We start from the raw sequence: 115,343 nt of genomic DNA on the forward strand, positions 1-115,343 counted from the left end.
GCCCCAGCCGCCTGCGCGGCGTCGCCCACCTGCGCGGCCACGAGACCGACCGCCTCGCGGCCCTCGTCACCGAGATCACCAGGCTCGGCGGGAACGCCCGCGAGACGGAGGACGGCCTGGAGATCGAGCCGGGCCGGCTCCACGGCGCGCGCCTCGAGACATACCACGACCACCGGATGGCCACCTTCGCCGCGATCGTCGGGCTGCGCGTCGCGGGCACGGAGGTCGTGGACGTCGCGACGACCGCCAAGACCCTGCCCGACTTCACCCGGATGTGGACCGACATGGTCGCGACGGGCGGTCGCGGCTGAGTGGAGGGGCGATGAGCAGAGGGCGGGACACCGGCACGGACGACGAGCGCGTCCGGGTCCGGCCGTCCAAGCGCGGCTCCCGGCCGCGGACCAAGCAGCGTCCGCAGCACGAGGACGCCGTCGCCGCCCGGGTCCTCGCCGTCGACCGCGGCCGCTACGCGCTCCTCACCGAGGAGGGCGTGCGGCTCGTGGCGATGAAGGCCCGCGAGCTCGGCCGCGGCGCCCGCAACGCCGTCGTCGTCGGGGACCGCGTGGGCGTCGTCGGGGACACGAGCGGCACCCCCGACACCCTGGCCCGCATCGTCCGCGTCGAGGAGCGGGAGACCGCGCTGCGGCGCTCCGCGGAGGACAGCGAGGCCGCGGGCGTTGAGCGCATCATCGTCGCCAACGCCGACCGGATGCTCATCGTCACGGCGCTCGCCGACCCGCCCCCGCGGCCGCGGATGGTCGACCGCTGCCTCGTCGCGGCCTACGACGCCGGCATGCAGCCGGTCCTCGTCCTCACCAAGGCCGACCTCGCCGACCCGGAGCCCTTCCTCGCCCAGTACGCAGCGCTGGAGGTGCCCGCCGTGGCGACCGCCGTCGTCGACGGCGAGGTCCAGGGCCTGGAGGCGGTGCGGCAGATCGTCACCGGCCACGACTCCGTGCTCGTGGGCCACTCCGGCGTCGGCAAGTCCACGCTCATCAACGCGCTCGTGCCGGGGGCGCGCCGGGCGACCGGGATCGTCAACGAGGTGACGGGGCGCGGGCGGCACACGTCGAGCAGTGCCGTCGCCCTCGAGCTGCCCGGCGGCGGCTGGGCGATCGACACGCCGGGCGTGCGCTCCTTCGGGCTCGCTCACGTGGGCCCGGACGACCTCCTCCGCGGCTTCCCCGACCTCGCCGCCGTGACCGCGGAGTGCCCGCGCGGCTGCGACCACGAGGCCGGCGCCCTCGAGTGCGAGCTCGACGCGTGGGTGGCGCGCGGGGACGCGGGCCCCGCCGGGGAGGCCCGGCTCGACTCCTTCCGCCGTCTCCTGTCGGCCCGCTCGGCCAGCGCCGTCGACCACGCGCCGTAGCCGGCGATGTCGGTGGGCCCACCTAGGCTGGGCAGCGAACCGACGGAGGGAGGCTGGACGTGCTGCACCTGCACCGCTCCGAGCGCGCCGATGCGCTCGTCCCGCCACTCGCGGCGCTGCTCGCCGACGCCCCCGAGGACCCGTTCGCGCCGGACGTCGTCGCCGTGCCCACCCGCGGCGTCGAGCGCTGGCTCGCGCAGCGGCTGTCCCACCACCTCGGCGCGGGCCCCGACGGCGAGCCCGGCATCTGCGCGAACGTCGGCTTCGGTTCCCCCGCCCGTCTCGTCACCGGCGTCCTCGCCGGCCTGCCCGGCGCCCCGGAGGAGGACCCGTGGGCGCCCGAGCGCCTCACCTGGCCCCTCCTCGAGGTCGTCGACGCCCACGCCGCGGAGCCGTGGCTGGCGCCGCTGGGCCGGTACCTCGGGGCCGACGAGCCCGACGACCACCGCCACGGGCGCCGCCTCGGCGCGGCCCGCCATCTCGCGCGCCGCTACGCCTCCTACGCCGCGCAGCGCCCGGACATGGTGCGCGCCTGGGCGCACGGACGCGACGACGACGGCGCGGGCGGCACCGTGCCCGCCGACCTCGCCTGGCAGGTCGAGCTGTGGCGCCGGCTGCGCGCTCATGTCGATGAGCCCGGGCCGGCCGAGCGCCTCGAGGACGCGCTGCGCGCCGTCGTCGCGGATCCCGGGTCCGTCGACCTTCCCGAGCGGCTCAGCGTCTTCGGTCCCACCCGCCTGCCCGAGGACCAGCTGCGCGTCCTACGTGCGCTTGCCCGGCACCGCGAGGTCCACCTGTGGCTGCCGCACCCCTCCCCCGCGCTGTGGGCCAGGGTCGCCGCCGCGGGCGAGCCGGCCTCCCGCCGGCGCCGCGAGCAGCGCGTCCACGCCGAGCACCCGCTGCTCGCCTCCACCGCACGCGACGCCACCGAGCTGGAGACCCGCCTGCTGGGCGACGGCGTCACCGACGTCCACCACCCCGCGCCGCGACCCGGGGGCACGCTGCTCGCCGCCCTCCAGGATCGCCTCGCCGCCGACGCCCCCGACGCCGTGCCCCACCGGCTGTCCCCGGAGGACTCCAGCGTCCAGGTGCACGCCTGCCACGGCTTGGCCCGCCAGGTGGAGGTGCTCCGGGAGGTGCTCGCCGGGCTCTTCGCCGCCGACCCCAGCCTCGAGCCGCGTGACGTCATCGTCATGTGCCCCGACGTCGAGGCGGTCGCGCCGCTCGTCACCGCGAGCTTCGGTCTCGCCCCCGACCGCGTCCCCGACGTCCACCCCGGGCACACGATGCGGGTGCGGCTCGCCGACCGCGCACCCGGCCGCACCAACCCCGTCCTCGGCCTCCTCGCCACGCTCCTCGGCCTCGCCGACGGCCGCGTCACCGCCTCGGAGGTGCTCGACCTCGCGGCCACCGAGCCGGTGCGCCGCCGGTTCCACCTCACCGACGACGACCTCGACCGCGTCCGCGAGTGGTCCGCCACCGCCGGCGTGCGGTGGGGCGAGGACGCCCGGCGCCGCGCGCGCTTCGAGCTGCCCGGGCTGCTCCAGGGCACGTGGCACGTCGCCCTGGACCGGCTCCTCCTCGGGTCCGCCATGGCCGAGGAGGACCACCGCTACGTCGGGCACGCCCTGCCCCTGGACGACGTCGACAGCACCGACATCGACCTCGCCGGACGGCTCGCCGAGCTCGTCGACCGGCTCACCGCGCTCCTCGCCGAGCTCGACGGCACGCGGCCGCTGACGCACTGGCTCGACACCCTCGACCGCGCCGTCACCCTCCTCGCCGACACCGCGCCCGCCGACTCCTGGCAGGTGGTCTCCGCGCGGCGCGCGCTCGCCGAGGAGCGCGCCCGCGCCACCGACGCCTCCCTGCGGCTGCCGGACGTCCGCGCCCTGCTCGCCGACCGTCTCGCCGGGCGGCCCACCCGGGCCGGCTTCCGCACCGGCGCCCTCACCGTGTGCTCCCTCGAGCCGATGCGGGCCGTGCCGCACCGGGTCGTGTGCCTCCTCGGCGTCGACGACGGCGCCTTCCCCCGCGGCACCCGCCAGGACGGCGACGACCTCCTCCTGCGCGAACCCTGCGTCGGTGAGCGCGACCGCCGCAGCGAGGACCGCCAGCTCTTCCTCGATGCTGTCACCGCCGCCGAGGACCACCTCGTCCTCCTGTACTCCGGCGCCCACGAGCGCACCGGTGCCGCGCGGCCGCCCGCGGTGCCGGTCGGGGAGCTCCTCGACGCCCTGGAGACCACCGCGACGGCCCCCACCGGCACCGTGCGCGAGCACGTCCTGCGCCACCACCCGCTCCAGGTGGTCGACGAGCGCAACTTCACCCCCGGTGCCCTCGGCCGGCCCGGTGTCCCCTTCAGCTTCGACGCCGTCGCCCACCGCGCCGCCCTCGCCGGGCGCGGCGAGCGCGTCGAGCGGGCCCCCTTCCTCACCGAGCCGCTGCCCGCGCTGCCCGCCCCCGCCAGCCTCGAGCTCGCCGACCTCGTCGCCATGCTCGAGCACCCGGTCAAGTACTTCCTGCGCCACCGCCTGGGCCTGTCGGTGGCCGGGGAGAACTTCGAGGTCGCCGACCGCCTGCCCCTCACCCTCGCGCCCCTCGACGGCTGGGCGATCGGCGAGCGCTTCCTCCAGGCGCGGCTCGCGGGCGTGCCGGACCAGCAGGTGATGAACGCCGAGTGGCGCCGCGGGGTCACCCCGCCCAAGGAGCTCGGCCGCACCGCCCTGCTCGACGTCGGCAGCCGGGTCGTGCCGATCGCGAGCGCCGCGGCCGCGGAACGGGCGCAGCCGGCGGAGGCGGTCGACGTCCTCGTCCCGCTGCCCTCCGGCACCACGCTCACCGGGACGGTCCCCGGCGTGCACGGCGGCACCGTCCTGCGCGCCACGTACTCCCGCCTGGCGCCCAAGCACCGCCTGCGCGCCTGGGTGCAGCTGCTCGCCCTCGTCGCCGCCCACCCGGAGCTGCCGTGGCGCACGGCCACGGTGGCGCGACCCGACCACCGCCGGCCGGGTGCCTACGTGGCCCGGCTCACCCCGCCCACGCCGGAGGAGGCGGTCGAGCTGCTCGACCAGCTCGTCCACCTCCACGCCCTGGCCCTGTGCGAGCCGCTGCCCGTCCCGGTCCCGGTCGCCTGCACCTACGCCACCTCCCGCGCCGGCGGGGACTCCGCGGACATGGCCCTCGTCAACGCCCGGCGCGCCTGGGACGGGGACGAGTTCCTCCGCGCGGACGAGCACCACGTCATCTGCTGGGGCACCGGCGCGAGCCTCGACGACATCCTCGGCACGCCGACCGAGTCCGAGCGGTCCTGGTACCCCCAGGACCCGAGCCGGCTCGGCGTCCTCGCCCGCCGGGTGTGGGAGCCGCTCCTCACCCACGAGCAGGTGGACAAGCCGTGACCACCACCGAGCTGGGGACCGAGCTGCCCGTCTTCGACGTGTGCGGCCCGCTGCCGGGCGGCACCACCGTGCTCGAGGCCAGCGCCGGCACCGGCAAGACCTTCACCATCGCCGCCCTGGCCACCCGCTACGTCGCCGAGCAGGGCATCGAGCTCGCCGACCTCCTCCTCGTCACCTTCGGCCGGGCGGCCACCTCCGAGCTGCGCGACCGTGTCCGGGGCCGGCTCCTCGCCACCGAGCGCGCCCTGCGCGACCCCGCCACCGCTCGCACGAGCCGCGACGAGGTCGTGGCCCACCTCGCCGCCGTCGACGACGGTGAGGTCGCCACCCGCCGGCTGCGGCTCACCCGCGCCCTGTCCCAGCTCGACGCCGCGACCATCACGACGACGCACGGCTTCTGCCAGCAGATGCTCACCTCCCTCGGGGTGGCCGCGGACCTCGATCCCGACCACACCTTCGTCCCGGACGTCGCCGACCTGCGCGAGGAGGTCCTCGACGACGTCTACCTGCGCCTGTACGCCGGGTCCCGCGAGCCCGCGCTCACCCCGGACGAGGCCCGCACGGTCGGCAAGGAGGCGGTGAGCGACCACCAGGCCGCCCTGCGCCCCACCGACGCCCCGGCAGACTCCCTGCCCGGGCACCGCCTGACCCTCGCCCGGGCCGTGCGCGAGGAGGTCCACCACCGCAAGCGCAGCCGGCGCCTGCTCGACTACGACGACCTCCTCACCCTGCTGCGCGACGCCCTCACCCACCCCGTCCACGGACCGGCCGCCGCCGCGCGGGTCCGCGAGCGTTACGCCGTCGTCCTCGTCGACGAGTTCCAGGACACCGACCCGGTCCAGTGGGAGATCCTGCGCACCGCCTTCCACGGGCACCGCACCCTCGTCCTCATCGGCGACCCGAAGCAGGCGATCTACGCCTTCCGCGGCGGCGACGTCGTCACCTACCTCCAGGCCCGCGAGGTCGCGACGAGCACCGCCACCCTGGGGCGCAACTGGCGCAGCGACGCCCCGCTCCTCACCGGCCTCGAGGCGCTCCTCGGCGGTGCGGCGCTCGGGGACGAGGCGATCGTCGTGCGGCCCGTCGCCGCGGCCCACACCGGCGAGCGGCGCCTGCGGGGTGGGCCGCCCGTGCGGCTGCGGCAGGTCACCCGCGAGCCCTTCCGGCTCGCCGGCACGAAGAACCCGCGGGTGGGTGACGTGCGCCGGCTCGTGGCCGACGACGTCGCCGCGGACGTCGTCGCCCGGCTCGGTGCCACCCAGCTTCACGACGGCGAGGGCTGGCGGCCGCTGCACCCCGGCGACGTCGCCGTTCTCGCCCGCCGCAACGCCGATGCCGACGCCGTGCGGGACGCGCTCGCGGCCGCCGGCGTGCCCGCCGTCGTCTCCGGACTCTTCAGCGTCTTCGCCACCGACGCCGCCCGTCACTGGCTCACGCTCCTCACCGCGCTCGAGCAGCCCGGGCACGGCGGACGGGCCGCGGCGCTGGCCCTCACCCCGTTCCTCGGCTGGGACGCCACCCGTCTCGGCACGGCGCAGGACGCCGCCCGCGAGGAGCTGTCCGACACCGTGCGCAGCTGGGCCCGTCTCCTCACCGAGCGCGGGGTCGCGGCACTCGTCGAGGCGGTCACCACCGCGGGCGTCGCCGAGCGGCTCATGGCCACGGCCAGCGGCGAGCGCGTGCTCACCGACGTCCGGCACGTCGGGGAGGCGCTGCACCTGGCCGCGGTCGAGGAGGACCTCGGGGTCGCCGCGCTGACGGACTGGCTGCGCACGCGGATCGCCGAGGCGGACCGCGACTACGCCGAGGAGCGCAGCCGCCGGCTGGAGACCGACGCCGACGCCGTCCAGGTCGTCACCGTCCACTCCTCCAAGGGCCTGGAGTTCCCGGTCGTCTACGTCCCCTTCGGCTGGGACCGCTACGAGTCGCGCACCCCGCCGGTGCTCCGCTACCACGACGACGCCGGCACCCGGCTGCTCCACGTCGGCGGCCAGGAGGATCCCGGCTACGACGACGCCCGCGACCGCCACCTCGCCGAGGAGCGCGGGGAGGACCTGCGCCTCCTCTACGTCGCCCTCACGCGGGCCGCGGCGCAGGTCGTCGTCCACTGGGCGCCGTCGTCCAACTCCCCCGCCGGGCCGCTCACCCGTCTCCTCCTCGGCGGGCACGCCCCCGGGCAGGAGCCGCCGGCCCGGGTGCCCGTCCGCGCCGACGACGCCGTCACCGACGCGCTGGCCGCCGTCGTCGCCCGCTCGGGCGGCACGGTGGCCCTCGAGCGCGTCACCGCGCGCTCCCGGCCCGTGACCTGGCAGCCCCCGCCGCCCGAGCGCCCGGAGCTCTCCGTCGCGCGCCTGGGCCGCAGCCTCGACCACACGTGGCGGCGCACGTCCTACACGGGCCTCACGGCCGCGGCGCACCACGAGCCGGTGGGCAGCGAGCCGGAGGGGACGGGTGTGGAGGACGAGGTCGACGTCCTCGTCACGGGCCCAGGCAGCCCCGACCCCACGCGCGCGCTGCCGTCCCCCATGGCCGAGCTGCCCGGAGGGACGGGCTTCGGCACGGTGGTCCACGAGGTCCTGGAACAGGTCGACACGACGGCACCGGACCTCGCGACCGAGCTGCGCGACCGCTGCCGGGAGGGCGGCACCGCGCGCGTGCCGGGGCTCGACCCCGAGGCACTCGCCGTCGCCCTCGAGGAGGTGCTCGCCACCCCGCTCGGACCCCTCGCCGGGGACGCGACGCTCGCCGGCTTCGCACCCGCGGACCGGCTCGCCGAGCTCGAGTTCGAGCTGCCGCTCGCCGGTGGCGACTCCCCGGCGGCGAGCGCCGCCACGCTCGTCGACCTCGCGCTCCTCCTGCGGCGCCACCTGCCGGCCGACGACGTCTTCGCGCCCTACGCCGACCAGCTCGCCGCCCTCGGGCCCGAGCGCCTGCACGGCTACCTCACCGGCAGCATCGACGCGGTGCTGCGGCACGGGACGGGTGACGCGACGCGCTACCTCGTCGTCGACTACAAGACCAACCGGCTGGCGCCGCCCGACGAGCCGCTCACCCTGTGGCACTACCGGCCCGAGGCCGTCGCCGAGGCGATGATGCGCTCGCACTACCCGCTGCAGCTGCTGCTCTACCTCGCTGCGCTGCACCGCTACCTGCGCTGGCGCCAGCGCGGCTACGACCCCGAGCGGCACCTGGGCGGCGGGCTGTACCTCTTCGTCCGCGGCATGGCCGGGCCGGGCACGCCCGCCGCCGGCGGCACCCCCTACGGGGTCATGGCGTGGCGGCCCCCGGCCTCGCTCGTCGTCGCGCTCTCCGCGCTCCTCGAGGGGAGGGCCTCATGACGCTCCTCGACGACGGCGACGCCCGGCTCGCGGTCCACGCCCCGCCGCTGCTCGCCCACTTCAACACCGCCGGGGTCCTCGCGGCGGCCGACGTCCAGGTCGCGCGGCGGCTGGGCTCGCTCGTCGGCGAGCGCGACGAGAGCGTGCTCCTCGCCGTCGCGCTGGCCACGCGGGCGGTGCGGTCCGGCTCGGTGTGCCTCCACCTCGAGGACGCCGCGTCCTTCGCCGCCGACGCCGAGTCACCGCCCGATGAGCTCCCGTGGCCCGCGCCCGCCGCGTGGCAGGCCGCGATCGAGGCGAGCCCGCTCGTCGCCGTCGGTGTCGAGGGTCCCGCAGACCGGCCGGTGCGCTGGGTGGGCGGGCGCCTCTACCTCGACCGCTACTGGCGCCACGAGATGGTCGTGCGCCGCCAGGCCGACGCGCGCCTCGCCGCGCCCCCGGCCGCCGTCGACGACTCGCGGCTCACCGCTGCCCTCGACCGTCTCCTCCCCGCCGCGGGCGACGAGCTGCAGCGGCAGGCCGCCGCGGCCGCTGTCACGGGCCGGCTCACGGTGCTGACCGGCGGCCCGGGCACCGGCAAGACGACGACGGTCGCCCGCCTCATCGCCGTCCTCCAGGACGTCGCCGGGCCGCTGCGCATCGCGCTGGCCGCCCCCACCGGGAAGGCCGCGGCCCGGCTGCAGGAGGCCGTCCACGAGGTCGTCGACGAGCTGGGGCAGGAGGACCGCGAGCGGGTCGGCACGCTCAGCGCCTCGACCCTCCACCGGCTGCTCGGCTGGCTGCCGGGCAGCTCCACCCGCTTCCGCCACGGACCGGGCCGCCACCTCCCCCACGACGTCGTCGTCGTCGACGAGACCTCCATGGTGTCCCTGCCGCTCATGGCGAGGCTGCTCGAGGCGCTGCGGCCCGACGCGCGTCTCGTCCTCGTGGGCGATCCGGACCAGCTCGCCTCGGTCGAGGCCGGGGCGGTGCTCGGCGACCTCGTGGCCCGCACCCCGGAGGCGTCCGGGGCGGGCGGTGTCGTCCGCCTCCTCACCGTCCACCGGCAGGAGGAGGGCAGCGCGATCCTCCCGCTCGCCGCGGCGATCCGGGCCGGGGACGCGGAGGAGACGCTGCGGCTGCTGCGCGCAGGCCACCCGTCAGTGGAGCTCGTCGAGCTCGCCGAGGACGGCGTGCCGGGCGACGCGGCGCTGACCTCCCTGCGGGCCGACGCTGCCGCTGCCGGCCGCGAGCTCGTCCACGCCGCCCGCGCGGGTGACGCCGCCGGCGCCCTGCGCGCGCTGGGGTCCCACCGGCTGCTCGTCGCCCACCGGCGCGGGCCGGCGGGCGTGGCGCACTGGTCGGCGCTCGTCGAGCAGTGGGTGGCGGAGGCGGCCGGCCCGCACCCGGAGCCGCTCGACCCCCGCAGCCCCTGGTACCCGGGCCGGCCGGTCCTCGTCACCGCGAACGACCGCGAGACGGGGCTGTACAACGGGGACACCGGCGTCGTCGTCGCCGACGGCGAGGGGCTGGTCGCGGTCCTCGGGGACCCCGGCGCCCCGCTGCGGGTGCGGACCCACCGGCTGCCCGCCGTCGAGACCGTCCACGCGATGACCGTCCACCGCGGCCAGGGCAGCCAGTTCGCGCGGGTCTCGCTCGTGCTCCCGCCGGCCGCGTCCCCGCTGCTCACCCGGGAGCTGCTCTACACGGCCGTCACCCGCGCCCGCGAGCACGTCCGCGTCCTCGGCAGCGCGGCGGCGGTCCGCCGCGCCGTCCAGACGCCCGTCCGCCGCGCCTCCGGCCTCCGCACCCCCCTGTAGCCCCGGTCCCCCAGCCCCTCCATCGCCGACAGCCGGATCTCGCCCCCGAGGGCGCGGGCCGTCGGCGCGCGTCCCCGGGCGGCGCGGTGTCGCCGCTAGCGTGACGCCATGCCCATCACGCGTCTCCGGTACGACGACGACCTGCGCCTGGCCCACGTGATCGCCGACCAGGTCGACGCCCAGACGATGGCCCGCTTCCAGGCCCTCGACCTCGTCGTCGAGACCAAGCCGGACCTCAGCCCCGTCTCCGACGCCGACAAGTCCGCCGAGGAGATCGTGCGCGCGCAGCTCGGCCGTACCCGGCCGCGCGACTCCGTCCTCGGGGAGGAGTTCGGCACCACCGGCCGGTCCTCGCGCCAGTGGATCATCGACCCCATCGACGGGACGAAGAACTTCGTCCGCGGCGTGCCGGTGTGGGCCACGCTCATCGGGCTGGTCGAGGACGACGAGGTCGTCCTCGGCGTCGTCTCCGCCCCCGCGCTGGGCCGCCGCTGGTGGGCCACCCTCGGGTCGGGGGCCTGGACCGGCCGCTCGCTGTCCTCCGCGCGCCGGCTGCACGTGTCCAGCGTGTCCCGCATCGAGGATGCCTCGCTCAGCTACTCCTCCCTGGACGGCTGGGCCGAGTCCGCCCGGCTGCGCGCCTTCCTCAACCTCGCCCAGCGCTGCTGGCGCACCCGCGCCTACGGCGACTTCTGGTCCTACATGCTCGTCGCCGAGGGCGCGGTCGACCTCGCCGCGGAACCGGAGCTCGAGACCTACGACATGGCGGCCCTCGTCCCGATCGTCACCGAGGCCGGCGGGAAGTTCACCAGTCTCTACGGCGCGCCCGGGCCCTTCGGTGGCAACGCCGTGGCCACCAACGGCCTCCTCCACGACGAGGTCCTCCAGATGCTCACCGCCCAGGAGGACTGAGCGCCGGGGATCTTCCCCGGCGCTGCCCCCCGGCACTACGCTCGGCCGCAGTCGACGAGCGGAGCACGCCATGGCACACCCGGTCATCCTCGTCCCCGGCTTCTGGCTGGGCGCCTGGGCCTGGGAGGGCGTCCTCGCCGAGCTGACCCGGGCGGGGTGCGAGGCGCAGGCGCTCACGCTGCCCGGCCTCGAGGCGGCGGACACCGAGCGCTCGGGCATCACCTTCGAGGACCACGTCGACGCCATCTGCGCCGCCGTCGAGGCCACCGGACGCCCCACCGTGCTCGCCGTCCACAGCGGTGCGGGCTTCTCCGGCTACGCCGCGAGCGACCGTCTCACCGACCGCCTCGCCGCCATGGTCTACGTCGACACCGCACCGGGCGTGGGCGCCATGGACCCCGGCTTCGACGGCGCCGAGATGCCCCTCGACTGGGAGTCGCTCGCGGCCGAGGAGAACCTCGACGGCCTCAGCGAGGAGCAGCTGCAGACGTTCCGCGCCCGCGCCGTCCCCCAGCCGGGCGGTGTGCTGCGCGGGGCGGCCGACCTCGTCAACGACGCCCGCCGCGACATCCCGAGCACCTTCGTCTGCACGAGCTTCACCGCTGAGGCCTACCGGGACTACGCCGCCGAGGGCACGATGCCCTGGCTCGCGGGCATCCCCGAGCTCACCGACACGACGTGGATCGACCTGCCCACCAGCCACTGGCCGATGTGGTCTCGTCCCCGCGAGCTCGCGGCCGTCATCGCCGAGGTGGCCGGGGCGGAGGCGAGCGCGCTCACGTAGTCGCCCCGGGGGTGGCGCGGAACAATGGGGCGATGACCGAGCGCCGGCCGCACGACGTCCCCGTCGAGACCTGGGTGGACCGCCTCGTCCGCGACGCCGCGGCACGCGGGGCCTTCGACAACCTGCCGGGCGCGGGCAAGCCGCTGCCCGGCATCGATGAGCCGCTCCACGAGGACTGGTGGATCCGCCAGAAGCTGCGCGGCGAGAACCTGCCCCTCGACGGTCTCCTGCCCCCGGCGCTGCTCCTGCGCAAGGAGCTCGCCGCCCTGCCCGAGACCGTGCGCCCCCTGCGTGAGGAGACCGCCGTCCGGGAGTCCGTGCGCGCGCTCAACCGGCGGGTCGCGGACTACATCCGCGCCCCGAGCGGGCCGGTGCTGCCGGTCGCCCCCGCGGACGCGGACACCGTCGTCGCGCAGTGGCGCTCCAGCCGGGCAGGGGAAGCGCCGGGGGACGCGCCCGACCGCGACGGGCCGGTGCCGCCCGCGCGTCCCGGCCGGCGGTGGTGGCGGCTACGCCGGACGCGCCAGCACCCCGCCGACGTACCCCGCGACGGCGCCGGTCCAGACGAGGAGTAGGCCCGGGGCGAGGGTGAGGACGGCCCTCCGCACGGTGATCGCCGCGACGACGTAGGCGACCGACAGGAGGATGACGAGGAGGGCGGTCTTCCGCGTGAGGCTGCCCTTGCCGGTCACGCCGAAGGCCATGGCGACGGCGAGCACGGCGAGCAGCACGCGGGCCGCCGCCGCGACGAGGTGAGTCGCCTCGTCCGGGGAGATGTCCGCGACGTTGCCGAGCGCCGCGAGAGGGGCGGTCCAGACGATCGTGAGCCCGTCGGCGGCAGTGAGGAGGTTCCACGGCAGGAGGGTGCCGAGCAGGACGAACGCGGCGCCGCCGAGCACGAGGAGCGTGCGCAGCAGGGGGCGCCGGTCGGAGCTGTGCTGGGTGAAGGTGGCCTGGGCGAGGAGCCGGCCCTCGCCGTCGTCGGCACTGACCTCGAGCTCCCGGGTGACCGACTCCCCACCCTGCGGGAGCGGGGCGTCGACCGTCATCCGGGCCTGTCCGACGCCTCCGGGCGGTGCGCTCACCACGGGCGGCGTGAAGGTCACCCGGGCCGTGCCGTGGGAGTCGACCGCACCGAGGCGGACCGCGAGCGGCCCCTGCCCCGCGGTGTTGTCGACGGCGAGGGCGAAGGTCCCGTGGCGGGTGTCGGTCCGGGTGAGGTGACGCGGCGTCACGTGCAGCTCCGCCGTCGTGATCGGCGACGGCGTCATCGTCACCTCGAGCGACCCCGGCGCCTCGTGCTCGGTGGCGCCGTCAGCCGCGACGACCGAGAAGGGCCGCACGACGGTCCGTCCGCGCGGGACCACCTCGGTGAGCTGGACGTGTCCGCGGGCCACGGCGACCTGGCCCGGCGGGACGAGGAGCCGCTGCGGCGCAATGCTGACGACCAGGGTGCGGGCGGGGTCCCGGCCCGCGAGGGTGAGCTCCACCGGCTCCTGGCCGCCGCGGTTGTCGACATGGACCTCGAAGTCCGCGGCGACCGCGTTCGTCACCCGCAGCTCGCGGGGCGAGAGGCTGACCCCGACGGGTACCACCTCCGGCTCGGGCGAGGTGTGCTGGACGAGGGTGAAGGTCGCGGTGGACTCCCCGCCGTCGTTGGCGGCCGTGACCGTGAGCTGCCGCGTCGCGTCCTGCCCGGGGGCGGGAGCCGGGGCCATGAAGTGGCCGCGCACCTCGACGAGCTGGCCGGCCGGCACCTGGACCACGCGCGGCACGAAACCGAAGCGCACGACGCCCTCGGGGTCGGCGCCGGACAGCTCGAAGCGCTGCGGGAAGTTGGCCCGCCGGTTGTCGATCCGCACGGCGAAGCGGGCGCGGGCCTCGTCGGTGAGCCGCAGGAGGCGCGGCTGGACGTCCAGCGTGGCCGGCGGCCCGTACGGGGCGACGGTGAGCGTCACCGGCACGGTCGCGCGCCGGTCCGGGGCGGACTCCGAGCAGACGTGGAGGCTGAGGGTCAGCCGCTGGGCGGGGACGAGCGCACCGTCGCGGATCCGCAGGACGACCTCGAGGGTGCCCTCGTCACCGGGCATGAGGCGCAGCGGCGCGGGGCCCACTTCGAGCCACTCGGGCGGCTCCTCCGCCTCGACGACGACGCCGTCGACCACCGAGGACCTGTTGGAGACCCGCGCGGTCACGGTCGCCGGCTGCTCGGGGACCAGCGTGACGTCCGTGGTGGCGGCGTGGACCTCGGGTGCGCGGGCGTCCGCCGGCGCGGTGCGGACGGCGGTCGCGGTCTCCGCCTGGGACGCCGGGGCCACGGCCTCGGCCGTCTCGACCGCATTGACGGTGTCCGGGACCGTCGCGACGGCGGGGTGCCCGCCGATGGTCGTCGCGCCGGTGTCCCACCCGAGGTAGGTGTCGCAGGCGCGGCAGAACTGAGTTCCCTGCGGGTTTGCGGCCCCGCAGCTCTCGCACACGTCCTCGGACATCGACATCCCCGTGACCCCTCACCGGACCGCCTCGATCGTACCGCCGGCCGTGGCCGATCCTCCCTGCCCGAAGGGGCAGGGAGACCTGCCCGGGCGGCCCGGGAGGCGCCGTCCCGCGGGGCTCCACGGCGATGTCGGTGGCCGCGGTTACCGTCGGACCATGCGCATCCTGCACACCTCGGACTGGCACCTGGGGCGCACCCTGCACGGGGTGGACCTCGTCGAGCACCAGTCCGCCTTCCTCGACCACCTCGTCGAGGTGGTGCGCCAGGAGCGCGTCGACGCCGTCCTCGTCGCCGGTGACGTGTACGACCGCGCGATCCCGCCGGTCGCCGTCGTCGACCTCCTCACCGACGCCCTGCTGCGGCTCACCGAGCTCACCCGCGTCGTCCTCACCCCGGGCAACCACGACTCCGCCACCCGGCTCGGCTTCGCCGCCCCGCTCTTCCGCGAGCGCCTCGCTGTGCGCGCACGGGTGGAGGGCCTCGCCCGCCCGCTCGAGCTGCCGTCCGCCGACGGTGAGTCCTCGGCGCTCGTCTACGCCCTGCCCTACCTCGACCCGGACACCACCCGTCACCGTCTCGCCGAGGAGGACGACGACGGCGCCCCGGTCGTCCCCGCGCGCTCGCACGAGGCGGTGGCCGCGGCCGCCATGCGCCGGGTGCGCGCCGACCTCGCCTCCCGGCGTGCCACGGGCCCGCGTGTGCCCGCCGTCGTCATGGCCCACGCCTTCGTCGTCGGCGGGCGGGCCTCGGAGTCCGAGCGGGACATCCGCGTCGGCGGTGTCGACGCCGTCCCGCTCGACGTCCTCACGGGCGGGGAGCACGCACCGGACTACCTGGCCCTGGGCCACCTCCACGGCCCGCAGCGCGTGGGACCGGAGCGGGGCGGCACTCTCGCCCGGTACTCGGGCTCCCCGCTGGCGTACTCCTTCTCCGAGATGCACCACACGAAGTCGAGCGTGCTCCTCGAGCTCGGCGCCGGCGGCGCCGGGCACGTCGAGCTGCTCCCCACGCCCTGCCCTCGGCGCCTGTCGGAGGCGTCGGGCAGCCTCGAGGAGCTCCTCTCCCCCGCCTTCGACGCCCAGGCGCAGGACTGGGTGCGGCTGGCCGTCACCGACGCCGCGCGGCCCCGGGACCTGTACGCCCGCGTGCGGGCGCGCTTCCCGCACGCGCTCGTCGTCCAGCACCGTCCCGCTGTGCCGCTCACCGGCGGCCCGGCGCGCGCTGTCACCGCGGCGCGAGACCCGCTCGAGGTGACGGCCGAGTTCGTCCAGGAGGTCACCGGCGGTGCTCCCACCGCCGCCGAGACCGCCGTGCTGCGTGCCGCCTACGAGGCTGCCCTCGCCGCCGAGAGGAGCGCCTGACATGCGCATCCACCACCTGAGCCTCGAGGCCATCGGGCCCTTCGTCGGGCACCACGAGGTCGACCTCGACCAGCTCTCCGCCGGCGGGCTCTTCCTCCTCGAGGGGCCCACCGGCTCTGGCAAGTCGACCCTCATCGACGCCATCACCTTCGCTCTCTACGGCACCCTGGGCAGCCCCGCGCGCGACGACCGTCTGCCCTCGGCGCACGCCGCCGGCGCGGAGCCGGTCATCGAGGTCGTCTTCTCCACCGGTGCGGGCATCTACCGGGTGCGCCGCACCCCCGCCTTCCAGCGCCCCAAGCGTCGCGGCGAGGGCACCACCCGGCAGAACGCCACCGCCAGGCTGTGGCGCCTGGAGTCCGTCTCGGACCCCTCCGGTGAGCCGCTCGCCGCCACCACGCAGGAGGTCGGCACCGAGGTCCGGCGCATCGTGCGGCTGGACCGCAGCCAGTTCAGCCAGACCGTCGTGCTCCCCCAGGGCCGTTTCTCCACCTTCCTGCGGGCCAAGCCGGACGAGCGCGCCGCCGTCCTCCAGGACGTCTTCGGCACCGAGGTCTACCAGCGGGTCCAGGACCAGCTCGTCGCCATGGCGCGCGAGGCGCGCAAGGAGCTCGAGGCGGCTCGCCGGGAGGTCACCGGGTGCGTGGGCAACCTCGGCTCCCTGCTCCCCGACGACGACGCGTCCGTCACCGTCCTCGAGCAGGCGGCCGCCGAGCTCGACTCCCCGGCGATGGAGGAGGCCGCGTCCGCCGTCGTGGCCCGCGCCGAGAGCGAGCACGCCGCTGCGGAGACGCGCCGCGAGGAGGCGCGCGCGGCCGAGCGGGCGGCCCAGCGGGTGCTCGACGCCGAGCGGGACCTCGCCCAGCGGGTCCGCCGCCGCCGGGAGCTGCTCGCCGAGCAGGAGCAGCTCGCGGCGCGCGCGGACGCCGTCACGGCTCTCGGGGAGGAGCTCGCGGCTGCGCGACGGGCCGCCGTGGCCGCCGGGGCGCTGCGGGCCGAGGCAGCGGCACGAGCCGCCGTCGAGCACGCCGAGGAGCAGCTCGCCCGGGTGTGCGCTGCCTCCGCCGACGGCCCCGACGCGGACCTCACCGACCTCGGGCTCGGCGCCCTGCGGGAGCTGGTCACCGCACTCACCGGCGAGCGCGGAGGTCTCGTCGAGCTCCTCACGCTCGAGGCCGGCCTGGCCGGCCGGGAGGCGGCGGTCGAGGCGGACGGGACCGCCCTCGCCGCGCGGCGCACCGCGCTGGAGGGACGCCGTGCGGTTCTCGCGTCGCGGCCCGGCCAGCGCGAACGGCTCTCGCAGGCGCTGAGCCGGATCCAGCGCGAGGCGATGAGCGTGCCCGCCGCCGAGGCCAGGGTCACCGCCTGCCGCGCGGTGCGTGACGCCGCCCGCGACGTCGCGCAGCGGCTGGCCCAGCTCGTCGCCGCCGAGGCTGCGGCCACCGCGGCCACCTCCCGCGCCACGGCCGCCACGCAGGAGGAGCAGACCGTCAGGAGCCGCTGGATCGCCGGGATGGCGGGCAGCCTCGCCGCGGAGCTCGAACCCGGCACGCCGTGCACCGTGTGCGGCGCCACCGAGCACCCCGCCCCCGCGCCACGCTCCCCGGAGCACGCCACAGCGGAGGACGTCGACGCCGCCGCGGCCCGGCGCGCCCGGGCGGAGGACGCTGTCGGGGCTGCCCGCGAGACCCGCGCCCAGGCCGAGGCCCGCCTCCGTGCCGCGCAGGAGGCCTCGGGCGGGACGGCCCTCGCCGACGCCGAGGAGTCCCTCACGGCGGCCGAGCAGGAGCTCAAGGACGCGCGGGACGCCGTGCGCCTGGCCGCGCTGCACGAGCAGGAGCTCGCCGTCTTCGACGAGGAGACCGACACGCTGCGGGGGGCCGTCAGCGGCGAGGAGAACGCGCTCGCCGCCGCCACCGAGGAGCTCCGGGGCCGGCGCGCCGCACTCGCCTCCGACCGCGAGCGCTGCAGCCGTGGCGCCGCGGAGGCGGGCACCGTCGCGGCCCGGGTCCAGCGCATCGAGAGCCGGCTGAGCACGGCGCGCCGGGTGGTGGAGGCCCGCGACGCGCACCACGCCGCCCGTCGGCGCCAGGACGAGTCGGCCGCCGCCCTGGCCGCCGCACTCACCGAGTCGGGCTTCGCCGACGCCGCGCAGGCCACCGCCGCCCAGCTCCCCGCCACCCGGATGGCCGAGCTCGAGCGGGAGGTCGCCGAGCACGGCGGCGCGACCGCCCGGGTGCGCGAGTGCCTGGCCGAGGCACCCATCGCCTCGCTCACCGGCGAGGAGGTGCCCAGGGTCGAGGAGACGCAGGCCCTGCAGGCGGAGCGGCAGACCGCGCTCATCTCCGCTACCGAGCTCGCCGGCCGGGCTGCCGACTCCCTCGCCCGGCTGCGCCGCTGCCACCGGTCCCTCAGCGAGGTGCTCGCACGGCACCACGTCGTCACCGAGCGCGCCGCGCCGGTGCTGCGGATGGGGGAGCTCGCGGCCGCGGGCGAGGGCAACGCCCGCGCCACCACCCTGTCGACCTTCGTCCTGCTGCGCCGCTTCGAGGACGTCGTCGCCGCCGCGAACGACCGCCTCGCCGTCATGTCCGACGGCCGCTACTCCCTCACCCGGATCGACGAGCGGGAGGGGCGCTCCCGCAAGGCCGGCCTCGGCCTCGCCGTCCACGACCACGTCACCGAGACCACGCGCGACCCCCACACCCTGTCCGGAGGGGAGACCTTTTACGTCTCGCTGTGCCTGGCCCTGGGCCTGGCGGACGTCGTCACGAGCGAGGCCGGCGGCATCTCCCTCGACACGCTCTTCATCGACGAGGGCTTCGGCTCCCTCGACCCGCACACCCTGGACGGCGTGCTCGGCGAGCTGAGCCGGCTTCAGGCCGGGGGCCGCGCCGTCGGCATCGTCAGCCACGTCAGCGAGCTCAAGGAGCGCATCGCCGACCGCATCGAGGTGCGCCGGCTGCCGTCCGGCGCCTCGACGCTCACCGTGCGGGCCTGAGGGTCAGCCCCGCAGCTCGCGGGCGAGCACCTCACGCTCGACGATGTCGTGCCACAGGAGGTCGTGCTCGGCGGCGCGGTCCACGGCGGCGTCGTCCGTGAGCGCGGCGGTCACCGCCTCCTCGGCCCCCGGCTCGTCGACGTGGATGCTCACGACGTCCGACCACGGGACGATCGCCCGCACCTCGACCGCGCTGGGAAGCTGGTCATCGCCCTCCTGCCACGGGCGCGCACGCTCGGGGACGACGACGCCGGAGTCGGGCACGTCGGCCGCGACGACCACCCGGCGGGGCACCGCGGAGGACGCGGCCCGCAGGTGGACGACGCTCTCGTCGGCGGCAGCGAGCATCGCGCTCGCCTCCAGGCCCTCGTCGTCCTCGTCCGGCAGCGCGCGGCGCAGCTCGGCGGTCACCGCGTGCGCCCAGCGCGGCGGCAGACCGGCCGGTCGGCTGAGGTCCGCGCTCGTGGCCGGCAAGTAGATCCGCATACCGGCATTCTTCCGCACGGACGTACGAAAGCGCGTCACCCCGCGCCGGTGCGGCCCGCCCGGAGAACGCGCCCCGGTGTCCTGCGTCGCCGGCGGCCGGCCCGGGACTCCGCCGCCGGTCCGGCCACCCGCTCGGCGAGGTCCCGCAGTGCCGTGCGCGCCCTGCTGCCGGGGGCGACCTCCGCGAGCGTGGCGCCGCGCAGCACGGCGCGGTCGAGCGCTGGCCGGTCGTCGGGCACGAGCACCGGCGCGCTCACGCCGGCAAAACGGGCGAGGGACTCGACGACGGCCTGCTCCGGGCTCGCGCCCGTCGCCGAGCCACGGACCCGGTTGACGACGACCACGCGCTGGGCGTGCGGCGCGGTGACCCCCGACTCGGTGAGCTCCTGCAGCGCCATGACGAGACGGTGCATCCCGACCGGCTCACCGGCACCGACCACGACGACGACGTCCGCCGCCCCCAGCGCCGACAGTGCCGCCTGGTGGCGGCGCGGGGCGATCCCGGAGGTGAGGCCGCCGACAGGGTCGTCGATCCCCGCCCCGACGTCCAGGACCGTCCACCCGGCCAGCTCCCGGGCCCGCTCCCACACGACGTCGAGCGAGGCGGCGGGCAGCTCGCGCCACCGGTCGGCCCGCGTGAGACCGGTGAGGAGCCGCGGCCCGCGCTTTAGCCGTCGCGTGAGGCCGCGGAGGGACTCGGCGTCGAGCCGCCCGTCACCTGCAAGACGCGCGGCAGCAGCGAGGCCCGCGGTCTCGTCGAGGACACCGAGCACCTGCGTGACGCTCGGCGCCTCGGTGTCTGCGTCCACGAGCAGCACCTCGCCGCGCTCGCTCAGCTCCTGGGCGAGGTTGACGGCCACGGTCGTGCGCCCGGGCGAGCCACGTGGCCCCCACACGACGGCGACCCGCCCGGCCGCGTCGCCGATGTCCTCGGCCGTGGGGACGGGCGGGGCCGGCGCCGCGACGACGGCCGGTTCGCTGCCGGCGAGCTCGGCGACCACCCGCGCCCACTCCGCCGCGCCCGCGGCCTCCCACGTCACCGTCGTCGCGCCCAGGGCCCGGCACCGGTCGGCGTCGTCCTCGGCAGCGACGAGGACGGTGCGCACCCCGCTGCCCGCCAGCTGGCGCAGCACCGGCCGGTCCAGTCCCGGCAGCTCAGCCGACAGGACGGCGAGGGAGCCCAGCCCAGCCAGACCCGCGGCCAGGACCTCGGGCACGTCGGCGCAGCGGCGCACCACCTGCACACCGGTGCCGGGCGCGTCGAGCAGGGACACGAGCTCGGCCTCCTCCGGGCCGGTGAGGGCGAGGAGCACGCCGGTCGTCACGGGCCGCCGCCCGGGACCGGGACGACGACGATCCGCCCCTCCCCGCTCTGCGCCCCGAGGACGGCGGGCAGCTCCTCCTGCGGGACGAGGACCTGGACGGCGGAACCGCCGGCACCGGCGAAGAGCGAGTCCGCCTCGAGGAGGTCGGAAACGAGAAGCCCCTCGGCGAGCAGGCGCGGGGGTTCCCGCTCGCTACCCTCCTGCAGCCCGAGCAGGGCGGGAGCCGTCACCCACAGGTCGACGGTCGCACCCTTGACGACGCCACTGGGAGCGGCGCCCGGCAGGCCGACGACGACCGGGCGCAGGTCCACCTCGGCCGAGCTGCCGACGGCGGCGGCCGGCACGAGCTCCCCGGCACCCACGACCCGGGTGACGACGGCGTCGTCGGGAAGATCCTCACCCGCGACGACGTAGGCGTCGGCGAGGCCGTCGGGCCGCACGGCGTGCGGGCGCAGCTCGGCGTCGGCCAGCCGGTCGCCGGGCGTCAGCGCCTCGACGGCGAGGAGGACGTCGGTCGTGCGGTCGGCCCGGGCGACCGCCCAGCTGCCGAGCGCCACCGAGGCGGCGACGAGGAGCACGCCCACCCCCAGGCGCGGGTCGCGCCAACTGGGACGTCTCAGCCGCTGTGCTCCGTCGTCGTCGCTCATCGCACTCCCCTCCGCGTGCTTGGGCCTATGGTGCCCGCTCGACGCCGGGCGCGGGCGCGTTCTCCACAGCGTTCTGTCCGGCCCCGCCTGTGCACAGGGTGGACCGCCGGACCCCACGCCGGTGACAGAATGGGCCTATGGCGCGCTTCCTCACCCTCGCGGACGTCGCGGAGGAGCTGTCGGTGTCTGTGGCTCAGGCCCGCTCCCTCGTGCGCTCGGGCGACCTGCCGGCGATCCAGGTGGGCGGCCGCGGGGTGTGGCGCGTGGAGAGCGTGGTCCTCGAGGAGTACATCCAGCGGCAGTACGCCCGCACGCGCTCCGCCCTGGCCCGTGGGGAGGACCTCGGCGACTGAGCCCGCCGGGTCAGGCGGTCTGCACTGCCAGCACGTGCGCGAGCGCGACGGCGACGGCGGTGCCCGGCCCGGCCTCGACGTCGACGTGGTCGGCCGCGACTCGCGTGATGCGGCCCCGGTAGTCACCGGCCGTCGTCCGCACGACGACCTCGCTCTGCTCCCGGGCCACGGCGCGCAGCACGTGCGTCAGCCGCAGCCGCCGCTCGACGACGGGGGCCTCGGGCGCCGCCACCCCCAGTGACCGGGCCGCCGCCACGGCGGAGGTCGGCACGAGGACGCGGCGGCCGGCGTCGCCGAGGAGGAGCCACTGCACGGCGGCGTCGAGGACGGTGCCGCGGACGTCGCTGCCGTCGCGCAGCCGCACCGTCACCTCCCGGCCCTGGCGCGCGCGGAGGCGGTCCGCGAGGGACACCTGTGCCTGCTCAGCCTCGGCGAGGTCGGCGACCTCCTCGTCCTCGGCCAGTCGCGCCGCCTGGAGGAACTGACGCTCGAGGTCGTCGAAGAGAGCTTCCCACCGCATCGGCCCACGGTAGTGCGCGTCCACACCCGGCGCTCCCCTCTGGACAGCGGTCCCGAGGAAGCGTAGACATGTGACTCAAGTCGCATCAAACGATGCCAAACGCCATCATCCGACACTACTCGGAGGCACCGATGCTCCGTACCGCCGCTCTGGCCGCCGTCGCGCTCGTCGCGTCGGTCCTGCTCGGCTGGTGGTGCGTAGAGCTCGCGTCGCGCGGGGCCTCACGCGTGGACGAGGCCGTCGCGCTGGGGGCGGCGGCGAGCGGCACGCTCGTCGCCGCCTGGTACTCGCTGACGGCCATCGCTCTCCTCCTCGCCCAGCTGGCCGAGCTCGGCCGGCGCGCCCCGCGCCTCGCCCGCGGCTTGCGGGCCGCCGTCGGCATGGCGGGGGCACCGGTCCTGCGCCGCGCCGCGGTGCTCGGCGTCGGTGCCGGGCTGGCGCTTGCAGCCGTGCCCGCGAGCGCGGGTCCCGCGGCGGACGACACGGTCCCCCACGACCTACGGCCCGGGGTGGGCTCCCTCTCGGTCCCGAGCGCGGGGCCGCCGGAGGAGGTGCCCGGTGCGGAGGAGACGGCGCAGGGTGCGACGTCCGTGCCGGAGCCCTCGGCGCCCGCGGACGAGAGCCCCGAGGAGCCGGCAGGCTCGCCGCGAACGCCGTCCCCGCGGCCGGACACCCCCTCGGCCGCTGCGGAGAACAGGGGCACGGTCGCCCCGTCGAGCGCGCGGGGCACCGCCGCCACGGTCGCGGCCGTCTCCGGCACCGGCGCAGCGGCGGACACCCCCACGGCACGCCCGCACGCGGCCGCTGGGAGCGAGGTGGACCGCGGCACCACGAGGTACGTCGTCGAGCGCGGCGACTCGCTGTGGTCGATCACGAAGGCGCACCTGGGCGAGGGCGCCACCGACGCCGAGATCGCGGCCGAGTGGCCGCGCTGGCACACGACGAACCGCGCCGTCATCGGCGCGGACCCCCATCTCATCCACCCGGGCCAGGCTCTGCTGGCCCCCGACCCCGAGGAGCAGCGATGACCACGCTCGCCCCACCACTCGCCTCACCGGCACCTTCCGTCGAGTCCGGGCTCGAGGACGCCCGCACGTGGGACCGGGTGCGCTTCAGCGCGGAGACGCCTGCCGAGGCCGCCGACCCGCCCCCGAGGGGGCCGAGCTCAGCGGCCTGCCGCCCGTCGGACCGTGGGCGGGCACGCTCGTGCGCGCCGCGGTCGAGGTGCTGACGGGCAGCCGGCCCACCGCGCAGCTGGCCCGCTGGCTCAGCGCCGAGCTCTACGAGTCGCTCGCCCGGCGGGCCGGCCTGGCCGTGCGGATCCTCGGCCGCCCGAACCCCGCACTGTGCGCGCGGGTGCGCAAGGTCCGCTGCACGGAGGTGCGGCCCGGGGTCCACGAGGCCGCCGTCGTCGTCCACGACGGCGTGCGGATCCGGGCCGCCGCCGTCCGGGTGGAGTGCCACCGTGGGCGGTGGCGGGCCACCGCCCTGGAGATCGGCTGAGCGGCTACCGGCCGAGGAGGTCGGCGAAGTCGGGGACGGCGTCGAACTCGTCGGCCGCGGCGGCGCGTGCCGGGCGCGTGGCCACCTTCTCGGCGAGCTCGCGGCCCGCGCGCCGGATGCGCGCGGGCAGCGAGCTGACGTCGTCACCGTGGCCGGCCCAGTCGTCGGTGGCCGCGAAGACGGCCGTGCTGACGACGTCGGCGTGGAGGTAGGCGAAGAGCGGGCGCATGGCGTACTCGGTAGCCAGGGAGTGGCGCGGCGTCCCGCCGGTGGCGCCCATGAGGACCGGCACCTCACGTAGCGCGTCCTTGTCGATGACGTCGACAAAGGACTTGAACAGCCCCGAGTAGCTCGTCATGAAGACCGGGGTGACGGCGACGATCCCGTCGGCGCCGGTGACGGTCTCCAGCGCGGTGCGCAGCTCCCCGGCGGGAAAGCCGGTGAGCATGGCGTTGGTGATGTCGTGGGCGAGGTCGCGCGGCTCGATCGTCACGACCTCGGCCGCGATCCCGCGCTCAGTGAGCGCGTCGGTGGTGGCCTGGGCGAGCCGGTCGGCGAGCATCCTCGTCGAGGAGGGCTGGCTGAGGCCGGCGGAGACGACGGCGATGGTGCGGGTGGTCATGTCTGTTCTCTCCTCGGTGGTCACAGGCCGACGGCGGCACCGCGCGTGGCGGTGGCGGCGGCCTCGTCCTCGGCGCGGCGGCCGGTCCAGCGGTCCTCGCCGGCGACGTGCGGGTCACCGGCCTTGCCCTCGGCCCGGGCGCGGGCCACGCGCTCGGCGTGGCTGGGCGGGTTGGAGGGGACGTGCGCCGGGCGCTTGGACTCGTTGATCTCCCGCAGCGCGGGGACGATCTCCTCGGCGAGGATGTCGATCTGCTCGAGGACGGTCTTGAGCGGCAGGCCGGCGTGGTCGATGAGGAAGAGTTGGCGCTGGTAGTCCCCGACGTGCTCGCGCATGGTGGCGTACCGGTCGATGACCTGCTGCGGCGAGCCGACGGTCAGCGGGGTCTCCCGGGTGAAGTCCTCCATCGTCGGGCCGTGGCCGTAGACGGGGGCGTTGTCGAAGTACGGGCGGAACTCGTTCCACGCGTCCTGGGAGTTCTTCCGGGCGAAGAACTGCCCGCCGAGCCCGACGATCGCCTGGTCGGCGCGGCCGTGGCCGTAGTGCTCGTAGCGCTGGCGGTAGTACTGGACCATGCGCTCGGTGTGCTCGAGGGGCCAGAAGATGTTGTTGTGCAGGAAGCCGTCGCCGTAGTACGCGGCCTGCTCGGCGATCTCGGGAGTGCGGATCGAGCCGTGCCACACGAAGGGCGGCACGCCGTCGAGGGGGCGCGGGGTGGCGGTGAAGCCCTGGAGCGGGGTGCGGAACTTGCCCTGCCAGTCCACCACCTCCTCCTCCCACAGGCGGCGCAGCAGCGCGTAGCTCTCCACGGCGAGGTTGACGCCCTGGCGGATGTCCTTGCCGAACCACGGGTAGACCGGGCCGGTGTTGCCGCGGCCCATCATGAGGTCCATGCGACCCTCGCTGATGACCTGGAGCATCGCGTAGTCCTCGGCGATCTTCACCGGGTCGTTCGTCGTGATGAGCGTCGTGGCCGTGGACAGGGTGATGTGCTTCGTCCGCCCGGCGAGGTAGCCGAGCATCGTCGTCGGGGACGACGCGACGAAGGGCGGGTTGTGGTGCTCGCCGGTGGCGAAGACGTCCAGCCCCGCCTGGTCGGCGTGCTCGGCGATGGTGAGGATGGCGCGCACCCGCTCCGTGTCGTCCGGCGTACGGCCCGTCGTCGGGTCGGTGGTGACGTCACTGACGGTGAAGATCCCGAACTGCATGTCGTGCCAGCCCCTCACATTCGATGCGTTTGCATGTACACCCGGTCCAACGGGTGGGGTCGGGCTTCTATTCCGACCGCACTGAGGCCTCCGTCACCGGCACGCGCGAACGCCCCGCACTGCATGGCAGTGCAGGGCGTTCGTGGGTGTCAGCGCCTCTTGGAGGCCTTGGCGGCGCGCCGCCGGGCCTCGCGGTTGCCGCCGCCCGCGGCGGCCTGAGCTGCTCCGGCGTCCCCGCTCCCGGCGGCGGAGCCCTTGGCACCGTCGGTGCGGACCGTGGGCCGGGTGTCACCGTCGGCGGACGGGGCGGTGTAGGTGAGGGAGGTGGGCCGCTGCGGCTCCTCGAGCCCGACGATCTGCGGGCCGCCACCGAAGGACGCGGGCGCCTCCTCGCCCTGCGCACCGTCCGCAGACCGGTTGGCGGTTACGGACCTGGCGCCCGCACGGCGCCCGGAGGGCTTGCCGTCGGCCGCGCCGTCACCAGAGGCGCTCGTAGCGGTCGCACCGAGCCGGGCGCCGGCAGCGGTCTGCGCGGCCGCGTCGGCGGTCACGCCGCCCTGGCCGTTGCCCGCCTGCGCGTCCTCCGGCTGCTGGACCTTGACCTCGAGGTTGAAGAGGTAGCTGACCGCCTCCTCCTTGATGGCCTCGTTCATCGCCTGGAAGAGCTGGTAGCCCTCGCGCTGGTACTCCACGAGCGGGTCACGCTGGCCCATGGCGCGCAGCCCGATGCCCTCCTTGAGGTAGTCCATCTCGTAGAGGTGCTCGCGCCACTTGCGGTCGAGGACCGAGAGGACCACGCGCCGCTCGAGCTGGCGCATGACGGCGGGGGTGAGCTCCTCCTCGCGACGCTGGAAGGCGAGGTGGATGTCCGAGCGCAGCTCCTCGACGAGCATGTCGGCGCTGAGCCGGTTCTGCCCACCGGCCTCCTCGACGACGTCCTCGGCGGTGATGGAGACGGGGTAGACGCGGGCCAGCTCGGCCCACAGCGTCTCCAGGTCCCACGCGGCCGAGTCCGGCGAGGCCGTGTACTCGCGGACCAGCGCGGAGACGGCGTCGTCGAGGAAGCTCTGGACCTGGTCCTCGAGGTCCTCGCCCTCGAGCACCCGGCGGCGCTCCTCGTAGACGACGGTGCGCTGGCGGGACAGGACGTCGTCGTACTTGAGGACGTTCTTGCGGATCTCGAAGTTGCGGCCCTCGACCTGCGCCTGCGCGGAGGCGATCCCGCGGGAGACCATCTTCGCCTCGAGGGGCATGTCGTCGGGGAAGGCCGAGCCGTCCATGACCCGCATGGCGAGCCCGGAGTTGAACAGCCGCATGAGGTCGTCCTCCATCGACAGGTAGAACCGGGACTCGCCCGGGTCGCCCTGTCGGCCGGAGCGGCCGCGCAGCTGGTTGTCGATGCGGCGGGACTCGTGGCGCTCGGTGCCCAGGACGTACAGGCCGCCGAGCTCGACGACCTCCTCGTGCTCCGCGGCCACCGACGCCTTGGCCTCCTCGAGGGCCTCGGGCCACGCGGCCTCGTACTCCTCGGGGCTCTCCTCGGGGTCGAGGCCACGCTGGCGCAGTGTGTCGATCGCGATGTGCTCGGCGTTGCCACCGAGCATGATGTCGGTGCCGCGGCCGGCCATGTTGGTGGCGACGGTGACGGCGCCCTTGCGGCCGGCCATCGCGACGATCGCCGCCTCACGGGCGTGGTTCTTGGCGTTGAGGACCTCGTGCGGGACGCCCTTGCGCTTGAGCAGGGCGGAGAGCAGCTCGGACTTCTCCACGCTCGTCGTGCCGACGAGGACCGGCTGGCCCTTGGCGTGGCGCTCGACGATGTCCTCGACGATCGCCTTGTACTTCACCTGGGCGTTCTTGTAGATGAGGTCGGGCTGGTCGATGCGCTGCATGTCCCGGTTGGTCGGGATGGGCACGACGCCGATGCTGTAGGTGCTGGAGAACTCCGCCGCCTCGGTCTCGGCGGTACCGGTCATGCCGGAGAGCTTGTCGTAGAGGCGGAAGTAGTTCTGCAGGGTGATCGTGGCGAGCGTCTGGTTCTCCGCCTTGATCTGCACGCCCTCCTTGGCCTCGATGGCCTGGTGCATGCCCTCGGAGTAGCGGCGCCCGGCCAGCACGCGGCCGGTGTGCTCGTCGACGATGAGGACCTCACCGTCGGTGACGATGTAGTCCTTGTCCCGCTTGAACAGCTCCTTGGCCTTGAGGGCGTTGTTGAGGAAGCCGATGAGCGGGGTGTTGAGGGACTCGTAGAGGTTGTCGATGCCGAGGTGGTCCTCGACCTTGGCGATGCCCGGCTCGAGCACACCGACGTTGCGCTTCTTCTCGTCGACCTCGTAGTCGTCGTCGCGCTTGAGGCGCGTCGCCAGCCGCGCGAACTCGGCGTACCACTTGTTGGAGTCGCCGGACGCGGGCCCGGAGATGATGAGCGGGGTGCGGGCCTCGTCGATGAGGATGGAGTCGACCTCGTCGACGACGGCGAAGTGGTGGCCGCGCTGGACGAGCTCGGTGGTCGCCCACGCCATGTTGTCGCGCAGGTAGTCGAAGCCGAACTCGTTGTTCGTGCCGTAGGTGATGTCGGCCTCGTACTGCTTGCGGCGCTCGTCGGGCTTCTGGCCGGACAGGACGACGCCGGTGGTAAGCCCGAGGAAGCGGTAGACGCGGCCCATGAGCTCAGCCTGATAGCTGGCGAGGTAGTCGTTGACGGTGACGACGTGGACGCCCTTGCCGGTGAGCGCGTTGAGGTACGCCGGGAGCGTCGCGACGAGGGTCTTGCCCTCACCGGTCTTCATCTCGGCGATGTTGCCGAGGTGGAGGGCGGCGCCGCCCATGACCTGGACGTCGAAGTGCCGCTGGCCGAGGGTGCGTCGGGCCGCCTCCCGGACGGTGGCGAAAGCCTCGGGCAGGAGGTCGTCGAGGGTCTCTCCCGCGGCGAGCCGCTCCTTGAACTGGTCCGTCTCGGCGCGCAGCTCGGCGTCGGTGAGACCGCTGACGCTCTCCTCCAGCGCATTGACCTGGTCGGCGGTCGCGGTGAGCTGCTTGAGCACCCGTCCCTCGCCCATGCGCAAGATCTTGCTGAGGATCGAAGCCACGCGGTTCCACTCCCGGTTCGACAGTCGGCGCCGTTGACGGCGTCGGGCGCACCGTCGGTGCGCACGCCTGCCGTCAATGGTAAACGTCTGCGTCCGTCTGCCGAACCCTGTCCAGTTCCGCTCCGAGCGGACGGGCGAGGTCACCGGCCGCGGCGGCGTCCACGGCGACGGCGTGAGCACCCAGCCACCGCGCCGTCGTTGCGAGCTCGGCGGCCAGCTCCGCGACGACGACGGCGGGTGCGGGCCAGGTGGCGGCGTCACCGGGCCCGGGCTGCTCGAAAAAGGTGCTGCGCACGAGGAGCCGTGCCGTGTCGCGGTCGTGCTTGAGGTCGGCCCGGGCGACGAGGTGCTCCCCGAGGAGGAAGGGCAGGACGTAGTAGCCGTGCGTGCGCAGGTGGGCGGGGGTGTAGATGCCGATGCGGTAGTGCATGCCGAAGAGCTCGAGCAGGCGGCGCCGCTCGAAGACGAGGGGGTCGAAGGGCGCGAGGAGGGCGCGGGCCGGGGTGCGCCGGGGGACCCGGGCGGCCTCGTGCATCCAGGCGGGACGGTCCCAGCCGGCGACGGTCACCGGAAGGAGCTCACCGGCGTCCACGAGCTCGTCGACCGCGCGGCGGGTGACGCGCTGGCCGAGGCGGAAGTAGTCCGCGAGGCAGCGCAGCGTGCCCACGCCGTGGGCGCGGGCGGAGATCCTGACGAGCTCGCGGACGGCGTCCTCGGGCGCCGGCGCGGGCCGGTCGCGGACGTGCGGCGGCAGCACGCGCTCGGTGAGGTCGTAGACCCGCTCGAACTGGGCGTTGCGGCGGGCGGCGGTGAGCTCCCCCGCGTCGAAGAGCGTCTCGAGGGCCGTCTTGGCCGCGCTCCAGCGCCATCCCCAGCCCTCGCCGCGCTCGGTGTAGCGCGCGTCGACGAACGCCTCGACCTCGCGGCCCGTCAACGGCCCGCGCTCGGCGACGACCTCGCGCACGAGCCGCAGCAGGCCGGGATGGCGCTCCTCGAGGACGGCGGGGTCCATGCCCGCCCAGCGCCGACGCGTCCCCGCGACGAGCGGGTATGTCTCGACCGGCAGGTAGGAGGCCTCGTGGGCCCAGGCCTCGACCATCCGCCGCGGCGCGCGGCCGGAGGCACGGTCGAGGAGCGCCGTGTCGTAGGGCCCCAGGCGGGCGAGGAGCGGGAGCAGGTGCGCGCGGGCGAGGACGTTGACCGAGTCGATCTGGAGCAGCCCGATGCGGTCGAGGGTGGCCGTGAGGTGACGCATCGTCACGGCCTGCGGCCGGGGGCGGTCCAGGCCCTGGGCAGCGATCGCCACCCGGCGGGCCTGGGCGAGGCTCAGCGTGCGCGTCACCCGGGTGACGCTACCGGGCCGGGCGCGACGGCGGGCCGCGACGTGTGCCGCGGCCCGCCGTCGTCGTGCTCGTCAGTCCTGGGCGTGCATCTCGTGGTTGAGCCGGATGATCCCGTACGTCCAGCCGTGGCGGTGGTAGACCACGCAGGGCTGCTTCGTCTCCTCGTCGATGAAGAGGTAGAACGGGTGGCCGACCAGCTCCATCTCGTAGAGGGCCTGGTCGACGGTCATCGGGGTGGCGTCGTGCAGCTTCTGGCGCACGATGACCGGCGAGTCCCCGAGCTGGGCCTCGACGGCGACCCCCGGCTCGGTGGGCGGGGTCGGCGCGCTGGGCGCCTCCTCCTCGAGGGCCTCGGGGAGGGTGTCAGGCATGGGCGCCGGCGCCTTCGCGGCGTCGCGCCGGTGGTGGTTCTTGCGCCGGTCGCGTGATCGGCGCAGGCGCTCCATGAGCTTCGTCGTCGCCATGTCCAGGGCGGCGTACCGGTCGTCCGCGGCGGCCTCCGCCCGGACGGTCGGGCCCCGGTCGATCACCGTGAGCTCCACGCGCTCGGCCTGGTCGGCCAGCCGGGGGTTCTGCTCCCGGGTGATCTCCACCTCGATGCGGTGCGCGCGGGGGGCGAGCTGCTCGACCTTCGAGAGCTTCTCCTCCAGGTGCGTGCGGAAACGCTCCGCGACCTCGGTGTTACGGGCAACAACGGCGATGTCCATGGTGACCTCCGTAGAGAGAGTGGAACCTAGTCGGCTCCTGGTGCGTCCCGCCTGCTGTGGCGGTTGAGGAAGCTGTCTGGCACCTCCTCTCCTCGGAGCTCGCGGACCTCCGGCAGCGACCGGCGGGGCGAGAGGGCGTCCATACATGAACGGTAGTCGAGGTTCGCTCCGGTGACCTGGGATGCCGGTCCCGCCCTCTACCGCGCGGGTGGCGGCGTCCGCCCCGGCGGCGGGGTGGCCGCGAGGACGAGCGCGCCCACCACGCGGGTGCCGGCGGCGACGAGCGCCCGCGCGCAGGAGGCGAGGGTGGAGCCGGTGGTGAGGACGTCGTCGACGAGGACGACGACGTCACCCGGCCCGGGACCGGCCAGCACCCGCACGGCGTCGCCCCGGTTGCGGGCACGGGCCCGGAGGCCGAGGCCCGACTGGTGGCGCCGGCCGCCGTGCCGCCGCAGGAGGTCCGCCGAGCGCACCGCCCGCCCGGGCGCGACGGCACCGGACGCGGCGATCCCGGCGGCGACGGCGTCGGCGAGGTCCCCGGCGACGAGCGCCCCGCGCAGCCGGCGCCGCAGCCCCGAGGGTGCGGGCACGACGACGACGGCGTCGGCGCCGTTCAGCACGAGGTCCGGGTCGTGCGCCCACACCCTCGCGCCGCGAGCGGCACGCTCGAGGAGCACCCGGGCGACGTCCGCCCGGCCGGTGCGCTTCCATGCGACGACGAGCCCGCGGACCGGGCCGGCGTAGTCGGCGAGGGACCAGACCGGAAGGAGCGGTCCGGCATCCCCGGGCAGGCAGAGCATGGGCGCGTCCCAGTCGCTGCGGACCGGGGTGAGGGAGACGAGCTCGCGGCAGGTGGGGCAGACCGCGACGTCCCAGGCCCCGCAGCCGGCGCAGTCCGCGGGCAGCACGAGGGCGAGCGCCTCCGCCAGGGCACGCGCCGAGCGGGCGGAGGGGGCGGGACGGCCGGACGAGGGGCGTGCCATGGCACCAGCGTGGGCCGGGACGGCCGGAGCCTGCCGGGCGCGGAGCGCCGAGGGCGCGTCCGGCCGCTCGACAGAGCTCTGTGGAGCAGCGGTGACCGGCCGGCGGGACGAGCCGTGGACGCGGGAGCCGGCTGTCGGCGGGGTGGTGGCCGGGGTGTCAGCCGGGGTAGGCGGGGTCGCGGACGTCGCTGGCGGTGAGGGTCCAGCCCAGGCCGTTGCGCTCGTACAGCTCCCCGGTCCCGGTCCCCACGAGAATCGTCCGGTCACCGGTGGCGGCGGTGAGCCGGGTGGCGTCCGCGACGGGCGGCAGGTCGGTGGTCGGCCCGCCGATCGTCACGAGGTGGACGGCCACGGCCGGCTCCCCGCCGCTCGTCCCGAGCACCCCGACCGTCTGCTCGTCCACCCAGGTGGCCGTGAGCGCGTCGGTGAGCGCCTCCCCCACGCGCACCGGGTCGCCCAGCGCGAGCGGCCGGGAGTCGGCGTCGCGCAGGACCGCGGCGACCTCGACGTGCGCGACGTCGTTGTTCCTCCGCACGACGACGGCGCGCGTGCCGTCCCGGGAGATCCGGACCGCGAGCACCTGGGCGCCCTCGAGCCAGCTCGCGTCCACCTCGGTGACGACGCCGTTGGGCTGGACCGCGCGCAGCCTGCCGTCCCCGGCGCGCGGCGTGGTCCACACCCAGCCGTGCCGGTCGACGGACGGCGGGATGAGGTTGCTGCCCGTGAGGAGCAGCGCCCCGCCGTCGTCCTCGCTGGGGAGGCGCACGAGGCGGTCGGTGCCGTCCAGGACCACGGGTCGCCCGGCCGAGTCGTCGTACGGGAGCGCTGGTGAGTGCGGGTCGTCGACGATCGCCGACTCGGGGAGCGGGAGGAGCTCGGAGCCGGTGAAGTGCTGCACCTGCCCCTCCGCGACGACCAGCGGGTTGCCGGTGACGTAGGGGTTGCGCAGCAGCTGGGGCGTCTCCACCTCGACGGGGAGCCGGCTGCCGCCCACCCGCACGTCGACCGTCTGGACCGCCGCGACGGTGCGCAGCGACTCCTGGATCTGGGCGACCATGAGGGCGCGCTGCGCCGGGTCGGCGGCCAGCGGCTCGGAGGTGAGGTCGACGACCGCGACGCCCTCGGCGACCGTGACGGAGTCCTCCCCCAGCCGGGTCCCGGTGGGCACGGCGGTGGTGACACCGCCGGCCAGCCACGGCGAGGGCCCCTCGAGCAGGTGGCGCACGATGAGCGTGGAGGCGCTTCGGTCCGGGTACCACCGCGCCTCGGGGACGAGCGCCTCGCCGTCGGGGCTGAGGAAGTAGAGCTTGTACTGGTCGTACTGGGCCTCGAAGACCACGGGCGAGACGAGGATGCCGTCGTCGAGGTCGACGATGCGCCACTGCCCGTCGGCGGTGCGGGCGAGGGTGAAGTCGAGCTCGATGACGGAGTCGGGCGAGGCCTCGGTGTAGCGGCCCTGGGCGTCGACGCTCGCGTCGGCCACGGCGCTGGCCCGGACGGCGCCGTCCTCGGCCTGCGAGTAGGTGATGTCGCGGGCGGTGTAGACCCGCACCTGGGCGCGCGGGTTCCACGTCTCGGCGGCCGGCCCGGCGAGGTACTCGCGGGCGACGGCGAACTCGTCGCCCGCACCGGCGGCCACGGCGCGGAGGAAGCCCTGGACGATCTGGTTGGCGGTCGCGTCCGGTGTGGGCCCGTAGGCGAGGAGGGCCACCGAGCTGCCCGCCTGCGGGACGGGGTCCGCGGCGTTGACCGGCCCGGAGTCGGGCAGGCTCACGCAGCCGGCGGCGGTGAGGAGGGCGGCCGTGACGGCGGCCGCGAGACGGGCGGCCACCCGGCGGCGCGTGGGCGCGGTGGTCATCGGCCCCCCAGGTTCTCGAGGTCGGGCACGGAGGTGGGGCCGGCGCCGTCGTCGGCGGGGGCGACCGGCGCCTCCCCCGGGTGGAGCGGGAGCGGGGAGGAGGAGATGACGAGACCGGCCCGCCGCGGCAGCGTGAGGCGGAAGGCGGCGCCCTCGTCCGGCCGGCCCCAGGCCTCCAGGGTGCCGCCGTGGAGACGGGCGTCCTCCAGGGAGATCGACAGGCCCAGGCCGGTGCCGCCGGTGGTGCGGGCGCGGGCCGGGTCGGCCCGCCAGAAGCGGTCGAAGACGTGGCTGGCGGCCTCCGGCGTCATGCCGGTGCCGTGGTCGCGGACGACGACGGCGACGGCGACCTCGTTGACGCCGACCTCGATGTCGATGGGCCGCCCCTCCCCGTGCTCGATCGCGTTGACGAGGAGGTTGCGCACGATGCGGTCCACGCGCCGCGGGTCCATGTCGGCAGTGCAGGGCCGGCCGGGGCCGGTGACGGTGACCCGTGAGCCGGTGCGCTCGGCGAGCGGCGCGGCCATCTCGACGGCGTGGGCGACGACGTCCTGCAGGTCGCGCTCCTCGACGTCGAGCAGCGCCGCCCCGGCGTCGAAGCGGCTGATCTCGAGGAGGTCGGCGAGCATCTGCTCGAAGCGGTCGAGCTGGGTCTGGAGCAGCTCGGCGGAGCGGCGCACGGCGGGGTCGAAGCTGTCCCGGTTGGCGTGGAGGACCTCGCTCGCCATCCGGATCGTCGTCAGGGGCGTGCGCAGCTCGTGGGAGACGTCGGAGACGAAGCGCTGCTGGAGGCGGGACAGCTCAGCCATCCGCTCGATCTGGTCCTGCAGGCTCTCGGCCATCTCGTTGAAGGTGCGCCCCAGGGTGGCGAGCTCGTCGTGCCCGTGGACGTCGAGCCGCTCGTCGAGGAGGCCGTCGGCGAGCCGCTCGGCCGTGCGCGCCGCCTGCCGCACCGGGCCGAGGACGCGCTGGGCGATGAACCACGTCATCGCGCCGAGGAAGATGAGCAGGACGACGGCCCCGGCGCTGAGCACCTGGATGACGAGGGTGAGGGTGTCCTCCTCCGGGACGAGGGTGTAGACGGTGTACAGCTCGTGGGTGCCGGCGACGGGGAGCGTCACCTCCGCGCCGACGATGATGCCCGGGCCCCCACCGGTGCTCAGCGGCAGGGAGATCGACTGCCAGTGCTGCCCGCCGGCCGCGACGGCCGCCCGCATCTCCTCGGTGAGGACGGCGCCGTCGAGGAGGCGCTCGGGGAGCACCGCGTCGTTGATGAGCACCTGGGCGGACTCCTCGGGGCTGCGCAGCAGCATGCTGCCGACGACCCCGCCGCCGCCCGCGCGGCTGCCCGCGACGAGGTTGTAGGCCAGCTCCTGGACCTGGGGGGCGGTGTTGGCGATCGCGGCGTCGAAGCTCTGCTGCGCCGAGCGGGTGCGGGCCGCGGCGTCGGCGAGGATCTCGTCGCGGCGCGCCTCGAACAGACCGTCGCGGATGGTGACGGTGACGACCGCACCGAGGAGGACGAGGGCCGCGACGCCGACGAGCACCGTCGTCGTCGAGACCCGCAGCCGCAGCGAGGAGCGCCAGCGGTCGACGACGCGACCGGCCCACCCGCGGGCGCCGGGCTCCTCCTGCGGCGCGGCCCTCACCGCTGCGTGCTGCCCGCCCGGTACCCGACGCCGCGGACGGTGACGACGACCTCGGGGTTCTCCGGGTCCTTCTCGATCTTCGCGCGCAGGCGCTGGACGTGGACGTTGACGAGCCGGGTGTCCGCGGCGTGCCGGTAGCCCCAGACCTGCTCGAGGAGCACCTCGCGGCTGAACACCTGCCAGGGCTTGCGGGCCAGCGCGAGGAGGAGGTCGAACTCGAGCGGGGTGAGCGCGATCGGCTCCCCGTTCCTCGTGACCTGGTGGCCGGCGACGTCGATGGCGAGGTCCCCGATGGTGAGGCGCTCGGTCTGCGGGCCGGTCGTGCGGCGCAGCCGGGTCTTGACCCGCGCGACGAGCTCCTTGGGCTTGAAGGGCTTGGGGATGTAGTCGTCCGCCCCGGCCTCGAGGCCCGCGACGACGTCGATGGTGTCGGACTTGGCCGTGAGCATGACGACCGGGACGCCGGACTCCGCGCGGATGAGCCTGCACACCTCGATGCCGTCGAGCCCCGGGAGCATGAGGTCGAGGAGCACGAGGTCCGGCTCCTCGGCGCGGAACATCTCCAGGGCCTGTGAGCCGTCGGGACAGGTGACGGTGTCGTAGCCCTCGCCCTGCAGCACGATGCCGATCATCTCGGCGAGCGCGGTGTCGTCGTCGACCACGAGAATTCGAGCGTTCATGCCCACTATCGTCGCACCCACGGCGCCGAATCCGGTGAGCCCCGGGCCATGTCGTGCACCACCGCCCCGGGCCGGCACCCGTCCGTGGCACGATGACCGCTACAGAGTGCGGAGGGATCGATGAGCCAGGAACCAGGCCAGCCAGAGCCGGCGTCCCAGCCCTTTGGTGTGCCCGCGCCCGGCCAGTACGGCCAGTACGGCCAGCCGCCGGTGCCACCGTCCGGGCAGGACGGCGCGCAGCCGGTCCCGCCCCCCGGTGACTACGGGCAGTACGGCCAGCCCCTCCCGCCGCCGGGGCAGTACGGCCAGTACGGCCAGTCCCCCGGGCAGGGCGGCTACTACGGCCCCGGCTTCGTCCCGGCGGCGGTGCAGCCCGGCATCGTCCCGCTGCGCCCGCTCACCCTCGGGGAGATCTACGACGGCGCCTTCCGCGCCATCCGCAGCAACCCGCTCGTGATGTTCGGGCTGGCGATCATCGTCGTCGGCCTCGGGGCCGTCGTCCAGCTCGCCTTCACCGCGGCGGCCTTCGGCCGGATCGAGCGTGCCGCCCAGGCGGGCGTCGTCGAGCTCGAGGCCTTCTTCAGCGTCGGGTCCATGGCCGGCGTGCTCCTCAGCTCCGCCGCCGTCAGCCTCGCCACCCTCGTCCTCGAGGGCCTGGCGATCCTCTCGGTCAGCGAGTCCGTGCTGGGCCGCACGATCACCCTGGGCGAGGTGTGGCAGCGGGCGCGGGGCCGCCTGTGGCGGCTCGTCGTCCTCTCCCTCCTCCTCGGCACCGCCGGGGTGGTGGCCGTCGTCGGGGCGACCGCGCTCGTCATCGCCCTCGCCGTCGCGCTCGCCGAGGTCTCCGGCGACGGCGTCCTCGTCCTCGTCGTCCTCGTGCCCCTCCTCCTCCTGCTCCTGGCCGGCATCCTCGCGTTCTTCGCCGTCCGGCTCATGCTCGCCACCTGCGTGATCATGCTCGAGGGGACCGGCGTCCTGGCCTCCATCGCCCGCTCCTGGCGCCTCACGCGCGGCAGCTTCTGGCGGCTCTTCGGGATCATGCTCCTCACCGTCGTCCTCGTGACGATCCTCGTGAGCATCCTGTCGGTGCCGTTCTCGATGCTCGGCACCGTCTTCGCGGTGCAAGGTGACATCACGCTGCCGCTCATCCTGTCCTCGATCGGTCAGCTCGTCGGCTCGGCGGTGTCCATCCCGGTCATGGCCGCCGTCCTCGCCCTCCTCTACATCGACGTGCGGATGCGCAAGGAGGGCCTGGACGTCGAGCTCGCCCGCGCGGCGCAGGGCGGATGAGCGCGCGGCTGGGAGTGCCCGTCGAGCCGGACGCGGACGAGGCGCGCCGCTGGGCGCAGGAGGAGCTCTCGCGCAGCGTCTACCATGACGAGCCGAACCTCCTCGAGCGCGCCTGGGCGTGGTTCCTCGAGCAGCTGCAACGGCTGGTCGAGCTCGACGTGAGCGCGCCGTCCGGGCTCGTGCCGCTCCTCGTCGTCGTCGGGGCCGCCGTCCTGCTCGTCGTCGTCCTCTACCTCGCGGGTCCCCTCCGGGCCCGCCGCCGTGGCGCGCCGGGCACCTCCCACGCCGTCTTCGACGACGCCGACGCCACGAGCGAGGACCTCACCGCCGCCGCCGACGCCGCGGCCCGGCGCCGCGACTGGGCACAGGCGGTCCTCATGCGCTTCCGCGCCGTCATCCGCTCCCTCGACGAGCGCGCGGTCCTCGACGACCGCCCGGGGTTCACCGCCCACGAGGCGAGCACGGCCGCCGCCCGCCTGCTGCCCGACTGCGCGGACGGGCTCGTGTGGGCCGGGCGTCTCTTCGACGACGTCTGCTACGGCTCGGCCACGCCCGGGCAGGGGGAGGACGCCCGCCTGCGCGAGCTCGCCGCCGCCGTCGCGCGCAGCCGGCCCGTCGGCCCGGTGGCCGTGGGCGCGACGTGGGCCGCGGTGCGATGAGCACGGAGGTCCTCGCGCAGGAGACGCCCGTCCGCAGCCGGCGGCCGGTGCTGTTCCTCGTCGTCGCGGCGCTCGTCGCCGTCGCCGCGGTGGTCGCGATCGTCGTCGGCCGCGGGTCGACGTCCGCGGTGCCGCTCGCCCCGGACAACCCGCAGCCGGCCGGCGCGCAGGCCGCCGCGACGATCCTGCGCGAGCAGGGCGTGCGGGTCCGCACCGTCTCGACGACCGCCGACGCCATCCGGGTCGCCGGGCCCGGCGCCACCCTGCTCGTCACGGCCACCGGGCGGCTCGACGACGACCAGCTCGCCGCCGTGCGCGACACCGGCGCGGACCTCGTCCTCGGCCAGCCCACCTTCCTGCCCGACCTCGAGCCGCTCACCGACCGGGTCGAGCCCTCCCCCGTGGGCAGCGACGTCCCCGTCGCCGCCGCGTGCGCGGACCCGGACGCGACGGCCGCCGGCACCCTGTCCCGCAGCGTCGGCGGTGTCGTAGCCCGGGGCGACGACGTCGAGCTCTGCTTCCCCACCGCCGAGGACGCCGGTGCCCTCGCCACCTGGGAGCAGGACGGCCGCGACGTCGCCGTGCTCGCCGACGCCACCCTGCTGAGCAACGAGCACCTCGCCGACGCCGGCAACGCCGCCCTCGTGCTGCGCCTGCTCGGCGGCAACGAGCAGCTCATCTGGTACCTGCCGACCGTCGGGGACACCGTGGGCGACGACGGCGCCGGTGGCACGGCCGCACTCGTCCCGCCCACCGTCCGGGTGCTGGGCCTGCAGCTGCTCGTGCTCGCCGTCGTCGTCGTCCTGTGGGGCGGGCGGCGGCTGGGGCGGGTGGTGACCGAGCCGATGCCCGTCGTCGTGCGCTCCGCGGAGACCACCCTCGGGCGGGGGCGGCTGTACCGCCGTGCCCGCGACCACGCCCACGCGGCGGCCGGGCTGCGCGCCGGCTGCGCCACCCGGGTGGCCGCCCGGCTCGGCGTACCGCCCTCGGCGCGGGCCGAGGTCCTCGTCGCCGCCGTCGCCCGCGCCACCGGGCGCGAGGAGGCCGCGGTCGGCTCACTCCTGTACGGCCCACCACCGACGTCCGACGCCGGGCTCACCCGACTCACCCGCGAGCTCGACACCCTGGAAAGCGAGGTCCACCCGTCGTGAGCACCCCCAGCCCCCAGCCCCTGCCGCCGCAGGCGCCCGTCCCGCCGCCGCCCCCCGCGCCGGCGCCCGACTCCCCGCGTGCCCGGCTGGCCGCGCTCCGCCAGGAGGTGGGCAAGGCCGTCGTCGGTCAGGAGGCGGCGGTGACCGGCCTCGTCATCGGGCTGCTGTGCCGCGGCCACGTCCTGCTCGAGGGCGTGCCCGGGGTGGCCAAGACCCTCCTCGTGCGCACGCTCGCGGCGAGCCTGGACATGGCCACGACCCGCATCCAGTTCACCCCCGACCTCATGCCCGGTGACGTCACCGGCTCCCTCGTCTACGACTCACGCACCGCGGAGTTCTCCTTCCGTGAGGGCCCCGTCTTCACCAACCTCATGCTCGCCGACGAGATCAACCGCACGCCCCCGAAGACGCAGGCCTCGCTCCTCGAGGCGATGGAGGAGCGGCAGGTGTCGGTCGACGGCCGGCCGCGCCCACTGCCCGACCCCTTCATGGTCGTCGCCACCCAGAACCCGGTCGAGTACGAGGGCACCTACCCGCTGCCCGAGGCGCAGCTGGACCGCTTCCTCCTCAAGCTCCTCGTCCCGCTGCCCGAGCGCAGCGACGAGATCGAGGTGCTCAACCGGCACGCGCACGCCTTCGACCCGCGTGACCTTGCCGGGGCGGGCGTGCGCCCGGTCGCCGGGCCGGCGGACCTCGCCGCCGCCCGCGAGGAGGTCGCCCGCGTCCAGGTCGCGCCCGAGGTGCTCGGCTACGTCGTCGACATCTGCCGGGCGACCCGCACCTCGCCGTCGCTCTCCCTGGGCGTGTCCCCGCGCGGGGCGACGGCGCTGCTCGCCACCGCGCGCGCGTGGGCCTGGCTCACCGGCCGCGACTACGTCACCCCGGACGACGTCAAGGCGCTCGCGCACGCGACCCTGCGCCACCGCGTCCAGCTGCGCGCGGAGGCCGAGCTCGAGGGCGTGACCGCCGAGACCGTCCTGGACGGCGTGCTGCGCACCGTCCCCGTCCCCCGCTGACCGTCGTCATGTCCAGCCCCCGCTTCGCCGACAGCTGGATCGCGCCCGCACGCCCCCAGCCCTCGTGCCGACAGCCGGATCTCGCCCGCGCGTGCCACCGCCTCTCCCGCCGACAGCCGGACCCAGCCCGCGCGGTGCCGGCGAAGGAGTCGACATGGCGCTGACCCGGCGCGCCGTCCTTGTCGCCGCCGCCGGCCTCCTTCCGGTGCTGCTCGTCCCGCGCACGACGACCGTGGTCGCGTGGGTGGCGCTGCTCGTCCTGGCGGTGGTCGCCGACCTCGTCCTCGCCGCCTCGCCGCGGGCCCTGCGGCGCGAGCGGCAGGTCCCGCACTCGGTGCGGCTGGGCGAGCCGGCGACGTCGACGCTCACCGTCGTCAACACCGGCAGCCGCCCGGCGCGGCTGCTCGTGAGGGACGCGTGGGTGCCCTCGGCGGGGGCGGAGCGCAACCGGCACCGCCTCACGGTGCCCGCCGGCGAGGCGCGGCGGGTGCGGACCGCGCTGCGCCCCACCCGGCGCGGTGACCGGGAGGCCGATCTCGTCACGCTGCGCTGCCACGGGCCGCTGGGCCTCGCCGCCCGGCAGCGTTCCCTGCCCGCCCCGGCGCGCCTGCGGGTGCTGCCGGCCTTCACCTCCCGCCGCCACCTGCCCTCCCGGCTGGCCCGCCTGCGCGAGATGGACGGCCGCGCCGCCGTCCTCGTCCGCGGCGAGGGCACCGAGTTCGACTCCCTGCGCGAGTACGTCATCGGCGACGACGCGCGCGCCATCGACTGGCGGGCGACCGCCCGCGGCGGTGACGTCGTCGTGCGGACGTGGCGGCCCGAGCGTGACCGCCGCGTCCTCATCGTCGTCGACTCCTCCCGCCTCTCCGCGGCGCGGCTCGGGGAGGCGCCCCGGCTGGAGGCGCAGATCGAGGCGGCGCTCCTGCTCGCCGCGCTCGCGTCGCGGGCCGGTGACCGGGTGGACGTCGTCGCCGTCGACTCCACCGTTCGGGCGCGGGTCTCGGGTGTGCAGGGGCCCCGGCTCATGTCGGCGCTCGCGGAGGGGCTCGCGACGGTCGAGGCCTCCCTCGTCCAGGTGAGCTGGCCGACGGTGACCCAGGTGGTGCGCGACACCCTCTCCCAGCGCTCGCTCGTCGTCCTCCTCACCGCGCTCGACACCGCCGCGGTGATGTCGGACCTGCTGCCCGTCGTCGGGGCGCTGACCCGGGACCACCAGGTGGTGCTCGCCTCCGCCGCGGACGCCGAGGCCGAGGAGATCCGCCGCCGGCGCGGCACGAGCGAGGAGGTCTTCGACGCCGCGGCCGCCGAGCGCGCCGGCCTGGAGCGGGCGGCCGCGGCGGCCCGGCTGCGGCGGCGCGGCGTCGAGGTCGTCGAGGCGACACCGGACGACCTCCCCCCGGCCCTCGCCGACACCTACCTCGCCCTCAAGGCCGCCGGACGCCTGTAGCGCCGCCCCCGCCGGGGGACGGGGTGCGGGCGCCGGGCGACCGCCCTACCGTGAGCATCGTGAAGCGCCAGCTCGTCATCACGGCGGACGACCTCGGGGCGGACGCCGACATCAACGCCACCATCGTGGACCTCATGCTCGACGGGCTGGTCTCGGCTACTACCCTCATCCCGGTTGCGCCGGCCGCCGAGGACGCCGTCCGCCGCCTCCGCGCCGCGGGTCTGGACGAGCCTCGACTCCACGTCGCCCTGTCCACCGGCCACGAGTGGGCCGGGTGGCGTCCCCTGGCCGCGGGCGTCGACTCGCTCACCGACCCCGACGGCGCGCTCCCGGTCCAGGGAGGCGTCGCCGAGCACCGGGCCATCCCCGCAGACGTCGCCCGCGAGATGGCCGCCCAGCTCGGGTGGATGCGGTCCGCGGGCCTGCGTCCCCGCGCCCTCGACTCCCACTCCGGCACGCTCTACGGGCTGCACGGGCGCTCGCTCGCGGACACCGCCGTCGACTTCTGCGCCGCCCACGGGCTCGACTTCCGGCTGCCGCGGCGGCTCGGGCCGGTGCTCGGGATGGCGGCGCGCGGGCTGCGGACGGCCCACCGCGGAGCGGTGGCCCGCGCCGACGAGCTCGGTGTGCGGCTGCCCGAGGTGCTCATCAGCGCGTGGCTGCCGGGCCGGCTGACGCTGAGCTACCCGCAGCTGCGCGCCGAGGTCCTCTCCCAGCTGCGGCGCCTGCCGCCGGGGACGTCGGAGCTCATGGTGCACCCGGCGTCCCGGTCGGCCGCGGCGCGGCTGCCGGCGGCGGACGGCCGCAAGCGCCTGTGGGAGCTGCGGCTCCTGCGCGACCCCGTCTTCCACCGCACCCTGCGACGGGAGGGCATCACGGTCGTCCCGGCGTGGTGATCAGCCCGCCTGGGCGAGGGCGTGCCCGGCGAGGTCCTCCTCGAGGTCACCGGTCTCCCCCGCCCGCACGGCGCGGCGGCCCAGGACGAGGGTGTAGGCCCAGTAGACCGCGAGCACGAGGGCGCCGATGGCGATCTTGAGCCAGGTGGGCAGGCCCGACGGGGTGACGAAACCCTCGACGACGCCGGACACCGCGAGCACGAGGACGAGCCCCAGCGCGACGGTGAACAGCGAGCGGCCCTCCTCCGCCAGGGCCCGCGAGCGTGTCCGCGGCCCCGGCGCCACCCACGCCCAGAAAAGCTTGAGGCCCGCGCCGGCGGCGATGAAGATCGCGGTGAGCTCCATGAGCCCGTGAGGCAGGATGAGGCCGAAGAAGACGTCGAGGTGCCCGTGGGCGGCCATGACGCCCCCCGAGGCCCCGACCCCGACCGCGTTGGCGAGGAGCACGTAGGCGGGGAAGAAGCCGGTGATGCCCAGGGCGATGCACTGCGCGGCGATCCACGCGTTGTTCGTCCACACCTGCCCGGCGAAGTCGCCGGCGGGGTAGTTGGAGTAGTAGGCCGCAAAGGCCTCCTCCGCGTACTGCTCGAGCTCGGCGGGCGAGCCCATGGACGCGAGCGCCGCCGGGTTGGTCGCCACCCACCAGCCGCTCACGGCGCCGACGATGACGAAGGCGAGGCCCACCCACACCGTCCACCAGCGCACCCGGTAGAACGCGGCGGGCAGCGAGAGGAGGAAGAAGCGGGCGATGTCGGACAGCCGCGCCTCGTGGGCGCCCGCGATCCGGCCGCGGGCGGTGGCGAGCAGGCCGGAGAGCTCGGAGACGAGCAGCGGGTCGGGCGCGGACGTGCGCAGCGCGGACAGGTGACCGGCCGTGGCCTGGTAGAGAGCGACGAGCTCGTCGCTCTGCGCGCCGGTGAGCCGGTGCCGCGTGGACAGCGCGCGCAGGCGCTCCCACTCCGGGCGGTGCACGGCCGCGAAGGCGTCGATGTCCACGCGGGTACCCTGCCACACATGACCACGCACGCGGCGCACTCCGCAGGCCGTGCACTGCAGGCGGCGCAGCTGGCCGACGACCTCATCATCACCGGTGAGGCCGTGGCGCTGGAGGTCCGTCCCGCCGCCTTCCTCCTGCGCGTGGTCAGCGGGCTCATCGACGCCGCTGCCTACGCGGCCGTGCTCGTCGCCCTCGCGGTCGGTGTCCTCGGCCGCCTCGCCGACGTCAACGAGGCCCGAGTCTCGATGCTGTCGATCGCGACGATCGCCGGGATCGTCGTCGTCGCGCCCACCGTGGTCGAGACCCTGAGCCGGGGGCGTTCCCTGGGCAAGGTCGCCACCGGCATCCGCATCGTCCGTGACGATGGGGGTCCCATCCGGATGCGGCACGCCTTCATCCGCGCCCTCACCGGCTTCGGGGAGCTGTGGCTGACGGCCGGCTCCGTGGCTGTGATGACGGCGCTCCTCAACGGCCGCGGCAAGCGGCTGGGTGACCTGCTCGCCGGCACCTACGCCGTGCGGACCCGGGGCGCGGACCGCAAGGCGCCGCCGCTCCTCATGCCGCCCGAGCTCGAGGACTGGGCCCGTACCGCCGACATCCGCGCCATGCCCGACGGCGTGGCGCTGGCCGCGCGCCGCTTCCTCGACCGCACCGGCACCCTCGACCCTGCCTCACGCGAGCAGTTGGGCCGCCAGCTCGCCGCCCGGGTGGAGCCGCTCGTCGCCCCGCCACCGCCGTGGGGCACCCACCCCGAGCGGTTCCTCGCGGCGGTGCTCGTCGCCCGCCGCGACCGTGAGTACGCCGTGGGCCTGCGTGCGCGTGAGGCCCTCAGGGCGACCACCGCCGAGCTGCGCCGCCTGCCCTTCCAGCTGGGATGAGCGCGGCCGTGCTGATCCGGGTCCCGACGACGCGCCACGAGGGCCAGGACGGAGGATGACAAGGCGAACCGGCTGGAGCCGCTGCTGCCCGCGGCGCCCGTCGTCCCATGCCGGGTCCCACGGTCACTGAACCCTGGTGGTCGGACCACCCGAGCTGCAGGCCCGTGACGGGCCGCCCGGCCCGCCCGTAGATCATCTGGGCCGTGGCGCTCGATGACCCCCGAGATCGTGCTCGAGCACCTCCTTCAGCCTGCGGCCGTCACACATCGCTGCCTCCCGTCGTCGTCGGTGCTGACGACGCTAGGGGCGGGCGGTGACGGACGGCCGGGCCGGAGGCGCGCCCTGGGGACGGGCCGTCCGCGGCGCGGTGACGTGGAGCGACGCCGCCGCGCCGGGGTGCCCTACTCGGTGACCCGGAGGATCCCGTGGGCGCCGCGCTCGGCGTCGACCATCGCGTGGGAGACGAAGGGGTAGTGGCCGGCCTCGGGCATCTCGAGCTCGACGAAGCCGCCCTGGGCGGGCACGAGCGGCAGGACCTGCGCCCCGCCGCTCGGGCCACCGACCTCGGCGGGCCCGCCGAGCCGGTAGTCGCCCTCGCTCCACACCGTGTCGAACTGCCCGCCGACGACGTGGAAGGCGGAGCCCCGGTTCGGCCCGGCCGCGAGGACCCACACTCGCACCCGCTCTCCGACGCGGGCGGTGAGCGGCTCGTGGTCGTACTGGTTCGCGTAGCCGTTGAAGACGACGAGGTCCGGCCGCTCGTCCGCGATCGCCTCCGCGTCGGCCGTTCCGCCCATGTCACCGAGGTAGACCTCGGACTGCACGAGGACGTACTCGCGGTCCACCGGCTCGAGGCCGGGCGGGTCGATGATGACGGCGCCGAACATGCCCTGGGCGATGTGCATCGACATCGGCGCGGTGGAGCAGTGGTACATCCAGATGCCCGCCCGCTCGGCGGTGAACCGGTAGACGAGCGACTCCCCCGGCGCGATCGTGCGCATCGGCTCGTCGGGGGCCAGCGCCCCGGCGTGGAAGTCGATGGAGTGGCCGATCGTGCCGTCGTTGACGAGCGTGATCTCGAAGACGTCACCGACCGTGCCGCGCAGCGTCGGTCCGGGAGCCGTGCCGTTGAAGGTCCACAGCTCCTGCTCGACGCCGGGTGCCACCTCCGCGGTCACCTCACCGACCGTGAGGGTGACCTCGTGGAGCTCGCCAGCGGGGGCCGGGGGCAGCTCCGCCGGGTGGGCGCTGAAGTCCTCGGAGGGCTCGGCGCGCAGGTCGAGGTGGTCGCGGGCAGGGTCGGCGGACGACGACGGCGCGTGGTCGTCGTGCGCGCTGTCCCCGGCGTCCCCTGCGGCCGTGCCGGGAGCCGCCCCGACGGCGACGACGTCGAGGGTCATCCCCATCTGCCGGTGCCCGGCGACCGAGCACCAACCCCCGACGTCGCGCCCGACGACGCCGAGGTCCACCTCGACGGTCTCCCCCGCCGACATCCGCCCCGAGCGGGCGCCGTTGTCCAGGACGAGGTCGTGGACGTCGTCGTCGGTGTTGACGAGCTCGATGACGAGCCGGTCACCGGCGGGGACCTCGACGACGTCGGGGACGAAACGCATGTCCTGGGCCTCCACGCGCACGATGGTCGTGCGGCCGGTAGCGGCCACGTCGTCGTCGGCGGGGCCGCCGGTGAAGCCGGCGGCGGCCGGGTCCCCGGCCACCCCGAGGACGACCGCGAGCGCCACCGCTCCGGCGCCGTACAGCGCGCCGAGGCGGCGCGGGACCGGCGGCGGCCCGGTCCGGATCGAGGCAGCGATGACCGCCCCGGAGCTCTCCCGCTCCGCCTGGCGGCGCGCCCACAGCGCCCGCCCGAGGAGCACGAGGAAGGAGGCCAGCCCGGCGAGCCCGAGGAGGGAGGTCGTCACGCGCACGAGGCTGGGCAGCGGGAGGACGAAGAGGAGCAGGCTGAGGTTGACGACGACGATCCGGGCGCCCGCGGCACGGTCCATCTCCTCGTTGACGCGGCGGACCACGCGCGGGCCGCCGCCGAGCATGACCGGCGCGAGGTAGCTCAGCGCCCCGAGGAGCACCTGTGCCGCGAAGCCGGCGGCGTAGGGAGCGGCGAGGATGCCGAGGCTCTCGCGGAGGATGGCCCAGTCCGGCGCCGTCGCGGCGAGCACGGCGAGGGTGGCGAGGCAGCCGACCAGCCAGCACACGGCCATCGTCGCACTCAGGGTGGCGTAGCTGCGCGGGGGCTTGCCACGGGCGATGGTGACCATCGGCCGGACGACGAGGACGACGCCGGTGAGGTAGAGGGCGACGGCGAGGACGACGAGCAGGCGCAGATCCGTCGCGGCGGCCAGCCAGATGACCGCGAGGCCCGCGACGAGGACGACCATCGCGCGGCGGGCGGCCAGCGGGGCGCCGGGGGCCATCTTCGTACGCAGCATCGTGGGCCACAGGACGACGAGCGTGCCGAGCACGGTGAGACCGACCCAGCCGAGGAGCATCGTCGTCGTGTGCGCGGTGTAGAGGCGGCCCTCGACCTCGGCCGAGGGCGTCGTGCGCGCGAGCATGACGCCGAGCCACACGCCGACGGCCAGGCACAGCCCGGCGCACACGTAGAAGAGGGACAGCGCACCGAAGCGGGCCATGAGCGCGCCGCGGCGCTGGAGGAGGATGACGACGACATGGGTGAGCGCGACGAGCGTGATCCCCACACCGCCGACGACGACGAGCGGCCACCGGTTCGTCGCGATGCCGACGATGACGAGGACCGCCGAGACCGTGTGCACGCCGAGCCGGACGAACGTCAGCCCCTGCCCGCCGGGCGCGGGCCGGCCGAGGAGGGTGTCGGCGAAGTGGGCGGACCAGATGAGGATCGCCGTCGTCACCGCGCCGAGCAGCGTGAGGTGGACCATGAGGTAGTTCGCCTCGGGGATCCACCGGTGGGCGACGGCCACGACGAAGGCGGCGAGGAACCAGGCGACGACGAGCGCGTTGACCTTGACGTGCCATGGCCGGCGGGCCATCGGCGGGCGGCTGGAGGTTGGTCGGCCGATGTTCATGAGGTCGCTCCGGTGGTCGTGGTGGCAGTGTCGTAGCGAGCGCCCGACGACGGCACGGACGGCGCCGTCGTCGTCCTGCGTGCGATGAGCGCGGACCAGGCGGCGACGGCGACGAAGAGCAGGACGGCGGCGATGTTGCCGACGCCGCCGCCCTGGACGGCCCAGTCGAGGTCGCGCGCGTCGCCCACGGCGAGGCGGAGGGCGAGGGAGGTGTGGAGCAGCGCCGCGGGCACGATGAAGGCCCGCCGGTAGGGCAGCGGCCGGCGCAGCACGGCCGGCATGATGACCGGCGCGTGGGCCATGATCATCGAGATGACGAAGCCGAGGAACAGGGCGTGGGCGGCGGCGTCGTAGGCACGGCCCTGGACCTGGCCACCGAGCGTCCAGACCGCGCCGGCCACGGCGAGCCACACGTAGCCGGCGAGCAGGCAGACGGCGATGAAGCGCGGCAGCCCGGTGGACCGCACGGTGCGGCGGGCGACGTCCTTGACGGCGAGCCACAGGGCGGCGGCGACGAGCGCCAGGCCGAGGAGCGTGAAGCCGGCCTCGGGCACGAGGAGGGAGACGACGGCGGCGACGAGGACGGCGACGGCGACGCCCTGGGCAATGGTCGCGTCCCGGGGGCTCAGCGCGCCGAGGCGGGCCAGCTCGAGGCGCTCGCCGAAGATCGTGAGGACGAGGTAGCCGACGAGCCACGGCATGATCCCGGGCACGGGGACGCCGCCGAGCCACAGGGCGGCCGAGGCCACGGCCATGAGCTGGCCGAGGACCTGGACGGCGACGGCGGCGGCCGGCTGGCGCGCGTAGAGGGAGCGGTAGACGAGGAGGCCGCCGAGCTGGCCGGCCAGGACGAGGCCGGCGCCGACCTCCTCGGGCAGGACCGAGACGGTGGCGACCACGCCGAGGCCGTTGAGGGCCGGGGCGAGGTAGCCCCAGCCGCGGCCCAGGGCCACGGAGCGCTCCAGGCCGATGACCGTGCCGACGAAGCCGAGCACCATGAGCGGGCCGTGGACGTCGGCGAGGCGGGCGCCGACGAGGACGTGGGGCAGCCCGAGGAGCGCGAGGGCGGCGTCCAGGCCGGCGAGGAGGGCGAGCCCGCCGAGGAGGAGGAAGGGCAGCCGGAAGGAGGTGCGGGTGAGGACACCGCGGCCGTCACTCATCGTCGACCGCCGGCGGGGCGATCCGCAGCAGGCAGGCGCCGGGCTCGGCGAAGGCCTCGAGGGTGACGCGCTCGGGTGCGACACCGTCGTGAGCGAGGAGCTCTCGGGCCATGCCGAGGTGGCTCGTGCACACGATGTCCGGGTGCTCGCGGGCCAGGTCGAGGACGGGGCAGCGGCGCAGTCGCTGGGTGTAGCCGCCGCCGGGCTCCGCGGTGGTGCGACAGTCGAAGCCGGCGCGGTCGAGCAGCTCGCCCAGGCGAGTGACCGAGTCACGGAGCGCGGCCGGGTCCTCCGGGGCGGTGAGGCGCGCCGCCTCGGCCGGTGCTGCGCCGTCGACGGGTGCACCGCCGAGGCTGGTGAGGGCGAGGCGGGGGCGGTCGATGAGCTCGCGCTTACGGATGGCGCGCCCCCAGTCACGCCCGGCCTCCAGCGCCTGGGCGGCGCGCGCATCCCTGTCCGGGACGGCGCGGGCGAGGGCGCTGATGAGGACCTCCGCGAGCACGGCGTACTCCGGGCCGGCGGGGGTGGCGGCGAGCGTCGCGCGATACAGCGCGGCGGGGCGCCCGCGCCCGGCCGAGTGGCGCAGCGTGCGCTCCGTGAGGCCCGCGCGCACCAGGGCGTCGAGGTGCTCACGGACGGTGTTGGGGTGCTGCCCAAGCGCCTGGGCGAGCTCAGCCACGGTGCGCCGCCCGCCGAGCTCGAGGAGCGCGTCGAGCGTCGTCCGGCGCGCCGGGGACAGGTCCTCGCGGGCCCGACCACGTGCCGGCAGCGGTCCCAGTACTTTATCCACGGGGTCCACCGTGCTATCTCCCCACCCGCCCGACCCGGGACCTTCGGCCTTGGTCTAGACCAGGACGTGACCTGCACCACGATGCTGGCGTAGGGTGGTCGCGGCAGGTCTTTCCTCGGCGCACGGATGCGCGAAAAGAGTTGCCGCGCGAGGTCTCGCGCGTGATCGTTGACGACTCACACCCACTGGAGGAACGTTGTCCACAAGAACCGCCGGCGCCCGCGCGGGCGTCGCCACGGCCCTCGGGGCGGGGATGCTGCTCGCGTCCACCGTCCCCGCGGTCGCCACGTCCGCACCGGACTCGGCGAACCCGATCGACCACATCGTCAACGCCATGACGGTCGACGAGCTCATCGGCCAGATGACGTGGACCTACGTCTACGGCAACTCCGCCGACGACGCCTCGATGGCCGTGCAGAACCAGGCACGCTACGGCGTCGACACCCCTCGGGAGGTCGTCGAGAAGTTCGACCTCGGCGGCGTCCTCTACTTCGCCTGGTCCAACCCCGGCATCGTCAACGACCCCGAGCTCGCCGCCGGGCTCTCCAACGGCCTGCAGGCCGTCTCGGTCGGCGACGAGGCCTCCGGGATCCCGCTCGCCACGACGATCGACCAGGAGGGCGGCATCGTCGCCCGCATGGGTGCACCGATGACGGTGCTCCCCGGGAACATGGCGCTGGGCGCCACCTTCGACGTCGCGCTCGCCCGCGCCCAGGGCGAGATCCTCGGCTCCGAGCTCGCCGCCGTCGGCGTCAACGCGGACTTCGCGCCCGTCGTCGACGTCAACACCAACCCGGCCAACCCGGTCATCGGTGTGCGGTCGCTGGGTGAGGACCCGCAGAACGTCGCCACGCTCGGCGTCGCCCAGATCGAGGGCATGCAGTCCCAGGGCGTCGGTGCCGCCGCCAAGCACTTCCCCGGCCACGGCGACACCGAGACCGACTCCCACACCGGCCTGCCGATCGTCACCTACGACCGTGCCACCCTCGACCAGCACCTCGTGCCCTTCGAGGCGGCCATCGACGCCGGCGTCGACATGATCATGACGGCGCACGTCATCGTCGAGGAGCTCGACCCCGAGATGCCCGGCACCCTCTCCCCGGAGGTCCTCACCGGCCTGCTCCGTGAGGATCTCGGCTTCGACGGCCTCATCACCACCGACGCCCTCGACATGGCTGCCCTCAAGCAGCTGCCGGACAACCCGCTCGACGACGGCGACATCGCCGTCCTCGCCATCCAGGCCGGCTCGGACATCCTCCTCATGTCCCCCGACGTCCCGGCGACCTTCGAGGCCGTCAACGCGGCCGTCGAGTCCGGGGACATCACCCGCGAGCGCCTGGAGGAGTCGGTCACCCGCATCCTCGAGTGGAAGGTCGAGCGCGGGGTGTGGGAGGAGGACCCGAGCGTGCCGGTGGACGAGGTGATGGACGTCGTCGGCAGCGCCGTGCACACCGCCACCGCCCAGGAGATCGCCAACCGGTCGGTCACCCTGCTCCGCAACGAGGGCGACCTCCTCCCGCTCGACGACGGCCAGTCCGTCTTCGTCACCGGCTGGGGCCAGAGCGGCGTGCCGTACCTCGCCCAGGCCTTCACCGACCGTGGCGTGGAGACCGACCACCTCTACACGGCGAACTTCCCGACCGCTGAGCAGATCGCCGCGGCCGCCGCGGCCGCCGAGGGCCACGACGCGATCGTCCTCATGACCCACACGCCGGCCAACGCCGCTCAGACGCAGACCCAGCGCGACCTGCTCGCCGCGCTCCAGGCGACCGAGATCCCCGTGGTCCACGTCCCGGTCCGCAACCCCTACGACGTCGCGTGGGAGAACCCCGCACCGGCGCAGCTCGTCACCTACGGCTACCAGCGCCCGTCGCTGCAGGCCGTCGCCGATGTCGTCCTCGGCGCCGTCGAGCCGACCGGCAAGCTGCCGGTCAACGTCCCGACGGCCGAGGGCGAGGGAGTGCTGCACCCGATCGGCTTCGGCCTCGGCTACGAGGACGAGGAGCCGCAGCAGCCCGCTCAGCGGTACGGCTTCTTCCTCACCAACGGCTGGAGTGGCGGCGACGCCGACTACGCCTTCCAGTACGGCCGGTACACCGACGAGGTCCTGGTCGGTGACTGGGACGGGGACGGGCGAGACTCGATCACCGTGCGGCGCGGCAACCAGTACTTCGTCAACAACGCCCCCACCGGCGGGCCGGCGGAGCGCGTCCTCACCTACGGCAAGGCCGACGACGTCGTCCTCGTGGGTGACTGGAACGGGGACGGCACCGACACCCTGGCCGTGCGCCGCGGGGCGACGTACCACGTGAAGAACTCCCTGCGCGGCGGAAACGCCGACCTCGTCGTCACCTACGGCCGCGAGGGCGACGCCGTCGTCGTCGGCGACTGGGACGGCGACGGCCGCGACACCTTCGCCGTGCGCCGCGGGAAGGTCTACCACGTGAAGAACGCGATCGCCGGTGGCAACGCTGACGTCGTCTTCGCCTACGGGCGCGAGTCCGACGCCGTCCTCGCCGGTGACTGGAACGGCGACGGCCGCGACACCTTCGCCGTGCGCCGCGGCCGCGACTACTACGTGTCCAACACGCTGCGTGGTGGCCCGGCCGAGCAGGTCATGAGCTACGGCCGCGAGGGCGACGAGGTGTTCGTCGGTGACTGGGACGGCGACGGCCGCGACAGCATCGGCGTGCGCCGCACCCCCGCCGCCTGACCCACGGCACGCCGCGAGGCCCCGCACCACACGGTGCGGGGCCTCGTGCGTGGACGTCCGGGCTGCGCCGCACCGAGGAGGTGCTGCGAGCACACCTTCGACGCGACGGTCCGGCCGCCACCCCGGGGGGAGGACGACGGCGCCACTCCCCGGCGCTCCGTCGCCGGTGCCCTCGGGCTCGTCGTGACGCTCGCCACCGGCGCGCCCGTGTCCCGCGGCGAAACGTCCCGCGAACTGAGACATCGCATCTCACGTGGACGCCGAAAAGGGGCAGCACAACAGTCCCGGACCGTTATGTCTGTCACAGTTCAGTAACGTTTATGCGGCTGGTAAAGCACCAGGTCAGCGCGTGGTTATCGGCGGCCCAGCGCAGCGATTGAGCGCCTCGAGAAGGCCTCAGGTGGTGGCCTGGCGTTCGTTTCGGTGGCATGGTGGATGGCCGTTCCCCAAACCGTCCCCAGTTTGCGATGCCCGCCGTCAGGTGCGGCGATCGTGAGCGGTCACGGTGCTGCGTGCACCGCGACCAACCCGAGCCGCAGTGAGGTGAGCGTGAGCGCGCTACGCGCAGAGAACGTGTACAAGGTCTTCGGACGCCGGTCCCAGGAAGCCGTCAGACGGCTGCGGGCCGGTGCGAGCCGTGACGAGGTCAAGCCCATGGGCACGGCCGCCGTCATCGACGCCTCCTTCGAGGTGCAGCCCGGCGAGACCTTCGTCGTCATGGGCCTGTCGGGCTCCGGCAAGTCGACCCTCATCCGGATGCTCAACGGCCTGCTCACTCCCACGGCCGGCCGCGTCGTCATCGGCGACCAGAGCATCACCGACGTCTCCCCGGCGGAGCTGCGCCAGATCCGGCGCACGAAGATCTCCATGGTCTTCCAGCACTTCGCCCTGCTCCCCCACCGCACGGTGCTCGACAACGTCGCCTACCCGCAGGAGATCCGCGGGATGGCCAAGGCCGAGCGGCTCGCCAAGGCGCAGGAGGCCGTCGCGATGACCGGACTCGCCGGCTGGGAGGACTCGCTGCCCGCGCAGCTGTCCGGTGGCATGCGCCAGCGCGTGGGCCTGGCCCGCGCCCTGGCGGCGGACACCGACATCCTGCTCATGGACGAGGCCTTCTCCGCCCTGGACCCGCTGATCCGCCGGGAGATGCAGGAGCAGCTCGTGGAGCTGCAGTCCAAGCTCGGCAAGACGATCGTCTTCATCACCCACGACCTCAACGAGGCGATGTTCCTCGGTGACCGGATCGCCGTCATGCGCGACGGCCGGGTCGTCCAGATCGACACCGCCGAGCAGATCCTCGCCCAGCCGGCGGACGACTACGTCGCCAAGTTCATCGCCGACGTCGACCGCTCCCGCGTCATCACCGCCGGTGCGCTCATGCGGCGGCCGATCTCCGTCGTCCAGCTCGGCGGCGGGCCCGGTGTGGCCCTGCGCGAGCTGGAGGCCACCCAGGGCTCGGCGGCCTACGTCGTCGACCGGCGGCGCGTGCTCCACGGCACCGTCCACGACCAGGACCTCCTCGCCGCCCAGCGCCGCGGGGACCGGACCCTGGAGTCGGCCGTGCGTCCGGACACCTCCGCCGTGTCCCCCGACACCCCGCTGTCGGACATGTTCGCCCCCGCGGCCGAGGCCCGGCTGCCGCTCGCCGTGACCGACGCGGACGGACGCCTCGTCGGCGTCGTCCCCCGCGTCTCGATGCTCGAGGCGATGGTCCCGCCGACCGCGGACGACGAGAGCCCCGACGTCACCGCCGAGCAGGAGCCCGCGCCCGCGCCGGCACCGGCACCGGCACCGGACGTCACCGCCCCCGGCGGGAACGAGGCGACCTCCGCCGTCCCCGTCCAGACCTCGGCGAAGGGTGAGGCCCGATGAACGACTTCCGCATCCCCGTCGGTGACTGGGCCGATGCCGCCGTCGACTGGCTGACGAGCAACCTCTCGGGCCTCTTCGGTGTCATCGCCGACGTCCTGCGCTGGCTGTTCGACCTGGCCCAGCTGGCCTTCGCCACCCCGCCATTCTGGGTGGTCATCCTCGTCCTCGCGGCCGTCGCGTTCTTCGCCAAGAGCTGGAAGCTGGCACTGGCGACGATCATCGGACTCCTGCTCATCGTCGGAATGAACCAGTGGGACCAGGCGATGGCCACGATCGCGCTCGTCGTCGTCGCCTCGCTCATCGCCACCGTCATCGCGATCCCGCTGGGGATTTGGGCGGCCCGCAGCGGCACGGTGTCGACGGCCCTGCGACCGGTGCTCGACTTCATGCAGACGATGCCGGCGTTCGTCTACCTCCTGCCCGCCGTCCTTCTCTTCCGGGTGGGCGTGGTCCCCGGCATCGTCGCGACGATCGTCTTCGCCGCCGCTCCCGGCGTGCGCTTCACCGAGCTCGGCATCCGGCAGGTCGACCGCGAGGTCGTCGAGGCCGGCCACGCCTTCGGCGCCACGCCCGGCCGTATCCTGCGCCAGGTCCAGCTCCCGCTCGCGCTGCCGACGATCATGGCCGGCATCAACCAGCTCATCATGCTCTCGCTGTCGATGGTCGTCATCGCCGGCATGGTCGGGGCCCCCGGCCTCGGGCAGCCGGTGGTCCAGTCGCTGCAGAGCGTCAACATCGGCCTGGGCGCCGAGGCAGGGCTCTCCGTCGTCATCCTCGCGATGTACCTCGACCGCGTCACCTCCGCCCTCGGCGACCGTGCCCCGGTCTCCCGGGCCCTCAAGGTCCGCGCCGCCGAGGACTGACCCACCGCCACTCACGACACCGATCCTCCACGACACGACGTGAACGTCACACGAAAGGGACACCACATGAAGATCACCCGACGCAGCGGGGCCGTCATCGCCTCCGCCACCGCCCTGGCCCTCACGCTCGCCGCCTGTGGCAGCGACACCGACGGCGGCTCCGAGGACACCACCGGTGCGGACGCCGGCCCCATCACCATCGGCATCCACTCCGGCTGGGAGGAGGGCATCGCCGTCTCCCACCTGTGGCAGCACATCCTCGAGGAGCAGGGCTACGAGGTGGAGATGGAGACCGCGGACGCCGGTGTCGTCTTCACCGGCCTCGCCCAGGGCGACTACGACGTCAACTTCGACACCTGGCTGCCCGCCACCCACGGCCACTACATCGAGGAGTACGGCGACGACCTCGCCGAGCTCGGCACCTGGTTCGAGGAGGCCCCGCTGACCATCGCGGTCAACGAGGACGCCCCGATCGACTCCCTCGCCGAGCTCGCCGACAACGCCGACCTCTTCGACAATCGGCTCATCGGCATCGAGTCGGGCGCCGGCCTGACAAAGATCACCCAGGAGCAGGTCATCCCGACCTACGGCCTGGACGGCATGGACTACCTCATCTCCTCCACCCCCGCCATGCTCACCGAGCTCAGCGCGGCGGTCGACGCGGGGGAGAACGTCGTCGTCACCCTGTGGCGGCCGCACTGGGCCTACGACGCCTTCCCGATCAAGGACCTCGAGGACCCCGAGGGCGCCCTCGGCGAGCCTGACGACATCTACGCCTACGGCAACGCCGACTTCGCTGACACCTACCCGGACGTCGCGAAGTGGATCGCCGGCTTCCAGCTGGACGACGAGCAGCTCCACTCGCTCGAGAACATCATGTTCAACGAGATGAACGGCGAGGACAACGACGCCGCGGTGGACCAGTGGGTCGAGGAGAACCAGGAGTTCGTCGACTCCATCACCGGCTGACCAGCCCGCAGGAACAGCTCAGCTCTCGGCGACGGGGGAGGGGGCCCGCACGGGCCTGCCCCTCACGCCGAGAGCTGAGCTGTTCCGGGGCCGAGTGGCGCGCGTGCGGCGCACCCGGCGTACAGTCGGGAGGCCGTGGACGGCGGTGACCACCGCCCGGCGACTCGAGCAGCAGACGAGAGGTTCGCGCATGATCGCAGCCACGACCCCCGTCGCCGCCCCCGCGTCCACCCCCACCACCCGCTTCCGCGGGGACATCCAGGGCCTGCGGGCCGTGGCCGTGGGGCTCGTCCTGCTCTACCACGCGGGGGTGCCCTTCCTCCCCGGCGGCTTCGTCGGGGTGGATGTCTTCTTCGTCATCTCCGGCTTCCTCATCACCGGCCTCGTCGTCCGCGAGCTCGAGCGGACCGGACGCCTCAGCCTGAGCCGCTTCTACGCCCGCCGGGCCAAGCGGCTGCTGCCCGCGACCGCCGTCGTCTTCGTCACGGTCGCCGCCCTCACGCTCCTGTTCCTCCCGGTGACGCGCTGGCGCGACGTCGCAGGGGACATCGCCGCCAGCTCGGTCTACCTCGTCAACTGGCGCCTGGCCGACCGCTCGGTCGACTACCTCGCCGCCGAGTCGGCCGCGAGCCCGCTCCAGCACTTCTGGTCCCTCGCCGTCGAGGAACAGTTCTACATCGTGTGGCCGCTGCTCATCGTCGCGCTCTTCTGGCGTTGGCGCGGTGGCAACGCCTCCCGCCGCCTTCTCTCGGGCCTCCTCGCCATCGCGGTGCCGTCCTTCCTCTGGTCGGTCCACCTGACGACGGCGAACCCCGGCGCCGCATACTTCGTCACCACGACGCGGCTGTGGGAGATGGCGGTCGGCGCCCTCCTCGCCGTCGTCGTCGTCCACGCGCTCACGCCCGCGGCGCGGACGGTCCTCGGCTGGGCGGGGCTCGTGGCGATCGGTTACGCCGCCCTCACCTTCGACGCCGCCACGACCTTTCCCGGCGCCTCCGCCCTCGTCCCCACCCTCGGTGCCGCCGCGGTCCTGCTCGCCGGCAGCGGCGACGGCCGCGGCGAGCTGCGCCCCCTGACGGCTGCGCCCATGCAGCACGTGGGCGCCTGGTCCTACTCCCTGTACCTGTGGCACTGGCCCCTCATCGTGGTCGCGACGGCGGTGTGGGGCACCGACGGCACGCTCCCCGTGACGACGGGGCTGCTGGTCGCCACGGCCTCGGGCGCGCCGGCGTGGCTCACCTACCGGCTGGTCGAGCGCCCCTTCCACCGCTCCCCCCGCTTCGCCGTGCCGTGGCGCGCCGGCGTGCTCGGCCTCGCGTGCGTGGCCGTGGGCCTGGCCGCCGCCGGTGCCGTCGCCGTCGCCGGCAACCGCGCGAGCGTCAGCGACGGTCCCGCTCCCGGTGCCGCCATCCTCGGCGAGGACCCTGCCGCGGCCGCGGCGGGAGAGCCCGTGGACCGGGCCACCTCGATCACCCCCGCGCTCGCCGACGCCCCGGACGACGTCGCCGACATGTATGCCGACGGCTGCCACCAGAACCAGCGCAGCGGCAAGGTCCTCAGCTGCACCTACGGCGACGCGGAGTCCGACACGGTGATCGCGCTCGTCGGTGACTCCCACGCCGCACACTGGCAGCCCGCCTTCCGGCTGCTCGCCGAGGACAACGGGTGGCGCCTGGAGACGTACACGAAGTCCAGCTGCATCTTCGCCGACGTCCTGACGTGGGCCACGGCGGCGGATGAGCCGTACGAGAGCTGCTACGCCTGGCAGGGGGACGTCCGGGCGCGACTCATCACCCAGCAGCCCGACGTCGTCGTCGTCAGCGCCGACGGGACGTATCAGCTGCCCGGGGAGGCCGAGCCCCTGAGCCGCGACGCCTCCGTGCAGGGGCTCGCGGACGGGAGCGCCGCCAACTGGCGTGCGCTCGAGGAGTCCGGCATCGACGTCGTCACCATCCTCGACACGCCCCGCCTCCTGGTGGATGCCCCCGAGTGCGTCGCCGAGCACCGCGACGACCTGGACGCCTGCGCGCTCCACCGGGACAGCGCGATCGAGCGGTCAGGGACGCCGATGCTCCGGCAGGGGGCGGCCCTCGTCCCCGACGTCGACGTCGTCGACCTCAACGAGTACGTCTGCCCTCGCGAGGACTGCGTGCCCGTGGTCGGCGGGGTCCTCACCCACAGCGACTCCCACCACCTCACGGCCACCTTTGTCCGCACGCTGGCACCTCGCCTGGGAGATGCCCTCGCGCCGCTGATCGACTGAGCGGCGCCGCCGGATCAGAGCTCGCGGGCCTCCTCGGCGAGGAGGACCGGCACGCCGTCACGGACGGGGTAGGCCAGCGCGCGGTGCGGGTCGGTGGAGCGCAGCTCGGGCGTGCCGTCGGGCGCGTTGCCCTCGACGAGCTCGGCGCCGGTCACGGGGCAGCGCAGGATGTCCCGCACCCAGGGCTCGATCGTCGCCGGCTGCTCGCTCGCACTCATCACTTGCTCCGTCTCCCTGCGCCGGGTGCGCAGGTCTCCAGGGTAGTCGCCGGGTCAGTCGGCCTCGCCGGGCAGCACCCGCAGGTGGCCGCGGCGTCCGAGCTCGGGCTCGGGCAGGCGGTGGGTGACCGGTGCGGGGGCGACGGTGCCGGGCCGGGTGGCGGGCAGCGAGGGGCCGGGGCGGGCGCGGGAGGCCTCGCGCACGGCGTCGGCCAGCGCCTCGATGTCGTCGGCGCTGGGCGGGGCCGGCACGAACTCCGTGGCGAGGCGGACCACCTCCCAGCCCCGCGGGGCGGTGAGGCGGTGCGCGTGCTGCTCGCACAGGTCGTAGGAGTGCGGCTCGGACTGGGTGGCGAGCGGGCCGAGGACGGCGGTGGAGTCGGCGTACACGTAGGTGAGGGTCGCCACGGCGGGACGGCCGCAGGCAGCACGGGTGCAGTGGCGGGAGATTCTCACGCCCTGACGGTACAACGTCCCGCAGGCACCGCCGGCCCGGCCACGCCGGGGCCCGGGGCCTACCATCGAGGGGTGCCCGACGACCTCGTGATCCCGTCCCGGCGTACCGCGCGCCGGCGGGACCGCCGTGGCCGTGGTCTGCGCGGCCCGTTGCTGCCGCCGACGCTGCCCGGGTGGCGCACCCGCAGCGAGGAGTTCGACGACGCCGTGCTCGGTGCGGTCGAGCGGTTGGAGAAGCGCTGGTCGCGCCAGCTGGCGGCGGTCGAGTTCGGCGTCGAGGAGGTCCCGCCCTCGGACCCGAGTCCGTGGGAGCGGGACGCCGTCGCCCTGGGGCGGTACTTCCCGGCCGACCCGGCCGCCGGTCTCACCGACCGCGTCGTCCTCTACCGTCGCCCGATCCAGTCACGCTGCGAGGACACCACCGAGCTCCACGGGCTCGTCGAGGAGGTCGTCCGCGAGCAGGTGGCCCACCTGCTCGGGCGCGACCCCGACGACCTCTGAGTCTCCCTCTCAGCCGAGCGGGCGGGGGGCGGGTGCGAGCGGCACGGCACTGGCCGCGCGGGCGTCCTCGGTGAGCGGCACAAAGGACATGAGGCTGCCGTCGGGTGCGGACGCCGTGAACATGACGCCGCCGTGGACGATGCCGTCCGCGGCGCGGACCTCGAGCGCGGCCACGTCGCCGTCGGCGAGGGCAGCCGCGTTCTCACGCAGGGTGGTGCGCGGACCGAGGGTGCGGGTCACCGTGGCCCCGCGGGTGCCGTCGCGCAGCACCGGCACGAGCGCGACGGCGACGGGGTCGTCCGTCGGGTTGGCCAGGACGAGGGACGCGGAGGAGACGCCGTCGCCGGGCACGGCCACGACGCCGGAGGCGAGCGCGGGGACCGCCGGCGCCCAGGCGCGGTCGACGGGCGCGCTGCCCGGATCCTCCTCGCTCGCGCTGCCGACGGTCGTCGTCACGGCGGCGGCGGTGACGGGGAGGTCGGCGCTGACGACCGCCGACCAGGCCCCCTCGGGGATACCCGTGAGGGAGATGTCGACGACGGCGCCCGGGTCCAGGACGAGCTCCTCGGCACCGGGCACGGCCTCGGGCCCCTCGGTGCCGAGCAGCTCGAGGGTGACGGTCGCGGTCTCCTCACCGGGGTTGACGACGCGGACGGCGGGGGCGTCCGCCTCCTCCCCCGAGCTCTGGCCGAGGAAGATGCCGGGGACGACGACGCTCTCGGCGGGTGGCACCGAGGGGGCGACGAGGTCGGTCCCCGCGGGGACGAGCCCCCGCAGCCGGCTGTCCTGGACGAGGGCGGTCACCTCACCGCCGGTCGCGGCGACGTGGACGGCGATCCTCGGGTCGGCGGCCAGGGCCTCGAGCAGGACGATGCGCTGACCGCCGGCCGGGACGAGGACGGTCCCGGCGGTGGAGAGGTCCAGGGCCCCGGTGCTCCCCCAGCCGCTGAGCGTGACGCTTGCCGGGGTCTGCCCGACGTTCGACAGGACGAGCTGGGCAGAGTCGCCGGGCTGGGTCGAGCCGCCGACGAGCCACGCCGAGGTGGACGGGCTCTGGCACGACGTGGCCGCCAGGCCGCGGAGGTCGCCGGCCTCGGTGACGGCCACGTTGGTCCCCGCGACGAGCGCGACGACGTCCTCCACGGGCTCCGCCTCGAGGACGGTCGTCTCACCGGCGTCGGTGCGCTGCGCGAGGCGGGCGGTGCCGGTGAGGGGCACCTCGTCACCGGCGGGGGCGTCGAGCGCGGGCCGCAGCCGCAACGCGCCAGGTAACTGGTCCTCGCTGCGGGCGAGGGTGACGACGTCGAGCACGGTGCTCGTGCCCGAGCCCTCCGGGTCGAACTCGTCGTAGCCGAGGTCCTCCCCGGCAACAGCGGTGGCGAGGCGCGGCGGCCCGGCGCAGACCTGGGCCACGGTAGCGGCGTCGACCGGCACGACGACGTCCTCGAGCGCGACGACGTCCACGGGCACGGCCCGCCCGGCGAGCGCGACGCCGGCGGCGGCGGCGAGCAGGGCCGCGCCGGAGACGGCGGTGGTCACCCGGCGCAGCACCCGCCGGCTGGTGGGGGCGCTCATGTCGTCTCCTCCCGTCGGCGCCGCACGGGCACGGCGAGCAGCACGGTGAGCCCCAGGCCCACGGCCTGGGCCACGCGCCACGGCGTGAGCCACGCGGGCTCGTAGGTGAGCTCCAGGCGGCCGGTGTGGGCCGGCAGCTCGAAGGCCTGCCGCCAGCCGTCGGTGGTCGCCCGCAGCGGGCGGCCGTTGTAGGTGGCCCGCCAGGCGGGGTCGGCCCGCTCGGCGAGGACGAGGCGGCGGCCCTCCTCCCCCGCGTCGACACGACCGCTCGCACCAACCGGCCGCGCCGGCAGGGAGGCGAGGGCGTCTCCGTCCGCAGACACCACCTGGGCGCGGGCCACGGACTGCGCCGCTCCGGCAGCACCGGTGGACTGCGAGGTGCGCCAGATGACGCCGGAGGCGTTCTCCGTGACCCGCTCGAGCCCGGCGGTGGCATCAAGCCGGGCGACGAGGTCCTGGCGGGTGGTCGCGGCCTCCGCGTCCGCGACGGGCGGGACGAGGACGACCCCGACGGCGAGACGGCCGAGCTGCTCGCCGGCCGCGTCAGCGGTCCCGGTGGCGAGCTCGGCGACGAGCCCGTGCAGCTCGGCGGTGGCGTCGTCCGGTGCGGCTGGCGCACCGCCGGGGCGAAGGCCCCGCGCCGCCACCGCCGTGGAGGTCTCGCTCAGCTGGGGGCCCGCGTGGCGCCACACCTCGGCCCGCACGCTCTTCCCCTCCGCACGGAGCGCGAGCACGCGTGCCCGCTCGGGGCTCGTCTGGAGCTCACGGGCGAGTGCTGGGACGGGCGGCGCGTCTCGGCCCTCGAGGGCGAGCAGGGTGCCCGCCTGCCCGCGCTGGTCGACGACCGTGGCGAGCCACCCGCCCGCGGTCGCGAGCGGGCCCAGGACCATGACGGCGGTGACGACGCCCGCGGAGAGCTGGCGCCAGCCGAAGCTGCGGGCGGTGAGCCACTCGCGCAGCCCGTCACCGCCCGCCGTCGTCGCGACGAGCAGCCCGAGCAGGGCGAGTGAGGTGCCGGCGCCGGCCCAGCCGTGGACGAGCTGCGCCTCGCCGGCCACGTCGCGGCCGACCGCCACGGGGGTGCGCGTCGACAGCAGGGCCGTCGCCAGGCCGACGACGACGGCGACCCAGCCGGCGCGGACGGCCCGCGCGCGGCCCGAGCCGCGCAGCAGGGCGAGGACCGCGACGAGGGCCACGGCGGCGCCACCCGCCAGCGCGAGGACGGTGGGCCAGGGCTCCGTGAGGCCGGTCAGCCCGGGCACGGCGAGGGGCCAGCCGAGCGCCGCGAGCCAGGAGGCTCCGGGGTCGGAGGCGAGCGGCACCCCGGGGTCGGCGACGATCACGCGCCAGCCGCCCTCGGGGAGCGTGGCGAGGGCCGCGGTGAGCAGCGGGCCGAGGAGGAGGAGCGGGGGGACGGCCACGAGCGCGAGCAGGCGCCGGCGGCGGGGCACGACGAGCGCGAGGAGGACGAGGACGACCACCGCTCCGGGCAGGAGGACGGGCGCGCCGGCGCAGGCGACGGCGAGCGCCAGACCACCGCCGGCGGCCGCCGAGATCGAGCCGCTGGTCGCCGGCGCGTCTGCCGCGGGCGCCGCGACGGCGGGGAGCTGCCCGGCTGCGGGGTCCTCGTCGTCCGCGGTGCGCCTGGCGTCGGCGAGGCCGGAGAGGATGACGTCGCGGCGGTGCACGCCCACGGCCCGCGCGACGCCGAGCGCCGCCCACGGCAGGGTGAGGTGGGCGAGGACGGCGCCGAGGCGCCCCTGGCCGAGGCTCACGAGCAACGCGGGGGCCAGGGCCCACACGACCGCCGCCCACGCGCGCAGGAGCACCGAGCGGGTGGCGGCGCCGGCGGCGAACCAGGCCGCCAGCCCGGCGAGCGGCACGGCGAGGACGAGCAGCGCCGTCGTGAGGACGTTGCCGCTCGCGCCGGCGAGCGGGAGCGCGGCGACGGCGAGGACGGAGAGGAGCGGGTCTGCCGGGCCGGCGTGACCGAGGCCTGCGGGGACCCACGCGGACGTGGCCGTCTGCCACAGCTCGCGGGCGGCGGCGTCGAGCGGCGCCAGGGCGCCCCCCCGCAGCGCGCCCGCGGTGAGAAGGGGACCGACGGAGACGAGCGCAACGGTGGTGAGGCCGAGGAGTACGAGGGCGAGGGTGCCGCGCCGCCGCCGGGCAAGGGCCGCGCGCTCGCGGATCTCCAGCTCGCTCGGGGCCACGCGGTGGGCGCGGCCGGCGGCCTGGGAGCGGCGCTCGTCACGCTTCGCGCGGGCGATGTCGTGCCAGGAGGCGCGCAGTGGACGCAGGTGGCGCACCGAGACCTGGCGGGTGGCCCGGTGCCGGCGCCGCGCGCGCCACACGGCAGCGGGCCGCGCGAGGACCTCTGCCGCGGCGCGCATCTCGGCGCCCACGAGGGTGATCTCCTTGGTCGCGACGCGCCACAGCGCCCGCACCGGGGCGAGTGCGAGGATCGCCAGGACGACGAGTGGCACCCAGTACCACGGCGTCGAGGTGAGCCACAGGAAGAGCTGGGAGCGGCGGCGGGCGGCAAAGGACCGGCGGGGGTCGGGCACGGTCTGCGGGTCGGGACCCGGGGAGGAGAGGTCGCGCAGGCCCTGGTAGGAGGCCCGCGCGTGGTGGACGACGGCGCCGGGCACGACGACGACGCGGTGGCCGGCGAGCCAGGCACGCTGGGACAGGTCCAGGCCGTCGCCGAAGGGGCCGAGCGCGGGGTCGGGCCCGCCGAGCTCGTCCCAGACGGTGCGCCGGACGAGCGCGCCGGCCGTCCCGACGGCGAGGACGTCCTCGCGGGCGTCGTGCTGGCCCTGGTCGATCTCGCCGTCCTCGATGTCGGGGACGCGCCGGCCGGTGGACGTGGCGCGGACGCCCGCCTCGAGGAGGAGGTCGGGGCGGGCCCAGTCACGCTGCTTGGGGCCGGCGACCGCGACCGACGGGCCGGACTCCCCCGCGCGGAGGAGCTCGGCGTGGGCGCGGGGCCCGGGCGCGGAGTCGTCGTGGAGGAGCCACAGCCAGGGCTCCGGCTCCGGCTCTCCCGTCCCGCCGTGCTCCGCGAGCGCGGCACGCACGGCCGCGCCGAAGGTGCGCGGCGCGGGGACCCGCAGCACCCGCACGGTGGAGATCTCGCGCAGCCCCGCGGCGTCGATCGCCGCGTGGACGGGCACACCCGTGCCCACCTCGCGGCCGGGGGCGCTCGTGTCGACGACGACGACGGTCCCGACGGGACGCGTCTGCTCCGCCAGCCCCCGCAAGGTCTGCGGCAGGTACGGCGAGACGCCGGGGCTCACCACGACAGCGAGGGTCGTGGCGGCGCCGGCGTCAGTGGCCGACATCAAGCATCAGACAGCCCGGCGCTTGAGCTTGCGACGCTCCCGCTCCGAGAGGCCGCCCCAGATGCCGAAACGCTCGTCGTTGGCGAGGGCGTACTCGAGGCACTCGGCGCGCACGTCGCACGCCGTGCACACACGCTTGGCCTCGCGGGTGGACCCGCCCTTCTCCGGGAAGAAGGCCTCCGGGTCGGTCTGTGCGCACAGCGCACGCTCCTGCCAGCCGAGCAGCCCCTCGTCGGGGAGCTCGTCGATGGCGTACAGCCCCTGCTGCGCACCCGCCGTGACCCCGGTCGTCAGCGGACCATCACCGAGAATGTTCCACACTGCTCTTCCCATCGTCGACCGGTCGCATCTCCTTGGTGAATTACACGCGTGTCATACGCGTCTCGTCAAGCCGAACGATGCTATGAGGGCTTATTCACGCCGTCCTCCGGTCACAGGCGCCCCACCGGCACCAGCGACGGCGTCAGACCGACTCCTCACGCTTCTTCCGCGCGAAACGCGCGGGAAGGTCCGGACCGTCCCACACCTGGACCGCCCGCCAGATCGAGGCGGTGATCGGCACGGCCAGCACCGCCCCGGTGAGGCCGGCGAGCACGGTCCCCGCCGTGAGCGCCACGAGGATGACGAGGGGGTGCAGGTTCAGCGTCCGGCCCATGACGATCGGCTGGAGGAAGTCGCCCTCGAGCTGGTTGACGCCGATGACGATCGCGACGACGACGAGCGCCTCGACCGGTCCCATGGCGACGAGCGCGACGAGCGCGGCGAGGATGCCGGCGATGGTCGCGCCGACGAGAGGCACGAAGGCACCGAGGAACACGAGCACCGACAGCGGGATCGCCAGCGGCACCCCGACGATCGCCAGGCCGATGCCGATGAAGACGGCGTCGACCGCCGCGATGATCGCCGTGCCACGGACGTAGCCGCCGAGCGTGCGGACCGTCGCGTCCCCGACGCGCTGGCCCCGCCGGTATCGGTGCCCCTCGAGGGGGCGCAGGAGGAACTCCCACAGCTTCGGGCCGTCCTTGAGGAAGAAGAACAGCACGACGACCATGATGAAGAAGCCCGCGACGAAGTCGACGGTCTGCGAGGCGCCGGCGATCGCGCCCGAGCTGACCGCGCTGGACTGGAGCAGCCCGGCAGCCGACTCCAGGGCGGAGTCGATCTGCTCCTGGCCGATCTCGACGGGCAGGTCCCGCACGTAGTCCTGGAGCTCGGCAAAGCCGTCCAGCGCCTGGGCTCGAAGCTCGTCCCACTGGTTCACCACGGCGAGCGTCACGAGCCAGACCACCCCGCCGAGCGCGGCGATGATCGCGATGAGGGCGATCCACGTGGCGAGGAGGGACGGCAGGCCTTTGCGCCGCAGGAAGGAGACGAGCGGGGAGATCGCGGCGGACAGGACGAGCGCGATGAGCACCGGGATGACGACGAGCGTCAGCCGGGTGAGCACGAACACGAGGACGGCGAGGACCGCGGCGACGGCCAGCACCTGCAGGGACCGCGTGCCGACGCGACCGAAGCCGTCGGACCACAGGCCCGGCGCCGCTCTCTCGGCAGGCTGTGGCTCGGCGACGGGCTCGACGGCGTCGGCGGCGTGCGCGACGTCCCGCGACCGTCTCCTCGATGGACTCAATGGATGCCCCTCCCGTGCGTGGCGCCGGCGGCCACGCAGGCGCCCGCGGTGGGCGAGAGCCCCCGAGGCGCCCTGCCGGCCGCCGACCAAGTGCGCACAGCGTAACGATGCGGGAGTGGGCCCGCCCCTCCGCCGAGCACCGCGGCCCTGGCCGGCCGTGGGACGGACCCCGCCGCTCCCTCCCGCTGCACGCGCTGCGCGGACTAGGCTCAGCCCATGAGCATCGCGACGAAGGTGCTCGACCTCCTCACCGGGGACGAGCCGAACCAGCCCCGCCTCACCTGGTACGGCGCCGAGGACGAGCGCGTCGAGCTGTCCGGACGCGTCCTGGCCAACTGGGTCACCAAGGCCACCAACCTCCTCGTGGAGGAGGGTGAGGTCGAGCCCGGCTCGCGGGTGCTCCTGGACGTGCCGGTGCACTGGCGCGCCCTCGTGTGGGCGATGGCGACCTGGTGCGCGGGCGGCGAGCTCGTGCTGCCCGCCGAGGAGGACGGCGCCGTGGAGGACGACACCGACGACGAGCCCGCGTACGCGGAGGAGGACGGGCCGGACGTGAGCGACGACGAGTCGGTCTTCGTGCCGGACGAGACGGCCGAGGAGCCGGACATCGCGGTCACCGCCCGCCCCTCGGGTGCACCGAGCGCGGGGCTCGTGCTCGTCGTCGCCCTGCCGGCCCTGGCGATGCACGTCGAGGAGCCGATCCCCGCCGGAGCGGTCGACGCCGCCGCCGCCCTCATGACCTACGGGGACTACCTCGGGTTCGTCCAGGAGCCGGGCGGCGAGGACAACGCGCTCTCAGGACCGGAGATCGCCGGCTCCACCGGTGGTCCGGTGCCCTACGGCGAGCTCGCCGAGTGGTGCCGCGAGCAGACCCCCGCCTGCCACCGGGACGAGGAGCGCCCGCGCGTCCTGTGCGCGCCGCGCGACCACGTCGAGATGCTCGCGCACGCTGTCGCCGCCTGGCGCGCAGGCGGTTCCCTCGTGCTCCTCGGCGAGGACGTCGACTCCAGCCGCTTCGACGCGATCCAGGCCGCCGAGCACGCCGCCGTGCGCTGCTGAACCGGCGCAGTCTCAGCGCGCGGCCACGATGAGGACGGTGCCCGGTGTAGATCTGTCCACCCGCAGCGCCCGCAGCGGCGCCACGGCCATGAGCGCCGCTCCCACCATCTCCAGCCCCTCCTCGAGGTGGTAGGCGGCCACGACCGCCGTGCTGTGCTCGCCCGCGGTGGCGACAAGCTGGCTGCCCACGAGCTCCATGCCCACGGCGCCCGCGAAGAACGTCGCCAAGCCGGCGAGCAGGAGCGGACGCACGGCCCTCGGGATGCGTCGGGCGAGGAGCACGACGACCACGACGATGCCGAGGGCGAGCGGGACGCCGACCGCCAGCCAGACGTACGGCAGTGTCTGGGCCGAGACGAGCAGGCCCCCCACGCGGTGCAGGTGCTCGTGCAGGGAGGCAAGCTCGTCCAGGGAGAAGCCGAGCAGCAGCACGCCGATGGCCACGCACACCCAGGCCCCGCCGCGCCGCTCGCCGTGCAGGAGCCACGCGAGCAGGAGCATGAGCGTGGCGCCGACGGTGAGCATGGTGACCGACCACCACGTCGGCACGTTCGCCTCGACGCCGACGTTGAGATAGGCGTGCCCCCCGCCACCGACCTGGAAAAACCGGTGCGTCATGAGCACGAGGGTGACGTAGCTGACGGCGACGAGCGCCACCGACACGGCCGCGAGAACCGCGAGGACCACGTGCCACGGAAGGGCACGACCGCTCGCGGGCTCGCAGGCTCCGGTGGGCTCGGGCATCTGGGACACCCTACCGGCGCCCGCCTGACCCCTGAGTTCCATCGGCACCGGCCTTGGGCCAGACTGTGCGCATGCGAGGAATCATTCTGGCCGGGGGATCCGGCACGCGCCTGCACCCGATCACCCAGGGCGTGAGCAAGCAGCTGGTGCCGGTCTACGACAAGCCGATGATCTACTACCCGCTGACCACCCTCATGCTGGCCGGGATCCGCGACGTTCTCGTCATCACCACGCCGCACGACGCCGAGTCCTTCCGCCGCCTGCTCGGTGACGGCTCGCAGTTCGGCATCTCGATCAGCTACGCGGTCCAGGCGGAGCCCAACGGGCTGGCCCAGGCCTTTGTGCTCGGCGCGGACTTCATCGGCGACGACGACGCCGCCCTGGTCCTGGGCGACAACATCTTCTACGGGCCAGGCATGGGCACCACGCTGAGCCGCTTCGAGCAGATCGACGGCGCGGCCGTGTTCGCCTACCACGTGGCCGAGCCCACCGCGTACGGCGTCGTCGAGTTCGACGACAGCTTCCGCGCGCTGTCCATCGAGGAGAAGCCGGCACGCCCGAAGAGCTCCTACGCGGTACCGGGCCTGTACTTCTACGACAACGACGTCGTCGCCATCGCGCGCGACCTGCAGCCGTCGGCGCGCGGGGAGTACGAGATCACCGACGTCAACCGCGTCTACCTGGAGGCCGGCCGCCTCCAGGTCGAGGTGCTGCCCCGCGGTACGGCGTGGCTCGACACCGGGACCTTCGACTCCCTGGCCGATGCGACCGCCTTCGTCCGCACGGTCGAGGCCCGCCAGGGCCTGAAGATCGGCTGCCCGGAGGAGGTCGCCTGGCGCAGGGGCTTTCTCACCGACGACGAGCTGCAGGAGCGCGCCGAGCCCCTGCGCAAGTCCGGCTACGGCCAGTACCTGCTCGGGCTGCTGCAGCACGAGCGCTGAGATACCCGGCCACCACCAGCACAGCGCGCCCGCGTCGAGGCGCACTCAGACAGAGGAGAGCATCGTGCAGTTCCGTGAGTTGAGCGTCCCCGGTGCCTGGGAGATCACCCCTCGGCTCCACGGCGACGACCGTGGCGTGTTCCTCGAGGTCTTCAAGGAACAGGCATTTGTGGACGCCGTGGGACACCCCCTGGCCCTCAAGCAGGCGAACTCCTCCGTCTCGGCCGCCGGGGTCGTACGCGGCATCCACTTCGCCCAGCTGCCGCCCTCCCAGGCCAAGTACGTCACCTGCCCGCGCGGGGCGGTGCTCGACGTCGTCGTCGACATCCGGGTGGGCTCACCCACCTTCGGGCAGTGGGACAGCGTGCTGCTCGACGACGTCGACCGCCGGTCGATCTACATCTCCGAGGGACTGGGACACGCCTTCTGCTCCCTGGAGGAGGACTCCACCGTGGTCTACCTCTGCTCCGAGCCCTACGCCCCGGGACGTGAGCACGGGATCAACCCGCTGAGCGAGGAGGTCGGGATCGCGTGGCCGACCACCGGGCGTGACGGCCGTCCGCTCGAGCTCCGGCTCTCGGACAAGGACGCGGCAGCCCCCGGGCTCCGTGAGGCGCAGGACAGCGGCGTGCTGCCGCGGTACGACGAGGTGCAGGACTTCCTCGCGTCGCTGCGCGCGTGAGCCGGAACGGCACAGGCTCACCCGCGCCGGCCGGGGAGGGGGCACCGCCGGCGAACGGCGTCACGGCCGTCGTCGTCACCTATGAGCCCGACCCGGGCGTGACCCTCCCGCTGCTGACGGCTCTGGCGCAGCAGTGCGAGCGCGTCATCGTGGTCGACAACGGCTCGGCCGCCTCGCTGCGCGAGAGACTGCGCGAGGCGTGCGCCCGGCTGGGTGCCGAGCTGGTGGAGCTGCCGACGAACCGGGGCATCGCAGCGGCACAGAACGCAGGGATCGCCCGCGCCCGCCGTGGCCGCTACGTGCTGCTCATGGACCAGGACTCCATGCCGGCCCCGGACATGGTGTCCCTGCTCGTCGCCGGCGCCCGTGACGCAGCCGCACAGGGTCTGGCAGTAGGCGCCGTGGGGCCGGTGTCAGCGGACACCCGCTCCACCACCGAGGAGATGGTCTACGTCTCGCGGACGTGGGGCCCGCGCCGTGCGCGTGCTGCGCAGCTCCGCGCCGAGCGCGTCGAGACGGCCTTCCTCCTCGCCTCGGGCTGCCTCGTCCCTGTGCCCGTGCTGGACCGCGTCGGCGAGATGAACGAGGCGTGGTTCATCGACCACGTCGACCTCGAGTGGGGCCTGCGGGCGCGCCGCGCCGGGTACGGCCTCTACGCCATCCCCGGCGCGCTGCTGGCTCACACCCTCGGCGACCGCCTCACCAAGCTCCCCGGGCGCGCGCAAGAGGTGCACGTCCACTCCCCCGTGCGCACCTACTACCTCACGCGCAACACCGTGCACCTCGTGCGCTCCGGACTGCTCGGCTGGCGCTGGGCCCTCGGGTACGTCGTCTGGCTGGGCAAGTACGTGGCCTTCAACGCGCTCCTCGCGGCGCCGCGCGGGGAACGGGTCCGGCGCATGGCCCAGGGGCTGCGCGACGGGCTGCTCGGCCGCACGGGCCCCGCGCCGCGCTAGTCGGCGCAGGGTCCGGACCGGCTCAGCGCCGGTAGTCGAAGTGCCAGGCCTCGGGGTTGGAGCCGCCCTCTCGGTTCCATGGCATGTTGTGCCAGCCGAAGCGCGGGCCGTTGTCCCGCAGCCACAGGTAGGGCTGGGTCCCGAACTCGATGTCGACGCGACCGCCGAAGTCGATGGCCAGGCCGTAGCCGTGCGGGGAGCGGCCCGGGCGGGCGGCGGTCGGAGGCCCGGTCTCCTCCCAGATGTACTGCTGGTCCGCGTAGCTGCGGTACGTCGTGAACGGCGCATGGTTGATCGGCAACGGCGAGCCGAAACGGGCACGGTAGGCGCGGTCGAAGGCGACGAGGTCGTTGACCGCCCGGCAGCTGATCGCGTGGGTCGTGAGGAAGGGGATCGGGCAGAGCGCGGAGTGGCTCAGTCGCCCGTTGCGGGCGTCGAGGCGCCCGGAGGTGGCGTCCACCCCGGCGAGCTGCGCCTGCGTGACCCAGCCGTTGGCGTGTCGTTCCAGAGCGGGGCGCAGGCGGTGCAGGCCCAGGGAGTCCCTCCCGTCACCGTTCCAGTCGCCGCTGAGGGCGCCGTCCGTCTCTCGGCCGTAGACGACGACTCGGTCGGCCGGTCCGGGCCGCACCCGGTCGGCCATGTAGTAGGTCCGGCCGCGGCGCACGGTGAAGGTGTCCTCGCCGTCGCCGTCCCAGTCCCCTACGAGGACGTCGTCGTCGGGGCGGCCGTACACGACGACCTCATCCGCCGGACCGGCGCGCAGGGAGTTCTTCACGAAGTACTGGGCCCCTCGCCGGACCGCGAGCGTGTCGACGCCGTCAGCGTCCCAGTCGCCGACGAGCACGTCGTCCTCGGCCCTGCCATAGGCGAGGACGATGTCGGCAGGACCGCCCGCCAGGGAGTTCTTCACGTGGTAGACGTTCCCGCGCCGCACGGCGAGCGTGTCGACGCCGTCACCGTCCCAGTCGCCGACGAGGACCACGTCCCAGGGCCGGCCGTAACCGAACTGCCGGTGAGGGCGGCCCGAGGAGTTGGCGTTGCGGATCGAGAAGACGTTGGTGAGGTTGCGTGAGCCGATCGTGTCGGTCCCGTTGCCGTCCCAGTCTCCGACCCAGTAGCGGTCGGTCTGGACGCCGTAGGTGAAGACGGTGCTCGCCTCGGAGCTGAAGCTGTCGGACAGATAGAAGTCGTGGCCCCACCCCTCGCTCTGCCCGCCCTTGGCGCCGGCACCGGTGGCTCCCGCCAGTGCGCCCGTGACCGCCAGGACTCCAGCTACGGCGCCCGTGACCCACCGTCGCACTCGCACCCGGCCAGGCTAGCCAGGGCGTGGCCCGTTACGGCGAGGCGCGAGGCGTGCAGTACGCCACACATGAAGACGACCGAGCCGCGAGCGTACGGTGCTAAGCGGTCCCGCCCCGTCGGTGGCGCGTCCTAGCACCTTCCGTGAGCGTCCTGAGCAGATCGACGTAACGAGCACCGACCGCGTCGGCCGAGAAGGACGCAGCCCGATCCCTCGCCGCCCGTCCGAGCTCGGCGCGTCGCTCCGGGTCGCCGGCAAGTGAGTCGATCGCCTGGGCGAGACGTACGGCGTCCCCGGGCGGGGTGAGGACGCCGTCGACGCCGTCGCGCACGGCCTCGTCGATCCCGGCGAGGTCGGAGGCGACGACGGCGCACCCGGTGCCCATCGCCTCGAGCAGGACGACGGGCAGCCCGTCCTGGTCGCCGGAGGCTGCGGGGACGGACGGGACGACGACGACGTCGGCCTCGGCGTAGGCGTGCCGGAGCGCGGTGCGGCCGCGCTGGCCGACGAATGTCACCGGCAGCCCGCGAGCCTGCCGCTCGAGGTCGGCCCTCAGCGGCCCGTCACCGATGACGGTGAGGCTGATGTCGGCATCGACCGACCGGAGGGCCGTAAGGAGGACCTCCAGCCCCTTCTTCTCCACGAGGCGGCCCACGAACAGCAGCCGGACGTGGCCACCGGGCCGGTCCACGCGCGGGACGACCCCGCTGAGGTCTGCTCCCATCGGCATGACCGAGACCTGGTCGGGTCGGGCCCCGAGGTCGAGCACCCGCCGGCGCATCTCCTCGTTCATCACCGTGACGTGCCCGGCGCGCCGCACGACCCACCGCTTGACCCGCCGCATGAGCGGGCCGTCCAAGGCGTACAAGTCCCCGCCGAGGGTGGTGATGAGCCGGGGGGTGCGCGGCGCGCACACGGTGGCGACGAGACCTTGGGGCACGATCCAGTGCGCGTGCACGACGTCGGGGCGCAGCCTGCGCACCGCCCACAAGGTCGTCAACGCCTCGGCCACGATGAACGGGACAACCTGGAGCCACCGCGCCGGGCGCTGCCGGAGGTTCTCAATGATCGCGCCGTCGGCGAGCGTCTCCCAGCGCCGCGGGAAGTACCGGAAGCGGCGCACGGCCATCCGTCCGTCCCTCTCACGGGGCGCCGAACCCGAGACCGAGGGGACGAGGACTAGGGTGTCGAAGTGCTCGGCCTCGCGTCTGGCGAGGTCCGAGACGAACTCCGGCGTCCCGTCCCCCGGGCGGCCCGGGAAGGTCGACGCCAGAACCAGGAGGCGGGGGCGCATCACAAGCGCCCGCCAGCACGGGAGAACAACGTCATGCTCACAGGATCGCACGGCTCACGTGCAGCCGCCGTCGTCGGTGCTGGTGGCTTCCTCGGTTCGTCGCTCTGCGACGCCCTCGAGGAACGTGGGGTGCAGGTGCACAGGTTCACCCGCACGTGGCCCGCCGTCCGCTCCGGTGAGCCGGCGGCGGAGCTGGGGTCCGTCTCGACGGTCTTCTGGGCTGCGTCGCAGATCAACCCCCTCCTCGCGGAGGAGCGCCCCGACCTCGTCGCCGCGGACGAGCGCCACCTCGCCGACTTCCTCCGGGCGCTCGCCGCTCGTGGCCTCACTCCGCGCACGGTGCTCCTCAGCTCTGGGGGAACCGTGTACGGCAACCATGGAGCGCCCTTCCACGAGAGCAGCCCGCTGCACCCGGCGAGCGCCTACGGCCGGGCCAAGGCCAGGCTGGAGGCCGTCCTCGCCGAGAACGCCGCCCGCCCCACCGTGGTGCGGATCTCGAACGCCTACGGACCCGGACAGCCACCCGCCCCGGGGCAGGGCGTCATCGCCCACTGGCTCCGCGCGGTCGCGGCCGCTCGGCCGATCACGGTCTTCGGTGACCTTCGCACCGCGCGCGACTACGTCGCCGTCCAGGACGTGGTGTCGGCGCTGGCGAGGCTGCACGAGCACGACGGCGCGCTTCCGGCACTCAACATCGGTTCGGGCCGCGCCACGACCCTCGCGGAGGTCCGAGACGTCGTCCTGCACGTCACCGGACGACCGGAGCTGCCTGTCCGCCACGAGCCCGCTCGGTCCTTCGATGTTCCGGCCACCTGGCTGGACGTGTCGCTGGCCCGCGAGACGATCGGCTGGCAGCCCCGTGTCTCGCTCGCGGAGGGCGTGGCGGCGACGTGGTCCTGGCTGGCCGAGAACCCTCGGCGCTGACTACTGCTGCGGTACGCCGCTGCGCCTGCTGCGGCGACGGAGCAACGACATGGCCCCCAGGCCGAGGAGAAGGTCCGCCGCCGTGAGGATCACCCGCGCGAGGAGCACCGTGACGACGACGGCACCCGCGCCGAGCTGGCCCGCCAGCAGTGCACCGAGAACGGCTTCCCGCACCCCGACCCCAGCGGGCACGACGATCGCGAGGAAGCCGACGATCCACGCCAGCGCGTAGCCGCCGACGGCCAGCGCCAACGTCGCGACCGCCGGCTCCATGCCGAGCCAGGTCCCGATCAGCCACACCTGGATGCCGGCCAGGACCCACCCGCCGAGCGCCCAGCACGACGAGCGCACGATCCCGGCGAGGCTGAGCGGCTTCTCGAGCGGCGGACGCCGCACGAGGGCCAGAGCCGAGCCGAGAACCCGGTTGAGGACCGGGGGCGAGAGGAGGACGACGAAGAGCGGGAGGGTCCACACCACCCAGGAGTAGTCGTCGCGGATCTCGCTCGGGCCGAGCAGCACGGCGACGACGGCGAGGAGCAGTCCGGTGACGATCGACACGAGGATCGACACGACCATCACCGAGACCGAGCGCCGCCGCGGGATGAGGTGGTCGGCGCCCATCTCGGCCGCGGCGACGATGTTCCACACCCCTCCGGGCAGGTACTTGCCGACCTGCGACACGAAGAACACGCGGCTCGCGTCCGCCACCGTGAGCCGCGAACCCAGGTCGGTCATCACGGCCCGCCACGAGAGCATGGTGAGGAACACGTACACGAGGCTGATGGCGAGGACGGCGACGATGCTCCCCGCGGAGAGCGAGGCGAGCGCCGCGGAGACGTCGGTCCACTGGCTGCTCACCGCCCACACCCCGAAGCCGAGTGCAGCAAGCAGGAAGATGCCCCGGGCCCAGCGCGACCTGAGTGCCGAGAGGATACGGCTCACCGTGCCAGGGCCCGGTCGAGCGGGGCGGTGACGGCCTGCGGCGTGAACCGCTCCTGGCTCCAGGCGCGCGCGTCCGCGCTGAGGGCCGCCCGTCGGTCCGGCCTGGCAGCGAGATCGGCAAGAACCGTCGCAAGAGCCTCGGCGTCCCCTGCGGGGACGAGCTCGGCGACGTCACCGAGCACCCGGCGCTGCGGAGCGGTGTCGCTGGTGACGACCGCGCACCCGGCTGCGGTGCCCTGGTAGACCTTGTTGGGGACGACGCGTCCGGCCTTGCCGGTCGTGCCGAAGATGCCCAGGCACACGTCGTGGCCGGCGACGAGCGCAGGGAGCTCAGCGCCGTCGATCCAGTCGTGCCAGCGGATCCCGGGAAGTCCGTCGACCAGCGCGCGCACCGCCTCGGCGTCCTGGCCGGTGCCCACGAGCGTGGCGTGCACCGGGACGCCGCGCTCGTGGAGCAGGCGCAGCGCCCGCCCGACGGTCTCGGTGCCCTGCAGCGGCGTGAACAGGCCGAAGAAGACGACGCTCATCGGCCCGCCCGGAGGACGCGCGTCCTCGGCCGCGCGGAACCACGCGTCGGTGGCGCCGACGTCGACGACGACGACACGGCCCTGGTGCCAGGCGGGCACCAGGCCGCGGTGCTCGTCGGTGTCGACGACCACGACGTCGGCAGCGCGCAGGGCCAGCGCGTCGAGCGCCGCCAGCAGACGGGTGCGCAGCCCGTCCGGTGTCCCGCGGTCACGGGCGGTGTCTGCGGCGAAGATGAGGTGGTCGAGCACGATGGTGCTCCCCGGGAACAGCAGGCGGGCGAGGAGCACGTCGAAGTGCCCGAGGTAGCCGACGAGCACGGCCTGGGGCCTGTTCGGACCGGTGTAGCGGGGCGCCCCGGCCACGAGTGACACCCAGCGACGTGCGAGCCGGAGCGCGTGGCGGGGCAGGGTGAGGGGGTCACGCAGGGCCTCAACCTTGTCCGCCGTCGACAGCCCCAGTGGCCGGTTCAGCTCCCGGACGTCGTGCCCGTGCCGCCGTAGGCCGTCGATGAGGACCTGGACGCGCGGGTGCTTCGCGGCGTCGTACGTGCCAAAGGCCAGGATCCTCACCGGTCGACGGTCTCGCCCGTGGCCAGAGTCGTCGGGTGCTGGCTGTTCTCCGGCGGTGCGACGAGCCCGAGATGTCCGTTGCCGCCGAAGGTGGCCGGCTTCGCGGTCGCGCCGTGGCCGAGCTGGCCGTCGAGAGTGACGTCTGCCGGCGGGCGGTACTGCATGACCTTGATCCGCTCGAGACTCTCCTCGAGCAGGACACGGTTGGTCCGTTGCAGGTCCGCGATGACGAGCAACGCATAGCTCAGGAGGGCGCCGACGAGCATCGCGGTGCCGAAGATGAGGGACTGGACGTGGCCGCCACCCTCACCCTGGAGCCAGAAGACGAAGAACCGCACGAACGGGACGAGCGCGGCGATGAGCATGAGCGTGCCCAGCGTCCCGAGCACGAGGTGCGGCTTGAACATGAGGAAGGAGCGCGTGATCGCGCCGGCGGACTTGAACATGTGCTGCCAGATGTTCTTGAACAGCCGGGACTCGCGCGTCTTCGGGTTCGTCTCGATCGGCAGCGACGCGATCCGCAGCCGCTTGTTGCCGGCCTGGATGATCGTCTCCATGCAGTAGGAGAACTGCGTGATGACGTTGAGGCGGAGCAGCGCGTTCTTGGAGTAGGCCCGGAAACCGGACGCGGCGTCGGGCAGCGCGGTCCCCGCCGCCTTGTTGACGACGCTGGACCCGACCTGCTGCATCGCCTTCTTGAACGGGGAGAAGTGCGCGATGGTACTCGTCTGCCGGTCCGCGATGACGATGTCCGCGCGGCCGCCGATGATCGGCTGGACGAGGTCGGCGATCCGTTCCTGGGGGTACTGGTTGTCCCCGTCGGTGTTCACGACGATGTCCGCGCCGTGGGCCAGGGCGTAGTCGATACCGTCCCGGAAGGACCGGGCCAGGCCCATGTTGCGGGCGTGGCGCACGAAGTGCCGCACGCCGTGCTCCTGCGCCACCGCGATCGTGCGGTCGGTGGAGCCGTCGTCGATGATGAGGATCTCGATCTGGTCGATTCCCGGGATCTCCCTGGGGATCGACTCGAGGACGAGGGGCAAGGTCTCTTCCTCGTTGAGGCACGGGACCTGGACAAACAGCTTCACTGGTTCAACCCATCCGTCATTAGCGCGGACTGCTGGTGCGAATGTCCCACCAGGAGCCTGTCGTTCGGTGGCACCACGCGACCGGCCACGGACGCCACACTCCGTGACACGATACGCGACCGGTCACCGACCGCCCTAGGTTCCGGGTCACACCGGCGCTGGTGCGGCGCTGCAGGCGACGCCCGCGAGGACCTTATGCTCGTGGTGTGTCGTCCGTAAACTACCGTCGCTGCCTCGCTGCCACGACGGCACTCTTCGGTGCGGTGCTCGTGCTCTGGGCGGTCCTCACCCCGGCCTTCCGGGCACCGGACGAGCCCCAGCACTTCAACTCCGTCCTGCGCCTCCTCGAGGGTGGCGGCTGGCCGGAGCCGCAGACGGCGATGATATCCGACGGCGTGCGAGTCGCGGTCGACGAGGCCGGGTGGGCTCCTGTCGACCAGCCGTTCATCCGCCAGTCGGCCGCAGTTCTCCCCGGAGAGGCCGAGCGCGTCGGGCCGCCGCTGTTCGTCGAGCTCGATCCCGGGGACCCCGCCGACCGCGTGGTCGTCAGCACGGTCGAGCTTCCCGCCGGGAGCGGCCCGCCCGCCGTCGACCAGATGACTCAGCACCCTCCGGGCTACTACGCCCTCGGGGCGCTAGTCCTCAAGCTCCTCGGCGGCGAGGACTGGCGGTGGGACCAGCAGCTCCTGGTGCTGCGACTCCTCAGCGCGTCCCTCGTCGTCTGGCTGGTCCCCCTGACGGCGGCGACGACCCGCGCCATCGGCGGCTCCACGCGAGCAGCCCTCATCGCCGCCGTCTCCGTGACCGGCGTGAGCCAGCTGGCCCACATCAACAGCGCGGTGACGAACGACGCGCTGGCCAACGTCTCGGCGGCGACGGTGCTGTGGCTGGCATCGCTGGCACTGACACGACGGCACACGTGGAAGCTCGTCCTCGGCGCGGGCATCGCTCTGGGCATCGCCCTGTTGAGCAAGGGCTTCCTGCTTGCGTCCATCCCCGTCGTGGCCATCTCCTTCGTCCTCGGCCACCGTGCCAACCCGCGGGCCCGCCCCCGCTGGTGGGCAGCGTTCGTGTCCCTGGCCGTGGCGTTCGCCGTCGGCGGCTGGTGGTGGCTGCGCAACCTCGTCCTCTACGGCGCCATCCAACCGGACGGCATGCCGCCACGGCCCTACCTCGACACCGGTCAGGAGCCGAGCGTCCTGGCTTTCCTCCGTGGCGCGAGGAGAGGTCTTGTCTCGAGCGCCTGGGGTAATTACGGGTGGATGGAGCTGTCGGTCCCGGCGTGGCTGGGCCAGGCGATGACCGTCGCGCTCCTTCTCGCCGTCGTCGGGGCGCTGGTCGCCGGCGGCGGCACACGTATGCCGCTAGCGGTCCTCCTGCTGCTCCCGCTCCTCACGTTGCTCATCATCCTCTACGGCTCCTGGCAGGCCTACGTCGACGGCGGCTACCTCGCCGGCCTCCAGGGTCGCTACCTCTTCGTCGCGGTTCCGGTCTTCGCTGCGTGCGTGGGGATCGCGACGGACGCGGCGGGCTCGCGGCTGCCAGCGGGCCAGCGACGCGCACTGCTCCTGGTGGTGCCGGTGACGTGCGTGGGACTGGGCGCCTACGGTCTGGCCTTCGCGTTCCAGGGGTTCTACCACCCGGCCGGTGAGTCGGTCCGCGTGGCCCTTGGACGCTGGGAAGCCTGGAGCACGCTGGGCACCACCGCGACCGCGATCGCGGTCATCGCGCCCTGCATCGCCGCCGTCCTCACGGTGACGCTGCTCGCTCGGGCGTTCGCGGCACCCGTGCCGGCACGGGCGCCCGGCCCGAGGCACTCCTCCCGCCGTTGATGTCGCTCCGGGTGCCTGCCGGCATCCGAGTGTCGGGACGCGGCGACTGAGCGCTCAGCTTCGGCGCCGTCCCCGCCGGACGAGAGTCACCCAGAGCACGAGCAGCCCGATTGCCGTCACCAGAGTCACCCACGGAAGCACCGACCAGCCCACCGGCTCGTAGGCGATCTCGACCACATGGCTGCCTGCAGGCACGGGCACCCCCTGGAGGGCATGGTCCGCGCGGAGAACGTCCACCGGCTGCCCGTCGACGTAGCCCTGCCAGCCGTCCTGGAAGGAGTCGGCCAGGACGAGCATCCCCGATCCCTCGGCCTCGACCCGGACCCGCTTGTAGTCGTCGGTGTCCGTCTCGACGTCGACGGCGGCCGGCAGCCCGTCGAACGACGCCTCCGCCCCAGCCTCACCGGGCAGCAGCGCGACCTCCTCGGGAAGTCCGCCGAGGACCTCGGCGCAGTCCGTGTCGCAGGTCTGCGCCTCCGCAGCCCAGCGGAACCTGGGCATCACCGACGAACGCTCGTAGACCTGGGCGTCGTGCGTGAGGACCAGGTCCAGGCCGTCGTCCGGCGCGGTGAGAGTCCCCACCCAAGCACCGTCGCCCCCGGCAACCACGTGGAGGTCAGGCCGGCCGACGGCGCGGACCTCCACGGTGAGCGGACCGCTGGCAGTGGCGAGGTGCTCGCCGTTGACCGGGATCGTCACCACACCGGCGAGCCCGTCGCGCACCCGGCGCTCGGCCGACGCCACGACGGCGGTGCCGTCGCGCACCTCGACGACGACCGACGCAGGTTCGGCGGACTCCGCGACATCACCGAGCGGCTCGGCGAGCTCGATGGCGACACCGCGCAGGCGCACGGGCGCGAGCTCACGGGTCGCGGCCGTCTCCTGCAGCAGGACGGTGCGGCTCCGGTCCTGCTCGCCGTCCCCCTGGAGGTCCCCCAGCGGGGCGACGGTGAGGTCCGCGACGCCGTAGCGCACGGCGAACCGGTCCAGGAGGGGGTCGGTGAGTGCCTGCAGGTTCGACAGGGTGTGGTTCGTCGGCGTGAGGAACATGTTCTCGTCCACCGCCACGAGCAGCTCTTCCCACTCCGGAGGAACGAAGGTGTGCCCTGACAGCGAGCGGATCCCGGCGACCTTGTTGGCGCCGTTCCAGTAGGCGTACCCGGCCCCGACCATCCGGTCGTGGCCGAGGTTCGTCCGCAAGAACTGGTCGGTGACGGTCTCCCGGTAGAGGAGGTCCGGATCGGTGCGTGGCCAGAAGGCACCGGTGAAGAGCAGCCCCTCGGCGACGATCACTACGGGGATGAGCGCCACGGCGACGGCACGGCCACGCAGACCGGACATCGCCCAGGCCCAGGCGAGCGCCACAACGACGCCCGCGGCCAGTCCGAGCAGGACCGACGTCCGCACCTGCGCCCAGCCCGCCGGGTCGGGGGCCACGCGACGCGCCGCGTACGCGGCACCGGCGAGCAGCAACGGGGCAGCGACGACGGCGACCCACGGCAGCAGTCCACGGGTACGGGCAGAGCGCCGGACCGCTTCGAAGCCCGCGGCCGCGAGCATCGCGAACATGAGCCCGCCGATGGCCCGCATCCGGTGCATCGGTGAGTTGTCCATGAGTGGCAGCAGGGAGACGACGTAGTTGACCGTGCCGCCGACGAAGGACACGGCGAAGGTCAGCGCGCCTGTGAGCAGCCAGAACGGCCGGACACCGGTCATCCGTCTCCCCGCCGCAGGGAGCACGATCGCGGCGACGCAGAGCACGAGGGCACCGGCGCCGATGAACGAGACGCCTTCCACCGGGATGACACTCCCCCAGCGCTCAGACCCGGTGGCGCACGTCCCCAGCGCCTGCGGGTAGGCGGCGGTGAGCATCTCACGGACGCCGAAGGTGAAGGCCCACATGTTCTCGCGGTAGTCGAGGTCCGTCGCGCTGAGCTGCTCGAGCCAGGGCAGCAGCTGGAAGCTCACCATCAGTCCGCCGAGCGCTGCTCCTGCCCCGGCAAGGACGGGTGCCTTGCCCCATCGCCGCCAGGCCCCGCGGGAGTCGTCCCTCCGGTTGGCGACGACGAGCCGCAGCACCGCGTAGACGGCGCTGAGGTAGACGGCGTGGACGGCGATCGCGGGGAAGCCGCCGAGCACAAGGGCGGCAACCACGAACGGCAGAGGGAGCGCCGAACGCAGCGTGCGGTCCTGGACGATCCGCTCCAGCGCCCAGAAGAGCAGGGGGAAGAGAGCGGCGGTCCGTGTCTGCGGCCAGTTCGTCCACATCACCATGAAGCCGCTCGTGACGAACACGAGCCCGCCCACAGCGCCGGCCGCTGCGGAGAGCCCGAGCCGCCGCGCCCACAGCACGGTGCCGGCGACCGCCGTGGCGACCTCGAATAGCTTGAGCCACCCGGTGAAGGAGGCGTCGGAGAACGGCAGCGTGGCGAGAAAGAGCGGAGAGGCGACTCCCTGCGGCGGTGCGGCGCCGAGGATGGCACCCGCGGAGGCGCCGTCGTCCCAGAGCGGTGCACGATCGCCCTCGGCCACCCGCTGGCGGAACTGGAGAGCGGACGGGATGACCGAGTCGACGGTGTCGGAGACGCAGACGTTGCGGACCTCCTCCACCGTCGTGCTCTCCACCCACGGAGCGGCTCGGCTGTCGATGAGATCGCCGGCGGCGAAGAGCCGGAACCCGAGCAGGGAGGGGCCCACCATGACGAGGAGCAGGACGACGGGCGCGATCCACGCCAGCAGCGTCCCGGGATCGGGCCGTTTCATCGGCGGCCCGCTCGGAGTCGCGCCGCCACACGCTCTCTCACGGCGCCCGCACCGCCCGCCCGGTACACCCGCAGGACCGCCTGGAACCGGCGCCCCGGGGCCGACCGCGCGAGGCGGCTGACGACCCCGGGCCTGCGTGCAGGGCGCACGTAGGGCTCGACGTACGCGTCCATCGCCGACAGTGGTTCGTCGTCGGCGACGGGGTCCCAGGCCGTCGGCTGTCGCGGACCGTTCAGCGCGACGTGCTCAGCGGCCGCGCCGAGCGCCGCGAGGTAGGCGCGTCCCTGGAGGTGCGGGGACCACCGCAGGAGGGCTGCGCGCCGCGCCTGAGTCCCGACCCGACGGCGCAGGACAGGGTCGTCCAGGAGCGCTCCCAGTGCGCGGACCCAGTCCTCCCGACTCTCGGCGAGGTAGCCGGTGCGGCCGTCGTCCACCGCGTCGCGGAACGGCTCGGTCGCAGTGGCGACGACCGGTGTCTCGACGAGCGCGGCCTCGAGCCACTTGATCGCCGACTTCGCCTCGTTGAACCGCGAGCTCGTCAAGGGGGCGAGACAGACGTCGACGTCCCTGAGCAGCAGGGGCAGCTCGTACCACGGCACGAACGGGAGGCGGCGCACCCGGTGGGAGACGCGTGCCAGGGCAGCGGTGGGCCGCAGGTGCCCCCCGAGCCACAGCTCGACATCGGGGCGGGCCTCCAGGACCTCGAGGACGGCCGGCTCGACCAGTGCCCAGTCCGCGTCGTGCGTCGTCGTGCCGGAGAAGTACCCGATGCGCAGCGGGCCGGACGTCCGGGGACGCTGCAAAGCGTCGTCGCTCGCCTGCGCGAGCAGCGCGCCCACCCCGTTCGCCACGTGCCGCGCAGGCAGGCCAGCGACATCCGTCGCCTGCTCGCACAGCATCCGGGTCGACCCGATGTACAGGTCGGCCCGTTCCATCGTGGTGCGGTACCGCGCGACGCCTCGCCACCACAGCTCCTCCTCCTCCGGAGCCAGGGACGTCAGGCCGTCGACCTGGCCGCGCAGTCGCGGGTCGAAGACGAGGTCGTCGATGTCGTAGACCACGGGCACGGTGGGGCGCTGCGCCCGCAGCTCGTCGAGGAGAGCGAGGACCTGCCACGTGGCCGGGACGCGGTAGAGGACGACGGCGTCCGCAGCGGCGATGGCCTCGGACAGCTGCGGGTCGCGGTAGTGGCGGACGTCGGTCTGGACACCGAGCAGGCGCAGTCCCTCCGCCGGCAGCTGCGCGCGATAGCGGAGTGGAGCGCCCTGGATACCGACGATGAACAGGACGCGTCCGATCATTCGGCCGGCGGGCACGTCGGTGCCGTCGGGCTGCGCGGCCACGGCGTCGGCAGGCCCGCCGCTCGCGGCCGGCGTGACGTCCGACGCGGCCCGGCCGGCGACCTCGGCGTAGAGCTCGAGCAGACCGGCGGCCTGGTCGGCGAAGTCGCGCGGGGGCGTGAGCGCGCCTGCGCCGATGATCCGGTCCGCGAGGCCGGGCTCCGTGACGGTGCGGCGCATGGCCGCAGCGAGCGCCTCACTGTCCGCCGCTGGCACGACGAGCCCGTTGACGCCGTCCGCGACCGCCTCCTCCGGGCCCAGGGTGTCGGTGCAGATGACGGCGAGTCCGGCACTGAGGGCTTCGCGCGTGAGGATCGAGTGCGACTCCCGCATGATGGAGGGCAGGACGAGCACGTCGTGCCGGGCGAGGACATCCCCCAGGTCAGCGGGCCGGTAGGCGGGGCGTGCACTGGCCGCCTCCGGCAGGCCGGCGGTGTCCGTGACACCGTAGAGGTCGATGGTCCACCCGGGCAGGTTCGCCAGCGCGCCCAGTGCCTCGCGCAGCACCGCGGCGCCCTTCATCGGATCGTTGCCGCCGGCGAAGAGGAAGCGGACATGATCGGCACGCTGCCGCCCCTGCGTGGGCTGCTGGAGCGCGGGCAGGCCGTTCTCGTCGACCCTGACGCGGTGGGGGTCCACGCCGTTGGCCACGAGGACGCGAGCAGCGCTCCGGGACGGGGCGAGGACGACGTCGGCCGCGGCCAGATGCTCGGCGAGCGCCGCGTCACGCCGCACGAGCCAGTCGTGATCCACCTCGCACGGGCACGTCCCGCACCCGACGACGAGCGAGCACGGGCGCATGTCCCGGGTGACGAGGAACTGGCGGGCACAGAACCACCAGAAGTCGTGCATCGTCACGACGACCGCGGCCCCGGCGTCCTTGGCAGCCCTCACGAGCGAGCCACCGAGGGTCTGGACCGAGTGGAGGTGGACGACGTCCGGGCGCGTCTGCTCCAGCCAGCGGCGGAAGTCGGCCTCGACCTCGGGGTTGTGACTGTTGCGCGGGTCGGACCATCCGGTCCACGGCGTCGTGGTGACCCAGCGGACCGGCACGCCGTCGTCATCGTCCGTCCACGTGCTCAGCGGCTCCCGCTGCGCGTCGAGGTGGCCGGCGTAGACCAGCGACTCGTGCCCGGCCGCTGCGACCGCGCGTGCCACCCGGTACGGGACCAGGGTTCCACCGCTGACGAAGTTCGGCGGGAAGTGGGCTGATACCTGGAGGACACGCACCGGCTCAGCCTAACCGTCGGCCAGGAGCGCCTCAGCGCCCCAGGCGCACCCGCACCCTGCGCACGACCGCAGCAGCTCCCTCGTCACGCAGCAGCCGCGCGGCGGCGGCCCCGTCCTCACGCAGGCGCCTGAGGGGCCCCGGCTCGCCGCCGAAGGCAGCGAGGTCCAGGGGGCGGTCGGCGTCGGCCGCGCGTCGAGGTGCGGCGCAGAAGCGGGACAGCGGCTCGAGCACCACCGGCCACCGGAACCGCTGCGCCGCGCCGTGCACGTTGCCGACCACGACGGCGCGCTCGGCGTGGTCGGTGAGGAGCTCCTCGAGCACGGCGGCCATGGCGTCCGGGTCCTCCGGCGGCACCGCTCTGCCCAGGTTCTCGGCTGCGACGAGCTCACCGAAGGCGTCCCCCGCCGTGCACACGACCGGCAGGCCCGCCCAGAGGTAGTCGAGGATGCGCGTCCGGAAGCTGAACGCCGTCTCGACGTGGTCGAAGTGGGCGCTCACACCGATGTCGGCGTCGAGCAGGTAGTCGGCGCGACGGTCGTAGGGCACCCAGTCGTCGTTGAAGAACACGTGCCGGCCGGTGAGACCGAGCTCGTCCGCCAGCGCGCGAGCGCGTCGCGCGGCGACGGTCTCGGGCACGTCGGGGTTCGGGTGGGCCATGCCGAGGAAGTAGAGCCGCACGGTCGGCACCGTCTCCCGCACCCGGTCGACGGCGCGGATGACCGTGTACGGGTCGAACCAGTTGTAGACGCCCCCGCCCCAGACGATGACGTGGTCGTCCACGCCGATGCCGGGGACCACGCCCTTGAGCGCCCCGCCGGTGCTCACCGGCGCGTCCTGGACGATTCCGAACGGGACGACGTCGAGGAGCCGGCGCAGGGAGGGGTCGTCGTCGTAGGTGGCTGGGTTGACCCGGCCGGCCGCGGCGAGGTGCCCGAGCCAGAAGTCACGCTGCTTCTCCGAGGCGCAGAGGAAGAAGTCCCCGCGCCGGGCCTGGGCGGTGAGCTCAGTGACCGCCTTGGCCGTGGAGGCGGCCCGCCGCTCCTCGCTCTCCCCGCGGGTCACCTCGAGCGACTCGAGGTGGAAGGGGTCGTAGAGGTCGACGACGAGGGCCTGCGGGACGGTCCGCAGCCAGGGGAAGGCACGCATGAGATAGCCCTGGAGGACGACGACGTCCGCCGCCGCGACCTCCTCGCGGAACTGGGCGGGCCCGGTGCGGCGGACCGCGAAGGCGGGCGCCGTCCGCTCACAGGCACCGAAGGTGACGAGCTCGACGTCGTGCTCCGCGGCGAGGTAGGACGCGGTCTCCCACGCGCGGATGGCCGGCCCGGCCATCCGCTCGGCGACGGTGTCGAGGGTGACGACGAGGACTCGTGTCACGCTTCGCCCTCGGAGCGCCGCGAGCGGGTCAGCGCCACCGGCATGTACGGGTCGTCACCGCCGAAGTCCCAGCGCGTGGTGATGAAGCGGTACTCCCACTCGTGCACCGTCGGCTTCCGGGTGCGGGACTCGAAGTGGTAGGCCGAGGCGGCGGCGACCCACACGGTGCGGTAGCCGAGGTGCCCGATCTTGCGGGAAAAATCGACGTCGTTGAAGTTGCCGGGCAGCGCCTCGCAGAAGCCGCCGGCCTCCTCGAAGACCTCCCGGCGCACGGCAGCGGCCGCGGCGGTCTGACCCGAGCACTCGCGGTTGATCGTCAGCTCGGAGAAGGGCCCACCCCACGTGCCCTTGACCCCGAGGAAGACGTGAGTGATGTCGCCCCGCGAGTACTGGTGGCCGCCGTGCTGGAGGGTGCCGTCGGCGAAGAGGAGACGAGCGCCGGTCAGGCCGACGTCGGGCTCCGACAGCGGCGCGACGAGGGACTCGAGGAAGTGCTCGGAGGAGATGCGGATGTCGTCGTTGAGGAAGACGAGCACGTCCCCGCTGGCGGCGAGGTACCCGGCGTTGCACTTCTCGGAGAAGTTGAAGGGCCGTGAGAACGGGGCGAGGACGAGCCGGCCGCCGGCGATCGCCTGCAGGTCCGCCAGCACCTCGGGCGGGGTGTCGTCGTCGTGGACGACGACGATCTCGACGTCGAGCTCCGCACCGGTCCGCTCGAGGAGGGAGCGGACACACTCGGTGACGAAGGCGTCCTGCTCGCCCCACACGAGGCCGGAGGAGCCTCGGGTCGGGATGATGACACTCACCCTCGTGCCCGCGGCGACCGCCCGCTCCAGGCGGTAGGTGCCGGGGAGCTCACCCAGGTGCGCCCTCGCGTCGATGCCGGACCGGTCGAGGTGGTCCTGGACGGCGCGGCGGCCGGCGTCCCACGCGTGCGACTTCACGCCGTAGTCGGCGGCCGTGGAGCCGGAGTGCGCGCGCCAGTGGTAGAGGATCTCGGGCACGTGGAGCACCTGACGGGCCTGCTCGGTGACCCGCAGCACGAGGTCGTGATCCTGGGAGCCCTCGAAGCCGTCGCGGAAGCCGCCCACCTGGCGCACCAGGGAGGTGCGCAGGACGGACAGGTGGGAGGTGTACATCTGCCCGCGCAGCCGCTCGGGCGACCAGTCGGGCTTGTGGAAGGCGTCGTAGAACCGGCCCGCCTCGTCGACCTTGTCCTCGTCGGAGTAGAGGTAGTCGGCCTCCGGGTGGGTGGAGAGCCAGGCGACGACGATCTCGAAGGCACGTGGCACGAGGAGGTCGTCGTGGTCGAGGAGGGCGACGAACTCGCCGCGGGCCTTGCCGAGCGCCGAGTTCGAGGCGGCGACGATGCCGCCGTTGCGCTCCCGCTCGACGACGACGATGCGCGGGTCGCGGGCGGCCTCGGCGCGGAGCACCTCCCGCACTCGCGGGTCGGTGGAGCGGTCGTCGGCGAGGATGAGCTCCCAGGAGGAGAAGCTCTGCTCCCGGACGGAGTCGATCATCTCCCGCAGCGCGTCCAGCGGTGGGTCGTAGACGGGCGTGAGGACGGACAGGAGCGGGTGGGCCATCAGGGCCGCCCGGAGATCCGGCGGCGGACCCATGACGCCGGTGCCACCGCGAGGCGGCCGGCGCGCCATGTCGTCGACGCGGCCATCTCCTCCAGCTGCTGCTGCGCCTCCCGCTGGGCGCGAGCGGCCTGGGCGCGCGCCGTCGCCGTCGTCGCCTCCAGGCCGATGACGTGGTCGCGCAGGGTGAGCAGGCGGTGCTTGAGCTCGGCGACCTCGCTGGCGGTCGACGCCGCCTCGTCCTGGACGGCCAAGGCGAGCGCGGACTGCGCGGACACGACGACGAGACGGCCCTCGGGTCCCACCCACCCGGCCGCGGTCGCGAGCAGCTCGGCCGGGTCGACGGCACCGGCGAGGGCGCCCTCGTCGAGGACGACGACGTCGAAGACCCCAAGCTCTCCCGCCGTGGCCGGCACGGTGAGCGCCGTGACCTCACAGCCGTGGTCGCGCAGCTCCTCGGCCAGCGTCTCCGGCTCGGTCCCCAGCACGAGGACGGTGCTGTCCCCGTCGACGAGCTCGGCCACTGAGGCCCTGCTCGCCACGGCCTCCGGTGTCTCGTTCCTGCCCATGTCGTCCTCTCCGCTCCTGCGGCAGCCTGTCACGCAGGCCAGCCCAGCACCGCCGGCTGCGCGGCGACCCGGCCATGGGGCCGGTCCGTGCTCCGTGAAGTCTAGCCGGGCCGGCGCGGCCGCTCGGGTGGGCGCCGCAGTGGCCCCACTAGAGTGTGGACGGTCCCACAGGCGTGGGGCCGTCCGGAAAGGAAGGTGTCCCGCTGTGGCGAGCCTGCTCTACGACTCGATCAGTCCCAACACGGGAGACTGGGCCATCGGTATCGCGGTCGCGCAGGAGCTCGCGCGCCACGGGGTCGCCCCGGTGGAGGTGCTGAGCCCCTTCGAGCCCGTCGACGCGCGAGACGAGCTCGTCGTCGTCGGCGGTGGTGACCTCATCCGCCCGGTCGGTGACCCCTTCTACGACCGCTTCCGCGTCCAGGGACCGGCCGTCCTCAACGCCGCGGGCGTGTGGCCCGACGCGGACCGGCTCGACCACCTCAAGGAGTACCGCCTCGTCAGTGCCCGTACCTCCGCCGAGGTCGACCACCTCCGCTCGGTCGTGCCCGACGCGCAGCTGCTCCCGGACACGACGATGACGCTGGAGTCGGAGCACTTCGCGATCGAGGGCCTGCCGACCGGTGAACCCGTCGTCGGCATCCACGTGGTGCCCCACACCCTGCAGCTCTCGCCCGAGCTGGTCGAGGCCGTCGACGCGATCGACCGCCCGAAGGTGTTCATCCCGTTCACGCACTACAACTACGACGACTCCTTCATGGACGCGCTGCCCTTCGACCGTTCCCGCGCGATCACCCTGCCGCGACTCACGCCGCTGCAGCTGCACTCGGTCATCGGACAGATGTCCTACGTCGTCGTCTCCTCCCTGCACGCGACGCTCTTCGCCTACGCGCAGCACGTTCCCTTCGTGACCGTCGAGCAGCGCAAGGTCCGCGACTTTCTCGCCGACCGCGGCCTCACGGACTGGATCTTCTCCGACGACCACTCTCTGCGCGACGCGCTCGCCCGCGTGGAGGAGGAGCCTCCGGCGCTCTCGGCGCTCGTCGCCGAGGACCGCGCCGCCGTCCGGGAAGCCTTTGCCCGCATCGCCTCGTTCGTCAGCACGGAAGATGGCGGACGCGCCGGCGGATCGCCCGTCGTCCCGGTTCCCCCGTCGCCCGCAGCAGCGGACAGCCCCCGCCCGGTCATCGTGCTCGCCGCCGAGCAGCGCGAGGAGGCGCTGCGCAACCGGGACCACCTCATCGCCGCGAACACCCGGGTGTCGGCCGCGCTGCGAGCCGCCAACGCCGACACCCACGCAGAGCTGGCCGCCACAGCCGAGGAGCTCGCGGGTGCGCAACACCACATCGCCGGTCTGGAGAACCACGTCCGTGGCCTGCAGAGCGAGATCAGCCAGGTCCGGGCAGCCCTGGAGCAGACCCTGGACCGGCGCCTGCGGCGCCTTGCCCGTCGTGGCCGCTCAGCGGCACGGTCTATCGTGGGCCGCTCGAAGGCGACGGACCGCTGACCGGTCCGTCGGGGCCTCGTGCGTGCGGTTCCGGCACGCACCCGACCAGCGCCCCTGGACCCTGTGGAGGAGCGAGACGTGGACAACGAGGCTGAGGCGCGCGCAGCCGCGCTCGCCCGCGAAGAGCTGCGACCCGCGAGCCCCCGGAGCGGTTTCATCACCGGTGCCCGGGAGTCGCTCACCGAGATCTGGCAGCGTCGCGAGCTGCTCGACATGCTCGTCCGGCGTGAGCTGCGTGCCCGGTACAAGGACTCCTCCCTCGGGCTCCTGTGGTCCTTGGCACGTCCGCTGGTCCAGCTCCTCATCTACTACCTGGCCATCGGGCGCATCCTCGGCGCCGAGCGCGCGATCCCCGACTTCGCGATCTACGTCTTTGCCGGGATCACCGCGTGGACGCTGCTCGCCGAGATCGTCCAGGGAGGCACCGCCTCGATCCTCGCCAACTCGGGCATCGTCAAGAAGATCTACCTGCCCCGGGAGATCTTCCCTCTCAGCGTCGTCGGCTCCGCGATCTTCAACTTCCTCATCCAGCTGGGGATCCTCCTCGTCGCCGCGGTCCTCGTTCGCGGGCTCGTGCTCGACGAGCGGTTGCTCTACCTCCCGCTCGGCCTGCTCGTCATCGTCAGCTGGGGGACCGCGTTCGCCCTCGTGCTCGCCGCCGCCAACGTCTACCTCCGCGACATCCAGTACCTCGTGGAGGTCGCGATCATGGTGGGCTTCTGGCTCTCCCCCATCGTCTACTCCTGGTCGATGGTCGCCGACACCATCCCCGACGCCCTCGCCGACATCTACCTCCTCAACCCGGTCACCCTCTCGACGCTGGCATTCCAACGCTCGGTCTGGGTGAGCGGGCCCGCCGAGGCCTTCCCCCCGGACCACGCGCTCCGGCTGCTCGTGGCGCTCGCGATCGGCGGGGTGCTCCTCATCCTTGCCCAGCGCCTCTTCGCCCGGATGCAGCGCGACTTCGCCCAGGAGCTGTGACGTGACCACCACTGTCGTCGATGTCCGCGACGTCTCCAAGCGCTTCGTCATCCGCAAGGAGAAGTCCCTCAAGGAGCGCATCGTCAACGCCGGCCGCTCCGCGCAGCACAAAGAGGACTTCTGGGCGCTGCGTGGCATCGACCTCACCATCGAGGCGGGCAGCACCGTCGGCCTCGTCGGGCCCAACGGCTCGGGCAAGTCCACGCTGCTCAAGACGATCGGCGGCATCATCCAGCCGACGAGCGGTGAGGTGCTGCTGCGCGGGCGGCTCGCCGCGCTGCTCGAGCTCGGTGCCGGTTTCCACCCCGACCTCACCGGCCGGGAGAACGTTCAGCTCAACGCCTCGATCCTCGGCCTGACGTCCCGCGAGACCGCACGGCACTTCGACGAGATCGTCGAGTTCTCCGGCATCGAGCAGTTCATCGACACCCAGGTGAAGTTCTACAGCTCGGGCATGTACGTGCGCCTGGCCTTCGCGGTCGCCGTGCACGTGGACCCGGACATCCTCCTCGTCGACGAGGTCCTCGCCGTGGGTGACGAGCCGTTCCAGCGCAAGTGCATGGACAAGATCCGCCAGTTCCAGTCCCAGGGCCGCACCATCGTGCTCGTCAGCCACTCCGCGGAGCAGGTCACCGAGCTGTGCACGCGGGCGGTCGTGCTCGAGAGCGGCCGCATCGTCGAGGACGGCTCACCGCGCGAGGCCATGCGCCGGCTGCGCCACGACTACGAGGAGCGCATCGACCAGGACATCGCCGAACGCGAGGCCAGGGAGAGCGACGCCGCCGAGCTGCGCGGGGACACCGCCCCGGCGAAGCGGACACGTCTCCACTCCGTCTCCGTCTCCGCACCGGGGCGCGCGGGCGAGCCGCTGACGATCCGCCCGGGCGACGACCTCACGGTCTCCGGACTCATCGACCCCCAGGAGCCGCTCAGCGGCTGGTCTCTCGGGACCTCGATCGAGACCCCGCTCGGCCAGGTCATTTTCGCCACCGACACGAAGCTGCTCGAGCAGGACCTGCCCGACGTCGACGGCCCGGCCAGCTTCGCCGTCACGCTCCCCGCCCTGCCGATCGCGCAGGGCGACTACTCCGTCAACGTCGCCCTGCGCGACGCCGCGGCGCGTGATGTCGACAGGGCCGCGCGGGCAGCGCACTTTGCCGTCGTCACCGAGGGCCGCACGGTGGGTTACCTCCACACCGAGCCGCGGGTCACCGTGGAGACCACCTGAGTCAGTCGCAGGCCTCGATCCGGTAGACGGCGGCGGTCCCCGAGGAGGCGACCAGCTCCAGACCGGTCATCACATCGACCCCGTAGAACCCCGGCCGCATCCCGACGAGGCCGACCGCCCCGTAAGGCATCGGCGCGTCCTCGTAGTAGTACTCCACACCGTGCTCCCGCAGGATGCGGCAGACCTCCGGGTCCGTCGTGAGGTCGTGGAAGTTCTCCTGCAGGTACCGCTGGTCGGCCGAGAGCGCTGACTCTCCCAGGACGGGGATGTACGCGCGCCGCCCGGTGAGCACCTGGACAAAGGCCGCGCCGTTCATCGGGTCGCCGACGACGACCGCATCCTCCGGGAGCACGTCGCCGAGCCCCTCGATGAAGTCGAGCTCCTCCGGGGTGGCCCACGCCGGGTGGACCATGACGTCGGGCTGGTACGCGGCTGCCGTCGTCGCCCGTTGCTCGTCCGCGGTGCCGGGCACCGCGACGGCAAGGACCACCAGGGCGATCGCCACGACGCCTGCCAGGGCGCTCCCGGGGCCCGGAGCGCGACGGCGCCCACGCCGAGCGTCCGGCAGGAGCATCCGCAGGCCGCGGCCGAGTGCAAGCGCCCCCCACGCTCCGAGGACTGCCCCGACGGTCACGAGGAGCGACTCGAGGCGGTCCGCGGACTTGTACCAGAAACCTGTGAGCGTCCGCAGCGGACCGTCCGGACCCGCGGCGGCGACGAAGAGCAACAGTGCCACGAGCCAGGACCAGGCGAGCCATCGTGCCCGCCGCCACGCCGTGACGAGGCCGACGAGGGTGAGCACGGCGACGCCGAGCGCACCGGCGGTCTGCTGCGGCGTCGACCCGACCAGGACGTGCCCGAGGGCTGCCAGCGGGGAGCCCTCGGGGCTCGCGTACCCGGCCATCGCCCGGAGCTTGGGCACGGTGAAGACTGCCGCGACGAGCAGGACGAGCGCGGCCACCGGCGCCAGCGCGGTGGCCCAGCCGAGGAGCGCCCTGCCCGCCTCACGCTGGCTGCTGCCCAGGCGCCAGCACGCGGTGACGACGGCAGGCGCGGCGAGGAAGCCGAGCGCGGCGAGGCCGCTGCTGTGCGCGAGGATCACCCCGGCGGCCGCCATGGCCAGGGCCAGCCACGGGGCGAGTCGGGCCCGCCCACGGAGCGCATCCAGCGCGACGGCCTCACCCTCCGGCCGGAGCGTGGGCAGGAGGGCGGCGGCGAGCGCCAGGGTGGCCGGGGTGAGCGCCACGCTGAGGCCGAAGGGGTACATGCCCTTGAACATCACCGCCACGCCCGGGAACACGACGGCGGACGCTGCCACCACCGGGGCGAGGGCGGCCACGAGCGGGCGCCGAGGAGCCGCCACGTGGGCCAGCGCCGCCACACCGAGCATCCAGGGCAGGACGACGCCCACGACCACGAGTGCGTTCGTCGCGGGGACCACACCACCGACGACCGCACCCAGGACGACGACCGAGTGCCAGACGGTCGGGTAGAAGCCGCCACCACGCCCGTCGCCGTACAGGCCCCCCATCGCGCCCAGCGGCGTCACCTCCCCGGTGCGCGCGGCAAGCTCGGCACCGTTGAGGTGGAAGAGCGAGTCGTGCATCTGCGGGACGGTGTCGGGTGCACCGAGGGCCTGCGCAAAGGCACTGGTGGCGATGGCCACCCCAGCGAGGACCCCGACGGCGACGAGGCCGCCGGCGCCTCCGCCTGCTCGCCGGCGTGCCCGCGGCGCTCGTGGAGGAGGGAGAAGGGCGCGCCCGCACGCCAGCGCGACGAGGCACGCGAGGCCGAGGCCGGGCAGCACGGTGACGAGGGACCAGCGCAGGCCCGCGAGGCCGTAGAGCACGGAGAGGACACCGAGGGCCCCGGCCGTGACGGCCGGGGCGGCGGCCACCGCGAGCAGCCCACCCACGCCGAGGCCACGCACCGACAACCACCCGGGCACGAGGAGCACGGCGAGCAGAAGGGCAGCCGTGGGCACGATCTCAACCCACGTCATGACGTTCCTTCTCACTGCCCACGCGGCCCTGTGGGGCGCCGTCCCGGTCTCCGACCGGCCTCACGCTACGGCATCGCGCGGCCACCGGTGCCGGCGTGGTCACCACGCAAGGCGCCCCAAGGCATAATCCAGGGGTAGAGCCGTCCCGAGACAACAGGAGGAGATTCGGCGTGCGCGCACTCATCACGGGTGGAGCCGGCTTCATCGGCGCCAACTTCGTCCACCAGACGCTGGAGGACCGCCCCGACGTCCAGGTGACCGTCCTGGACAAGCTGACCTACGCGGGCAGCCGCGACTCCCTGGACTCGGTCGCCAGCCGGATCACCTTCGTCGAGGGCGACGTCGCCGACGCCGACGTCGTCGACCCGCTCGTGGCGGAGTCCGACGTCGTCATCCACTTCGCGGCCGAGTCGCACAACGACAACTCCCTCGACGACCCAACCCCGTTCCTCCACACCAACGTCGTCGGAACGTTCACGCTCCTGGAGGCCGTGCGCCGGCACAGGACGCGGCTGCACCACGTCTCCACCGACGAGGTCTACGGCGACCTCGAGCTGGACGACCCCGCGAAGTTCACCGAGCACACCCCGTACAACCCGTCCTCCCCGTACTCCTCGACCAAGGCCGGCTCGGACCTCCTCGTCCGGGCGTGGGTGCGCAGCTTCGGTCTCGAGGCGACGATCTCGAACTGCTCGAACAACTACGGGCCCTACCAGCACATCGAGAAGTTCATCCCGCGGCAGATCACCAACCTCATCGACGGCGTCAAGCCCAAGCTCTACGGCGCGGGCCAGAACGTGCGCGACTGGATCCACGTGCGTGACCACAACCGTGCGGTCTGGGACATCGTGGACCGGGGCCGCATCGGCAGGACCTACCTCATCGGCGCGGACGGGGAGAAGAACAACAAGGAGGTCATCGAGCTCATCCTCGAGCTCATGGGCCACGAGCCCGGTGACTACGAGCACGTGGCAGACCGCCCCGGCCATGACCTGCGTTACGCCATCGACAACACGGTCCTGCGCGAGGAGCTGGGCTGGGAGCCGCAGTTCTCCGACTTCCGCTCCGGTCTGGCCGACACGATCGCGTGGTACCGCGAGAACGAAGCCTGGTGGCGCCCGCGCAAGGCCGAGGTCGAGGCGAAGTACGCCAAGCAGGGCCAGTAGCCCGTCCCCGCGGCGCGCGGGGTCACCGCGCGCCGCGGGTCTCCGCCCACGCCCGTCCACGCAGAGCCACAGAGATCGCCGCCCGCAGGGGCAGCTGGTACCAGGCGTCGTAGCGGCGGTGCAGGTACTGCTCCGCGCTGCGGTGGTGGGCGCGGATCATCGTGGCGGGGCGCTCGCGCCAGCTCGTCCCCTGGTCGTGCACGACGCACGCCGTGGGGACGAAGACGTTGTGCCAGCCGGCCAGGCCCAGCCGCTCCCCTAGGTCGACGTCCTCGAAGAACATGAAGTAGCTCTCGTCGAAGCCGCCGACCTCGCGGAAGGCCTCACGCCGCAGGAGCAGGCACGCGCCGGACAGCCAGCCGACGGCGTGCTCGGCGAGCTGCACCTGCTCCTGACGCTGGTGGTAGCGCCTGGTCCAGGGGTTGCCGGGCCACACCCTGACGAAGAGCGCGTGCCCGGCCCCCTGCGTCAGTGAGGGGACCGCCCGGGCCGAGGGGTAGACGGTGCCGTCGGTGTTGAGGATCCGTGGCCCCAGGGACGCAGCCCGCTCGTGCCGCGAGCCGGCGTCGAGCAGCGCGTCGAGGGCGCCGGCCTTCCACACGATGTCCGGGTTGGCGACCACCACCCACGGCTCCTCACCGTCCCGGGCACCGAGGTTCGCTGCTCCGCCGTAGCCGAGGTTCGTGCCGGTGCGCAGCACCTCCGCACCGTGCCGCCGCGCCACGCCGTCAACGACCTCCCGCTCGGAACCGTTGTCCACGATCACGAGGGTGGCCCCCCGGCTCGTGGCCCCGCGCAAGGAGGTCGCGAAGGACTCGAGCTCGTCGCCGGGGTTGTAGGCCACGGTCACCACACGTACCTCGTTCATCGGCCCCAGCGTAGGGCGTCCGGCTGCGCCCGCTGCATCTCGTGCTGCTGCGCGGTCAGTCACACACCTCGATGGTGGACAGGGTTGCCGTGCCCGCGGAGTCGATCTCGGTAAATCCGGCGGAGACGTCCACGTCCCGCATGCCCGCAGTCTGGGGGGCGGTCTTGGCACCGTCGACCGCGCTCGCGGTGTCCTGGTACAGGTGCGTCGCGCCGACGTCCTCGATCGCCGCACAGACGGCCGGGTCCATGTGGATGTCCACGAGCCGCTCGCGCAGGACAGTCTGCGCGTCGGACGTGCCGCTGGTGCCGAGCTGGGGGAACACGACGTCCACGCCTGCGAGGGCCGGCAGCAGCGCCGACCCGTTGAACGGGTCGCCCACCACGACGGCGTCGGGTGGGAGCGTCCGTCCCGCCCGACGCATGAGGGCCAGCTCGTCCTCCGTGGCCATGGTGCCCCAGGCCAGCTCGCCGGGGACGTAGGCGCTGGCGACGACGCGCTCTTGCAGCGGCAGGCGCACCCCGGCGCAGGCCAGCACGAGCACGAGCGTCACGGCCACTGCCACCCGCCGGCCCGTCCGCGCCTGGAGCCACCTCGTCAGCGCACTCGTCGAGCAGGCCGCCAGCAGCACCGCAGGCACCACCGTGAAGGCGGCGATCCGTGCTGCTTGCGTGTACCAGAAGCCGGTGAGCCAGCGCAGCGGGTGCTCCTCCGGACCGGCTGCGAGCACCGCGAGAGCCACACCGAGCGCATAGGCCACCACGAGCCACCGGTGCTGGCGGCGGACGAGGAGCAGCACGGCCCCCGCCACCACGGCCAGGGCTGGGGCCAGGTGCTGCCACCGGCCGTCGTACGGGTAGGCGTGCACGAGCGTCTGGTCGAGCAGCACCTCCCCCAGGGCCGCTGCGTGCGTGCGACCGCTGGCACGTTCGAAGCCGACGACGGCGGACAGCGCGTCCAGGTTCGCCGCCACGACCGGCCCGGCCACCACGACGCCGACCAGCGCCAGCGCGGCACCCGTGGCGAGCACCACGCGGCCGGCCCGCACCAGGCGGACCGCCCACGCGACGACCGCCCCGGCCACCAGTGGGCCGGCGACCACCGCGAGCGAGAACGCTCCGCCCGCGTGGGCCACCAGCACTCCGGCGACCGCGGCGAGCGCCGCCACCGCGTGGCGCACCACCACCCACGCACCCACCGGTGAGGTCACCGTCCGGACCGCCCGCAGCACGAGCAGGAGCGCACCGGGCAGGAGCGCCGTCGACAGCCCCTGGGCGAACTGGGCGAGCACGGTCAGCTGCACCGCGGGATAGGCGACGAAACCCGCCGCCAGGAGCGGCGCGAGCACCGCCGGAAGACTCTGCCCGGTGAAGACCTCGCGTGCCAGACCGGCCAGCCCCACCAGCCACACGGCGACGCCCAGCACCAGGACACCGGCGTTCGTCACCGCGGCCACCGAGGTGAAGCCCGGGGCGATCGCCAGGAGGGAGTGCCAGCCGGTCGGGTAGTAGGGCGCCAGCGTGCCGTCGCCGTAGAGGGGCGCGAGCCCGCCCAGCGGTGTGGCGACGCCGGTGTCCCGGATGGCTACGACGGCATTGAGGTGGAAGACGGCGTCCCACTGCTGCAGCGGCGCGTCGGCCGAGGGCAGTGCGGCGACGAACGGGGCAGCGAGGAGCACGAAGGACGCGACGAGGGCGATGCCGACGGCAGCGGCCCGGCGTCCCGTCAGGCGTCCAGGAGTGCCTGCCACGGCCGGCTGCGCCACCCGCGCGTCACCGGACCCACGCCCGGGACGGCCGAGCACCCAGGTTAGGCCGAGGAGGACAGCGAGACCTGCCAGGACCGTCGGAAGGCGCCATGCCACACCGAGAGGTGCGAGCACGATGCTGAGCAGGCCCACTGCTCCGACCGTCACCGGAGCGGCGGCCGCCAGGGCGGCTAGCCCGCGGACGCCGAGCGCGCGCAGCATGAGCGCGCCGGGGGCGACGGCCAGGCCCGCCAGCACGACCGCCCCCGGCAGCAGGGCTGACCAGCTCATCGAGGCGGGTTCAGCTGCCCGCGCCGATGGCGATGCGGGGCGTACCCGCCCAGGCGGCAGGGTCGGTGACCTGGCGTCCGTCCACGAGCAGCCGGACGCCGGGCAGATCGGTGGGGGTGAGGCCGCGGTACTCCGTGTGGTCGGCCTGGACGACGGCGAGGTCGGCCGGCTCACCCAGGTGGTAGGGCTCCCAGCCAAAGGACCCGAGCTCGTCGTCGGTGTACATGGGGTCGTGCACCAGGACGCTGGCCCCGCGCTCCTGCAACGCCGCCACGGTGGCGAAGACACCGGAGAACGCCGTCTCCTTGACCCCACCGCGGTAGGAGGCGCCCAGCACCACGGCGCGCAGCCCGGACAGGTCACCGAGGAGCTCCGCGGCCCGGCCCACGGCGTAGGCCGGCATGGCGGCGTTGTGCTGGCGGGCGGTGCGCACGATCGAGGCGTCGGGGTCGGTGGACAGGTACAGGCGCGGGTAGACCGGGATGCAGTGCCCGCCCACCGCGATCCCCGGGCGGTGGATGTGGGAGTAGGGCTGGGAGTTGCAGGCCTCGATGACGGCGTAGACGTCGATGCCCGCGGTGTCGGCGAAGACGGCAAACTGGTTGGCCAGGCCGATGTTCACGTCGCGGTAGGTGGTCTCGGCGAGCTTGGCCATCTCGGCGGCCTCGACGCTGCCCATGTCCCAGACCCCGTTGGGCCGGGCGAGGTCGGGGCGCTCGTCGAAGGTGAGCACGGCCTCGTAGAAGTCGCGCGCCGCCTGGGCGCCGGCCTCGCTGAGCCCGCCCACGAGCTTGGGGTAGCGCTTGAGGTCGGCGAAGACCCGCCCGGTGAGAACCCGCTCGGGCGAGAACACGAGGTGGAAGTCCTCGCCCTCGCGCAGGCCCGAGATCTCCTCGATCATCGGCTTCCAGCGCCCGCGGGTGGTGCCCACCGGGAGCGTCGTCTCGTAGGAGACGAGCGTGCCGGGGGTCAGGTGCTCGGCCAGCGAGCGGGTGGCCGCGTCCATCCACCCGAAGTCCGGCTCCCAGGTGGCGTCGTCGACGAACAGCGGCACGACGACGACGACGGCGTCGGCGCCGGGCACCGCCTGCCCGTAGTCGGTCGTCGCCCGCAGCCGCCCCGCCGGCACCAGCTCGGCGAGCTTCTCCTGCAGCTGGGCCTCACCGGGGAAGGGCTCGGTCCCCGCGTTGACGAGGTCCACCACCGACTGCTGGACGTCCACACCCACGACCTCGTGCCCCGCGTCGGCGAACTGCACCGCCAACGGCAGACCGATCTTCCCCAGGGCGACGACAGCGATACGCATGGTGCTCCTCAGCTTCGGCCCGGCAGGTCCGGGTCTCCGGGCCACGATATCGACCAGGCGGGGGCTCGCGCGTGAGCGTCACCCGCGAGGGCGGCACCGGCACCTTCTTTCGGCACCGACGATCCGTTGACCGAGATGCGGCATCTCGCTAGGTTCCAATGACCATCCCGTCTCGCCGCGGCGCAGCGGAGCGCAGACCCTGATGCAGAGGAGCACCACATGCGCGCCTTCCCACGCGCGGACCACGCCGTTCGCCACCGCAGACGTCGCCCGGCACGCGCCGGCCTCGCCGCCCTGGCAGGAGCCGCTCTGCTCCTCGCCCCCGCGGCAGCTCCGGCTGCCGCTGCCCCCTCGGTCCAGCCGGGGACCTACACCGGCGCCGACTCCGACGAGAACGGCACCAGCCTGCGCGTGACCGGCGACGGCAAGGTCGCCGAGTTCACCATCACCGTATTTCCCTCCTGCACCGATGCCGCAGGCGTCACCGCGACGCTTGCGCGTCCGATCACCATCAACGAGGACGGCACCTTCACGGCGGAGGCCACTCACAAGATCGACGCGGACGGCGGGCAGGTCACCGCCCTCAGCAAGATCTCCGGCAAGGTCCGTCCCGACGGAATCGCCGAGGGGAGGTATGAGTGGGAGCTGCGTGACCACGTCTGCAGCGCCTCGGCCTACTTCTGGCTCCGCAACGAGGACACGACCGCCGGGGAGCCACCCAGGCCGACTGGCCCCGTCACCGTGATCCCCGGGGCGTACAACGACGGCGCCCGTGGGCAGCTCACCGTCTCCGCCGACCGCCGCATCACGAAGCTCACCGTCTCCTACAGCTGGTACTGCGGACTGAGCTACGCGGGCGAACGGCTCGCCCTTCTTGAGACTCCGGCCCAGATCAGAGCCGACGGCAGCTTCTTCACGCGGATCTCGGACAGCGCCGGCGGGACGGAGACGCTGCGCGGTCAGTTCCACCACGACGGCTCGGTCTGGGGGACGGTCAGCTACGTCAACGGCGGCACCTTCTGCTCCGGGTCCACCGGCTTCACGATGCGCCCGCCCGGCGGGGGTGGCGGCGGGGGCGGCCCCACCTTCTACCTCAACAACGGATGGGGCCCGCACGCGCACAACGTCTTCGACTACGGCCGCCGGGCCGACGAGGTGTTCATCGGCGACTGGGACGGCAACGGCACCGACACCGTCGCCCTGCGCCGCGGCAGCCGGTTCTACGTCTCCAACAGCCTGCGCGGCGGCGAGGCGAGCACGGCGTTCGCCTACGGGCGCCCCGGCGACGTCATCCTCGTGGGTGACTGGGACGGCGACGGGGTGGACACCTTCGCCGTGCGCCGAGGTAGTGAGTACCACGTGAAGAACAGCATCGCCGGCGGGAAGGCCGACCATGTGGTGCACTACGGACGCGGCAACGACGACGTCATCGTCGGTGACTGGGACGGGGACGGGCGCGACACATTCGCCGTCCGTCGGGGGTCCCAGTACTTCGTGAAGAACCGCATCGCCGGGGGCACAGCGGACCACGTTCTCGCCTACGGCCGGCCGGCCGATGTCGTCCTCGCCGGAGACTGGGACGGGGACCGGCGCGACACCTTCGCGGTCCGCCGAGGAGCCCACTACTACGTGAAGAACCGCATCGCCGGCGGCAACGCCGACCTTGTCCGCGTCTACGGCCGGCCCACCGACGAGGTGCACGTCGGTGACTGGGACGGGGACGGGCGCGACACCCTGGGGGTGCGCCGAGTCTCCTGACGGCGCGAGAGTCTCGCGCCGGAAGCGGGTCCCTCCGTGCTTCCGGCGCGAGACCGCGGCAGCCGCCGTCGGCCGCATCCATCGGAGCAGCACGCTGCACGCTGCGCCCGACCGGGCCGGGGTTGTAGGCCACCTCCTACCGGAACCCCGCCGGGTCGGCGACGTGTCCCGTGTACCCGCCCCACTCACGCCGTACCGGCACTCCGACCGACGACGCCGCCGCCGCGCGGGACAGGGTTGAGCACGTCGTCGACCTCCTCGATCGTGGCGACGCTGTGGGCGAGAGTGACGGGCGGGACGCCGTCCCCGCGGGCGATCGGCCCGACCTCCGCCTCGAACGCGAGCTCTTCTCACAGCGAAAGCACCACCCGCTCGCCCACGGAGATCGCCACCACCTCCCCCGGAACTCGAAGCCCGCCGTTCAACCCAGGCCTTCGAGGTAGAACCGGCGGCTCCGGCGAGGTCGCGAACCGCGAGCGTGACGAATCTGGTGCGCTGGTCCATCCTCGACCTTCCGCCGTCGCACGTGCACGGCGACCGGACGGACCGCGGAGCAGGTGGTTGACGATGGCCTCACCGGCCGGTGGAGGACGCGTCGTCAACCGGTGGTGAGGAGTGGGGCGGACTACTGCCCGCCCGGCCTCCGGGGCGGCGTGAACAGAAACCGCATACCGACACGTCCCGACAGGTCGTAGAGGCCAACTGACGCCGCCGTCAGTGCCACCGACAGGGCTGGCACCAGGAAGAGGCCGACAACCACGCTGTCCGCCGTGAGCCAGTCGCCACCCGTCGCGCGGAAGCCGACGATGAGGAGGTTGAGGAGGATCGGGTGCAGGACGTAGATCGGCAGGGTCCGACCGGCGAGGTACCGGGCCAGCCGCCGCACCCGCTCCGCGGAGCACATCCAGACGGACAGCAGCACACCCGCGGTGAGGCCGATCACCGACATGATGGCCGAGAGGTCCACCGTCGTCCCCCTGACGTACACGACGTAGACCAGCGCGGCATAGGTGACGACGGTGACGGGAAGCAGCGGCCAGGTCGGCAGCTCCGCGACACGCTCGACCACGGGTCGCGCGAAGCACCCGATCGCGTACCAGACCGCGAAGTAGCACAACCGGCCAACATTGGTGGCGGCTGCCACGCCGAGGACGTCGGTGAGGTAGGGAGCCACCAGAGGAGCGACCCCGACGGCAACCGTGGCGAGAACGATGAGGGGCGCCCCAAAACGCCGAAGCAGGCGTGCGGTGATGAAGAAGACGACGAGGACGGCGAGGTACCAGTAGGCGGTACCGCCGACCGGGATCGCGGCGAGGTTCTCACGGGAGTAGCCGAGGGGGTCGTCGGGCCGGTAGGCGAAGCCGGTGACCAGCGCGAAGACCACGCTCCAGATCGCGAACGGCCACAAGAGGCTCCAGACCCGCGGCCACAGCAGCGCCGGCCAGTCACGTTCCATCGCCCGCGCCGCCAACACACCGGAGGCGAGGAAGAACAACGGCATCCGGACGGGGACAAGGGCCGAGTTCAGCAGCCGCCAACCGTCCAGCGCCCAGCCGCCGGACCCAGGAAGCAGGTAAGACACGCCCGTGCCGCCGACGTGGTAGACGACGACGAGGACGATGGCCGCTGCCTTGGCGAGGTCGACCCAGTCCAGCCGGGGTGGTGCTTGGACGAGCTGCTGAGGCACCTCGGCACGGTACCAACCCGTGAGCGGTGTCGGACCGGTCGGGGTTTCATGGAGTGAGCGCGTTCTCGACCCGCGGAGGCGCGGCCAGCGCCTCGACGACACGCATGGCGGCGTCCCCGCGGCCGTAGGGCGCGGCGTCCGTGGCGGGCGGGACCGGGCGCGACGCGTGCGCGGCCACGTTCGCGAGCGCACCATCCAGCACGTTCCAGCCGAGCTCGACTGTCTCGACCCACTCAGTCTCGTGCCGCAGGGTGGTACAGGGCACGCGGAGGAGGAATGCCTCCTTCTGCAGGCCTCCGGAGTCAGTGACGACGCCGGCCGACCGGGCGACGAGGTCCACCAGACGCGGGTACGGCTGGGGCTCGAGGACCGTGACGGCGCCGGAGTCGAGGGGGATGCCCGCGGCTACCGAACGGTCCCGCAGGCGCGGGTGGGCCAGGAGCAGGACCGGCCGGTCGATGCCCGCCAGGGCGCGGATGATGGCGGAGAGGCGCGCGGGGTCGTCGGTGTTCTCGGCGCGGTGGATGGTCGCGACGAGGTAGTCGCCCTCCGTGACGCCGGTGGGCAACGGCGTGGGGCCGCCGGCAAGGCGTGCGTCACGCACGCGGAAGAGCACGTCCGCCATCACGTCGCCGACGAGGACGGTGCGCTCGCCGAGTCCTTCGTCACGGAGGTGTCTGACCGCGACCTCGGTCGGTGCGAGGAGGAGGTCCGCGGCATGGTCGGTCATGACGCGGTTGTGCTCCTCGGGCATGAGGCGGTTGAACGACCGCAGGCCCGCCTCGAGGTGCGCCACCGGCTGGTGGATCTTCACCGCCGCGAGCGCAGCTGCCACGGTCGAGTTCGTGTCGCCGTAGACGAGCACCCAGTCGGGACGGTGCTCGAGCATGGCCCGCTCGAGGCCGGGGAGCATCGCTCCGGTCTGCTCGGCATGGCTTCCGGAGCCGACGTGAAGGTTGACGTCGGGGCGCTGGATCCCTAGGTCCGCGAAGAAGACGTCGGAGAGGGCGGCGTCGTAGTGCTGCCCCGTGTGGACGATGACGTGGTCGTGTCCGGCCGATTCGAGCGCGTGCGCCACGGGTGAGAGCTTGACGAACTGCGGGCGCGCGCCGACGACGCTGAGAACCTTCATGAGAGACGACCCTATCTGCGTTCGGTGGGCGACCGCGGCACAGCCCGAGGCCACCGCTCGCGGCCTCGCTGCCCGCGCTCACGCCAGCCGCCGCCTGGACCACCGCCGCAATGGTGGGAACATAGCCGGATGACCCCGGCGAGCAAGGAGAGCGACGCGTGAAGCGCCTGTGGGCGGCCCTCAAGGAGCTTCTGCCGCTTCTCCCGCCGAGCTCGCGCCGCTTCCTCGTCACGTTCGCCGTGGCGACGAGCTCCCTCGCGCTGCTCGACATCGCCGCCCTCGGCCTGCTCGCCCTGACGATGACACCGCTCGTCCAAGGCCGCCCGCTGAGCCTGCCGGTCATCGGAGAGGTCCCCACCGAGTACACCGTGTGGATCCTCGTCGTCGTCTGCGCGCTCATCGTCCTCAAGAGCGTGCTCTCGATCACGCTCCAGTGGTTCGCCACCCGGCGCTTCGCCGCCTACGAGCTCCTCATCGGGGACCGGCTGTTCGCCGCCTACATCCAGGCACCGTGGACCGAGCGGCTCCGGCGGAACTCCGCGGAGCTCGTCCGCCTGGCGGACGTCGGCATCGGCAACACGACGTCCGGGCTCCTGCTGCCGGCAGCATCCCTGCCCGCTGAGGCCGTCACCTTCGTCGCCGTGCTGGCCGTGCTCGTCGTTGCAGAGCCGGTCACCGCCGCCATCACGCTCGTCTACCTCGGGATCATCGCGGCGGTCCTGTACTTCGTCATCTCGCGCCGTGCCGTCGTCGCCGGCCGGGTCAACCGCGACTATTCCTTCCGCGTCGCCACCCTCATGACCGAGATGGTCGCGACGCTCAAGGAGATCACCCTGAGGAACAAGGCCGGCGAGGTCGCCCAGGTCGTCCACCGCAACCGCATCCACACGACTCGCGCCCGGGCCAACATCCAGTTCCTCAACGCCGTGCCCAAGTTCGTCATCGAGGCCGCGCTCATCGGCGGCTTCGTGCTCGTCGGGGCGGCCGCGTACCTCCAGGGCGGCTCGGCAAGCGCCCTCGGCGCCGTCGCCCTCTTCGCCGTCGCGGGCTTCCGAATGGTCCCCTCGGTCACCCGCTTCCAGGGCATCATCACGCTGACGTCCTCAACGATCCCGCATGCCAACGCCGTCATCCGCGACATCAAGCTCGCCGAGCGGTACACGGACGGCCCCGAGCAGGTCGGCACGGGGAAGCTTCGCCACCTGCCCGAGCTGCTCCGCCTGCGCGACGTCGAGTTCGCCTACCCCGGGGCCGACGCCCCGGCGGTGACCGGCATCGACCTCGACGTCCGGATGGGCAGCTCGCTCGCGCTCGTCGGAGCCTCGGGCGCAGGGAAGTCCACCCTCGTCGACATCTTCCTCGGGCTGCTCGTCCCGTCGTCGGGCACGATCACCATCGACGGCCAGCCGCTCGTCGACGTGCTCGCCGACTGGCGCACCAAGGTCGGCTACGTCCCCCAGGACGTCTCGCTCTTCGACGCGACGATCGCCCAGAACGTCGCACTGTCCTGGGACAGCGAGATAGACGAGGACCGGGTGCGCGACGCGCTCGCGCGGGCCCAGCTCCTCGATGTCGTCGAGGAGCGCGCAGGTGGCCTGCACGCCCGCATCGGGGAGCGCGGCATGGCGCTGTCCGGTGGCCAGCGCCAGCGGCTCGGGATCGCCCGCGCCCTGTACTCCGACCCGATCGTCCTCGTCATGGACGAGGCGACGAGCGCGCTTGACACCGCGACCGAGGAGGCCGTCGCGCGGGCGATCCGCGACCTCCACGGCGACGTCACGGTCATCAGCGTCGCCCACCGCCTCTCGACCATCCGCCACAGCGACCAGGTGTGCTTCATGCGCGACGCGCGGATCGTCGCCCGCGGCACCTTCGACGAGGTCGTCGCCGCGGAGCCGGACTTCGCCTACCAGGCGAGCCTGGCGGGTCTCGCGTGAGCGAGCCGGACGTCGACGTCGTCGTCGCGCTGCACGACCTGTCCCGGCCCGTCGGGCGATGCGTCGCCTCCGCGCTCGCTGGTGCCGGATCCCACGTCCGCGTCACCGTCGCCTGCCACGAGCTCGACCCGGTCGACGTCACTCCCCTCCTTCCCGTCGACCCCCGCATCCGGCTCCTACCCGTCCGCGACGGTCTTGGCAGCCCGTCGGGCCCCTACAACGCCGGGATTGACGCTGCCACAGCGCGGTTCGTCACGATCATCGGCTCGGACGACTTCTTCGAGCCGGGTGCGCTGTCCGCCTGGACCCGCGCCGCGGACCGTCTCGGCTCCGACGTCATGCTCGCGCGGGTGCGGATGCAGGATGGGGCGGAGATCCACACCCCGCGTGTGCGGCCGCTGCGCTCCCGGCGCCTCGACCTCGTCCGCGACCGGCTTGCCTACCGCACCGCGCCGCTCGGGCTCATGCGCAAGGCCACCCTCGACACCCTCGGGCTGCGCCTGGTCGAGGGCATGCGCTCGGGTGGGGACGTCGCCTTCACCGCCCGCCTCTGGTCGTCCGACGCCCGGATCGACCTCGCGCGCTCCGCACCCCGGTACGTCGTCGGCACCGACGCGGTCACCCGGGTGACGACGTCAGTCCGCCCCCTCACCGACGAACTACGGGCCTTCGCCGACCTCGTCGCACGTCCGTGGCTCCCCGCCCTCGACGACGCCGCGCGGCGTGCGCTCGCCGTCAAGACGATCCGCATCCATCTCCTCGGCGCGGTCCGTCGCCGTCGGGAGGAGGCGGCGTGGCACCCGAGCGAGCCGGCGTGGCTCCGCGAGCTCCTCACCGAGTGGGTGGGGCTCGCACCGTGCGTGCTCCGGCCCTTCAGCCGCGCCGACAGGGCACTGCTCGCCGCCACGCTCGACCGCCACGTGTCGGTCGGGTCCCTGGTCGCGGCCGTCGCCGCCCGCGCCCGCGCGGGGCGCTGGGACGCTGTCCTCACCCCGTCTCCGGTCGACAACCTCGACCGGGAGTCGAGCCTGCGCTACCTCGCCGCCGACCGTTTCTGGCGGTGACGACTACCCGGCCGTTCCTGCCGCCCGCCGGTAGAGCTCCTGGAGGCGACCGACGTACGGGTCGGCCGTGTAGTGCTCCGCCACCCACGCGGGGGCACCGAGCCGGCTGCTGAGCCCGGCCGGGTCGCGCAGGGCCTCCAGGACATGCTCCACCGACTCCTCGACGGTGCCGGCCAGCACGGGCGGGCGACCGCCGTCGGGGTGCGTCATCACGTCACTCGGAACGACGAGCGGGACGCCGAGCGCCATCGCCTCGTGCTCGCTCACCCCGAGGACGGTGTTCGCCTGGCCGACGACAACGTCCGCCCCTGCCAGCGTCTCCAGGTAGCGGGCGTGCGTGGCGCGCGGGAGCAGGTCCACACCGACCGCAGCGGCCGCGCCGGCCGCCTCACCCCAGTTCAGGCCCTGGAGACAGACGTCGGCGGGGAGCAGCTGCCGCAGCCGGGCTGCCAGCTCGAGCATGACGGGGGCTCCCTTGACCGCCGACCAGCGCGAGGCGAAGACCACCCGGCGAGCGCCCGGTGTCCACAGCGGCAGCGCAGTGAGGTCGACGAAGGCGGGCATGTACTCGGCATCCGGCCGGGCCGCTCGCGCGCGCTCGGCAGTATCGAGGTTCGTGTAGTAGACCTGCTCGGCGCCGTCGATCGCGCGGGCGATCTCGTCGCGGTACCGCGGGTCGGACGCCTGCTCGCGGATGTCGGTGCCGTGGAGGTGCAGCAGGTAGGGGCGGCGGGGCATGAGCCGCTCGCGGATGAGACGCACGCTCGTCCCGTAGTGGACGTGCACGACGTCCGCGCGGCGGAGCGCACGCGCGCGGCGCGCGACGAAGGGGAGGTAGCGCAGCCGGTCGAGGCCGCCGCCCGGCGTGCGGGCGGGGCGCACCTTCGCCGGGGGGACGTAGCCCCACTGCAGGCCGGCTCGTCGCGCGGCACGGACGAGGTTGAGCGCGACAAAGGCACAGTCGTTGAAGTGGAGGACTGCCGGCTCGGCGGGCATGCCGGCCAGCCTATGCGACCGGTCGCGCGGATCGGTGGCAGGATTCCCCCATGCCGTCCCGCCCGTCCGTGCTCGTTCTGTCCTTCTCCCCGATCCATGCCGACGCCCGGGTGCTGCGGCAGGTCCGGCTGCTGTCCGAGACGTACGACGTGACGACCTGCGGGTACGGGCCGGCGCCCGACGGCGTCGTCGACCACGTCGAGATCCCCGCCGAGCACGTCTACTGGCGCAAGGACCAGCGGCTGCTCCTCAAGCGGCGCTACGCCGCCGTCCACCGGTCCAACGCCGTGGTTCGGTACCTGTGGAACCGTCTGCCACGCGGCCACTTCGACGTCGTCCTCGCCGACGACATCGACACGGTACCGCTCGCCCTGTCCCTCCAGGCCCGCGCCGGAGTGCACGTCGACCTCCACGAGTACGCTCCCCGCCAGAACGAGGAGATGTGGCGCTGGCGGCTGCTCGTCGCGCCCTACTTCCGCTGGCTGTGCCGGACCTTCCTCCCGCACGCGAGCTCGGTGACGACGGTCGGTGCCGGCCTTGCCGCCGAGTACGAGCGCGAGTTCGGGATCCGCGCCTCCGTCGTCGTCAACGCGCCACACTTCGCCGACCTCACGCCGGGGGAGGTGGGCGAGTCCATCCGACTGGTCCACGCCGGCAACGCCCGCCGCGGCCGCCGGCTGGAGCTCATGTTCGACGCCGTCGCCGCCTCCCGCCGTCCGCTCACCCTCGACCTCTACCTCATGCCCAACGACCCGGTGTACCTCGCCGAGCTCCGCGAGCGGGCGGAGTCGATGCCCGAGGTGACGGTCCATGACCCCGTCCCGCCCACCGAGCTGGCGCGCACCCTGTCCGCCTACGACATCGGCGTCTACGTGCTGCCGCCGGTGAGCTTCAACAACCTGTGGGCGCTGCCGAACAAGTTCTTCGACTTCATTCAGGGCCGCCTCGGGCTCGTCGTCGGGCCCTCCCCCGAGATGGCCGGCATCGTCCGCCAGCACGGGCTCGGTGCCGTGACCGAGGACTTCACCGCCGCCGCTCTCACCGCCGTGCTCGACGAGCTCGACCCCGCCGAGGTGCGGCGCTGGAAGCAGGCCTCGCACGAGGTCGCCGAGGAGTACTCGGCCGAGCAGCAGACCCGCGGCTGGGCCGACGCCGTCGCCGCCATCGTCGGCTGACGTCCCGGCAGTCGCCGGAGCCCTGCTGGTAGCGTGACGACGTGCGAGTGGTGGCGGTGTCGACGTGGTTCCCGACCTCGGCGGCCCCGAGCAGCGGCGCCTTCGTCGTCAAGGACGCCCTCGCGGTCGCCTCGCTCGGTCATGACGTCCGGGTGGTCCACCTCGTCCCGCCCCACCAGGACGACGGCACCCGCACCGTCGTCCACGAGGGGCTCCGGGTGCGCCGGGTGCCGATGAGCACGACCAGCCCGCGGGACATCGTTCGGGCCGCCCGGGCGCTGGTCCCCCTCCTCGCCGACGCCGACCTCGTCCACTCGATGGCAATCTCCTCCCTGCTGCCGCTCGCGCTGCGCCGCCCGTCCGCCCCGTGGGTCCACACGGAGCACTGGTCCGGGCTCACCTCCCCGCAGAACCTGCCTGCCTCCTGGCGCCTCGCCCTGCCCGCCGTCTCGCGGGTGTTCACCCGCCCGGACGTCGTCACGGCGGTCTGCGACTTCCTCGCCGAGCCGATCCGCGCGGTCCGTGGGCCGCGGCCCACGCGCGTCGTGCCGTGCATCGTCGAGACGCCCCTGCCCGTCCCGCCTCGGCCGTTGCGCGACGGGGTGCTGCGCCTCGTCGGCGTCGGGGGCCTCATCGCTCGCAAGGACCCGGTGCTCGCGGTCGAGACGGTCGCCGAGCTCGGGCGCCGCGGCACAACGGCCGAGCTCGCGCTCGTCGGCGAGGGTGAGCTAAGGGACGCCGTCGTGCAGCGCGCGAGCGAGCTCGGCGTCGCCGACCGGCTCCGGCTCACCGGTTCCCTCCCCCGCCCAGCCGTCCTCGCCGAGCTCGCCGCGGCCGACCTCTTCCTCGGCCCCACGCGCGGCGACAACTTCTTCGTGTCCGCGGCGGAGGCGCTCGTCTCCGGCCGCCCCGTCGTCGTCGGCGCGACCGGCGGCCAGGGCGAGTACATCGACCCTCGGGTGGGCGCACTCGTCACCGAGCAGACCGCGACCGCATACGCCGACGCCGTCCTCGACGTCGACGCGCGGACGAGTGCCCTGTCGGCCGAGGAGATCTCGGCGACCATCGGCGACCGCTTCTCGGTGCCCGCCGTTGCCGCCGGCTACGAACACGCGTACTGCGCCGCCCGGGAGCTGCGCCGGTGAGCCGACCTGTCGACGTCGTCATCGCCGTCCACAGCCCGAACCGTCCCGTCGGGCGTGCGGTCGCGTCCGTGCTCGACGGCAACAGGTCAGCAGCGCGGCTCACCGTGGTGTGCCACAACCTGCCCACCGACGACATCGCGGCCGTCATCGACCCTCGTTACCACGACGACGTCCGCTTCCTCGAGCACCGCGACTCGCACCGCAGCGCATCCGGCCCGTTCAATGCCGGGATGAGAGCGGCCGACGGCGACTTCGTCTCCATCATGGGCTCCGACGACGTCCTCCAGCCCGGCGCCGTGCGGTCGTGGCTCGACGTCGCCGAGCGCACCGGGGCCGAGACCGTCATGTGCCGGCTCCGGATCGGCAGCCCTCCCCGCCGGGTGCGCACGCCGCCGGTCCGACCGTGGCTGCGCGGCCGTGCCGACCCCGTGCGCGACCGGCTGAGCTACCGCAGCGCCCCGCTCGGGATCGTGTCCCAGCAGGCGCGCGACCGCCTCGGGCTCGAGCTCGTCGAGGGCATGGTGGTGGGGGGCGACGTCGCCTACGTCACCCGCCTGTGGTTCGAGACGCGGGTGGCGGTGGACCGGCGCGGGCCGGCCTACGTGATCGGCGAGGACGCGAGGGACCGGGTGACGTACACGCCGCGGCCGATCCCCCTCGAGCTCGCTTTCGTGCGTGACCTCCTCGCCCAGCCGTGGTTCCGCGGCTACGACGGCGCGGCACGGCGATCCGTCTGCATCAAGCTCACCCGGATCCACCTCTTCGGCGCCGTCTACAACCGTCGCAACCCGGCGATGTGGAACGCGGAGGACCGCCGTGCCCTTGCAGTCGTCGCGCGCGAGCTACTCACTGCCGCGATGGGCTTCGAGCGCGTGCTCTCTCTCGCCGACGTCGCCCTGCTCAACGCGATCCTGGATCCAGAGTCGGACACCGGTCATCTGATCCGGCTGTCCGAGCAGCGGCGGAGGCACGGTCACCCAAGGACGCTCCTCACGCGCAGCCCCGCGGACCTGTTGCGCACCGAGTCGCCCGCCAGGCTCATGGCCGCGTCGGCGTTGCTGGGCTGACGGCGGCGTGCCTCGTCGCGCACGCCACGGGCTGGGTGCCGCGCGGGGGACCATAGGCTGAGTGCCACAGAACCAGGTAAGGGGAGCGCATGTCCACGGCCGGTGAAGGGATCCGCGTCGTCCTGGCGACGCGCATCTTCGCCCCGGAGCCCGCGGCCGCGTCCTTCCGCCTCGCTGCCCTTACCCGTGGTCTGGCGGCCGTCGGCGCCCGGGTGCGAGTCCTCACGACATCGCCGCCGGCCGACATGGACGCACCGGCGGACGTCCCGGCACGCGTGGAGCGCTGGCCGGTGCTGCGCGACGCTGAGGGGTACGTGCGTGGCTACGTCCAGTACCTGAGCTTCGACGTCCCGCTGGTCCTCCGGCTCCTGCGCACACCTCGCCCCGACGTGGTGGTGTGCGAGCCGCCACCCACGACCGGCGCGGTGGTTCGTGTGGTGAGCGCCCTGCGCCGGGTTCCCTACGTCTACTACGCACCAGACCTGTGGGCGGACGCTGCCGAGTCCGCGGGCATGTCCGGCTTCGTGGTCCGGGCTCTTCGGGCGGTCGAGGGGTGGGCGATGCACGGAGCCGCCCGCGTGATCGCGGTGTCGGCACCGGTCGGGGCGCGCCTGGCAGAGCTCGGGGTGGAGCGTGTGGAGGTCGTTCCCAACGGTGTCGACACGGACGTGTTCACCCCGGACGGCCCGGCGGTGGACGCCGGCGGGCGCCCGTACCTGCTGTATGCCGGGACGGCGTCCGAGTGGCAGGGAGCCGACATCTTCATCCGAGCGCTCCCCCGCGTGCTCGCCGAGGTCCCCGACGCCCGCCTCGTCTACCTCGGCCAGGGCAGTGACTGGCAGGGGCTCCGAGCGCTCGCGGACGAGCTGCCTCGAGGCTCGGTGGAGTTCCACCCCCGCGCCCCGGCCGACGCTGCAGCCCGCTGGCAGCGGGGTGCGGCCGCCTGCCTGGCGAGCATCGTCCCCGGCCGCGGGTACGACCTGGCGTTCCCCACGAAGATCCACGCGTCCCTCGCCTGTGGGACGCCGGTCCTCTTCGCCGGCGTCGGCGCCGCCGTCAGGGAGATCCGGCAGGAGGGGCTGGGCTGGGCAGTCGACTACGACGTGGACGCGGTCGCGAGCGCGATGCTCGGCGCCCTCCGCGCCCCGCGGTCACCGGACGAGACCGTGCGACTGTCCCGGTGGGTGCGCGACCACCGGTCCGCGGCCGCCACCGGCCGTATGGCGGCCACGGTGGTCACGGCCGCCGCGGGAACCGCGACCACCTGAGCCAGCGACAACTCCGTCAGGAGCAGTTCCGCACGAACCGCTGGGTGTTGTAGACCATGTCGCCGGCCTGGACGGTGCCGACGGCCACGTGGGAGTACGTCGGGTTGAGGATGCCGCTGCGGTGGACGGTGGAGTTCATGTACCAGTTCATGGCGTCCCTCGGGTCGGGCGCGGTCCCGCGCTGGTACGTGCGCACGATGTGCTCGCTGCCGCTGCGGTCGCAGCCCGCCGCCTGCGCCTCTCCGAGGGCCGTCTCCCGGCTGGCGTGCTGGATGACACCCTTGCCCGCCATCCAGGTGGAGTGGCGCACCGCGGCGGCCCGGAGGGCGGGCACGACGCGAACGGGGGCGATGCCCCGGGCGGCGCGCTCGGCGTTGATCATCTCGACCATCCGCTCGTCGTACTCCGCCATGGACCCCACCCGCGGGGGCACGGGGTGGTTGACGGCGTTGCGCAGGCCGATCGTGTCGGTGCCGTTGCCGTCCCAGTCGCCGACGAGGACGCCGTCGTGCCTGCCGCCGTACGGCATGACGATGTCGGCGGCGCCGCCGGCGATGGTGTTCTTCAGGTGGAACACGTCCCCGCGCCGCACGCCGAGGCTGTCCCCGCCTCGCCCGTCCCAGTTCCCGACGATGACGTCGTCGCTCGGGTGTCCGTAGGCGACGACCCGGTCGGCGTTGCCACCGCTCATCGAGTTCTTCAGGTAGTACGTGCTGCCGCGACGCACGCCGAGGGTGTCCGTGCCGTCGCCGTCCCAGTCCCCGACGAGGACGACGTCCTCAGGACTGCCGTACGCGACCACGACGTCGGCCGCCCCACCGTCGAGGCTGTTCTTGACGTAGTACACGTTGCCGCGGCGCACGGTGGGCGTGTCGATGCCGTCGCCGTTCCAGTCGCCCATGAGGACGACGTCTCCCGGGCGTCCGTACGTGACGACGCGGTCCGCCACGCCGCTCGAGAGACTGTTGCGGAAGTGGAAGGTCGCCCCGCGCCGGACGGCGAGCGTGTCCGTCCCCTTCCCGTCCCAGTTGCCGACGTAGACGGCGTCGTCGTCGCGGCCGTAGCCGAACGACAGGTGCGTGATCCCCGCCCACGTGTTCGTCAGGTGGTAGCGGGGCCCCTCACCGTCGACCTCCCCGCCCTTGGCGACGGCGGGTGCGGCGACCGCGGTCAGGCCGACGGTCAGGGCGGCAGCGAGCAGGCGGCGGCGCATCATCTTCATCTCTCCCCCAGGCGTGGTGTCCGACCGTCCACGCTACGAGGCCGCCGCGATCCGGTCACCCCCTGCAGGCCGTCGTCCTGGTCACACGAGAACGCCGACAGCACGTCCGCAGCCCCGGGGGCGGCGGGCCGTGCTGCCGGCGCCGTCGGGTCAGCGGGTGGAGAAAGCGGCGTCGAAGGCCGCCTCGCTGGGCTTGAACGAGAGCTTGCGGACGAACTCGAGGGCCTCGGGCGCACCGATGAGGCGGTCCATCCCGGCGTCCTCCCACTCGACCGAGAGCGGGCCCTCGTAGCCGATGTGGTTGAGCATGCGGAAGGCGTCCTCCCACGGCACGTCACCGCGGCCCGTGCTGATGAAGTCCCAGCCGCGGCGGGGGTCGGCCCACGGCAGGTGGGAGCCGAGGCGGCCGTTGCGCCCGTTCAGGCGTCGCTTGGAGTCCTTGCAGTGGACGTGGAAGATCTTGTCCTTGAAGTCGAGGAGGAAGGCGACCGGGTCCAGGTCCTGCCAGGTGAAGTGGCTGGGGTCCCAGTTGAGACCGAAGGCGTCCCGGTGGCCGATGGCCTCGAGGGTGCGCTGGGTGGTCCAGTAGTCGTAAGCGATCTCCGAGGGGTGCGGCTCGAGCGCGAAGCGCACGCCCTCCTCGTCGAAGACGTCGAGGATGGGGTTCCAGCGGTCCGCGAAGTCGCGGTAGCCGGCCTCGACCATCTCCTCGGAGGCGGGCGGGAACATCGCGACGTACTTCCAGATGGCCGAGCCGGTGAAGCCCGTGACCGTCTTGACCCCGAGGCGGGCCGCGGCCCGCGCCGTCACCTTGAGCTCCTCGGCGGCGCGCTGGCGCACACCCTCGGGCTCGCCGTCGCCCCAGATCCGGTCCGGGAGGATGTCGCGGTGGCGCTGGTCGATCGGGTCGTCGCACACCGCCTGGCCCTTGAGGTGGTTGGAGATCGCGTAGACCTTCAGCCCGTTCTTCTCCAGGATGTCGAGCCGGTTCTGGACGTAGGCGTCGTCCTCCGCGGCCTTCCACGGGTCGAGGTGGTCACCCCACGACGCGATCTCCAGGCCGTCGTAGCCCCACTCGCCGGCGAGCCGGGCCACCTCCTCGAAGGGCAGGTCGGCCCACTGGCCGGTGAAGAGAGTGATCGGTCGAGCCATGGTCAGTCTCCAATCTCCGTGTAGGTGCTGTGCTCCGCGCTGGACCGCTCGATCGCCTCGAGCACGCGCTGGACGTGCAGACCGTCCTCGAAGGAGGGCGTCGGGTCCTCCCCGGCGCCGATCGCCCGGACGAGGTCCACGGCCTGGTGGACGAAGCCGTGCTCGTAGCCGAGGCCGTGGCCCGCCGGCCACCAGGCCTCGATGTAGGGGTGTTCCGGCTCGGTGACGATGATCCGCCGGAAGCCGGCGGTCCCGGCCGGCTCGGTGGCGTCGTAGTAGTGCAGGACGTTCATGTCCTCGAAGTCGAAGGCGAGGGAGCCGGTCGAGCCGTTGACCTCGATGCGGATGGCGTTCTTGCGGCCCCAGGCGAAGCGGGTCGCCTCGAAGACCGCGGGCGCACCACTCGAGAGCCGGCCGAGGAACATCGCGGCGTCGTCGACGGTGACCGGGCCCCGCTCGGTGCCACCGGTGCCGTGCAGGCCGCTGAAGCTCTCGGCGACCGGCCGCTCGGTGACGAAGGTGTCGAGCATGCCCGCCACCCCCGCGATCCGCTGGCCGGTGACGAACTGGGTGAGGTCGATGATGTGGGCGCCGATGTCGCCGAGCGCCCCCGAGCCGGCCTTCTCCTTGTCGAGGCGCCACGACAGCGGCGCGTCGGCGTCGGCGAGCCAGTCCTGGAGGTACTGGGCGCGGACCTGGCGCACCTCGCCGATGCGCCCGTCGGCGACCATCTGGCGCGCCAGCGTGATGGCCGGCACCCGGCGGTAGGTGAAGCCCACCATCGAGCGCACGCCGCGGCCGCGGGCGGCACCAGCGGCAGCGGCCATGGTCTCGGCCTCGGCGACCGTGTTGGCCATCGGCTTCTCGACCAGCACGTGCTTGCCGGCCTCGAGCGCGGCCACCGCGATCTCGGCGTGAGTGTCTCCCGGCGTGCAGATGTCGACGACGTCGACGTCGTCACGTTCGATCGCCCGGCGCCAGTCCGTCTCCACGGCGTCCCACCCGAGCTGGCGGGCGGCGCTCGTCGCGCGCTGCTCGTCCCGCCCCACGAGGACCGCCATGTGCGGCTCGAGCGGCAGGTCGAAGAAGCGGTGCGCGTTGCGCCACGCCTGGGAGTGGGCACGCCCCATGAAGGCGTACCCGATCATCGCCACACCGATCCGTGGCTTGTCCTCGCTCATCGTGCTCCTTGTGATGTGGAGCCCGGGGGCGCCGGTCGAGCCGGCGCCCCCGGGCTCACCGGTGACTCAGGACTGGAACGCCGAGCCGATGTACTGCTCGACGTTGTCGGCGGTCACGACCGGGGCGTAGAGCTGGACGAGGCGGGGAACCTCGACCTCGACGAGGTCGGACATGGCCTTGCCCTGGGCGAGCAGGCGCGCGAGGCGGATACCGTCCGCGGCCTGCGTGGCCGGGTAGATGACGGTGGCCTGGACGATGGAGTCGCCCGACTGGATCTCCTCCATCATGTTGCGCGAGCCGGCGCCGCCGACGACGAAGAACTCGTCGCGGCCGGCGTTCTCGATGGCGGCCATGACGCCGACGCCCTGGTCGTCGTCGTGGTTCCAGATCGCGTCGATCTCGGGGAGTGCCTGGAGCAGGTTGGAGGTCGCCGCCTCCCCACCCTGGACCGTGAAGTCACCGGCCACGCGGTTGGCGACCTCGAGCCCGCACTCGCCAAGGGCATCGGCGAAGCCCTGGCTGCGGTCCTGCGTGAGGGGCAGGTTGTCGATGCCGGCG

89 protein-coding genes (2 of these 89 running past the window's edge) are annotated in these 115,343 nt (G+C 73.9%); 43 read left to right on the forward strand and 46 right to left on the reverse strand.

Annotated features, from left to right (window positions below; translation table 11 throughout):
- The 8 genes from aroA to M3148_RS08330 form a co-directional block, all read left to right on the forward strand.
- Positions 1–311, forward strand: the 3' portion of a protein-coding gene (aroA, locus tag M3148_RS08295) for a 3-phosphoshikimate 1-carboxyvinyltransferase (RefSeq protein WP_251304206.1). The gene continues 1,027 nt to the left of window position 1, outside the view; only the last 311 of its 1,338 coding nucleotides appear in the window; its start codon lies beyond the left edge, outside the window; its stop codon occupies positions 309–311.
- Positions 312–322: 11 nt separating this feature from the next.
- Positions 323–1,369 carry a ribosome small subunit-dependent GTPase A gene (gene rsgA / locus M3148_RS08300; RefSeq protein ID WP_251304207.1) on the forward strand — a complete coding sequence of 349 codons (1,047 nt, stop codon included), beginning with the start codon at positions 323–325 and terminating at the stop codon, positions 1,367–1,369.
- Positions 1,370–1,428: 59 nt separating this feature from the next.
- The gene (gene recC / locus M3148_RS08305) at positions 1,429–4,770 is read left to right on the forward strand and encodes an exodeoxyribonuclease V subunit gamma (protein WP_251304208.1); all 3,342 of its coding nucleotides are present in this window, start codon (positions 1,429–1,431) and stop codon (positions 4,768–4,770) included.
- Entirely contained in the window at positions 4,767–8,108 is a 3,342-nt protein-coding gene (locus M3148_RS08310; protein WP_251304209.1) for a UvrD-helicase domain-containing protein, read from the forward strand. Before recC ends, M3148_RS08310 begins: the two co-directional genes overlap by 4 nt.
- Positions 8,105–9,907, forward strand: a complete 1,803-nt coding sequence (gene recD / locus M3148_RS08315) for an exodeoxyribonuclease V subunit alpha (protein ID WP_251304210.1) — start codon at positions 8,105–8,107, stop codon at positions 9,905–9,907. The genes M3148_RS08310 and recD overlap by 4 nt, the downstream gene beginning before the upstream one ends.
- 108 nt (positions 9,908–10,015) lie before the next feature.
- Positions 10,016–10,819, forward strand: coding sequence for a histidinol-phosphatase (gene hisN / locus M3148_RS08320; RefSeq protein ID WP_251304211.1), 804 nt, complete (start codon positions 10,016–10,018; stop codon positions 10,817–10,819).
- 70 nt (positions 10,820–10,889) lie between these two features.
- Entirely contained in the window at positions 10,890–11,603 is a 714-nt protein-coding gene (locus tag M3148_RS08325; protein WP_251304212.1) for an alpha/beta fold hydrolase, read from the forward strand.
- A 32-nt stretch (positions 11,604–11,635) separates the two neighbouring features.
- Complete coding sequence (locus tag M3148_RS08330; RefSeq protein WP_251304213.1) at positions 11,636–12,178, forward strand: J-domain-containing protein; 543 nt, start codon at positions 11,636–11,638, stop codon at positions 12,176–12,178.
- Here the strand turns inward: M3148_RS08330 and M3148_RS08335 are convergent.
- On the reverse strand, positions 12,113–14,098 hold the full coding sequence (locus M3148_RS08335; RefSeq protein ID WP_251304214.1) for a COG1470 family protein: 1,986 nt from the start codon (positions 14,096–14,098) through the stop codon (positions 12,113–12,115). The genes M3148_RS08330 and M3148_RS08335 overlap by 66 nt on opposite strands.
- Positions 14,099–14,252: 154 nt before the next feature.
- Here M3148_RS08335 and M3148_RS08340 point away from each other — a divergent pair, with 154 nt between their 5' ends.
- Both M3148_RS08340 and M3148_RS17850 read left to right on the forward strand, forming a co-directional pair.
- Complete coding sequence (locus M3148_RS08340) at positions 14,253–15,458, forward strand: exonuclease SbcCD subunit D (protein ID WP_251304215.1); 1,206 nt, start codon at positions 14,253–14,255, stop codon at positions 15,456–15,458.
- A gap of 1 nt (position 15,459) precedes the next feature.
- On the forward strand, positions 15,460–18,459 hold the full coding sequence (locus M3148_RS17850) for an AAA family ATPase (RefSeq protein WP_285883838.1): 3,000 nt from the start codon (positions 15,460–15,462) through the stop codon (positions 18,457–18,459).
- 3 nt (positions 18,460–18,462) lie between these two features.
- Here the strand turns inward: M3148_RS17850 and M3148_RS08355 are convergent, their stop codons facing one another.
- Genes M3148_RS08355 through M3148_RS08365 form a run of 3 tightly spaced genes read right to left on the reverse strand, consistent with a single transcriptional unit; the run spans position 18,463 to position 20,917 of the window.
- The gene (locus tag M3148_RS08355; protein ID WP_251304216.1) at positions 18,463–18,945 is read right to left on the reverse strand and encodes a DUF6912 family protein; all 483 of its coding nucleotides are present in this window, start codon (positions 18,943–18,945) and stop codon (positions 18,463–18,465) included.
- A 35-nt stretch (positions 18,946–18,980) separates the two neighbouring features.
- On the reverse strand, positions 18,981–20,270 hold the full coding sequence (locus M3148_RS08360) for a nucleotide-binding protein (protein WP_251304217.1): 1,290 nt from the start codon (positions 20,268–20,270) through the stop codon (positions 18,981–18,983).
- Positions 20,267–20,917 carry a hypothetical protein gene (locus tag M3148_RS08365; RefSeq protein ID WP_251304218.1) on the reverse strand — a complete coding sequence of 217 codons (651 nt, stop codon included), beginning with the start codon at positions 20,915–20,917 and terminating at the stop codon, positions 20,267–20,269. Before M3148_RS08365 ends, M3148_RS08360 begins: the two co-directional genes overlap by 4 nt.
- 137 nt (positions 20,918–21,054) lie before the next feature.
- Between M3148_RS08365 and M3148_RS08370 the strand changes: the two genes are divergently transcribed.
- A complete protein-coding gene (locus M3148_RS08370; RefSeq protein WP_251304219.1) occupies positions 21,055–21,270 on the forward strand; it encodes a helix-turn-helix domain-containing protein in 216 nt (71 codons plus the stop codon).
- 10 nt (positions 21,271–21,280) lie between these two features.
- On the opposite strand, the gene M3148_RS08375 is transcribed toward M3148_RS08370, so the two are convergent.
- Positions 21,281–21,790 carry a DUF2642 domain-containing protein gene (locus M3148_RS08375; protein WP_251304220.1) on the reverse strand — a complete coding sequence of 170 codons (510 nt, stop codon included), beginning with the start codon at positions 21,788–21,790 and terminating at the stop codon, positions 21,281–21,283.
- 92 nt (positions 21,791–21,882) lie between these two features.
- On the opposite strand from M3148_RS08375, the gene M3148_RS08380 reads away from it, so the two are divergent.
- Complete coding sequence (locus tag M3148_RS08380; RefSeq protein ID WP_251304221.1) at positions 21,883–22,818, forward strand: LysM peptidoglycan-binding domain-containing protein; 936 nt, start codon at positions 21,883–21,885, stop codon at positions 22,816–22,818.
- Between the two features lie 67 nt (positions 22,819–22,885).
- Positions 22,886–23,293: an Rv3235 family protein gene (locus M3148_RS08385; protein WP_251304222.1), complete on the forward strand. Its 408-nt coding sequence runs from the start codon at positions 22,886–22,888 to the stop codon at positions 23,291–23,293.
- A 4-nt stretch (positions 23,294–23,297) separates the two neighbouring features.
- On the opposite strand, the gene M3148_RS08390 is transcribed toward M3148_RS08385, so the two are convergent.
- The 9 genes from M3148_RS08390 to mtrA all read right to left on the reverse strand — a co-directional run bounded on the left by M3148_RS08390 (position 23,298) and on the right by mtrA (position 35,432).
- Positions 23,298–23,915, reverse strand: a complete 618-nt coding sequence (locus tag M3148_RS08390) for an FMN reductase (protein WP_251304223.1) — start codon at positions 23,913–23,915, stop codon at positions 23,298–23,300.
- Positions 23,916–23,935: 20 nt separating this feature from the next.
- The gene (locus M3148_RS08395) at positions 23,936–25,123 is read right to left on the reverse strand and encodes an LLM class flavin-dependent oxidoreductase (protein WP_251304343.1); all 1,188 of its coding nucleotides are present in this window, start codon (positions 25,121–25,123) and stop codon (positions 23,936–23,938) included.
- 149 nt (positions 25,124–25,272) lie between these two features.
- Positions 25,273–28,212, reverse strand: coding sequence for a preprotein translocase subunit SecA (gene secA, locus M3148_RS08400; protein WP_251304224.1), 2,940 nt, complete (start codon positions 28,210–28,212; stop codon positions 25,273–25,275).
- A gap of 73 nt (positions 28,213–28,285) precedes the next feature.
- Positions 28,286–29,554: a winged helix-turn-helix domain-containing protein gene (locus tag M3148_RS08405; protein WP_251304225.1), complete on the reverse strand. Its 1,269-nt coding sequence runs from the start codon at positions 29,552–29,554 to the stop codon at positions 28,286–28,288.
- Between the two features lie 72 nt (positions 29,555–29,626).
- Entirely contained in the window at positions 29,627–30,262 is a 636-nt protein-coding gene (hpf, locus tag M3148_RS08410; RefSeq protein WP_251304226.1) for a ribosome hibernation-promoting factor, HPF/YfiA family, read from the reverse strand.
- Positions 30,263–30,459: 197 nt separating this feature from the next.
- Positions 30,460–31,245, reverse strand: coding sequence for a ComF family protein (locus tag M3148_RS08415; RefSeq protein ID WP_251304227.1), 786 nt, complete (start codon positions 31,243–31,245; stop codon positions 30,460–30,462).
- 157 nt (positions 31,246–31,402) lie between these two features.
- Entirely contained in the window at positions 31,403–33,103 is a 1,701-nt protein-coding gene (locus tag M3148_RS08420; RefSeq protein ID WP_251304228.1) for an LpqB family beta-propeller domain-containing protein, read from the reverse strand.
- On the reverse strand, positions 33,100–34,752 hold the full coding sequence (mtrB, locus tag M3148_RS08425) for an MtrAB system histidine kinase MtrB (RefSeq protein ID WP_251304229.1): 1,653 nt from the start codon (positions 34,750–34,752) through the stop codon (positions 33,100–33,102). The genes M3148_RS08420 and mtrB overlap by 4 nt, the downstream gene beginning before the upstream one ends.
- Positions 34,749–35,432 (reverse strand): MtrAB system response regulator MtrA, encoded by a 684-nt coding sequence (gene mtrA, locus M3148_RS08430; protein ID WP_251304230.1) that lies wholly within the window; start codon positions 35,430–35,432, stop codon positions 34,749–34,751. The genes mtrB and mtrA overlap by 4 nt, the downstream gene beginning before the upstream one ends.
- 120 nt (positions 35,433–35,552) lie before the next feature.
- Here mtrA and M3148_RS08435 point away from each other — a divergent pair, with 120 nt between their 5' ends.
- From M3148_RS08435 to M3148_RS08460, 6 genes are all read left to right on the forward strand, one after another.
- Positions 35,553–36,722: a glycerophosphoryl diester phosphodiesterase membrane domain-containing protein gene (locus M3148_RS08435; RefSeq protein ID WP_251304231.1), complete on the forward strand. Its 1,170-nt coding sequence runs from the start codon at positions 35,553–35,555 to the stop codon at positions 36,720–36,722.
- Positions 36,719–37,381 (forward strand): DUF4129 domain-containing protein, encoded by a 663-nt coding sequence (locus M3148_RS08440; protein WP_251304232.1) that lies wholly within the window; start codon positions 36,719–36,721, stop codon positions 37,379–37,381. Before M3148_RS08435 ends, M3148_RS08440 begins: the two co-directional genes overlap by 4 nt.
- Entirely contained in the window at positions 37,378–38,532 is a 1,155-nt protein-coding gene (locus M3148_RS08445) for a DUF4350 domain-containing protein (RefSeq protein WP_251304233.1), read from the forward strand. Before M3148_RS08440 ends, M3148_RS08445 begins: the two co-directional genes overlap by 4 nt.
- On the forward strand, positions 38,529–39,548 hold the full coding sequence (locus M3148_RS08450; protein ID WP_440136910.1) for an AAA family ATPase: 1,020 nt from the start codon (positions 38,529–38,531) through the stop codon (positions 39,546–39,548). Before M3148_RS08445 ends, M3148_RS08450 begins: the two co-directional genes overlap by 4 nt.
- Positions 39,549–39,702: 154 nt before the next feature.
- Entirely contained in the window at positions 39,703–40,995 is a 1,293-nt protein-coding gene (locus M3148_RS08455) for a DUF58 domain-containing protein (protein WP_251304234.1), read from the forward strand.
- A 59-nt stretch (positions 40,996–41,054) separates the two neighbouring features.
- Positions 41,055–41,891 carry a carbohydrate deacetylase gene (locus M3148_RS08460; RefSeq protein WP_251304235.1) on the forward strand — a complete coding sequence of 279 codons (837 nt, stop codon included), beginning with the start codon at positions 41,055–41,057 and terminating at the stop codon, positions 41,889–41,891.
- On the opposite strand, the gene M3148_RS08465 is transcribed toward M3148_RS08460, so the two are convergent.
- Positions 41,892–42,887, reverse strand: coding sequence for a stage II sporulation protein M (locus tag M3148_RS08465; protein WP_251304236.1), 996 nt, complete (start codon positions 42,885–42,887; stop codon positions 41,892–41,894).
- Between the two features lie 18 nt (positions 42,888–42,905).
- Here M3148_RS08465 and M3148_RS08470 point away from each other — a divergent pair, with 18 nt between their 5' ends.
- Positions 42,906–43,766, forward strand: a complete 861-nt coding sequence (locus tag M3148_RS08470) for an RDD family protein (RefSeq protein WP_251304237.1) — start codon at positions 42,906–42,908, stop codon at positions 43,764–43,766.
- Positions 43,767–44,167: 401 nt separating this feature from the next.
- Here the strand turns inward: M3148_RS08470 and M3148_RS08475 are convergent, their stop codons facing one another.
- From M3148_RS08475 to M3148_RS08485, 3 genes are read right to left on the reverse strand one after another with little or no spacing between them, the layout of a single operon-like run.
- A complete protein-coding gene (locus M3148_RS08475) occupies positions 44,168–46,792 on the reverse strand; it encodes a multicopper oxidase domain-containing protein (RefSeq protein ID WP_251304238.1) in 2,625 nt (874 codons plus the stop codon).
- A gap of 32 nt (positions 46,793–46,824) precedes the next feature.
- Positions 46,825–47,988, reverse strand: coding sequence for a hypothetical protein (locus tag M3148_RS08480; protein WP_251304239.1), 1,164 nt, complete (start codon positions 47,986–47,988; stop codon positions 46,825–46,827).
- Positions 47,981–48,778: a helix-turn-helix transcriptional regulator gene (locus M3148_RS08485; protein WP_251304240.1), complete on the reverse strand. Its 798-nt coding sequence runs from the start codon at positions 48,776–48,778 to the stop codon at positions 47,981–47,983. The genes M3148_RS08480 and M3148_RS08485 overlap by 8 nt, the downstream gene beginning before the upstream one ends.
- A gap of 196 nt (positions 48,779–48,974) precedes the next feature.
- On the opposite strand from M3148_RS08485, the gene M3148_RS08490 reads away from it, so the two are divergent.
- From M3148_RS08490 to M3148_RS08510, 5 genes are all read left to right on the forward strand, one after another.
- A complete protein-coding gene (locus M3148_RS08490) occupies positions 48,975–51,491 on the forward strand; it encodes a glycoside hydrolase family 3 protein (protein ID WP_251304241.1) in 2,517 nt (838 codons plus the stop codon).
- A 543-nt stretch (positions 51,492–52,034) separates the two neighbouring features.
- Positions 52,035–53,363, forward strand: coding sequence for a quaternary amine ABC transporter ATP-binding protein (locus M3148_RS08495; protein WP_440136911.1), 1,329 nt, complete (start codon positions 52,035–52,037; stop codon positions 53,361–53,363).
- On the forward strand, positions 53,360–54,226 hold the full coding sequence (locus M3148_RS08500; RefSeq protein ID WP_251304243.1) for an ABC transporter permease: 867 nt from the start codon (positions 53,360–53,362) through the stop codon (positions 54,224–54,226). The genes M3148_RS08495 and M3148_RS08500 overlap by 4 nt, the downstream gene beginning before the upstream one ends.
- 66 nt (positions 54,227–54,292) lie before the next feature.
- Positions 54,293–55,195 carry a glycine betaine ABC transporter substrate-binding protein gene (locus tag M3148_RS08505; RefSeq protein ID WP_251304244.1) on the forward strand — a complete coding sequence of 301 codons (903 nt, stop codon included), beginning with the start codon at positions 54,293–54,295 and terminating at the stop codon, positions 55,193–55,195.
- 190 nt (positions 55,196–55,385) lie between these two features.
- Positions 55,386–57,458 (forward strand): acyltransferase family protein, encoded by a 2,073-nt coding sequence (locus M3148_RS08510; RefSeq protein ID WP_251304245.1) that lies wholly within the window; start codon positions 55,386–55,388, stop codon positions 57,456–57,458.
- A gap of 14 nt (positions 57,459–57,472) precedes the next feature.
- Here M3148_RS08510 and M3148_RS08515 read toward each other — a convergent pair whose 3' ends face one another.
- Both M3148_RS08515 and M3148_RS08520 read right to left on the reverse strand, forming a co-directional pair.
- The gene (locus M3148_RS08515) at positions 57,473–57,676 is read right to left on the reverse strand and encodes a Trm112 family protein (RefSeq protein WP_251304246.1); all 204 of its coding nucleotides are present in this window, start codon (positions 57,674–57,676) and stop codon (positions 57,473–57,475) included.
- Positions 57,677–57,730: 54 nt separating this feature from the next.
- Positions 57,731–58,132, reverse strand: a complete 402-nt coding sequence (locus tag M3148_RS08520) for a DUF3499 domain-containing protein (RefSeq protein ID WP_251304247.1) — start codon at positions 58,130–58,132, stop codon at positions 57,731–57,733.
- 72 nt (positions 58,133–58,204) lie between these two features.
- Between M3148_RS08520 and M3148_RS08525 the strand changes: the two genes are divergently transcribed.
- Positions 58,205–58,633, forward strand: a complete 429-nt coding sequence (locus tag M3148_RS08525; RefSeq protein ID WP_251304248.1) for a metallopeptidase family protein — start codon at positions 58,205–58,207, stop codon at positions 58,631–58,633.
- Between the two features lie 9 nt (positions 58,634–58,642).
- Here the strand turns inward: M3148_RS08525 and M3148_RS08530 are convergent, their stop codons facing one another.
- From M3148_RS08530 to M3148_RS08545, 4 genes are all read right to left on the reverse strand, one after another.
- On the reverse strand, positions 58,643–60,208 hold the full coding sequence (locus M3148_RS08530; protein ID WP_251304249.1) for a DUF5719 family protein: 1,566 nt from the start codon (positions 60,206–60,208) through the stop codon (positions 58,643–58,645).
- Positions 60,205–63,552, reverse strand: coding sequence for a glycosyltransferase (locus M3148_RS08535; protein WP_251304250.1), 3,348 nt, complete (start codon positions 63,550–63,552; stop codon positions 60,205–60,207). Before M3148_RS08535 ends, M3148_RS08530 begins: the two co-directional genes overlap by 4 nt.
- A gap of 6 nt (positions 63,553–63,558) precedes the next feature.
- The gene (locus tag M3148_RS08540; protein ID WP_285883851.1) at positions 63,559–63,885 is read right to left on the reverse strand and encodes a WhiB family transcriptional regulator; all 327 of its coding nucleotides are present in this window, start codon (positions 63,883–63,885) and stop codon (positions 63,559–63,561) included.
- Positions 63,886–64,015: 130 nt separating this feature from the next.
- A complete protein-coding gene (locus tag M3148_RS08545) occupies positions 64,016–65,182 on the reverse strand; it encodes an AI-2E family transporter (protein ID WP_251304251.1) in 1,167 nt (388 codons plus the stop codon).
- Positions 65,183–65,398: 216 nt separating this feature from the next.
- Between M3148_RS08545 and M3148_RS08550 the strand changes: the two genes are divergently transcribed.
- Positions 65,399–66,241: a TIGR03089 family protein gene (locus tag M3148_RS08550; protein WP_251304252.1), complete on the forward strand. Its 843-nt coding sequence runs from the start codon at positions 65,399–65,401 to the stop codon at positions 66,239–66,241.
- Between the two features lie 12 nt (positions 66,242–66,253).
- On the opposite strand, the gene M3148_RS08555 is transcribed toward M3148_RS08550, so the two are convergent.
- Positions 66,254–66,985, reverse strand: a complete 732-nt coding sequence (locus tag M3148_RS08555) for a hypothetical protein (RefSeq protein ID WP_251304253.1) — start codon at positions 66,983–66,985, stop codon at positions 66,254–66,256.
- 71 nt (positions 66,986–67,056) lie between these two features.
- On the opposite strand from M3148_RS08555, the gene rfbA reads away from it, so the two are divergent.
- The 3 genes from rfbA (at position 67,057) to M3148_RS08570 (ending at position 69,564) form a co-directional block, all read left to right on the forward strand.
- A complete protein-coding gene (gene rfbA / locus M3148_RS08560) occupies positions 67,057–67,926 on the forward strand; it encodes a glucose-1-phosphate thymidylyltransferase RfbA (protein ID WP_251304254.1) in 870 nt (289 codons plus the stop codon).
- A gap of 64 nt (positions 67,927–67,990) precedes the next feature.
- Positions 67,991–68,608: a dTDP-4-dehydrorhamnose 3,5-epimerase family protein gene (locus M3148_RS08565; protein ID WP_251304255.1), complete on the forward strand. Its 618-nt coding sequence runs from the start codon at positions 67,991–67,993 to the stop codon at positions 68,606–68,608.
- Positions 68,605–69,564, forward strand: coding sequence for a glycosyltransferase family 2 protein (locus M3148_RS08570; RefSeq protein WP_251304256.1), 960 nt, complete (start codon positions 68,605–68,607; stop codon positions 69,562–69,564). The genes M3148_RS08565 and M3148_RS08570 overlap by 4 nt, the downstream gene beginning before the upstream one ends.
- A gap of 22 nt (positions 69,565–69,586) precedes the next feature.
- On the opposite strand, the gene M3148_RS18290 is transcribed toward M3148_RS08570, so the two are convergent.
- Positions 69,587–70,870: a M15 family metallopeptidase gene (locus tag M3148_RS18290; RefSeq protein WP_251304257.1), complete on the reverse strand. Its 1,284-nt coding sequence runs from the start codon at positions 70,868–70,870 to the stop codon at positions 69,587–69,589.
- A 94-nt stretch (positions 70,871–70,964) separates the two neighbouring features.
- Entirely contained in the window at positions 70,965–72,158 is a 1,194-nt protein-coding gene (locus M3148_RS08580; protein WP_251304258.1) for a glycosyltransferase family 4 protein, read from the reverse strand.
- Positions 72,159–72,191: 33 nt separating this feature from the next.
- On the opposite strand from M3148_RS08580, the gene M3148_RS08585 reads away from it, so the two are divergent.
- The gene (locus M3148_RS08585) at positions 72,192–73,082 is read left to right on the forward strand and encodes an NAD-dependent epimerase/dehydratase family protein (RefSeq protein ID WP_251304259.1); all 891 of its coding nucleotides are present in this window, start codon (positions 72,192–72,194) and stop codon (positions 73,080–73,082) included.
- Here the strand turns inward: M3148_RS08585 and M3148_RS08590 are convergent, their stop codons facing one another.
- The 3 genes from M3148_RS08590 to M3148_RS08600 are packed head-to-tail and all read right to left on the reverse strand — an operon-like array spanning position 73,083 to position 76,209.
- Entirely contained in the window at positions 73,083–74,024 is a 942-nt protein-coding gene (locus M3148_RS08590) for a lysylphosphatidylglycerol synthase domain-containing protein (protein WP_251304260.1), read from the reverse strand.
- The gene (locus M3148_RS08595; protein WP_251304261.1) at positions 74,021–75,121 is read right to left on the reverse strand and encodes a glycosyltransferase family 4 protein; all 1,101 of its coding nucleotides are present in this window, start codon (positions 75,119–75,121) and stop codon (positions 74,021–74,023) included. The genes M3148_RS08590 and M3148_RS08595 overlap by 4 nt, the downstream gene beginning before the upstream one ends.
- On the reverse strand, positions 75,118–76,209 hold the full coding sequence (locus tag M3148_RS08600) for a glycosyltransferase family 2 protein (RefSeq protein WP_251304262.1): 1,092 nt from the start codon (positions 76,207–76,209) through the stop codon (positions 75,118–75,120). The genes M3148_RS08595 and M3148_RS08600 overlap by 4 nt, the downstream gene beginning before the upstream one ends.
- Before the next feature lie 206 nt (positions 76,210–76,415).
- Between M3148_RS08600 and M3148_RS08605 the strand changes: the two genes are divergently transcribed.
- Complete coding sequence (locus M3148_RS08605) at positions 76,416–78,041, forward strand: DUF2142 domain-containing protein (RefSeq protein ID WP_251304263.1); 1,626 nt, start codon at positions 76,416–76,418, stop codon at positions 78,039–78,041.
- A 54-nt stretch (positions 78,042–78,095) separates the two neighbouring features.
- Here the strand turns inward: M3148_RS08605 and M3148_RS08610 are convergent, their stop codons facing one another.
- The 5 genes from M3148_RS08610 to M3148_RS08630 are packed head-to-tail and all read right to left on the reverse strand — an operon-like array spanning position 78,096 to position 86,907.
- On the reverse strand, positions 78,096–80,804 hold the full coding sequence (locus tag M3148_RS08610; protein WP_251304264.1) for a hypothetical protein: 2,709 nt from the start codon (positions 80,802–80,804) through the stop codon (positions 78,096–78,098).
- Positions 80,801–83,374, reverse strand: coding sequence for a glycosyltransferase (locus M3148_RS08615; RefSeq protein ID WP_251304265.1), 2,574 nt, complete (start codon positions 83,372–83,374; stop codon positions 80,801–80,803). The genes M3148_RS08610 and M3148_RS08615 overlap by 4 nt, the downstream gene beginning before the upstream one ends.
- A gap of 31 nt (positions 83,375–83,405) precedes the next feature.
- Positions 83,406–84,752 carry a glycosyltransferase family 4 protein gene (locus tag M3148_RS08620; protein WP_251304266.1) on the reverse strand — a complete coding sequence of 449 codons (1,347 nt, stop codon included), beginning with the start codon at positions 84,750–84,752 and terminating at the stop codon, positions 83,406–83,408.
- Positions 84,749–86,341 (reverse strand): glycosyltransferase family 2 protein, encoded by a 1,593-nt coding sequence (locus M3148_RS08625; RefSeq protein ID WP_251304267.1) that lies wholly within the window; start codon positions 86,339–86,341, stop codon positions 84,749–84,751. The genes M3148_RS08620 and M3148_RS08625 overlap by 4 nt, the downstream gene beginning before the upstream one ends.
- Positions 86,341–86,907, reverse strand: coding sequence for a hypothetical protein (locus M3148_RS08630; RefSeq protein ID WP_251304268.1), 567 nt, complete (start codon positions 86,905–86,907; stop codon positions 86,341–86,343). The genes M3148_RS08625 and M3148_RS08630 overlap by 1 nt, the downstream gene beginning before the upstream one ends.
- A 205-nt stretch (positions 86,908–87,112) precedes the next feature.
- Here M3148_RS08630 and M3148_RS08635 point away from each other — a divergent pair, with 205 nt between their 5' ends.
- The 3 genes from M3148_RS08635 to M3148_RS08645 all read left to right on the forward strand — a co-directional run bounded on the left by M3148_RS08635 (position 87,113) and on the right by M3148_RS08645 (position 90,620).
- Positions 87,113–88,411 (forward strand): polysaccharide pyruvyl transferase family protein, encoded by a 1,299-nt coding sequence (locus tag M3148_RS08635; protein WP_251304269.1) that lies wholly within the window; start codon positions 87,113–87,115, stop codon positions 88,409–88,411.
- A 78-nt stretch (positions 88,412–88,489) separates the two neighbouring features.
- Positions 88,490–89,392: an ABC transporter permease gene (locus tag M3148_RS08640; RefSeq protein ID WP_251304270.1), complete on the forward strand. Its 903-nt coding sequence runs from the start codon at positions 88,490–88,492 to the stop codon at positions 89,390–89,392.
- 1 nt (position 89,393) lies between these two features.
- Positions 89,394–90,620, forward strand: coding sequence for an ABC transporter ATP-binding protein (locus tag M3148_RS08645; RefSeq protein ID WP_251304271.1), 1,227 nt, complete (start codon positions 89,394–89,396; stop codon positions 90,618–90,620).
- A 1-nt stretch (position 90,621) separates the two neighbouring features.
- Here M3148_RS08645 and M3148_RS08650 read toward each other — a convergent pair whose 3' ends face one another.
- Positions 90,622–92,622: a DUF6541 family protein gene (locus M3148_RS08650; RefSeq protein ID WP_251304272.1), complete on the reverse strand. Its 2,001-nt coding sequence runs from the start codon at positions 92,620–92,622 to the stop codon at positions 90,622–90,624.
- A 170-nt stretch (positions 92,623–92,792) separates the two neighbouring features.
- On the opposite strand from M3148_RS08650, the gene rfbB reads away from it, so the two are divergent.
- On the forward strand, positions 92,793–93,788 hold the full coding sequence (rfbB, locus tag M3148_RS08655) for a dTDP-glucose 4,6-dehydratase (protein ID WP_251304273.1): 996 nt from the start codon (positions 92,793–92,795) through the stop codon (positions 93,786–93,788).
- Between the two features lie 22 nt (positions 93,789–93,810).
- Here rfbB and M3148_RS08660 read toward each other — a convergent pair whose 3' ends face one another.
- From M3148_RS08660 to M3148_RS08670, 3 genes are read right to left on the reverse strand one after another with little or no spacing between them, the layout of a single operon-like run.
- Positions 93,811–94,656 (reverse strand): glycosyltransferase family 2 protein, encoded by an 846-nt coding sequence (locus M3148_RS08660; RefSeq protein WP_251304274.1) that lies wholly within the window; start codon positions 94,654–94,656, stop codon positions 93,811–93,813.
- Positions 94,657–94,711: 55 nt separating this feature from the next.
- Complete coding sequence (locus tag M3148_RS08665; RefSeq protein WP_251304275.1) at positions 94,712–96,694, reverse strand: DUF6541 family protein; 1,983 nt, start codon at positions 96,692–96,694, stop codon at positions 94,712–94,714.
- A gap of 10 nt (positions 96,695–96,704) precedes the next feature.
- The gene (locus M3148_RS08670) at positions 96,705–98,000 is read right to left on the reverse strand and encodes a nucleotide sugar dehydrogenase (protein ID WP_251304276.1); all 1,296 of its coding nucleotides are present in this window, start codon (positions 97,998–98,000) and stop codon (positions 96,705–96,707) included.
- A gap of 219 nt (positions 98,001–98,219) precedes the next feature.
- Here M3148_RS08670 and M3148_RS08675 point away from each other — a divergent pair, with 219 nt between their 5' ends.
- On the forward strand, positions 98,220–99,758 hold the full coding sequence (locus M3148_RS08675; protein WP_251304277.1) for a hypothetical protein: 1,539 nt from the start codon (positions 98,220–98,222) through the stop codon (positions 99,756–99,758).
- 625 nt (positions 99,759–100,383) lie between these two features.
- Here the strand turns inward: M3148_RS08675 and M3148_RS08680 are convergent.
- Positions 100,384–101,445, reverse strand: coding sequence for an acyltransferase family protein (locus tag M3148_RS08680; RefSeq protein WP_251304278.1), 1,062 nt, complete (start codon positions 101,443–101,445; stop codon positions 100,384–100,386).
- 46 nt (positions 101,446–101,491) lie between these two features.
- Positions 101,492–102,577: a non-hydrolyzing UDP-N-acetylglucosamine 2-epimerase gene (gene wecB, locus M3148_RS08685; protein WP_251304279.1), complete on the reverse strand. Its 1,086-nt coding sequence runs from the start codon at positions 102,575–102,577 to the stop codon at positions 101,492–101,494.
- A gap of 158 nt (positions 102,578–102,735) precedes the next feature.
- Between wecB and M3148_RS08690 the strand changes: the two genes are divergently transcribed.
- Complete coding sequence (locus M3148_RS08690; RefSeq protein ID WP_251304280.1) at positions 102,736–104,514, forward strand: ABC transporter ATP-binding protein; 1,779 nt, start codon at positions 102,736–102,738, stop codon at positions 104,512–104,514.
- Positions 104,511–105,578: a glycosyltransferase gene (locus M3148_RS08695; RefSeq protein ID WP_251304281.1), complete on the forward strand. Its 1,068-nt coding sequence runs from the start codon at positions 104,511–104,513 to the stop codon at positions 105,576–105,578. Before M3148_RS08690 ends, M3148_RS08695 begins: the two co-directional genes overlap by 4 nt.
- Positions 105,579–105,581: 3 nt before the next feature.
- Here the strand turns inward: M3148_RS08695 and M3148_RS08700 are convergent, their stop codons facing one another.
- Positions 105,582–106,574, reverse strand: coding sequence for a hypothetical protein (locus tag M3148_RS08700; RefSeq protein WP_251304282.1), 993 nt, complete (start codon positions 106,572–106,574; stop codon positions 105,582–105,584).
- 50 nt (positions 106,575–106,624) lie between these two features.
- Here M3148_RS08700 and M3148_RS08705 point away from each other — a divergent pair, with 50 nt between their 5' ends.
- The 4 genes from M3148_RS08705 to M3148_RS08720 all read left to right on the forward strand — a co-directional run bounded on the left by M3148_RS08705 (position 106,625) and on the right by M3148_RS08720 (position 111,229).
- Entirely contained in the window at positions 106,625–107,749 is a 1,125-nt protein-coding gene (locus M3148_RS08705; protein ID WP_251304283.1) for a glycosyltransferase family 1 protein, read from the forward strand.
- 41 nt (positions 107,750–107,790) lie between these two features.
- The gene (locus M3148_RS18295; RefSeq protein WP_251304284.1) at positions 107,791–108,894 is read left to right on the forward strand and encodes a glycosyltransferase; all 1,104 of its coding nucleotides are present in this window, start codon (positions 107,791–107,793) and stop codon (positions 108,892–108,894) included.
- Complete coding sequence (locus tag M3148_RS08715; RefSeq protein WP_251304285.1) at positions 108,891–109,961, forward strand: glycosyltransferase family 2 protein; 1,071 nt, start codon at positions 108,891–108,893, stop codon at positions 109,959–109,961. Before M3148_RS18295 ends, M3148_RS08715 begins: the two co-directional genes overlap by 4 nt.
- A gap of 89 nt (positions 109,962–110,050) precedes the next feature.
- On the forward strand, positions 110,051–111,229 hold the full coding sequence (locus tag M3148_RS08720) for a glycosyltransferase family 4 protein (protein ID WP_251304286.1): 1,179 nt from the start codon (positions 110,051–110,053) through the stop codon (positions 111,227–111,229).
- Between the two features lie 16 nt (positions 111,230–111,245).
- On the opposite strand, the gene M3148_RS08725 is transcribed toward M3148_RS08720, so the two are convergent.
- The 4 genes from M3148_RS08725 to M3148_RS08740 form a co-directional block, all read right to left on the reverse strand.
- Positions 111,246–112,451: a CAP domain-containing protein gene (locus M3148_RS08725; protein ID WP_251304287.1), complete on the reverse strand. Its 1,206-nt coding sequence runs from the start codon at positions 112,449–112,451 to the stop codon at positions 111,246–111,248.
- A gap of 150 nt (positions 112,452–112,601) precedes the next feature.
- Positions 112,602–113,603, reverse strand: coding sequence for a sugar phosphate isomerase/epimerase family protein (locus M3148_RS08730; RefSeq protein WP_251304288.1), 1,002 nt, complete (start codon positions 113,601–113,603; stop codon positions 112,602–112,604).
- A gap of 2 nt (positions 113,604–113,605) precedes the next feature.
- Positions 113,606–114,784, reverse strand: coding sequence for a Gfo/Idh/MocA family protein (locus M3148_RS08735; protein WP_251304289.1), 1,179 nt, complete (start codon positions 114,782–114,784; stop codon positions 113,606–113,608).
- 66 nt (positions 114,785–114,850) lie between these two features.
- On the reverse strand, positions 114,851–115,343 hold the final stretch of the coding sequence (locus tag M3148_RS08740; RefSeq protein ID WP_251304290.1) for a substrate-binding domain-containing protein. Its footprint extends 566 nt past the window's final position; the window shows 493 of its 1,059 coding nt (coding positions 567–1,059); its start codon lies beyond the right edge, outside the window; the stop codon is at positions 114,851–114,853.

It is taken from the genome of Georgenia satyanarayanai (assembly GCF_023715365.1).
Classification (GTDB): domain Bacteria; phylum Actinomycetota; class Actinomycetes; order Actinomycetales; family Actinomycetaceae; genus Oceanitalea; species Oceanitalea satyanarayanai_B.

Excerpts from the sequence above, each read along its gene's own strand:
- M3148_RS08445 (WP_251304233.1), top strand. The coding sequence starts at position 37,378 with ATGAGCACGGAGGTCCTCGCGCAGGAGACGCCCGTCCGCAGCCGGCGG.
- M3148_RS08510 (WP_251304245.1), top strand. The coding sequence starts at position 55,386 with ATGATCGCAGCCACGACCCCCGTCGCCGCCCCCGCGTCCACCCCCACC.
- M3148_RS08435 (WP_251304231.1), top strand. The coding sequence starts at position 35,553 with ATGAGCCAGGAACCAGGCCAGCCAGAGCCGGCGTCCCAGCCCTTTGGT.
- M3148_RS08675 (WP_251304277.1), top strand. The coding sequence starts at position 98,220 with ATGCGCGCCTTCCCACGCGCGGACCACGCCGTTCGCCACCGCAGACGT.
- rsgA (WP_251304207.1), top strand. The coding sequence starts at position 323 with ATGAGCAGAGGGCGGGACACCGGCACGGACGACGAGCGCGTCCGGGTC.
- M3148_RS08530 (WP_251304249.1), bottom strand. The coding sequence starts at position 60,208 with ATGAGCGCCCCCACCAGCCGGCGGGTGCTGCGCCGGGTGACCACCGCC.
- M3148_RS08330 (WP_251304213.1), top strand. The coding sequence starts at position 11,636 with ATGACCGAGCGCCGGCCGCACGACGTCCCCGTCGAGACCTGGGTGGAC.
- rfbA (WP_251304254.1), top strand. The coding sequence starts at position 67,057 with ATGCGAGGAATCATTCTGGCCGGGGGATCCGGCACGCGCCTGCACCCG.
- M3148_RS08375 (WP_251304220.1), bottom strand. The coding sequence starts at position 21,790 with ATGCGGTGGGAAGCTCTCTTCGACGACCTCGAGCGTCAGTTCCTCCAG.
- M3148_RS08480 (WP_251304239.1), bottom strand. The coding sequence starts at position 47,988 with ATGAGTGACGGCCGCGGTGTCCTCACCCGCACCTCCTTCCGGCTGCCC.
- M3148_RS08515 (WP_251304246.1), bottom strand. The coding sequence starts at position 57,676 with ATGAGTGCGAGCGAGCAGCCGGCGACGATCGAGCCCTGGGTGCGGGAC.
- M3148_RS08415 (WP_251304227.1), bottom strand. The coding sequence starts at position 31,245 with ATGGCACGCCCCTCGTCCGGCCGTCCCGCCCCCTCCGCCCGCTCGGCG.
- M3148_RS08705 (WP_251304283.1), top strand. The coding sequence starts at position 106,625 with ATGCCGTCCCGCCCGTCCGTGCTCGTTCTGTCCTTCTCCCCGATCCAT.
- M3148_RS08355 (WP_251304216.1), bottom strand. The coding sequence starts at position 18,945 with ATGCGGATCTACTTGCCGGCCACGAGCGCGGACCTCAGCCGACCGGCC.
- M3148_RS08720 (WP_251304286.1), top strand. The coding sequence starts at position 110,051 with ATGTCCACGGCCGGTGAAGGGATCCGCGTCGTCCTGGCGACGCGCATC.
- M3148_RS08365 (WP_251304218.1), bottom strand. The coding sequence starts at position 20,917 with ATGAGCGACGACGACGGAGCACAGCGGCTGAGACGTCCCAGTTGGCGC.
- M3148_RS08395 (WP_251304343.1), bottom strand. The coding sequence starts at position 25,123 with ATGCAGTTCGGGATCTTCACCGTCAGTGACGTCACCACCGACCCGACG.
- M3148_RS08700 (WP_251304282.1), bottom strand. The coding sequence starts at position 106,574 with ATGCCCGCCGAGCCGGCAGTCCTCCACTTCAACGACTGTGCCTTTGTC.
- M3148_RS08475 (WP_251304238.1), bottom strand. The coding sequence starts at position 46,792 with ATGGCCCGCCGGCCATGGCACGTCAAGGTCAACGCGCTCGTCGTCGCC.
- M3148_RS08725 (WP_251304287.1), bottom strand. The coding sequence starts at position 112,451 with ATGAAGATGATGCGCCGCCGCCTGCTCGCTGCCGCCCTGACCGTCGGC.
- wecB (WP_251304279.1), bottom strand. The coding sequence starts at position 102,577 with ATGAAGGTTCTCAGCGTCGTCGGCGCGCGCCCGCAGTTCGTCAAGCTC.
- M3148_RS08555 (WP_251304253.1), bottom strand. The coding sequence starts at position 66,985 with ATGCCCGAGCCCACCGGAGCCTGCGAGCCCGCGAGCGGTCGTGCCCTT.
- M3148_RS08455 (WP_251304234.1), top strand. The coding sequence starts at position 39,703 with ATGGCGCTGACCCGGCGCGCCGTCCTTGTCGCCGCCGCCGGCCTCCTT.
- M3148_RS08505 (WP_251304244.1), top strand. The coding sequence starts at position 54,293 with ATGAAGATCACCCGACGCAGCGGGGCCGTCATCGCCTCCGCCACCGCC.
- M3148_RS17850 (WP_285883838.1), top strand. The coding sequence starts at position 15,460 with ATGCGCATCCACCACCTGAGCCTCGAGGCCATCGGGCCCTTCGTCGGG.
- M3148_RS08585 (WP_251304259.1), top strand. The coding sequence starts at position 72,192 with ATGCTCACAGGATCGCACGGCTCACGTGCAGCCGCCGTCGTCGGTGCT.
- hisN (WP_251304211.1), top strand. The coding sequence starts at position 10,016 with ATGCCCATCACGCGTCTCCGGTACGACGACGACCTGCGCCTGGCCCAC.
- M3148_RS08325 (WP_251304212.1), top strand. The coding sequence starts at position 10,890 with ATGGCACACCCGGTCATCCTCGTCCCCGGCTTCTGGCTGGGCGCCTGG.
- M3148_RS08550 (WP_251304252.1), top strand. The coding sequence starts at position 65,399 with ATGAGCATCGCGACGAAGGTGCTCGACCTCCTCACCGGGGACGAGCCG.
- M3148_RS08340 (WP_251304215.1), top strand. The coding sequence starts at position 14,253 with ATGCGCATCCTGCACACCTCGGACTGGCACCTGGGGCGCACCCTGCAC.
- M3148_RS08440 (WP_251304232.1), top strand. The coding sequence starts at position 36,719 with ATGAGCGCGCGGCTGGGAGTGCCCGTCGAGCCGGACGCGGACGAGGCG.
- M3148_RS08650 (WP_251304272.1), bottom strand. The coding sequence starts at position 92,622 with ATGACGTGGGTTGAGATCGTGCCCACGGCTGCCCTTCTGCTCGCCGTG.
- M3148_RS08420 (WP_251304228.1), bottom strand. The coding sequence starts at position 33,103 with ATGACCACCGCGCCCACGCGCCGCCGGGTGGCCGCCCGTCTCGCGGCC.
- mtrA (WP_251304230.1), bottom strand. The coding sequence starts at position 35,432 with ATGAACGCTCGAATTCTCGTGGTCGACGACGACACCGCGCTCGCCGAG.
- M3148_RS08535 (WP_251304250.1), bottom strand. The coding sequence starts at position 63,552 with ATGTCGGCCACTGACGCCGGCGCCGCCACGACCCTCGCTGTCGTGGTG.
- M3148_RS08540 (WP_285883851.1), bottom strand. The coding sequence starts at position 63,885 with ATGGGAAGAGCAGTGTGGAACATTCTCGGTGATGGTCCGCTGACGACC.
- recD (WP_251304210.1), top strand. The coding sequence starts at position 8,105 with ATGACGCTCCTCGACGACGGCGACGCCCGGCTCGCGGTCCACGCCCCG.
- M3148_RS08335 (WP_251304214.1), bottom strand. The coding sequence starts at position 14,098 with ATGTCGATGTCCGAGGACGTGTGCGAGAGCTGCGGGGCCGCAAACCCG.
- M3148_RS08390 (WP_251304223.1), bottom strand. The coding sequence starts at position 23,915 with ATGACCACCCGCACCATCGCCGTCGTCTCCGCCGGCCTCAGCCAGCCC.
- M3148_RS08625 (WP_251304267.1), bottom strand. The coding sequence starts at position 86,341 with ATGGCCCACCCGCTCCTGTCCGTCCTCACGCCCGTCTACGACCCACCG.
- M3148_RS08370 (WP_251304219.1), top strand. The coding sequence starts at position 21,055 with ATGGCGCGCTTCCTCACCCTCGCGGACGTCGCGGAGGAGCTGTCGGTG.
- M3148_RS08580 (WP_251304258.1), bottom strand. The coding sequence starts at position 72,158 with ATGCGCCCCCGCCTCCTGGTTCTGGCGTCGACCTTCCCGGGCCGCCCG.
- M3148_RS08630 (WP_251304268.1), bottom strand. The coding sequence starts at position 86,907 with ATGGGCAGGAACGAGACACCGGAGGCCGTGGCGAGCAGGGCCTCAGTG.
- M3148_RS08500 (WP_251304243.1), top strand. The coding sequence starts at position 53,360 with ATGAACGACTTCCGCATCCCCGTCGGTGACTGGGCCGATGCCGCCGTC.
- M3148_RS08470 (WP_251304237.1), top strand. The coding sequence starts at position 42,906 with ATGACCACGCACGCGGCGCACTCCGCAGGCCGTGCACTGCAGGCGGCG.
- M3148_RS08735 (WP_251304289.1), bottom strand. The coding sequence starts at position 114,784 with ATGAGCGAGGACAAGCCACGGATCGGTGTGGCGATGATCGGGTACGCC.
- M3148_RS08670 (WP_251304276.1), bottom strand. The coding sequence starts at position 98,000 with ATGCGTATCGCTGTCGTCGCCCTGGGGAAGATCGGTCTGCCGTTGGCG.
- hpf (WP_251304226.1), bottom strand. The coding sequence starts at position 30,262 with ATGGACATCGCCGTTGTTGCCCGTAACACCGAGGTCGCGGAGCGTTTC.
- M3148_RS08660 (WP_251304274.1), bottom strand. The coding sequence starts at position 94,656 with ATGAACGAGGTACGTGTGGTGACCGTGGCCTACAACCCCGGCGACGAG.
- M3148_RS08730 (WP_251304288.1), bottom strand. The coding sequence starts at position 113,603 with ATGGCTCGACCGATCACTCTCTTCACCGGCCAGTGGGCCGACCTGCCC.
- M3148_RS08665 (WP_251304275.1), bottom strand. The coding sequence starts at position 96,694 with ATGAGCTGGTCAGCCCTGCTGCCGGGGGCGGTCGTGCTGGCGGGCCTG.
- M3148_RS08380 (WP_251304221.1), top strand. The coding sequence starts at position 21,883 with ATGCCAAACGCCATCATCCGACACTACTCGGAGGCACCGATGCTCCGT.
- M3148_RS08610 (WP_251304264.1), bottom strand. The coding sequence starts at position 80,804 with ATGAAACGGCCCGATCCCGGGACGCTGCTGGCGTGGATCGCGCCCGTC.